The sequence below is a fragment of the Alteromonas sp. Mac1 genome (genome assembly GCF_001562125.1).
Taxonomy (GTDB): domain Bacteria; phylum Pseudomonadota; class Gammaproteobacteria; order Enterobacterales; family Alteromonadaceae; genus Alteromonas; species Alteromonas stellipolaris.
On the sequence record NZ_CP013932.1, the window covers coordinates 1,420,415 to 1,535,757 of the forward strand.

Below are 115,343 nucleotides of genomic sequence, written 5' to 3' on the forward strand. Positions count from 1 at the left end.
TTCGAATAATAATATCTATAGCGACTATAAAAGATCGAATCGATTATCTTTAGTTTATTTAAAAGGTATATATGACGGGTGATTTCAGATTGTTTTATGTCGAGTTCCAAAGCCATCAACACAAATTCTATCTCACTCAAAATTATAGGGTAGCCAATTCTAATTATTTCAGCGATTAACAAAGCCAAATGACCTGAATTTTCTTTTCTAAATTCAACATTTTTAGGTAAAGATAAGAGTTTTTCCTCAATGCTTTTACATAAATCTTCAAGGTGAGAATTTTCGTATTTTTCTCCCTTAATTGGCCAAGGATAAACTGCTACCGCTGTAGGTTCTTTTTTCTTAATATTTTCAAGAGGCCCAAGATAAATAAATGAATCTTCTTCTTCCACTTCTTCTTGAGGGGCAATTATTATTAATTTATCAAAGAAGTCAGGTTTTGTGCAAAACATACCAAGTTCAACTAAAGAGCCTGGACTTTCTAAAAATATAATAACCAGAGATGCTAAATTTGCTATTTCTTCCTCAAAGACAAGGAGGTCTGGATAAGCATTTTCTTTGAAGTAATCTTTGAAAGTTTCTGCTTGAACTATAGATTCATGTATATCAGAAAATTTTGAAGCGGAATAAGTAATTAAATGGTCGCGAAAACTCATTGGATTGCCTGCTTTAGCATCTACTTCGCCACCACAGACAAATAAGTGGTGAGTCTCCAAATTCACTTTAAATTTTTGAGTATTCAGCTCCTCAAAAGCTTCTATTAAAGTATTTTCAAACTTAGAGCTCAATTTACTTCCTTATAAAAATAATGGGGCTTATAGCCCCATTATTTAACTCTTTACTCAGAGGAAGCGTTAGATATTTATCTACCGCTTCTGAGGCACGAAGGATCGGTAGATAAATATCTAACGCAGCCCAGATGTGCTCAATAAATTAGTGTCTGGCGAATCGCCCGACAAGGCATAAAATTTCAACAGCCTAAACGCTAAAGAGTATTACTATAATAATTAGTCAAACAGTTAAAAGCAACACCTAAACTTTTTAGGGAGTGGTCTTACCCACTAAAAGTGGACATCCATGTTAAGCGTATATCGCTTCGTATTCATATGGGCTTACATAACCCAGTGTCAAATGCCTAATACTCGAAATGGTTGTCTTCAATGATTTCCCCAAGCTTTCTGAACCTCTCAAACGGTGGATGTTTGACACCTCGGTTTTCGAACCAAGAATCTAGAAATGCAAAATATTCTTGCACGTCATTATTTTGGTAGATTATCAGATATTCATAACTAATTAGGGCAACGTCTTTCTTGCTCAAATGCCCAGAGAAGTATTGTTTCGCAATGATATCTAGGAGAGAAATAAGTTTATCCAAATATTTTTCATCGTCGGACCCATGAAAGTTTTCGTCATAAGAGAATTCATGGTATTCAAGTCGATAATATATATCTCTTATTTCTTTATCATCTTGTATTTTCCATAGTACATCGGATACTACTTCTACTCTCTTCTGAGAGTTTGCTTTCCTCTGTTGATTAGCAGTCATTAAGAGACCCGTTGCAGCTATCAATACTGCAATCACCTTCATCCAGTCAATGATATCAATACCTAAAAATTGCACTTAATCTCCTTGGCATTTAACGCCACAATAACCGAGCGGAGCTAAGCGTGGTATTGTGAGCAAAGCGAACCACGCTTTGCGGAGTCCGGTTGATTGTTTTGTTACGTGCTGATTTTGCACAACTGCTTGATTGCTTTTTCATGCTCTTTACCCACCAATCCAACGTCTTGATGAAAACGAAACCAGGATCTTTTTACTTTGGCCGAATCCAGTGCTTTTTTCGCTTCATCACCATCATTATTGATTAATGCTTTAGAAGCATGCCACTTGAAATAATCAAGTGGAAACGTGAGCCTATCAATATGTTCATCTAGAACATCGAGTGCGCCGACAAACTCATGCTCTATTCTTTGCATTGCCACCAAATACGGATAATCAAGATACACCCCTGTTTGGTGGTTAGGGAATTCTCGCTCTCTCTGCAGTACTTTTTTGTAAGTAGCCAAACACCCTTCTAAATCACCTAGCGCGATAAAAGCATTAGACTTTGCTAACAAAGCACGGACGTCATCATATTTCTCTTTTCTTGATTCGAAGTACTCATCCACTAATCTGAGTGATACCTTCGGGTGCTTGTCAGTCAAGGTTAGAGCTTGAATCACCAAATACTGATCCCTTTGTGATCTAGCTCGCTTTAACTTTGAATAGAAACTCTCTTCGATTGATTCGTTCCAATCTTTATTTCTATACCAATCATCAGACGACACGATGACTCCTTAAGGCACGTAACAGCTTATTATACGGAAAAATTCCTTTATACAAGATGGAATCTTTCCGTACATCACAATCCTAATTCACAAACTTTCGCACGAAAAAAGCCTATTATCAATAAATTACAATCCAACCTTTAAAAAGCGCCGCCGCATTCCGGAATAATTCCGTTTTATTTTTCATCGCTCCAAAATGCCAAAACACTGTATAAAAACACACCCCACCAACATCCCTCAACCCAACTCAAACACCAATCTATTCCGCTCAATAGCCACCCTGTCTTTCAACTTCAACTGCATATACTCCAAGCCCCCTACTTCTTCTAACAAGCTCGTTAATTCCAGGCTTGGCTCTTCAATACTATTAAACACATCCAACACTCGTTGTAATTTGTATTGATGGAAGCTCGATATAAAACGTTGCTCTTCTACATTACCTGTTTCGCCCCGCCCTATTTTAAAACTGTGCTGCCCTATTGTTCTTGGGATAAAGTGCGGAGTATTTTCATTACTCGCATTCTTTTCTCGCCAACCAGTTAACGCTTCTGAGGTGCTTTTCAACACCGGCCATTGCTGAGTGAACATGTCTTTTAATAATGGCAATAAGGTAGCGGGTATTTCGTCGTTTTCTATAAAATTAGGGTTGTTGATATCGTTACTAGCAGAGGTACTTGCTTGCTGTGCAGTACCTGGGTTATTCATGCGCTTAACCCACGCGGCTACATTGGGGGCTAACTTATCCATTAACTGCTTGGGTGCAGGGTCGCGGTATAAGTGGGCATATAATGGGCCTAGTAAACCAAAGTCTCCCGTACACGGTTTATCGCCTAACAAGTACTTATGGGTGGCGAAATGTTCATTTAAGTAATGCAGAACGGTGTTTTCATACCAATCTTCAATATAGGGAATGCTTTTCTCTGTAATACCTAACAAAGGCACAAACCCTTGGAATTTTTTGGCTAGCTTTTTCCCAAAATACGCTTTAATAAATTTTGGGGCTTTAGGGGTAACTACTTGCCCGAATTCTTCATATATGAATGGAAAGTTATCTTTATTCCAGCGGTAGTGCATGGCAGGGATAACCAGCCATTCATCGCCCCATAAAGCGAACAGTTCGCTTACAAGTTGCTGCGCGGGTGTGGTAGGTACAACCGATAAATTATTTCCGTTTGCAGCTGACGTTGTCTGCGCTTCAAAGTAATCAATAATGCGGGCGGTATCTTGTAGGTATTCACCTGACGGGGTTTTAACCACCGGAATAAAGGTAACACCGGTTTTCGGGCGAATAATTTTTTTGTATACCGATAAGGTAGATAATACCTCGGTAAAAGGCAGTTGCTTATACTTAAGGTAAGCGCGAATTTTACCTGTATACAAAGACACTTCAGAACCATACAAAATATACACTGCAACACACTCTTAAACGCTGAATACAAACCAGATTAATACGCAAGTAATGTTCACGTCTATTGAATGCCTATTTTGTTAAATGATATAGCACCATAACAACTGCTATTTGATTGCCTACCTGTTAGCCAACTACACCGAAAAAAGCAAAAAATATTTCACATCGCAATTGTTACAATATAACATATCGCCAAATTTCGACTTTATTCCCCAAATCAATGACATCAAAATCTGTAATCAGCGCTAGTGAATTGTCGGTACGTATAAGCCAACGTACTATTCTTGATAACCTTAATTTTGAAGTAGGCAAAGGTGAAGTGTTTGCCCTTCTTGGTGGAAACGGTGCGGGTAAATCCACAACCCTTAAAACCTTTTTAGGGTTAATGAAACCTAGTACTGGAACAGCTTCTGTTATGGGCATGTCGGTAGCAGAAAACACCAACGAAGTGCAAAAGTCGGTGGCTTATTTGCCTGAATCGGTAACACTTTATGGTCATCTTTCAGGGTATGAGAATATTCGCTACTTTTTATCGGTAGCCGGTGTCGAAAAAACTGACGATGCTATTCATGAAGCGCTTAAGAAAGTGGCGTTGCAGGAAAATGCGTGGCACAACACCTTGTCGAACTATTCAAAAGGAATGAGGCAAAAAACCGCTATTGCATTAGCCATTCTACGTAATGCCCCAGTGCTATTTTTAGATGAACCTACTTCTGGTCTCGATCCTGCCGCTATTGATGAATTTAATACGTTAGTGTCTGAGTTAGCAAACAACGGTGCCACCATATTTATGGTAACCCACGATGTGTATGGCGCTTGTCAGGTTGCCCACCGCATTGTGCTATTAAGCAACGGCAAGCTTACGGGTTCGTTCGAACGCTCGGGCGATACACCTATCGACACAGAAGCCGTTCACGCTGCTTTTGCAGGGCGCAAGTAATGATTGATCAAACCATAAAAACAATTTGTGCTGAGCAGTGGCGTTATTGGCTGCGAACTAAGGTTGCCACTACGGTGTTAATTTTGGGCAGTGTACTTACGCTAGCTGCGCTTGTTATTAATACCTTTCATATTGAAGAAGCAGCGCACGCCAGAGAACACCTTCAAGGTGAAGCTGAGCAACGCTTCTTATCGCAACCTGATAAACACCCGCACCGCATGGTGCATTACGGGCATTATGTATTTCGTACACCTACCCCGCTTAGCGTAATAGAACCAGGCGTAGATACCTACACAGGTAACGCTATTTTCTTAGAAGGCCACAGGCAAAACAGTGCCATGTTTGCCCAGCAGCGCCAGTCTGCAGGGCTTACTCGCTTTAGTAGCTTAACGCCAAGCTTTTTAGCATTAGTGTTGGCACCGCTGTTTATTATTCTGATTGGCTACGGCAGCGTGTCACGAGAACGTGAAGCAGGCACGCTAACCTTATTACTTACCCAAGGCGCTAGCCGCTGGCAATTGGTGTTAGGAAAGCTAGTGGCATTAATGCTAGCTAGCAGTATTTTCTTACTGCCATTGCTATTGGCCTGCTTATATGTCGCTTTTTCTAATGAAAGCGCGTTAGTGGTAACGCTTTTCTGCTTAGGTTACGCACTTTATTTCTTGTTATGGGCCGTGGTGGTTACCGCCTGCTCTACGTTGTTTGAAAAAAGCAGCGCTAGCTTTACCGTGCTTATTGTTATTTGGATGAGCGCTTGCATATTGCTACCTAGAATGGGCAGCAGTGTGGCTACCAGTGTCGAGCCTTCTATCGGTAAGTTAGAAGCCGACTTTAAAGTAGAAGAAAAGCTTCGAAGCTTAGGCGATGGTCACGATGTTAACGATCCTGCTTTTGTTAAGCTTAAACAAGACCTGCTAGATAAGTACAACGTCGATTCTGTAGACGACCTACCCGTGAACTTCAGAGGCATAGTGGCGCAATATTCTGAACAGCGCCAGGCTGTTGTAATTAACGAATTTGCTGAAACCCGCATGCAAGAAGAACTAGCGCAAGCGCGCATTGCTAGGCAGTTTGGTTGGCTTTCGCCTACCGTTGCACTGCGATCATTTTCAACTTTGCTTGCAGGCACCAGTATTGAAACCCATCACCGCTTTTTACGTGAAGCCGAAATTCTACGTATGCAGTTTGTACAAGGCTTGAATAAAGTGCATGTAGAAAAGCTTGATTACAAACTTGATATGAACCGCAATTCAAGCGAAGAAGCCGCAGACAAAGCGGTAGTTGAAGCCAGCAACTGGGCAGTATTATCGGAATTTAGTTTTGAACCCGAAGCCCCCATGGCCCGCTTAAGCAGTGCCGCCATGTATTGTTTACAACTTCTTCTTTGGGTGGGTGTTGCTGTACTACTTCTTAAGCTTGCAGTAAGGAGGCTAAACCCATGATGCGGTTTAACGATATTAAACGCGAAGCAGGGTTTGTGTTTGCCCATCGCCAATTCAAACTGACTTTGTTAGTAGTGTTTCTATTAAGTACAGCGGCCTTGTGGTCGGGTCATGCGGAAATGCAGGCACAACAAGCCACCATTGAACGCCTATTGGAAAAAGACACTCAAGAGCGTGAAGCAGTACTTAACCATCAGTCTAGTTACGGCATGGTGGCCTATTACGCATTTCACCTAACCTATGCGCCGCCTTCTCCCCTAGCTTTTGCGGTTGTTGGCGAACGTGATGTGTTTCCGTGGAAACATCGTGTACGCATGTTGGCCCTTGAAGGCCAAATTTATGAAAGCGATACCGACAATCCTGAATTAGCGTTTTTAGGGCGTTTCGATTTTGCCTTTGTGGTAAGCGTACTGCTACCGCTATTTATTATTTTGTTGCTGTACGATTTAAAAGCTAAAGAACGTGAAGCAAGACGCTTCGACTTACTTAACGTTACAGCGCGTAATAGCCATGCGGTATGGACATCTCGTACCCTCGTTACGCTGGTTCCGTTAGCTTTAGCTACTCTGCTTCCTTTTGTGGCCTTTGCGATTGTAAATGGCGCATCGCTAAGTTCTATCTTGTTAGCCTGCGTTATTGTACTGGGTACTATAAGCGTGTGGTCTGCCATTGTATTAGCCATTGGCGCAGCGCAGCGTTTTGCTAAATACAGTGCCACTCACCTTGCTTCGTTGATGTTAGGCGTATGGCTTATTACCACCGTAATCGTGCCGGTTACCGGTCATACCGTTATTAATGCTGCGGTTGAAACCCCTGAAGGTGGCGACATTGTGCTTACACAGCGTGAAGCGGTAAATGGTGCATGGGATAAGCCTCTTGAGGCCACGTGGGAGAAGTTTATTGAAACTCACCCACAGTGGGCTGATTACACGGCTTACGATCCTAAGCGTGATGGCTCGTTTAACTGGAAATGGTACTTCGCGTTTCAACAAGTTGGCGATGAAAGTGCAAGTGAACTTTCTAGCGCGTATCAGCAAGCTACTATTCGAAAAAATCAGCTGGCGGGCTATGTGTCTTTGCTATCCCCTTCGTTGCTAACCCAACGTTTGTTATCGAACACCGCAAGCACCAACGTGCAATCAATGATTGATTATGAAAATAAGGTGCGGGCTTTTCATGCTTCGTTGCGCGAATTTTACTACCAACAACTTTTTGCTGCGCCTGAGTTTTCAAAATCAAGCCTTAAGCGCTTACCGCAATTCACTACAACTTCACAATTTACTACATCTTCACAATTTACTACACCAATGAACACACAGGAAAACACCAATGAAAAATAACTGGGTGAAATCTACACTCGCCATCAGTATTGCTGCATTTTTTAATGCGCCAGTGCTTGCTCAAAATGATGCTCAAGCAAAAGCACAGAGCGAAGAAGAGAAAGTAGAAAAAATTACGGTGCATGGCATGCATCGCGCTTATCAAGGGGCGTTTGAATACAAAGAAGTGCCAGCCGCTGCACAAGATATTGATCTTGGCTTAATTAGTGATGCAGGTGCCATAAACTTAAATGACGCGCTAGATCTGTCTGCGTCAGTAGCAAGGCAGAATAACTTTGGTGGGCTGTGGAATAGTTTTGCCATTCGTGGTTTTTCTGGTGATGAAAACTTACCTAGTGGTTTCTTGGTAAATGGTTTTAATGCTGGCCGTGGCTTTGGTGGCCCTCGTGATTTAGCTGGTATCGACCATGTGGAAGTATTAAAAGGCCCTAAAGCGGCTTTGTTTGGCCGTGGCGAACCTGGCGGCGCAGTAAACTTAGTGACTAAGCGCCCACAATTTTTCACCGGTGGCGAAGTAAAAGCCACTTATGGAAGTTGGGAACAAGTACGCGTGGAAGCTGACGTACAAACCGTAACGGGCGCTAATGACAGCATTGGTGTACGCGTTGTGGGCTTTTACGAGGATGCTGAAAGCTTTAGAGATACCGTAGAAACTGAAAAGGTCGGCTTTTATCCTTCTGTTACGTGGGAATTTTCAGCAGATACCCGTATTACCTACGAACTTGAATATACCAAGCAAGAAATCCCCTTCGACCGTGGTGTAATTGCGGTAGACGGTAAGTTAGGCATTCAGCCTATTGAAACTTTTGTGGGCGACCCTAATGGCGATAGAATTACTACCGACGTGGTTGGGCACCAACTTGAGATTTCTCATGAGCTTAACGACGACTGGAACCTTTTGGTAGGTGCAGGCCTGCGAGACACTACCTTTGAAGGTAATGCGCTTGAAACTAACTTTGGCGGCCGCCAAACGTTGTTTATCGACCCAGATCAAACGTTACTGTCTCGCTTTAAGCGCTATCGCGATTTTGAAACCGATTATATGGTAGTGCGCGGCGAAATTGCTGGTGAGTTTGATACAGGCTCAGTTAGTCATCGCGTTATTATTGGTGGTGATTACGATAAGTTTGAAAACGATCAAGTTATCTTGCGCTACCGCCCACCCTTTTTCTCGGACGACACCGACATTAACGATTTGGATTTAAGCCAATATCTTGTTGTAGATATTCTTAACCCAGATTACTCGCCTTTGGCTGATGTTGAGTTGTCTGATAATCTTGATCGCCTAGAAACGCAAGAAGCTTGGGGTATGTACATTCAAGACCAAGTAAACATTACCGATAAATTTCAAGTGCGCTTTGGTGGCCGAATTGACAAATTCGAACAAGAAATCCAGAACCGCTTAAGCGATCCGGTTTCTGTAACATCGCAAGATGATACTCAATTTTCACCTCAGTTAGGTGCAGTGTATTTGCTTGACGACAGCATCAGCTTTTACGCAACTTACGGTGAAGGCTTCCGTCAGCTAACGGGTTCTGATTATGCGGGTAACCCGTTTGAACCAAACCAATCTGAATCTACTGAAGTAGGTGTTAAAACCGATTTAACGTCATTCTTTGACGATGTACGCGGCGATATCACCTTATCTATCTTCAACGTTGAGCAAAGCAATATTTTAGTGTTCGATAGCAGTGATGAAGCATCTGACGGTTTCTTTTTAACCCCTGGCGGCGAAGCACGTAGTCGTGGTGTAGAACTTGATATTAACGCTGAGTTTAGCAATGGCATTGCCTTATGGGTGTCTTACGCTTATATCGATGCAGAAAGTACTAACGATGCGGCAGATGCTAACTTTGTGGCCGCTATTGAAGCAGGCGATCCGCTTATTAACGTTCCTGAAAATCAGCTTAGCGTTCAAGTAGGCAAAAGCCTTACGGTTTCAGATATGCCGGTACGCCTAGGTACAGGCTTGTTGTACGTAGATGAGCGTCTAGGGCAAACAGCAACAGACTTCTATTTGCCTAGCTACACTACCGTACGTGCGTTCGCGCAAATTGAACCGGTTGAAAACTTAGTGGTACGTGCAGAAGTAGACAACCTTTTCGACAAAGAGCATTACACCAACTCTTTTGCTAACGTATGGGTTGAGCCTGGTGCACCACGCCGCTTTAGAGTTTCAGCGTCTTACCGTTTCTAGGCTTTGTAGTAGAAAACTAGAAAAGATGGCTGTAATGGAAAATAGTCATGGCGTGTTGTTATCTCAACCGCTATGACGTAGCGGCTCTTGTAATTGCCCTTGTAATAGCCCTTATAGCAGCCCTTATAACAGCCCCGTCAGTTGATGAATGACGTAGATAAGCTTTGTTTCGCTCATGCTTTTCTACGTCATTTTTTTTATGTGTTGAAAGCCTTGCTTATCGACTTAGGTTACCGAATTAAGTTATCGAGTTAAGTTATCGGTTTAAGTTATCGACTGGGCGTAGATTGCACTTTTAAGTTGAAGTCTTTACCAATGCCTTCGATAATTCGGGTTAAACCTACTATTTCGCCCTCGTCGTCGTTATTCCAATTGCAAGTAAGGGTACTGGTTCCTTTTCGAAGTTTACCCTGCCAACTGTCACGACTGACATCTAAGTCGCCAGGGGCGTCGGTTAACTCCCACCCTTCGTCTTTAAACTGAAAAACAATGGTAGCAAATCTTTCTGTAGGGATAGCCTCAATAATCTTCAAGTCTTTACGCTGAAATTTAGAGGCAGTTAGTGCACGTCGGATGTTAGTAAATAAGCCCACGTTAGTCCTTTATAGTAATGGTCGGGGCTTCGCCTTGTACTTACAAACCCCGTTCATCGGTATCTATATTTAACTACTTTTTAACCTATTATGCCAACTACGCCTATTTGGGCTGTTTTGGGCGTTGGTTAAGCGGGTGTGCTTTTTAAGCGAAAGCACTTCGCTTCGCTAGGCTTTGCGCATTTTAATAACCAACCAAATACCGCCCAATGTCATTAAAGAGGCAATCATTATTTGCAAGCTAATAGCTTCAGCAAGAAACGCCCAGCCCATCAGCGTGGCAATTACCGGTACGCTTAACTGAACGGTGGCAGCGGTTGTAGATTGAATTAACGGTAGCGCCTTGTACCAAATTGCATAGCCGCAACCAGAGGCCACTATCCCAGACGCCAGCGCATAAAACACGCCTTCGTTGCTCCACTGCCATGTACTGGTTACCCATAACCACATCACTAAAGGTAGGGTAAGTAAAGTGGCATATAAAAAGTTACCTGCACTCAGCAATAAGGGCGCGTTACTCTTTTTACCTAATAAGGAATAAAATCCCCATGCAATTCCTGCGCTTACCATTAACAGTGCTGAAAACAGCGGCGGCGCGCTTGCACCGGGTAGCAACAAGATAACTAAGCCTGCAAAAGCCAGTAAAAAACCTAACCACTGAAATGCAGCAAAGCGTTCGCCTTTTAGCAACCCCACTGAAATCATTGTGAGTTGCACTGCGCCAAATAAAAGCAGTGCGCCTGTACCCGTCGACATTGAGATATAGGCATAAGAAAATGCGATAGCATAAACAAATAGGCTTAACGCCCCTGCTATTGATGCTTGTTGTTTAATGGCCGCTATTGCACTGGTGTTCGTCGCCGCGCTGTTTGTGCCCGCCGCAGCGCTCTTGATATTAACCGCAGCACCTTCTGTTCCCGAAGCGCTTTGCTCACTTTTGTTACTCGCTAACAATGAACGGCGCGCAGTAAAAGCGACCAAAAGTGTTAAACACAATGCCCCACTGGCTAAGCGTATTGTGGTGAAAAGGCCTGGGTCGATATCGGTATTGGCCAGTGCCATACGGCATAACAACGAATTGGCAGCAAACGCCAGCATGGCAATACACACTAATCCGTATGGGTTACCCATTCATTTTCTCCAACAGCGTATTCATAAAAGCCCTTTTAGAAGGTTGATAATTTTACTAGGTTATTTCGTGCACGTAGCCACATGTAAAAAATACACAAAGCTCTGTTTAATCAAGGCTTTGTAATTTACCTTTTTACAGGCAAAAGAAAAGGACCGCAATGGGTCCTTTTTTCTTTCAATCTTTACACTAACATGCCGTTACAGTGAAACACCTAAGCGTTCTGCAACTTCAATGTAAGTTTCAACCACTGAGCCTAGGCCTTGTCTGAAACGGTCTTTATCCATCTTCTTGCGGGTTTCTTTGTCCCACAAGCGGCAACCGTCAGGTGTAAATTCATCACCTAAAACAATGTTGCCTTCAGGATCAACACCGAATTCAAGTTTGTAATCTACTAGCAACATGCCTGCTTCATCAAACAGCGATTTAAGCACAGCATTTACTTTAAACGTTAACGACTTCATTTCAGCAATTTGTGCTTCTGTCGCCCATCCAAATGACACAATGTGATAATCGTTAATCATAGGATCGTGCAGTGCGTCGTTTTTAAGGAAGAATTCAAACACAGGCGGCGCCAACGTTTGCCCTTCTTCTACACCAAGACGACGAACCAAAGAGCCTGCCGCTAGGTTACGAACAACACATTCCACTGGGATCATGTCTAGCTTTTTAACTAAGGATTCAGTGTCAGAAAGCAAAGCTTCTACTTGCGTAGCAATACCCGCTTCTTCAAGTTTGGTCATAATAAAATGGTTGAACTTGTTATTCACTTCGCCTTTACGGTCTAGCTGTTCAATTTTTTCACCATCGAAAGCTGATGTGTCGTTTCTGAAATGCAGAATTAACTTATCGCTATCATCGGTAAAATACACAGTTTTTGCTTTACCGCGGTAAAGCTCGTCACGTTTTTCCATTCTCAGTCTCAATTATATATCAAGGTTATCTTCTGACATGACCTCGGCAAATGCGCCGTATAGGTCTGAAACCTGATTGGCTTCAAAAGGTTCGCTTTCATTATTCATGAAAGTCACTGAACTGCGTTTCTCACCGGCACGTGAAACTTTTAAACGGTAGTCACCTTTTTCAAGTAACTCATTGTCGCTGGAGAACAAGCCGCCCCACCAACCCGTGTCACTACCATTATAGGAAACAAACAGTAGGCCGTTAGATTTGTCTAAATCTTTAACGTCGAAACCAAGTTTACGCAATACCAATAACATACGTGGCCATACCACATCGTATTGTGCATCAACCATAAATGCTGGGTTGCCGTCATCATTAAAGCCCATTTCGGTATTTAGGCCTTGGCGAATACGTGCAATTCGGCGAGTTTCTTGTAATTGAATCTGGTATTCGTAATGACCAATCACTTGGTTAAGTACGTCTACTTCCTCGCGGCGCTCTTGCATGCTTGAAATTTCTGCAACAACATCGTCACCCGTGGTGGCCATATAGTCTTTTAAGTCAACAGAAAGCGCGGCAGATCTACCGTGAGGTTTTACGTCAAGAACGAATTCAAAGCGGCGTCCAACTTCACTTTCAGTGCTGGTCCATTTGTACCAAGGGCTATCCACTTCTTTTTTGATAATCATCCAATCAGTGTTTAGCACTTGCTGCTCTGGATCAAAGAAATCTACGCCAATGCCTTGTTCGTCTAGGAAGCTTAACAAAGAATTCCACACTGCTTGGCTTAATGGTTGGCTATCATCAACTTGGTCGAACCAAATTGTTGCTGTGCTTTTACCTTCTTCTACGTGCGAGCCCGTAACAAGCGGCAATACTAACGCAGGAGACTGAACAAGCAATTTCTTGCCAACAAGACTTTCATCTACCCTTTCGTCTAGCTCAGGTACCGCAAACTCTCTAGAAAAAGCTGGTGCATCTAAGTCGGTAGGAACTTGTACTTGCTTTTGTTCTTTTGTTTCTAAGTACTTGTACGTTCCTGAAGCCGTCTTTCTATCTGTTTGGCTTGAACAACCTGCAAGTGCGATTACTACCATCGAACTCACTATAGCCAGCGTTCTATTCATCTGTGTTCCTTATTAACCCGAAATCAATGCGTATTTTTGTAATAGTTCTTCGATATGTTTTTGGCTTACAAGTTCCGGTAAAACCATAGGTAATCGCATTTGTGCACTTTCCATCATGCCCATTTTGTATAAAGCCCACTTAGGAATAACTGGATTAGGCTCGATAAATAGCGCGGTGTGAAGCAATTCGATGCTTTCATCTATAGTGCGACATTTATCAAAATCTTTTGCTAAAGCAGCTTCGCACATTTGTGCAATGGCCTTTGGAACCACGTTTGCTGTCACAGAAATAACGCCATGACCGCCTTCACACATGAATTCACAACTTGAGCCGTCATCGCCGCTTAATAAAACGAAGTCTGAAGGGACAAGTGCTTGCGTTGCTTTAAGGCGAGCAATATCACCTGTTGCGTCTTTTAATCCAACAATGTTTTTGTGAGATGAAAGTTCTGCAACGGTTTCAGGCAGCATGTCAGCAACGGTTCTACCTGGTACGTTGTATAACAACACAGGTAAATCGCTGGCATCAGCAATGGCGTTGAAGTGTGCCACCATGCCTGCTTGCTGAGGCTTGTTATAATAAGGGACTACGCTTAAGAAGCCGTCGATACCGGCGGCACCCAATTGTTGGGTAAGAAAAATCGCTTCAGCAGTTGAGTTTGCGCCACTACCTGCAATAACAGGAATAGCGCCAGACACCATAGCAACGGTCTCTTTAACTACGTTTACGTGTTCATCAAACGGTAAGGTGGCCGACTCGCCAGTGGTGCCAACAGACACAATACCATGTGTGCCTTGTTCAACATGAAAGCGCACTAGCTTCTCAAGTGACTTGTAATCGATGTCGCCGTTTTCAAACATCGGCGTGACGAGTGCTACGTAACTACCAGTAAACATAATCTCTCCGCAAAATATGAGCGCACATGGTAAATATGTCGGTAGCTAAACACAAGCTATCTCACGCCTAAATACCAAGAATTTGACAATAATCTGCATCAATACTACAAAAAGCCGCTGGTACTAAAAAAAAACTCTATGCTACCATCACGTCATACGTTTCTTGTGATGCAGGTTTTAATGTCTCAGCACCAACTGATTGTTACCATTTTAGGTTCAGATAAAACGGGTATATTAAGTGAAATTGCGACCACAGTTTCTGCAGCGCAGTGCAACATTCTAGACAGTCGACAAGCTATTTATGGTCAAGAGTTCTCACTTACTATGATTTTAGAAGGCTCGCAGTCAGCCATCACCCGCGCTGAGTGTACCGTGCCCCCTCTTTGTCAGCGACTCGATCTGCTTTCCATGATGAAACGTACCAGTCACCACGAGAAGCAAAATCTCGATCACTTATTTCACGTTGAGTTCAGCGGCGAAGATACCGCTGGCCTTATAAAAGCAGTAACAGGCTTTTTCGCAAAACGTAATGCGTCAATTAGTGCATTTAGACAAGCCACCTATAAAGCGGCCGAGTGTAAAAACGAATGTATGCGATGCAAATTCGTTGTGAACATGCCCGCATCTGAAGATTTTGCTGCCCTAGAATCAGAACTAACCGCGTTATTTGAAGAGCTCAACGTAACCGGAAAAGTTGTAGATAAACATATTAAGGAATCTAATGAACACGCTTCAAGCTGGTGATAAAGCACCACAGTTTTCACTTCAAAACCAAAACGATGAAACCATTTCGTTATCAGATTACCTAGGCAAGAAAGTACTGGTTTACTTTTACCCTAAAGCGATGACCCCAGGCTGTACCGTTCAAGCGCAAGGCTTGCGCGACAGCAAAGAGGCATTAGACGGCTTGAACGTAGAAGTTATGGGTATCAGCCCTGATGCGGTTAAACGCTTGCCAAAGTTCGCTGAAAAAGAAAGCCTGAATTTTACTTTGTTGTCTGACGAAGACCACGCGGTAGCAGATGCTTTTGGCGTATGGGGCTTGAAAAAGTTCATGGGTAAAGAGTATGACGGCATTCACCGCTTGAGCTTTTTAGTAGACGAAAACGGTGTTATCGAACACGTTTTCAATAAGTTTAAAACCAAAGAGCATCACACAGTGGTGTTAAATTACTTAGCAGATAACAAGTAATTCAGCTCAAGCATTTTGTTAGCTCGTTAAATAAAAAAAGAAGGCGGTTGTTTACACTACCGCCTTTTTCGTTTCTATTGGCTTAGTGATTAACGCCTTATTCGCTTTCAGCTACCGGTAACCCAGCAGGATTGCTCGACCACGCGGTTATAACTGCTTTTACCAATGTTGCCAACGGTATAGCGAAGAAAACGCCCCAGAAGCCCCATAGACCGCCAAATACCAGCACTGCAATAATGATATACAGTGGGTGCAAGCTTACTGCTTCAGAGAAAAGCAAAGGCACCAGTAAGTTTCCATCTAGTGCCTGAATAATTGAATAGGCAATAAATAGGTACCAGAAGTCAGGCGTTAAACCCCATTGAAATAGCGCAACTATGGCAACAGGAATGGTGACTACCGCAGCGCCAATGTAAGGAATCAACACCGAAATTCCCACCAATACGCCAAGTAATATAGCGTATCGTAAATCCATAAAGGCAAAAGTTACGCATGACACTAAGCTAACAATCACAATTTCTATCACTTTGCCGCGAATATAATTGGCAATTTGTGAATTCATTTCATGGCCAACTTGCGTAATTAATCGGCGCTCTTTGGGCAACAAATTAGAAATACTTTCTAAAAAATACATTTTGTCTTTGAGCATGAAAAACACCATTAAAGGCACAAGCACCGCATAAACTAATAGCGCAGCCACATTGGCAATATTACTAAAAGACGCTGATATTAACGTTTCGCCTACGCCAACAAGTTTGTCGTTTAGCCCTTCCATCATTTGATGAATTTGATAAACCTGCACATAGTCTGGGTATTTTTCTGGCAAGGTTAAGATCCAATCTTGGGCCTTTTGCCATATTAACGGGGTTTCTTGAATAAGATTAATGCTTTGCCGGGTAACAATGGGCACTAAACCAATTAGCATGAAAATGACAAGGGTAATAAACCCCATTAATACGATGCCGCAAGCAATAGCGCGGCTTACGCCGAATCTAACAAGGTGGGTAACCGGCCAATCAAGTAAATAAGCTACAATCGCTGCCACTAAAACAGGCATGATAAGCTCGCCCCACAAGAGCAGCGCGGCGGTGGTAATTAGTATTAGAATAAGCAGCATGGCTGCATCAGGATCGGAAAATTTGCGTCGGTACCAGCGACCAAACACACTGATCATAAAAGCTTCCTGAGAAATTTTAAGAATAGGATACGCATCATAGTGTAAAGACTTAGCATCGGGCAATACACTTTCTATTTAAATCAATCTGGTAAGACGATTTAATGAGCAATATTCGAATCAAATGCCACGCTAATGGTTAATGTCAGATTTACACTAAAACTGGCATAAACGTACTTATCTAGGCAGAATGATAAAATTCATAATAAATAATTGAAACTGAAACGGTACTTTGGTGCTCTAATACGTATTCCAGTATTGTTCAGTAAATCACAGGTACATGAAGAAAAGGTTATCTCAAAAACTCTTGGTGCTGTCTTTCCTTATTACAGCTAGCTTGTCGAGTATTGCGCAAAGCGTGAGTTACACGAATAAAAATGCGCTGCCTGAAATTGGCGTAGTGGCGTCTGACGCCATTTCTTTAGACAAAGAAATGATTGTTGGCGATGCAGTTATGCGTCAAATGCGTGGGCAAAGCCCGCTAATAGCCGATCCTGTTTTAGATGAATACCTACAAGATTTAGGTAACCGCTTAGTCATTCATGCCGAAAATGCCAAATTCCCATTTCGTTTTTTCTGGGTAGATAACGATGCGATTAACGCCTTCGCTTTCTTTGGGGGGCATATAGGTGTTCATACTGGCCTTATGCGCAGAGCAAACACTGAAAGTGAATTGGCCTCGGTGCTGGCTCATGAAATCTCTCACGTTACACAACGGCATATCGCTCGAAGTATGCAAGCGCAACAACGTTCATCGCCCTTAGCTATTGCTTCGCTTATTGGTGGCGTATTAATTGCCATGGCAAACCCCCAAGCGGGTATGGCGGCAATGCAAGCTGGCCAAGCGGCTTCTGTACAAATGCAAATTGACTACACCCGTTCTAACGAGCAAGAGGCTGACCGCATTGGTATTGCTATGTTGTCCCGTGCTGGGTTCGATGCCAACGGCGCTGCAGACTTCTTTTCAATTATGGCTGAAGAATATCGAAACGTTTCACGCCCGCCAGCGCGTTTATTAACTCACCCATTAACTGAGTCTCGTATAGCCGATGCCCGTTCTCGTGCAGACGACTACCCTTCTCGCTTTGTTCCGGTAAGTAAACAGTTTGAACTTGCTAAAGCCAGGATCATGGCCAGATACTCATTCGAACCCGATTATGCGGTAGAGTATTTTACCGCGCAGGTAGATAAAGAGGCTTATCGAGTAAGAGAAGCATCGCTTTACGCCTTAGCATTGGCATATATGCGAACCGAAGAGTACGACAAAGCCCAAGACATCGTTATGGGTGAGTTGTTGCGCAAAGATAGCGGCAACCTGTTTTATCTAGACGCCGCAACAGATATTTATATTGCTAAGGGCGAGCCTTTAAAGGCAGTAGAAATGTTGTCACCTTTTGTAGAGAACAGCCCGCGCAATCAAGTATTGGCGCTTAACCAAGCAAATGCCATGATAAGTGCTAGCCGTTACGATGATGCAATTAGTTTGCTAAAAGACTTTTTATTGGTGAACGACGAATACCAAATTGCGCATCAGTTGATGTCTGAAGCGTACCAAAAAGCGAAGCGCTTTTCGCAAATGCACCAAAGTAAGGCAGAAGTGTATGCCTTGTATGGCGCCTATACCCGCGCAGTGGATGAACTGCAGTATGCTTATAACTTTGCGAAAGACGACGACCATCTTCAAAAGCAACGTATTAGGGCAAGAATAAAGCAATTTAGAGATCAAGAAGAGCGGTTGCAGCGCCTATAACGCCTGTGCCTGTAACTCTGCTATTTTGTCTTTTAACATATCAGCAGTTACCTCACCTAAAATCTCGGCTTGAACCTGCCCTTGCGGGCCCACAATGTAAGTCGCCGGTAAATACGGCGGCTTAGTAATGGGAAGTCGCGTTTCCTCATTAGCCATAATCAAATTTAGGGTAATACCAAACTTATCTGCCATGGCCTGTAAATCGTCTTTAGGTAATACGTCGTAGTTAATGGCGAATAACGATGTGTTTGGCGGGAGGTTGTCGCCTAAATGGTGTAACTCAGGCATTTCTCTTAAACAAGGGGCACACCACGGGGCGAAGTAATTAATTATTACCCAATTGCCCTCTAAATCTCGCCACTTATATTCGCCGCCCTGCAAAGTTTCAAAATCAGTCTGATTGTACTTATAAAACCACACTCCAGCGGTTGCTGAAAGTAACATCACCAATATAATCAACAGCCCTTGCTTCGCAGCGTTCGTCATTTTTAGCGTACCTTTTTTGTCATACTTTTTTGCCATACTTTTTGCCATAAGAACGGCGTTGCTATTAATTAAGACAATATAAACAACAACGGTGTGAAAACATGCCTTGCTGCGTATTTAATAGCAAGTACTTTCATGGGTTTGCAAATGGGTTTGCCTTTCTACCTGCTCAATTTCAAGGGCGACATTTGTAGCGCGCAGTTTGCACATGCAGGGTTAATTGCTTAGCATCAGCGTTAATTTATTAGCCCTAAACACCAATATTAATGCGCTTTTATCATTAATAAGGGCTTAGCACCTTGAAAAACACCTTCAAACAAGCAATAGTCAGCGCCAAAATTTGGCAATGATTTAACGATGAGGCGACATTATGTCTTCGGTTACTATTTTACATAACCCGCGCTGCTCTAAAAGCCGCCAAACCTTAGCACTACTCGAAGAAAAAGGTATATCGCCTACGGTAGTAGAATACTTAAAAACGCCATTGAGCATCGATGAACTTAAAACCTTGTTTGGGCAACTTAACGTAGAGAATGTGCGAGACATGATGCGCACGAAAGAAGATGCCTATAAAGCTGCAGCATTAGGTGGCGCAGATATTACCGATGAACAGCTTTATGCCGCCATGGTAGAACACCCTAAGTTAATTGAACGCCCTGTTGTTATTAATAACGATAGTGCGCGTATTGGAAGACCGCCAGAGGCCGTGTTGGAAATCGTATAATGGGCCCTATTTTAGTTCTTTATTACAGCCGCCATGGCAGCACCAAAAGATTAGCCGATGCTATAGCCCAAGGGGCAATGGCTGAACTATCAAGCTTGGAAGCCAATGCGGCGTCATCTTCTACTGGTGAATCATTTGTGCGACCAGAAGTTATTGTTCGCAGTGTGGCAAGCCTAAACGCGAGTTCAAATGGCGCCAGTTCGAAAGAGCCTGGCTTAAATAGTCAGGGCTCAGGGGAAGAGAGCCCCAACGTCAGTGTGGAAGAATCAAACCCTAACGCAGCCCCCACGGTTACCTTACAAGAACTCGAACGATGTAGTGCGCTTGCGCTAGGAAGCCCTACGCGATTTGGTAATATGGCAGCGCCAGTAAAGTACTTTTTAGACAGCACCAGTAGCCAGTGGCTAAAAGGATCGCTAATTAATAAGCCAGCGTGTGTTTTCACATCAAGTTCTTCCATGCATGGCGGTCAAGAATCAACGCTGCTTTCCATGATGATCCCATTATTCCACCACGGCATGGTGATGTGCGGCCTGCCCTACAGCGAGCCAGCGCTTCATGAAACTCGCAGCGGTGGAAGTCCTTACGGTGTGAGTCACGTCGCACTCGACAACGCAGTCACACTCACTGAAGATGAAAAATCTTTATGTATTGCTCAAGGTAAACGTCTGGCAAAATTAGCCAATGCTTTGTGGCATGCGAATAACCCGGAGACAACACATGGCGCCTAACACTCGCTTTTACCGTTATTTGGCACTTGGTTGTCATACCCTCTTAATAGCGTGGATTATTTCGTGGCAGTTTTTTCTTAATAAAACGCTAACGTACTCGCCAATCTTTATTACACTGGTTTATTTAGTGCCGTTACTTTTACCTTACAAGGGAATTATACAAGGCAAGCCGTATACTCACGCTTGGGCAAATTTCGTGGTACTGTTTTATTTAATGCACGGTTGTACAGTGGCTTATGCGGTGCCTGAAGAGCGCTGGTATGCTGCAATTGAAATTCTGCTTTGTGTTGGAATGTTCGTTGGTTGCAGCGCGTTTGCTCGTAAACGTGGACGTGAATTAGGCCTTGGATTAAAGAAACTTAAACAAGTTATGCAAGAAGAAAAGGCGCATTTCGAACAAGGGGAATAACGATGAAGTGGCTACTACCGATTTCACTGTTGGCATTATATGGATGCGGCGGTTCAACAGGAGATAGCAACACCACTACACCTACCCCATCTTCGCCACCCAACCTAACAATACAGGGCGCCAGCGAAATCATTGCTGGCGACTCTGCCGATTTTGCCGTTGCCGCCCCATCGGGCACATTTATAACTAGTGTGAATTGGACGGTAAGTGCAACTAGCGCTAGCACACAAGCAAACAATATAACTCCTCTTGCATCACATACCCAAGCCATAGGTTTCGATGCTATGGCGGCCGGCGAATACCTTGTTTCAGTTACTGCCACTTTTTCTAGTGCCGATTCTTTAACCGAAATAACCTTAACCGACGAGCTTAGCCTTACCGTTATTGAAGGCCAGCCCCCTGGCGCTACTTTACGTTTAGGTCACGAAGCCAGCGAAGGGGGCCGCGTTTCACTGCACGTAGATAACAACAGCTTGAAAACCGTAACCGACATTACGTGGGAACAGTTATCAGGGGCATCAATACCCGCTTTTACCTTTGATGACGGCGATTTTTCTTATAACCTTTATTTTCAAGCGCCACAAGTAAGCGCCGACAGCATTGCTGAAATTCAAGCTACGCTGACTTTCGATGATGGCTCGGTTGCGATCGATACGGTTCAAGTGTTGATAAAAAACATCAATATAGATTCAGATGCGTATTTCGTTGACGACTCAGGCAGTAATCCTGAAACAGTGACGTCGCACATGCTAGCGTATCGCCCGAATAGCCCTTATGCCGCAGCGCTAGACGCTTGCGTATACAACAATGTGCTAACATCCAGCTGCACATTTGCGCAACTTCCCCTTATTGGCCAACAGACCGAATCCCCTACTATCGATGATATTTTAGATAGAACCTATGTGTCACATCCATGGATGGGAGAGGCATTCGAGCAGTTTCTACAAACATCTAACAGCAGTGACGATTTACTACAAATGCTAAGAGCTACCAGTGCGGTTGTCATTTCTTACGATATTCGCCCCTCATTTTATTGGGCAGTGACTGGTGCTATTTACCTTGATGCAAATAACTTTTGGCGCAGCCCTGAAGAAAGAGACACCATTAATACTCAACCCGATTACCGTAGCGGTTTTGGTAGTGATTTAGATTTTTCTATTTTTTGGCGATACGTAAAAGACGCAGCCTATTACTATCCACAAACTGGCTTGGCTGCGTCAGCAAGGGCAACCCGTACTCAACAAGGTGTCGATGCCGCACTAACATGGTTGATGTACCACGAGCTCGCCCATGCGAATGATTTCTTCGACTATACAACCTGGTCGTCCTTATCTAATAGTAATACCCCTCTAAATTACGTTAATAACAACGCGCCTTTATCTACTGGCCTTGAAAACACCTTGCCACTTACCTCATCCGAACTGCATGCGCTGGCGCAGGTACGCTATGGGGGTGATGATGCCAACAGTACACAGCGCGCTTATTCAGCAGGTCAAGTTGCCAACTGGTTTGCTAGCGACGGCGCAGTTACTTTTTATTCCTATTACACCGAAAGAGAAGATTTCGCTAATTTGGTCGAGCGTTTCATGATGCATTATCGAATGGACGCCAGTGCGGATGTGGCCATATTTTCAGGTGATGCGGTAGACGATGGTTCATACGATGTCACTTGGGGGCAACGGGATCGTATTAACGATAGCAACCTGCAATTACGGGTAGATTATGCGGTTAGCCGTGTATTACCCGAGCTCGATATTCCGGCCATTCAAGCTGCCATGCCAACGCCAACTTTGTTTCCTGCCGACAGCACTTGGTTTAATACGGTAGATTTAGACAATGAAGAAAGTGTGCAGCTTACAGGCGATGAAAAAAAAGCGATTATAGAAGCGCAAGAGAAGCTTGAAGAGCGTTTATTTTAGTTTTTAACTAAGCGCTTTTTAGTATGGTTGTTCAATCTGTTTTTTTGGGGGCTGTGCTATTACGGAAGCGCTATAGCAGGCAAAGTTGGCGTATTGAAAACTAGCGGATTGGAAATTAGTGGATTGGAATTAGCGCAATTGGTAATTAGAAATTAAAGCCCGAGCTCCCGCTTAACCATTGCCACAGAAAGCTTTTTTTGCTCCTGCAATGAACGAGTATCAAGCCGGGCTAATAAGCTTAACAAGCTTCGTAAATCTCGGTCGCTGTGGTGCAACAAAAACTGTAATGCCTGTTCTGACAACCGCAATCCTCGTTGATTAGCACGCAATCGCACCACTTCCTTACGCGACTCATCATTAAGCGCTGTTAAATGATAAATGACGCCCCATGCAAGCCTAGAGCTTAAATCTGGCAATTGAAATGCTGGGTGTGAAGGCCCGTGTTGACTACCGCCCACAATGAGTGCGTGAGGGTTTTCTATCACCCGATTGAAAAGGTCGAATAAGGCTTCTTCCCATCGTGGGTGACCAGCAATGGCATGCATATTATCTAAACAGATAACCGAGAGATTTTCTAACCCATCAAAAATATCAAAAGACCACTGGGCATGATGATTCAAATTTAAATAAAGGTGATTAACGTTTTGCTGCGCCAGTTGATGACACAAGGCATAAAGTAAATGGCTTTTACCCAAGCCCTGCCCACCTAACAATGTAACTAATGGCAGATGTAATGCAGAAAGCGAGGCTAAAGACGGCGCATCGTGCCATGCAGGCATAGCACTTGGAATACCCTTAAGCAACGCCACCACTTCTTGGTTTCCCGTATCAACAAAACTGTCGAACGTTTCATCTGTGGGTAGCGTTACAGGGAGAGTTAGCTGCATAGCAAAAGGGTCATTCATTCCAGTAAAAGGTATATCCTTCTACCACTTGACCAAAGGCATCGGTGACAGGCCTAAGTTTAGATTCAAGCCTTACAGTGTTGAGTAAATCCTCTGGCGTACCAAGCAAAGTTAAATTGTAAGTAGCTACGGAACCGGTTTGCCCAGTTAACATAGCTTCTTCTATTACGCTTAAGCTTTTTAAATACGTATTAGCGTTAGCGTATTTTTTTAATGAGTCTAAATTGGCAACCGACACAGATATTTGCACTCGCTCTGCATCTACTGCTCCGGGGATCACTGCATATTGTGAAGATAAGTAGTTGGCATAAGCATCAACCAACTGTTGAGTAAGTGATGTAGGTTCGTCGGCAAAAATGGAACCGTAGCTGACCTTACCATTACCCACAAACACCCAATCAAGTGCATATTCACCTTCTTGTGCTTTTTGTGCATATTGGGTGAATTCGTCCATCGTGAAAGGCGGCATGTCTTGCGCTTCATCCATCACTGCAGCTGTGGCTGTTACTTCATCGCCTGCAAGGCTAGCTTGTTGTTCTTCGTTTGTCTGCAGATTCACGCCGTTACTCATGCCATCACTTACGTCGCCAGTCACGCTATTAACGTCACTTAAATCTAGTTGACCGCTTGGCGGTTGTTCTGCAGCGCTGGCCTCACCTGTACGCTTATCTTGAATACTACCATCCTGATAAGCATTGGACGAAGCAGGCAAACCTTCAGGGATAGACGGCATTTCGCCAGGAGCATTTTTATACAAACGAGCGCCAATAATATTATCAACACCATAACGCTGTGATGATGCCGTTAAAGACTGAACGAACCTACCCCACACATCGTAAATTGAAATATTAGCAGAGTCGGTTAAATCCATTAATGGCAGGCTTACCGGAACACCACGGGTTTTGGCGGTGTGAACCAACATTTCACCTACGGGTGTTGGTGAACTTTCATCTAAAATAATGCGTTCGTTGTCGTCGGTTTCTGTGGCCAACCACACAATGGTTTCTGGTCTACGCTCGCCCCACAAAGGTAGGCCTTCACGTTTCATCAGTTCGGTCAGCTTAGTTTTGTCAAACTCTGCAACATAAAAGGTTTCGTTGCCTGAATAAGAAAAGCGGTACGAGCGAAGGTAAGCTTCTGGCTTTCTAAGTGCTGCCCTTACACCAGGGTTCTGCAGCACCGTGGTATTACCTGACACCTTCACCATCACTTGGGTTAAGGCTTCTTTTACCGCGTTGGCTTGTGTTTTTTGACTCTGATCACTAACAGGTATCTGTGCTTCATTAACCACCACGTGCTGCGTAGCATGGGCACTCATTGTGCACACCGCTATTGCCAAACCTACACCGCGAATTAATTGTTGCTGAAACATACGCCTAATTTTCCTGTTCCGATAAGAAATCAATTTCTTCACTACTCCACTACAACGCCAAAAGATCGTTGCCCGCTATTCTCTGTCATATTCGCGTTTATTTCATCTATAAATACAAAAAACGAAGTTTGAAGCAGCTAAAAAATGTATTTCATACTCAAATTACACTTTTTTCACATGATCTGCCCCTTATCCGCCTTAGTCAATTGGACTTGTGGTGACTTACTGGTAGAATCCGCGTTTTTCTACCTCTTACTCTTAGTTCTAGGGCGCAAACGTGAGCGAAAATAAAACCTCTCTTAGTTATAAAGATGCTGGTGTCGATATTGATGCGGGAAACCAACTTGTCGACCGTATTAAATCCGTTACTAAAAGGACTCACCGTCCGGAAGTAAAAGGAAACCTTGGTGGGTTTGGCGCATTATGTTCGCTTCCAACGAAATACAAGAACCCTTTATTGGTTTCTGGAACCGATGGCGTGGGCACTAAACTTCGTGTTGCTATGGACGCGAACCGTCACGACGGTGTGGGTATTGACCTTGTAGCCATGTGCGTTAACGACCTTATCGTGCAAGGTGCAGAGCCGCTGTTTTTCTTAGACTATTACGCTACTGGCAAACTAGATGTTGATGTTGCTGCATCGGTAGTTACCGGTATTGGTAATGGTTGTGAGCAAGCAGGATGTGCCCTAATCGGTGGTGAAACCGCTGAGATGCCAGGAATGTACCATGGCGGCGATTACGATATTGCAGGTTTCTGCGTTGGTGTAGTTGAAGCTGATAAAGTTATCGACGGCACAAAAGTAAAGCCTGGCCAGAAACTTATCGCGCTAGGGTCATCAGGTCCTCACTCTAACGGTTACTCACTCGTTCGTAAGATTTTAGAAGTGAGCAACGCCGACGTAAATCAAGATTTAGACGGCAAGCCGCTTATCGAGCATTTACTTGAACCTACCCGCATTTATGTGAAATCTGTCTTAGCATTGCTTGAGAAAGTTGAAGTTAGCGCTATTTCGCACATTACTGGCGGCGGTTTCTGGGAAAACATCCCTCGCGTATTACCTGATGATGCAAAAGTGGTTATTGACGAGAAGAGCTGGCAGTGGCCTTCAGTATTTAGCTGGCTGCAAGAGAACGGTAACGTTACTCGTCACGAAATGTACCGTACGTTTAACTGTGGTGTTGGCCTAGTTATCGTTGTTGATGAAGCCGACGTAGATACTACTATTGCAACGTTGAAAGAACACGGTGAAAATGCCTGGTTAATTGGTGATATTCAAGCCAAGGACGGTGAGCAGCAAGTAGAGATAAACGCGTGAGCACTCCATCAACCAAACTTTGCGTTTTAATTTCAGGTAACGGCAGTAACTTACAAGCCATTATTGATAACATCAGCGCTGAAAAGCTCGACGCTGAAATTTGTGGTGTTATTAGTAACCGCCCAAATGCGTACGGTTTAATCCGTGCGCAAGAAGCTGGTATTAAGGCAATTAGCCTAGACCACATGCAGCATGACAGTCGCGAAAGCTACGACAAGGCATTGCAAGCTGAAATTGAATCATTAAACCCAGACTATATTGTACTTGCTGGCTTCATGCGTATCCTAACGCCTGAGTTTGTAAATACTTTTTCTGGAAAATTAGTGAACATTCATCCATCTTTGTTGCCCAAATACAAAGGGTTGAATACGCATCAGCAAGCCATCGATAACGGCGACGAAGAACACGGCGTAAGCGTGCACTTTGTGACGCCTGAGTTAGATGGCGGCCCAGTCATTATTCAAAGCCGCGTGCCGGTTTTCGAAGATGACACTGCGGTAGACTTAGCAGATCGTGTTCAAGAACAGGAGCGTCGCATATACCCATTAGTGCTTTCTTGGTTCAGTGCGGGGCGACTTAAGATGGTAAATAATAAGGCTATCCTAGATGAGCAAGAACTCCCAGAATCGGGTTATGCAAACGAGTAAACGCCGTTTTGTAGCAGCAATATTAATGGCTTTTGTGGGCGCCAGCGCCCACGCGGCCGATGCAACAGAGAGTAAACTTCAACCCTACGAGGCAGTTTATACTGCTTACAAGTGGGGCGATGATGTGGGCGAAGCTCGCATTAAGCTTGAAGCGTTAAGCAATACACAATATTCCCTCACCTACTCTTCCAAAGTTTCTAAATTCTTTTTATCTGACAAACGCTATGAGCATTCAATTTTTAAAGTAGAAGACAGTAGCGTTTTACCTATCGAGTATCATTATACTCGCACCGGTACAGGGCCAGATAAAAAGCTCACTGTTAACTTCAATACCGATAACGGCGGCAAAATAGCGATAGAAAATGGCGACGAGTTTGTTTGGAACGGTCAGTTCGACAACCAAATCTACCGCGTAGACCTTGCGAATCAATTAGCATCTGGCGAAACCAACCTGACTTACGACTTTGTTAATTATCGTGGTGAGTTACGTACCTACGGTGTAGAAGTAGTTGGTAATGAAAATTTATCATTACCTTATGGTGATTTCGACACGGTGAAAGTGAAACTTATTCGTGATTCTAAAACTCGCGAAACCTTTGCGTGGTTTGCTCCATCATTAAACTATACCCTAGTGCGATTGCAGCAATTTAAAGACGGTGAAGAGCAAGGCGACATTAAGCTGAAGTCTTACACCAGCGAGTAAATTTAAGTTACACCTTCAATCGGCGGGGATCTCCCCGCCTATTTTCCTTTTCTATTTTCATTATTTGACCGTTTTACCCAACCTAGCTGCTAGCCCATAGCTATAGCGTTCTAGCGCAAACTATAAGCGTTAGTTTTAATGCAAAATTCATGTAAAAATCTTGATCTTTGGGCCATTAAATAATAGGTTTAACCCATGCTGGTCTGACCTCAAATTTATCGTTGCGCAGAATCTTGCGCAATGAACCAAAATAAGAGGAACGATTAGCGTTACATTTAACGCCTTCTCAGGAGCGAAGTATGGCAGATTTTATTTGGTTTTTACTGGTAGTGTTAGCCTTGGCTGTTGCCAGCTATCAACGTACCAGCTTAGTAACAGCAGTGTGTATTGCTGGTGGAGTCATGATTTTAGGGACTCTATTTGGTGATATTGGTTTACTTGGTTGGATTGTATTCCTAGCGCTTACGCTGCCGTTTACCCTTTCTAATATTCGTCAGCAACACATCACTAAGAAATTATTAGCATTTTACCGAAAGGTAATGCCAGAAATGTCCAGCACCGAACAAGAAGCAATCGATGCAGGTACAGTATGGTGGGACGGCGATATTTTCAGTGGTAAGCCTGATTGGGAAAAACTTCATCGAATTCCGAAAGGTCGTTTAACGGCTGAGGAACAAGCGTTCCTAGACGGGCCGGTTGAAGAAGTATGTTCAATGGTAGATGAATGGCAAATTAACCATAAAGATGCCGATTTATCGCCTGAAATCTGGGCATACCTGAAAGAACATAAGTTCTTTGCCATGATCATTAAAAAAGAATACGGCGGCCTAGCGTTCTCAGCGTTCGCACAGTCTCGCGTTCTTCAAAAGCTTGCTGGTGTTAGCGCAGTACTTTCAAGTACCGTTGGTGTTCCTAACTCGTTAGGCCCAGGCGAACTACTTCAGCACTATGGAACAAAAGAACAACAAGACCATTACTTACCTCGCCTAGCGGCAGGCCAAGAGGTTCCTTGTTTTGCATTAACTGGCCCTGAAGCAGGTTCAGATGCTGGCGCTATTCCTGATGTCGGTGTGGTATGTAAGGGCGACTGGAACGGTGAAGAAGTGCTAGGTATGCGCCTAACATTTGATAAGCGTTACATTACCCTTGCACCAGTAGCAACGGTAATTGGTCTGGCGTTTAAGCTTCAAGACCCAGACGGTTTGTTAAGTGACAATAAAGAGCCTGGTATTACTTGTGCACTTATTCCACGCGATACCAAGGGTTTAGAAATTGGCCGTCGTCACTTCCCGCTGAATACGCCTTTCCAAAATGGTCCTATTCGCGGAAACGACATTTTCGTTCCAATCGATTACATTATTGGTGGCCCTTCAATGGCTGGTAGAGGCTGGCGTATGCTGGTTGAGTGTTTGTCAGTAGGTCGTTGTATTACCCTACCGTCTTCTGCTGCAGGTGGTGCTAAGTCTGTATCATTGGCAACGGGTGCGTACGCACGTATTCGCCGTCAGTTCCGTATGCCTGTTGGTCATATGGAAGGTGTAGAAGAAATGCTAGCTCGTATCGGCGGGAATGCTTACTTGATGGATGGCGTAACCCGCTTTTCAACAGTAGGTGTAGATTTAGGTGAGAAGCCGTCTGTTATATCGGCAATCTGTAAATACCACCTTACTGAAAAGATGCGTCAAGTCATTAACGACTCTATGGACGTTCATGGCGGTAAGGGCGTAATGCTTGGGCCAAATAACTATTTGGGTCGTGGTTACCAAGGTGTACCGGTTTCAATTACCGTTGAAGGCGCTAACATTCTTACTCGTAACATGATGATATTCGGTCAAGGCGCAATGCGCTGCCACCCTTTCGTATTGAAAGAAATTCAAGCAGCGTCAATTGAAGATAAGAAAGAAAGCATTGCCGCGTTCGATAAAGCCGTATTTGGGCATATTGGTTTTGCCATTTCAAATACTGTTCGTAGTGTTTGGTTTTCACTAACTAGTGGCGTATTCAGCAGTGCACCATTTACTGACGAAACCGCTCACTATTATAAGCTGTTGCAAGGTTACAGTGCTAACTTAGCGCTACTTACCGATGTTTCTATGGGTGTGTTAGGCGGCGACTTAAAACGTCGTGAGCGCTTGTCTGCACGCCTAGGTGATATCTTAAGTGGTCTGTACCTAGGTAGTACTACATTGAAGCGTTTTGACGAAGATGGTCGTTTAAAAGAAGACTTACCGCTACTTCATTGGGCAATGCAAAACACCTTGCATGACATTGAAACCGCTATTGATGACTTCTTAGCGAACTTCCCTAACAAAGCCATTGGTGTGGTACTTCGTGGTCTTGTTATTCCGTTTGGTCGTCGTGTTGGTAAGCCTTCTGATAAAACCGAGCATGCTATTGCGCAAATGCTACAAACCCCTTGTAGCGCACGTAGCCGCTTAGGTTATGGTCAGTACCTAGCCCGTGTAGAAGGTAACTTGTTCGGTGACTTAGAACAGACCCTTGATGACGTATTAGCAGCCGAGCCAATCTTCGAACGCATTTGCAAACATAAGAAAGCGAAACTGCCTTTCACACGTTTAGCGGCGTTAGCGGACGATGCGCTAAGTGAAGACATTATTAATGAAGAAGAAGCTGATTTACTTCGCCGTACAGAAGCAGGTAGACTAAGAACCATTAATGTTGACGATTTTGACCACGAAGAATTAGTGGCTAAAGTGAACTCTTCTAGCGAAACAAAGAAACGAGGAGGCAAAGCTGCTTAGCTTAATCCCCCCTAAAAAGGGCCGCTTCGGCGGCCTTTTTTTATGCATCAAATCCACTGCTATTTTATGGTTAGCTTTGTTACTGGCTGCCCCTGCTCATGCTCATGATCATGCTGAATCGCAGTACCCAATGGTTACATTACCTTCTGACACCTTTCAATGTGGTAATTCAGAACAAGCCCAAAAACTGGCTCGGCTTATTGTGAATGATAAAAACCAAGCGCGCCCCCAAATGCACTGTAACCCCACCCTGGTTGCCATTGCTGAGCAAAAGGCAAAAGACATGGCAGAAGAAGGCTTAGTGTCGCATTTCTTAAATGGCAGCCCTAACACCCGCTTGCGAAACGCAGGGTTAACACTTCCTTCCTATTACGGCGATGCTATGAGTAATCAGGTTGAGGCGTTGGCTGGCGGCTATCAAACCGCAAAAAAGGTGTGGCACGCATTAAAAAGCTCGTTCTCTCATAAACAGCATTTGCTGGGTGAAATTCCTTTTTATGCTGAGCAAAATGAAATTGGCGTCGCCTTTTTTAAAGATTATAAAACGCCACACGTAGAATACTGGGCGATTTATATCACTAAACTAAGTGGTGATGAACAACAAACACCATTCAGTGAAGTTCCCGATAAGGGGCTCGGCATTGTTACCGAAAATGGTGAAATTGCCCCAATGCAATAGTGGACTATCACTTTTGAACATGGTGGCAATGCCAGCAGAAACAAAAAAACCGGTGTTATTTAAAACACCGGCTTTCATGAATTTGTAGGACTTATTTATAACCCTAGCCAGGCCGAAGCTTTAGCTAAGTTGAAGCTTATCCATTAACAACACCGCTTGCGTACGGGTGTTAATTTCAAGTTTACGTAGTATTGCGCTGATGTGTGCCTTAATAGTCGCTTCTGTTACATTCATTTCGTGAGCAATTTGCTTGTTCATTAAGCCTGCACGTAGGAATGACAATACTTGAATTTGTTTAGGCGTAAGCTCTCTGAATCGTTGAAGCAACAACTTCAATTCATCGTCTACTTTCTCAAGCTCTTCTTCCATGCCTTCAGGAAGCCATTTTTTACCCGCAATGATATCAACAATGGCTTGCGCCATTTCACGTGTTGCTGACACCTTAGGGATAAAGCCTTGAGCACCTAAGCTCATTACTTGTGCAACCACTTCTACCGTGTCGCTACCAGACACTACGCCGATAGGAATATTAGGATATTGTTCACGCAAAGTAATGATGCCATTAAAATATTCACCGCCTGGCATATTTAAATCAAGTAAGACTAACTCTATGCCATCGTATTCATTTAAAATGGCCAGCGCAGCATCAAGGCTTCCAGCTTCAAGAATCTGCGCGTTTTCAAAATAAGGGCCTAGTGCTCCGCTTAGTGCTTCGCGAAACAATGGATGATCATCTGCTACAAGAATTCTTGTCATTAGCGTTGTTGCTTCCTTTAGTTCTTATATCTCTAGGTTAATACTTTCGATTTAATTCTAAAAGCCCTATTCGTTAAAAATCACCGCTTTATTTGATTTTTTTAATGTTTTCCATTGGCATTTCCGTTTGTGAGGGTAAAATTGCCGACCAAATTCCCGCTAGCTGAGTACATTTTGTGCAAAAACACGACAGACTTTATGCAAACCCTCTTAAAAAGGTAGCAGACTTTACATTCGATGAGTCAGTAGTTGACGTTTTTCCCGATATGATTCAACGCTCGGTGCCGGGTTATGAAACTATTGTCCATACTATTGGTGAATTGGCCAAAACAAAAGTACAACCAAATACGAGGGTGTACGACCTTGGTTGTTCATTAGGTGCAGCAAGTTTTTCAATTGCACGTGCCACTCAAGATGTGCCGTGTGAAATAATTGGTATAGACAGTTCGGACGCCATGGTTGACCGTTGCAGAAGAATGGTTCAAGCCTTCAACCTACCAAACCCAATTAACATTGTTCAGCAAAATGCCCAAGATACCCAAATAGAAAATGCGTCTATGGTAGTCATGAATTTCACATTACAGTTCATTCCGCCAGCTGACAGAGAAGCGTTACTGAAACAAATCTACGATGGTTTAAATGATGGAGGCGTGTTAATTCTTTCAGAAAAAATTAAACACCCCACCATGGCAGGTAATGAACTATTGATAGACTTACACCACCAATTTAAGCGTGACAATGGTTACAGCGAATTAGAAGTAAGCCAAAAACGAGCAGCAATTGAAAAGGTCATGCTGACCGATACCTTTAGCGAACACGAAACCCGATTAAAATCAGTTGGCTTTAAGGATGTTGTGATGTGGTTTAAGTGCTTTAACTTTACATCGCTGGTTGCAATAAAGTAGTTGGCAGTTAGGTTAAGTGGGTACTAATACCCCACGACACTTATAGTTAGCATCCAGTGATTTAGCATTAAGAATATTGTGAATCACATTTAAAAACACTGTGACTCACAATTAAGAACACCGAGAAGAAATATGACGAAACCAGAATCAGCGTGGTTTAACGACTGCTACAAATCTATTTTAGATACGCCTTTAGCCCATTGGCTACAAACACTACCGGCGCAAATGAATGAATGGCAAAAAAGTCAAAAACACGGTGAATTCGACAAATGGTGTCGTCTACTTGCAAAAATTCCAACGACCACACCATCGTCCATACAACTTGTTGATGAAGTTCGAGTGGGTACAGCAAATGATATAGACCAATATACCCAAAAGAAAATCTTAGGCTTACTGCAACAGTTTATGCCGTGGCGCAAAGGCCCTTTCCATATACACGACATTCACGTTAATACCGAATGGCGTTCTGATTGGAAGTGGGACAGGGTTGCCCCGCATATATCGCCGCTTAAAAACAGAACCGTACTCGATGTGGGCTGTGGCAGCGGCTACCACATGTGGCGCATGCTAGGGAATGATGCGTCTCGCGTGGTAGGTATCGACCCCACCCAGCTTTTTCTTATTCAATTTCAGGCTATCAAACACTTTATACCTGACAATCGCATTCACTTCTTACCGCTAGGTATTGAGCAGATGCAGCCGTTGAATGCGTTTGATACCGTTTTTTCTATGGGTGTTCTGTATCACCGTAAAGATCCTATCCAATTTCTTACCCAGCTTAAGCATCAACTGAGAAAAGGCGGTGAACTGGTATTAGAAACGCTAGTGGTAGATGGCGATGCGCAAACCGTGTTAATGGCAGGCGAACGCTATGCTCAAATGCGAAACGTGTGGTTTTTACCTAGCACAGATGCGTTAACAGTGTGGCTAGAGCGACTTGGGTTTGAAAACATTCGCGTGGTTGATAAGAACTTCACCACTCTGGATGAACAACGTGCTACTGAGTGGATTGAAGGCCAGTCATTGAAAGATTTTCTCGACCCTGAAGATATTACTCGCACCATAGAGGGGTATCCTGCACCACAACGAGCCGTGATTGTCGCGAATCGTAAATAAGTTCAGCCCTATGTAATGCAACGGTGATGTTGGCATAAATGTTGTAACCTATATTCCCCATGATGTACGTATTCTGCATTTAATAGGGTTGTAACATGGACATACATGGGTTTTTAAAGACACATCAGCTACCAAGTACGTATGCGGACACTGCACAAAAATGGTTCATCCCATTATGCGAACGGCTAGTTAAGCACCAAGAGAGTGCAGAAAATTCAAGTAAAGCCCCATTGGTGGTCGGAATTAACGGCTGCCAAGGTTCGGGTAAATCTACGCTAACTGATTTTATAAGCGCATATTTAACCAGCATTTACGCCAAAAAAGTGGTTTGTCTTTCTATTGATGACTTTTATTTAGACAAATCGCAGCGAAATGCGCTGTCGATAAAAGTTCACCCACTTCTTGCAACCAGAGGTGTGCCAGGTACACACAATATGCCTCTAGCGCTTAGTACTTTTAAGCAGCTCAAAGGCAGTGATCAAGTAGCCCTTCCCCGTTTCAATAAAGCCATAGACGACCCCTTTCCTGTTAATCAGTGGCCCGTTATTTCTGCGCCACCAGATATCATTATTTTGGAGGGATGGTGCGTTGGTGTAACACCACAAAACGCTGCCGACATAAAGCAACCCATAAATAGTTTAGAAGAAAACCAAGATCCACTTGGTATTTGGCGTTCGTTTGTTAATACTGAATTATCAAATGACTACCAAAGCTTGTTTGATCAAATCGATTATCGGGTTATGTTAAAAGCGCCCTCGTTTGAATGTGTTTATCGCTGGCGGTTAGAGCAAGAACATAAACTTGCTGTAGCAACCCAGGGGGCTTCTACGGGGGTGATGTCCGATGAACAGGTCGCGCAGTTTATTCAGAATTACCAACGACTAACCGAACATGCACTTAAAACATTGCCAACAAAATGTGACACTGTGTATTCGCTAGATGAAACAAGAACGATAACAGGCGAGGAAGTAAAGTAATGACAAGAACGCTAGTTTTCACCGATATGGACGGCACGCTGTTAGACCACCATACTTACTCCTTTGAGGCGGCGAAACCTGCTTTAACAGCGTTAGAGTCACGAGATATCCCCGTTATTCCAACTACCAGTAAAACGTTTGCCGAGCTACAGCCTTTACGGGAGCAAATTGGCCTTAACGGACCATTTATCATTGAAAATGGTGCAGCCATCTTCATTCCTCATGGTTTTTTCAAAAAGAAACCTAGTGGAACCGTATGGGTAGATGGCTACTGGTGTAAATCGTTTATATCCAATAAAAACTACTGGATAAAGCTCCTAGATAAAATCAAAGCGGATTTTGAAGGTGAGTTCAAACAGTTTTCGCAAATGAGTTTAGAAGAAATTCAAAGCAGTACTGGCTTAGATGAAGCATCTGCAGCCTTAGCAGCTAAGCGTCAATTTGGCGAACCTGTGCTTTGGACAGGGTCTGATGAAAACAAACAAAAATTTATTGCTGCAGTTAAAGAGCGTGGCGCCTATCCTCTAGAAGGCGGGCGATTTATCCACGTCTCTGGCAATTGCGACAAAGGCCAGGCGCTTAAATGGCTAGCGGCTGAATACCAAAGACAACATGAATGTCATGTTAAAACCGTTGCTCTAGGCGATGGGAAAAACGATATTGCTATGCTGGAAGCGGCACATATCGCTATACGAATTTTATCTCCGGTAAATCCTCCGCCTTCCGTTAAAAAAGACGAGGTTTATACCAGCACGTTGCATGGCCCAGAAGGCTGGAACGAAATGCTAACTCAATTGCTATCCCTATAATCAGGAGGACACATGGCTGATTTTTATCAAAACGGTGTGGTTACAACTTTACATAATCTTTCTCGTAGACCAACAGAGGAACTAGAAGCCGAATTACTCCGCTTTTCACAGAAACGCCCCATGGCACTTATCTTGCCATCTCTTTTTTCAGAACTAGAAGGTGATGCCTTACCTCATATTGTTGATGAATTAACAGGCGTACCTTATTTATCTGAAATAGTCATTGGCCTGGATAGAGCCGATATGGCGCAGTACAAACATGCGCTTAAGTTTTTCGACAAACTACCTCAGCATCATCGCGTGTTGTGGAACGACGGCCCTCGCTTGAAAGCCCTTGATGAAGAACTACAATCAAAAGGTCTTGCCCCTAAAGAACTAGGTAAAGGCCGTAATGTTTGGTATTGCATGGGCTATGTTTTAGCATCAAACCGTGCTGAGTCTGTTGCTCTGCATGATTGCGATATTGTGACTTACAACAAAGACTTATTGGCGAAGCTTATTTACCCAGTCGCGAACCCGAACTTTAACTATGAGTTCTGTAAGGGTTATTACGCCCGTGTAGCGAACGGTAAAATTAATGGCCGAGTATCACGTTTGTTAGTGACGCCGTTATTACGCGCACTTAAGCGCATTATGGGTGATAACGAATACCTTGAGTTTATGGACAGCTTCCGCTATCCATTAGCGGGTGAGTTCTCATTCCGACGCGATGTATTAAACGATATTCGCATTCCAAGTGACTGGGGCCTAGAAATTGGCGTGTTGTCTGAAATGCATCGTAACTATTCGCACAACCGTCTTTGCCAAGCCGACATTTGTGATATTTACGATCACAAACACCAAGATTTGTCGCTTAATGATGAACATGGTGGCTTATCTAAAATGTCTATCGACATTACTAAGGCCATCTTCAGAAAACTTGCTACCCAAGGCTATACGTTTAGCAACGAGATGTTCCGCTCAATCAAAGCGACCTATTTTAGGATTGCACTAGATTTCATTGAGACCTATCACAACGACGCAGTAATGAACGGTCTAACTCTTGATATTCACAGTGAAGAAAAAGCAGTTGAAATGTTCGCCAGTAACATTATGAAAGCTGGTCAGAACTTCTTAGAAAACCCAATGGAAACCCCTTTCATTCCAAGTTGGAACCGAGTAACCAGCGCTGTGCCAGATATTCTCGAGCGCTTGCTGGAGGCCGTTGAAGCTGACACCGCAGAATTTATGGAGTAATAGACAATGACATGGCAAGTACTCCATGACAAAGTGAAGCACCATCTAGAATATATCTATGCGGACGTGCCCCTTGAGCATTCATTAGAAAGCTTAACCATGTCTTTAATGGAGACTATGGGCATTAAGCCTGATGAAGATGTTTCGCTTCCTCAATCCCATTCTAATTATTGGGACGAGGAAGACATCATCATGATCACCTATGGCGATAGCGTTATTGATGGCGACGAGCGCCCCCTCGTTACCCTCAATCGTTTTTTAAATCGTTATAGTAAGAACACCATCAATAATGTGCATATTCTGCCTTTCTTTCCATACAGTTCAGACGATGGCTTTTCGGTCATCGACTATTCAAGTGTGAATGAGGCCTTAGGCAGTTGGGACGATGTTGAAGCCATTGCGAAAGACTACGGGTTAATGACTGACTTAGTCATTAACCACTGTTCTGCACGCAGTGTATGGTTCGATAATTTCATCAAAGGTGAAGGTCCTGGTTCAGATTTCTTTTTTACTGGGGATCCAGCGGACGATTTGTCTATCGTCACTCGCCCTAGGGTTTCGCCGCTATTGCGTGAAACAGAAACCAAAGATGGCACTAAACATGTCTGGTGTACTTTTAGTCACGACCAAGTCGATTTTGATTTCAGGAATCCTAAGGTACTTCTTACGTTCATTGATATCATTCGTTTGTATATCGACAAGGGCGCAAAAATATTCCGCTTAGATGCCGTGGCGTTTTTGTGGAAAATTGTGGGCACCAACTGTATTAACCTTCCTCAAACTCATGAGGTTATTAGGTTAATTCGTACCCTGATTGAACATGTCGACCCGTCTATTATTATCATTACTGAAACCAATATTCCTAACCGGGAAAATTTGACCTATTTCGGTAATGCTAACGAAGCTCATGCTATTTATAACTTTTCATTACCGCCGTTATTGGTAAATACCTTAGTGACCGGTAATTGTAAGTACTTAAAAAGTTGGATGATGAGCATGCCACCAGCGCAAAACGGTACGGCATACTTTAACTTCATTGCATCGCACGATGGAATTGGCCTTCGCCCTGCCGAAGGGTTGTTAGACGACGAAGAAATTTCAGAACTTGTGCATACCATGCAAAACTTTGGTGGCAAAATTTCGTGGCGCGCGTCTGATCATGGGCAACAAAAGCCTTATGAGATAAACATTACCTTGTTTGATGCATTACAGGGAACGACAAAAGGCCCTGATAAATGGCAAATAGACAGATTCATCTGTGCACATGCCATTATGCTGGGAATGGAAGGTATTCCAGGCATTTATATTCATAGTTTATTAGGTACATCTAACGACTATGAAAAAGTGGCTAATACAGGTCAAAATCGTTCGATTAACCGCAGGCGTTGGGATTTCAAAGAGCTCGAAGCTTTGCTTGATTCGCCCTACTCTCAGCACCATAAAGTATTGACGCGATTGTCTCAATTAATTCGAATTCGTAAAGCGCAGCCAGCATTCCACCCGAATGCCACACAGTTTACGCTACAGCTTAATGAAAATATTTTCGGTTATTGGCGACAAAGCTTAGACAGAAAGCAAAGTATCTTCTGCATTAGTAATGTATCGGATGAAGAGCAAACTATTTTACTGTCAGATATCAACCTAATTGGTACTGATAACTGGATAGATCTTGTGACTCGCCAACAAATTGCTTTGTCGGATGCCTTTTTGCAATTGAAACCCTATCAAGTGCTCTGGATTAGCAACCAAGACTTTGAGTAACCAATTTCTTTGAGTAACCGAGTCTTTGAGTAACCGAGTCTTTGAGTAAACTTAGTTTCTTGAGCTTTCCACTCACCTCTTCCAAACGGCGCTTACAGCGCCGTTTTTGTTATAATTTCTTTATCGTCATTGCCTAATACATTGGTTTATTGACTGATTTAGGTGATAATCCTCACCCTCAAATTAGGGAGTGGTTTTCATGTCTTCAAAATGGTTATCGTTAGAACACGCATTAGAAAAAGCGATTGATGCAACTAGCACCTTAGGTGAATCTGAAACCATTGCGTTGAGCCATGCTCTAGGAAGAATTACCGCCTCTGAAGTACACGCTACACTATCTGTCCCACCGTGGGATAATTCGGCAATGGATGGCTTCGCTATTAATGCAGATAGTAGCCAACCAAACACGCTTATGCCTATTCAAGGCACGATTACCGCTGGCATGGCCGCAGACGAACCATTAAAACCCGGTCATGCCATCAAGATAATGACAGGTGCACCAGTTCCCCCAGGTGCCGACGCTGTAGTCATGGTTGAAAATACATTTACTGAAAGTAATCACGTAAGTATTAATAGGCAGCACTCTTGTGGTGAAAATATTCGCAACAAAGAAGCAGATATTAAAATTGGACAATCACTTGTAAATCAAGGCGTTCGATTACAGCCACAGCACCTTATGTTGTTGTCTTCACAAGGGCTAACCACGGTTGAAGTAGTGAAACAAGTTAAGGTAGGTGTGGTTGCCACAGGTTCTGAACTGGCGCAACCCGGCGAACCTTGCTTACCCACACAAATATACGAGTCGAACCGTATTGGTGTGAGTGCCTTACTTTCAGAATTGGGCGTGGAAATTATCGACTTCGGCATAGTGAAAGACGACGAACAATCACTCACAGCTTTGTTTAAAGAAGCCAGTGAGCAAGTAGATGTGATGGTTAGTAGTGGCGGCGTATCTGTTGGCGACGCCGATTACGTAAAAGATGTAATAGATACGTTAGGCAGTATCGACTTTTGGAAAGTTGCCATTAAGCCGGGAAAACCTTTTGCCTTAGGCCACATTGGTAACACCTTGTTTTGTGGTCTGCCTGGTAACCCTGTTTCAGCCTTTGTGACCGCCAAACTTCTTGTTACGCCGTTAATTAGAAAAATGCAGGGTGAACGCCACGTTCGTAAGCCGCTAACCGTTAATGCCACAGTAACATGTGACATTAAACGTCGTGCTGGCCGACGAGATTTTCAGCGTGCCACGATGACCTACGATGAAAACTTCAATCTTCTCGTAACGCCGTTTCGCACACAAAGCTCTGGTGTTATGACGTCTATTACCGCAGCAAATTGTTTAATGATAATTCACGAAGATATTAGTCATGTTGAAAAAGGCACTACCTTGCCTGTTATCCCTTTTGACTTACTTTCACCTGAATCGGATTTGTAACTTTGAAGAACAAACGTTATTTACTTGAAGGTAGAGATATAATAAAGCTGGCTTGGCCATTATTAATTGCGCAAATCACCCAAATGCTAATGGGCGTAAGCGATACGATTATGGCGGGACGTTATAGCGCCACTGATATGGCAGCGGTGGCCCTGGGTTTTAGTATTACCGTGCCCTTATTATGCTTTATACAAGGTATTGCACTTGCCTTACCGCCGATTATTTCAAGGCTTCAAGGTACAAAAGACATAACTGGCATTGCCAATGCCAGTCAACAAGCAGGCTACTTAGTGTGTTTCGTTGGTTTAGCGGTAGCCACCCTTATTCCCTTTGCCGGCAACATCGTCTCGTTATTCCCTATGGCAGATGAGCTTCATACCATTACCGTAGATTATGTCGTTTATGTGCTGTGTGCCATGCCGGGTTTTGCGCTTTATCAGTGGTTACGGAATTACTGTGAAGGGTTAGGTAAAACCAAGCCCACTATGTTAATTACCGTTATAGGTTTAATGGCTAATATTATTGGTAACTACCTGTTCATTTACGGTGTGGGCCCTATTCCTGCTTTTGGTGGCGCAGGTTGTGGTGTAGCAACAGCCATTGTTATTTATACCATGCTAATTGCTACTTTCATTTACGTACGATTTAGCCCAGCACTAAAAAAATACCAACTATTCGATACGTACTACAAGCCGTCTGTGGTGGCCATAAAGCGTACCTTTAAGCTTGGCCTTCCTATCGCCATGACATTGCTGTTTGAAGTGACCTTATTTGCTGTAGTGGCATTGTTACTAGCGCCCTTTGGCTCAACAACCGTTGCCGCACACCAAGTTGCCCTTAATTTCTCAGCGCTTATGTTTATGATACCCATGAGTATTGGTATGGCAGCGTCTATTCGAATTGGTTATCGCATAGGGCAAGATAATAGACGGCAAGCTAAAATTGCCGCTCAGTGTTCCATTTTAATTGGGTTTGTTACCGCAGCCTGTACTGCAACCTTCACGCTAAGTGCCAAAGCATTCATCATTGGGCTTTATACTAGCGACGATGCAGTTTACCAAATGGCGAATGCGCTGCTTATTTATGCGGCTATTTTTCAACTTTCAGACGCTATACAAGTAATATCAGCCAATGCCTTACGTGGATACAAAGACACGACTGCCATGTTTATTATTACATTTGTGTCTTACTGGTTAATTGGCCTGCCCACCGGCGTAATATTAGGCCGTACTGATTGGGTAACCGCAGAGCCTATGTCTGCTGGCGGTTTTTGGATTGGGTTTATTGTGGGGTTAAGTGCAGCAGCCATTATGCTAGGCGCAAGACTTTATTATATTCAGCGGCCAAACTACCGCTACGCTACCTAGTTTTATAAATACTATGACTATCGATTACACGTCTGTGTTCCGATAGGCTTCCCAATCACTAGGTGCATCAATATCAAATGCAGATTCGGGGTGATTTACCCCAATGGCCTGCCCTTTATTTTTCCAATTTTCTATCACTTTCTTAGCCCCTTTATCACCGCTTAATGCCAGTAAGCTGTCGAATGCCGCTTTTGGAAAAATGGCAGGCACTGTTGCTTTCGTTTCAAGAACGCGGTTATACCACTGACTGAAGATGATGTGATTGGGGTTTGATGGTAACTCGTTAATTAATGCTTGCAGTGTGGTAGTGGTGACACTGGCTAAGTCTGCTAAGTGCACTAACACATGGGTGTACTGGTGGTCGTTTGCTTGCATAGCATTGCTAATGCCACAGCAAATACTCGAAGCGATGCCTTCATGCCACGACGGGTTGTAACACACCTTAACACTATTGCTATCTTGCACTGCGTTGGCCGTAATTAAATCAGCAATATCGCTGTGCCAACGGCCGGTTACCACGTAAGTAGCGTCAAGGTGAAGTGCTTGTAACTGCTGCAAAGCGTATTGGATTAACGGCAACCCACTGTAATGTGGGGAAAGTAACTTGTTACTGCCGTAACGCTTACTTTCCCCACCCGCCAAAAGTATGCTTGCAATCTTAATCATGCTTACTCATGTTAATTTACCGTATTTGCTGCATTAACTGTATTCACCAGTTCTCACGCTTGCGAAACTAAACAAGATCTAACGTGAACGACTGAGCTCTTTGATGGCTTGGGTTAGCCCTTCAAGAGTTAGCCCGTACATTCTGTCTTCAACAATCTCTTTAATAATTGAAATAGACGAATAATAAGGCCAATAGTTCTCAGCTTGTGGATTTAACCATACCGCTTTATTAAAATGGTTCAGTATACGGCCCAGCCACGCACTACCCGGCTCTTCGTTCCAATGCTCAACACTTCCACCAGGATAAGTAATCTCATAAGGCCCCATGGTGGCATCGCCAACAAAAATGACTTTATAGTCTTTACCGTACCGATGAATAATATCGTGAACCGATACCCGTTCTTTTTCGCGTCGCAGGTTATCTTTCCATACCTCTTCATACACGCAGTTATGAAAGTAGAAGTACTCGAGGTATTTGAACTCACTCTGCACTGCGGAGAAAAGCTCTTGGGTAGTTTTAACATAAGGATCCATAGAACCACCCACATCAAAAAACATTAACACCTTAACCGCGTTATGGCGCTCGGGCGACATGTGTATATCTAACATGCCGCCTTTTTTAGCCGTTTCACCAATGGTCGTGGCCACATCCAGTTCTTCACTTGCACCGGTTCTGGCGAACTTACGTAATTTACGCAAAGCCACTTTAATATTTCGTGTACCTAGCTCTACGTCGGCAGATAAATTTTTAAACTCGCGTTTGTCCCATACTTTTACCGCAGAGTTACGACGATTGCCTTTTTGACCAATACGAATACCTTCAGGGTTGTCGCCATAAGCGCCGAAGGGAGACGTTCCACCTGTACCCACCCACTTATTACCACCTTGATGTCGCTTTTCTTGCTCTTCAAGGCGCTTTTTAAGGGTATCCATTAAGGCTTCTAAGCCACCAGATTGGCGCAGTGCTTCACGCTCTTCTGCGCTTAAGGTTTTCTCAATTTGCTTACGTAACCATTCTTCGGGAATTTCTTTACCGAATAAATCGATAGATTCCACCCCTTCGAAGTAATCGGCAAATGCTCTGTCGAATTTATCGTATTGAGATTCATCTTTCACCATGATGGTTCGAGACAAACTATAAAAGCCTTCTAAATCTGCATAAACAATATGCTTTTCCAAGGCGTGGAGTAAATCAAGTAGCTCTCGCAAGCTTACCTTTACTTGATATTTTCGCAGCGTGAAAAAGAATTGAATAAGCATTAGCGGCGGGCCATAAATACCAATTTTTCGAACAAGTGAATATCTTGCTCGTTTTTAAGTAATGCACCGTACAGTGGTGGAATTGCGGCTTTACCGTCTTTAGATTGCAAGGCTTCAGGTGGAATGTCTTCAGCCACCAGCAGTTTCAACCAGTCGATAAGTTCTGATGTAGACGGTTTTTTCTTAAGCCCAGGTACGTCTCTAATCTCAAAGAAAGCTTTTAATGCTTCATCAAGCAGCTTTTTCTTTAAGTCAGGGAAATGCACATCTACGATTTGCTGCATTTCTTCAGGCGTAGGAAATTTAATATAATGGAAGAAACAACGACGCAGAAAGGCGTCTGGCAGCTCTTTTTCATTATTTGACGTGATAATAACAATGGGGCGTACTTTTGCTACCACGCGCTCTTGAGTTTCATAGACAAAGAACTCCATCTTATCGAGCTCAAGCAATAAATCGTTTGGAAACTCAATATCCGCTTTGTCTATTTCATCAATTAATAAAATAGGACGGTTGCCCGCTTCAAATGCCTGCCACAGTTTCCCTTTAACAATGTAATTGCCGATATCATGAACACGATCGTCACCCAGCTGTGAATCACGAAGACGCGATACTGCATCGTATTCGTACAAGCCTTGTTGTGCCTTTGTAGTAGATTTGATGTGCCACTGAATTAAATCGGTTCCAAGACTGGCGGCTAATTCTTCAGCCAACATGGTTTTACCGGTGCCCGGCTCACCCTTTATGAGCAGTGGACGCTCTAGCGTAATGGCGGCATTCACGGCAAGTTGCAAATCTTTTGTAGCGATATAATTCGACGTTCCACTAAAAGCCATTTTGGTTTTACCTCTTTCGTTCTGATTCGTCATGTAAAATAACAATAACATATAGCGAAAAAGCACTTTGCATTTTCACGTTTGGGACCAATGATATAGGGGTATGACGAAATCCCCTAATTCAGGCTATGAATTATTAACTATTATAAAGGTCGTACAGATCACGACTGCTGGGATTTCCTAACTAGGTAAGGATTAATAATGCAAGTATTTGACGACAACTCTCTATCTATTGGCCGCACGCCTCTAGTTAAATTAAACCGCGTTACTTCTGGTAACGTTTACGCAAAGGTTGAATCTCGTAACCCTAGCTTTAGCGTTAAGTGCCGTATTGGCGCCAATATGATTTGGGATGCCGAAAAACGTGGCGTGCTTACCCAAGGTAAGGAAATTGTAGAGCCTACCAGTGGTAACACAGGTATTGCCCTTGCGTTCGTTGCCGCATCTCGTGGTTACAAACTTACGCTTACCATGCCTAGCAGCATGAGCTTGGAGCGCAGAAAGCTATTAAAAGCCCTTGGTGCAAGCTTAGTATTAACTGAAGCGCCAAAAGGCATGAAAGGTGCGGTTGCCGCAGCACAAGAAATTGTGGCATCGGATCCTGAAAAGTACGTTTTACTTCAGCAGTTCGATAACCCTGCCAACCCTGCTATTCATGAAAAGACCACGGGTCCTGAAATTTGGAATGACACCGACGGTAAAGTAGATGCATTCGTGGCAGGCGTTGGTACAGGCGGAACCATTACTGGTGTTAGCCGTTACCTCAAAAACACCCAAGGTAAAGCTATTACCTCTATTGCGGTAGAGCCTACTGATTCGCCGGTTATTACCCAAGCGATGAATGGCGAAGAACTAACACCAGGACCACACAAAATTCAAGGTATTGGTGCAGGCTTCATTCCAGGTAACTTGGACTTAAGCTTGATTGACGAAGTTGAGCAAGTAACCAACGATGAATGTATGGAAATGGCGCATCGCTTGATGACCGAAGAAGGTATTCTTGCCGGTATTTCTTCTGGTGCAGCAGTAGTGGCAGCAAAACGTTTTGCTGAGCGTCCAGAGAATAAAGACAAAATTGTGGTAGTACTGCTAGCCAGTGGTACCGAGCGTTACCTAAGTAGCCCATTATTTGCGGGCGCATTTGGCGACCAAGAAGAAACACAGTAATTAACTCTAGCAACCCGTTGGGCGGGTACGAGTAAAGTGACAAAACGAGGCTTCGGCCTCGTTTTTTGTTTTAAGATCTCCCTTTAAAGGAATACTTTTATATCATCGCTATACTTTTTTTTAGCAAAATAGAACTTAAAACCGTTCATCTCAACTATCTTTATCTCAAGGTAGTAATTTAATAGATTCGTTAAAGAAATGAGTGAATGTTATTCGAAAGATTAAGACTTATTGGCTTGCGTCTCATCGGATGAGCCACGATAATATTCGCGATCATTTTCCTTTATCTTATTTGAGGTTTTTCATTAATGCGCCCTTTTCGTTTTGGTTTGTATGCCGTTTTGCTTAGCGTGCTTTGTTTAGCAGGGTGTGAAGAAAAAGAAGAAGGAATGGGTCGCTACGGTATGCTAGCCGACAGTACGCCAGAATATTCGGCAGTGACGTTTCTAAAAAGCGTTTATGAAGATGATAATCTTGATGTTGCGATTAGCCTGTCGTCCGATCGTTTGGCTAGGATTCTGACCAATTACCACAGCAATAGAAACGTACAGCGTCATCTATTGAATTTAAAATACGACACTGTAATCATTACTCCGCAAAGCGGCAACAGTGTTGGGCGCTCTGAGTTTTCAAAAAAAGCAACGGTAACCGTATTTTTAAGTGGTATGTACGATGACGATAAAATTGAAGACTTGCGCAGCTTAGATCTTATTAAAGAAGATGGTGTGTGGAAAGTATCTCAAATTCACCCAGACCATTTTATGTAATAAAAAAGGCTGTTCGAATATATGATTCGAACAGCCTGTTGGTATTTGGCTATGGTGCTAAAATAGTACTATATGCGTAGCTTGGATTTAGTCGCTTGAGTTTAATAGCTTAAACTAACTCGCTTAACGCCCTACCGCAACGCCTTCACGTCTTGGATCCGCACCGCCAATAATCTTACCCGACTTAATTTGAATACCGTGTAAACCACTGTTTAAGTCGACAACCTTTACATTATGCCCTAACGCTTTTAACGGCGCTTCGAGTTCAGCAATAGGCGTTCCTTTTTCAAGGGCGGTGTAATCATTTCGGTTCGTGATTTTAGGTAAATTAATAGCCTGTTGGATGTCTAATCCAAAATCCAGTACGCCCACTAACGTTTGCGCCACGTAACTTACAATACGAGAGCCACCAGGAGAGCCTACTACCACTTCCAGCTCACCTTCCTTGTCGAATACCATTGTTGGGCTCATCGCGCTTCGTGGGCGCTTACCTGGCTCAACACGGTTAGGGACAGGGAAACGATTCTGGGTAGGTGAAAACGAAAAGTCGGTTAATTGGTTATTTAGCAAGAAACCACCAACCATTAAACCCGAACCAAACATAAATTCGATACTTGTGGTCATCGACACCGCATTGCCTTCTTTATCGACAATAGAGAAGTGCGATGTATTTGGCTGTTCCATGTTACTGCCAAGACTAATATTGGCATCGCCGTAAGGGTTGCCCGCACGCACACGTCGCCACTTCTTATCTGGTGCAATACCTTCAGCGCGGCGGTGTAAATACGCAGTGTTAATCATGGCTGCAAACGGTAGGTTGGTAAAATCACTATCCGCTATGTATTTTTCTCTGTCGGCGTAGGCCAGCGCGCTTGATTGAGTAAAAACGTTTGCGAATTCTACAGAATCAGGCGTGAAGGAAGAAAAATCCTGCCCTTCTAGCATTTTGAGAATTTGGTACACGTTAATACCGCCCGAACTTGGCGGTGCCATGCCACAAATCTGTTTTTCACGATACAAGCCACACACTGGTTCACGTTGAATAGGTTCGTAGGCGGCCAAGTCTTCTGTCGTCATTTGACCTGGGTTGATTGATGCAGAATTCACCGTTTTAACGATTTTTTCTGCTAATTCGCCTTTATACAGATAATCAGTACCGTTTGCGGCAAGACCTTTCAACGTTTTAGCCAGTTGCTTGTTCTTACGTATCGCGCCTTCTTTTAACGGAAGCCCTGCAGGAAAGAAATACGTAGAACTGGTTGGAAACGTTTTTAAACCTGGGTGGTAGTCAAGGGCAATAAGTTTAGCTAGTCGTGGAGATACACGAAACCCTTCGGTTGCCGTTTTAATAGTATCGTCAAACAGTGTATTCCACGGCAAGTTGCCGAATTCACTTTGTGCAGTTTCTAGCGCTTTAATCGCACCAGGCACACCTACCGATTTTCCGCCTACTACGGCATCCAGCCAACGCATAGGCTTGTTGCCTTCCATAAACCAATGGGCGTTTACGGCTGCAGGCGCGGTTTCTCTGCCATCAAAGGTGTGCAGCACTTTATTTTTGTTGTCCCAATACAATATAAACGCGCCGCCACCAATACCAGAGGACTGTGGTTCAACAAGTGATAACATTGATTGCACTGCAACGGCAGCATCAATGGCGCTTCCACCTTTCGCCAATATGTTTTTGCCTGCCCATGAAGCGTATGGGTTAGCCGCTACCACCATGTAATCTTCAGCAGCAAAGGCTTTTTTATCCACGTATCCAGTGGCCGCCTCTGGCTCCCCTACTTCTCTTACTTGTTGTGCATTAGCAGACACCAACAGGCAGCTTGAAACTGCAATGGCTAAAAACGATGAACTAAACCATGAACCACGTTTCAAAATATGACTTCCTCTTTATTTAAATTTCTCCGGATTGATCGGACGTTTTGACAAAAACGCATCAAACGCTTCACGCGCTGCCTCTGAATCCATAGCTTGACCAAACACATCGAATTCAATATCCATATAATGATGGGTAGATTCCACATCATTCTTTAACAGTGATTTGGTTTGCATCAATGCAAATGAGGGCTTTGCCACCAGCTTTTTACATACCGATGCCACTTTTTCGGTTAACACCTCGGCAGAATAGCTACCAGTAATTAACCCAAACTGACAGGCATCTTCTGTGCCAAATGGTTCGCCTAACATCAGCCACTCACTGGCTTTTACATGTCCTGCCAGTTTCGGAAGAAGATAACTTGAAGCAAATTCAGGAACAAGGCCTAAGTTGATGAATGGTAGAACAAATCGGGTGTTTGTCTCAGCGTAGATAAAATCACAATGTAAAAGCATAGTCGTGCCTATACCTACAGCCATGCCATGTACTTGAGCCACCACCGGCACTTTGCAATTTATTAGCCCGCGCATAAATGCCGCCGATTCATTAACATCATCCCCTTCTTTGCGCCCTGCAAAATCACTAATGTCGTTACCTGAAGTGAAGCAGTCCCCTTCACCACGAAACAGCACTGTCTTAATGCTATCGTCATTTTCAATACTAAATAATGCATCAGCCATGGCCTGATACATTTCTCGGGTTAAGGCGTTTTTCTTCTCTGGGCGATTGATGGTGATCGTTAAGATCCCGTTTTTCTTTTCACTTAAAATTAGAGACATCTGTCACCTCTTGATATTTTTATGATTGTTATATAGGTGGAAGCCGACGAAAAAAGCAATTTTACCGATAACGCTTTCCACCCTACTGGCAATTTTATGTATCATACCCAGCACACACGGATTACTAAAATAAATAACAATGATGATGTCACTACCGGTCTCACCTAAGTATAGCGTAGGCCCACTTATTTTAGCGCTTTGCGCTATCGTCGCTTTTTTCTTAGAACCCCTCTCTGGTGAGTGGTTAGCTTACGATCGTTTCGCCATTCAAGGGCTAGAAACCTGGCGCTTATTGTCTGGCAATATTGTACATACCAATGGGTATCACCTGTTGCTGAATTTATCAGGCCTTACCCTACTGTGGGCGCTACACGGCGAACATTACCGAATAGGTCGGTTCTTAAAAGTATTTGTATGGTGCAGCTTAGGCACAAGTGCTGGCCTTTACCTGTTTTCTGAAGATCTTATTTGGTATGCAGGGTTATCTGGTGCGCTACACGGTATTTTTGTATGGGGCGCATTAATGGATATTATGAATAAGATGCGCTCTGGCTGGATTTTACTGGGCGGAGTTGCGCTAAAAGTGGTTTATGAGCAAATATCGGGCAGTAGTGCGCAGGTGGCTGCACTGATTGACGCCAAAGTCGCCATTGATTCGCACTTATTCGGTGCGGTAAGTGGATTGATCATTTTCACGCTTATGTGGTTAACCGCTAAAAAACGATGAATATTCAGTTGCCCGTGTTTATTCCGGGTTAAAATAAAAACGCCCCTGTATAGGGGCGTTTTTTTATCTTTATAACCAGCCTTAACTAACTACAAGTTCTCTTCGAACAACTTATAGATTCGGCGGTATTCGTCTAACCAAGAACTTGGTTGTACAAAACCATGTGGCTCTACAGGGTAAATAGCCGTTTCAAAGTCTTCTTTTTCTAGCTCAATTAAGCGCTGTACTAGTCGAACCGTGTCGTGGAAAAATACATTGTCATCAACCATAGGTGCGTTAATTAACAGTGGCTTCTCTAGCCCTTCTGCAAAATAGATAGGTGAACTGCGCTCATAAGCAATAGGGTCTACATCTGGGGTGTTCAGGATATTAGACGTATACCCAATATTATAGTGCGCCCAATCGGTAACTGGGCGAAGCGCTGCACCAGCTGCAAAAAGATCCGGTGCGTTAAACATAGACATAAAGGTTAAGAAGCCGCCATAAGAGCCTCCATACGTACCTATTCTTTTGCGATCCACATTAGCGTTTTCTACTAACCAATTAACACCATCACGTAAATCTTGTACTTCAGGCGTACCCATGTTGCGGTATATGGCGGTACGCCAGTCGCGCCCGTAACCAGCCGAGGCACGGTAGTCCATATCAAGTACCACATACCCTTGTTGCACTAGCATGCTATTAAACATGTATTCTCTGAAATACAAAGACCATCCTAAATGGGCATTCTGCAAATAACCTGCACCGTGATTAAAGACTACTGCTTTAAGCGGCTTGTCTGCTTGATAATCTTTCGGTAAGTAAACGCGGGCATAAATAGGCGCATCGGTGTGACTAGATGGAATGGCCACCACGTTAGGCACTGCCCAAGGTATTGCGGTAAACGCGTCGCTTACCGTATCGGTAATTTTAGTCGCTGATTGTGTGCTATCTACTGCTTTAACATAAAGCTCAGGAGGGCGAGACACTTTACCGTGGCTTAACACTAATGTGGTGTTATCTGGGCTAAGTTCATACTCTGTTAAACCGTTAAGATTGGTTAGCGCTTCTACTTCGCCGCCTGCTGTCTTAACGCGATAAACTTCGAAAATGCCAGGGTGTTTACTGTTCGCGGTAAAGTACATCCACATGTCATCATTAGACAACGTAGGGCTATCAGTAATGAACGTACCTTGGGTTAAGGCTTTTGGGGATTGTCCTGGTACTTGCGTATAAAGGTGCGCATAGCCTGAGTGCTCAGACTGATAGTACAGGGTTTCGCTGTTATTAAACCAACCAAAGCTGTTAAAACGATAGTTTACCCATGCATCATCATGTAAGCGATGTTGGTTCACTAAACGTTGGTTATCTAGGTCTACCGTGGCAATCCAGCGGTCTTTGTTGTCCCACGCTTCCACCATTACCGCAACTTGCTCACCGTCTTTGTGCCAGCTGATAGAAGGCTTTTGCCAGTTCCAGCTAGACAGCAAGGTAATAGGTCTTGGTAAACGATTCACGTCGTAACGTTCGCCTTTAGCTTCTGCATTTTCAGCCTTCACGTCGGCTAATACATCGTCGTTATAACCAGGTAAGCTAAAGTAGTTTAGTAGTGACTTTTCACCACTTGCTAAGTCTAAAAGCCAAAGTTGATGATTAATCGGTTCAGCATCGGCTACTTTTCTACGTACAGGCTTGCTCGCGATGCGGCTGTCTTCCTGAATGTAGTGCGGCATAATGTCACTATCATCTCGGGAAGGCGTATCAGGCGTAGTCGCCACAATGGCGAAATTACCTTTCGGAGATACACTCACGCCCACCAACTTATGGGTTTTATCAAAATAAAACGCATCAGGTGCAATACTGGTGTTGTTTGCCGCTAGGGTGTTTTGTGCGTTCGCTTTGGCTTCACGGTTTTTAAGCTTTTTAGCAATATATTGAATTAATGATTGCTGCTGCTCGGCAATATAATCTTTTGGCGCTGCTACGGCTTCTGGTTCATCACTGAATGACCAACTTACCAATTCTTCTCTGCTACCGTTAGTTAGGTCTATGGCAATGGCGCTATTGCCACTTAATGCCATTAAACGTCCATCAGTCATAAAAGATAATGATGATAGAAAACTACCACCACGGGTAAGTTGCACAACTTCATTATTGGTGAATTGCACGTATACGCTGTCTTTAAATCGATAAGCAATGACACCGTCTTCACGCTCTACCCGCTCATCGTATTTATATTGGTGTAATTGAGATAATGGAGCTTTTACACTTTTATCTGCCGCATTAAGACTCGCTATATAAACATCTTTTAGCTTGCTGTTAGGTTGTTCTCTTTCGTAAACAATGTGGCTACCATCAATTGACCACCCCATATTGGTCGGCGCTCGGCCCAACCATTGTGGGTCTGCCATAATTTGTTTTAAGGTAATCTCACCGTTTTCTGAATACTGTACAGGGCCCTGCTCAATGTCGGGAGTGTAGGAAGCAATTGGCTCATTACGGATACTTTTAGGTGCCCTAGATGAAAGGGTGTCACTTTGGGCGGAGCTTCTTTTAGCGTTTAATTCAGTAGTTGAATCTGTATTGGCGCATCCGCTAAGCAGGAGCGTAATACTAGAAGCTAAAACAAGGGAAGAAAATTTCTGCATAATAACGACTTTATTTTTTAGTTATGCCCACATTATACCCAGAGAATCGAGCAATTGACTATTAGGCTGTAAATCCTAAGTGGAAATTACTCAATTCGACAAATCCCTGATATAAAAACCACTGATAAAAATCTCTGAATAAAAAGCCGCGCATAAAAAAGCCCCGCATAATATGCGGGGCAATCAAGCACACTCAACTTGGAACACACTTTAGCTCAAACGCACTCATTGCGTTTTGCTAACTGCATAGATTTAGTCAGCGACTTTTTGGGTTAGTTCAATTATTTTACCCTTCGCATTAGCGATACTTTCATTAGCACTGTCTTCACCCATACTAAGTCCTTCTGCATAAACAAATTTCACGTCAGTAATACCGATGAAATTTAAAAAGTGAGTTAAGTATGGTGTTTGTGTATCGTAATCACCGCCTTCGTAAACGCCGCCTCGACTAGCAAATACCTTCGCTTGCTTGCCTTCAAGCAAACCTACCGGCCCAGTTTCAGTATATTTAAAGGTAATACCCGCCCGTGCAATACGGTCGAAATAGGCTTTAAGTGAAGAAGGAATACCGAAGTTGTACATAGGAACTGCTAGCACAATTTCATCTGCCGCTTGAAGTTGTGCAACGAGGTCATCGGAAACCGCAGCTAAACGCTTTTGTGAAGAAGTACGCTCGCTAGCGTCTGTCATCCACGCTTGCATTTCTTCACCGGTTAGATGTGCCAACGCTAGTTCTGCTACATCAACTTTTGTAACCGATGTTTCGCTGCCCTCACGTGACTGAAGATAATAGTCAGCGAGCTCGGTTGATTTACTGTTTTCGCCATTAAGGCTTGAATACACAACAAGAATAGACGTCATTACATTTCTCCTATTAATTTAATGTGTAAATAATAAAAGACTGTAAATCGAATATATATTAGGAAAATACCCACCTATCGTTCGAATTTAATTGATGAATGACCCGTGTTATAGAATTCATTAGCGTAATATGACTAACAGGAATACGGAACGGTAAATTAGACATTGCATGGTTGGAGGGATTTAAATGGAAAGAAAGGGCAAGAAGCTGATCCTCTCACTGCTAACCCAGAATCAATCGAGTTTGCCACAACACAACTAAGAGAATTAATGCGATGAAAAGGATCTAGCTACTTCTTGCAGAATTGATAATAACACCACTTTTTGTTCGTTACTGCTCCGATGACGAACAAAAAGTGAAATTGACGTTAAATCAATGAAACAGAGAATTTATTCTGCTGCATATTTGCGGTCGAAGGCATTCGTAAAATCATTAATAAGATCGTCGGTATCTTCAATACCTACCGATATTCTTATCATGGTATCTGAAACGCCCATAGCTTCCCGCTCTTCTGCTGTATTTTCAAAGTAAATCGTTGGAGCAACAGGCAACGCCAGCGTACGGTTATCACCTAAGTGCGTAGCGCAAATTACCAACTCTAGGGCATTTAAGAATTGAACTGGGTCAATATCATCAACAAGGGTAAAGCTAAGAATAGCGCCATAGCCTCTTTTTAACTGCTCTCGCGCCATAAAGTGCTGCGGGTGACTAGCCAGCCCAGGATAAAATACCTGTTTTACTTTGGGGTGGTTATCTAAAAACATAGCGAGCTTTTGTGAATTCTCACATGCTCGAGCTAAGCGCAAGCTTAACGTTTCCATACCTAACGCAATGGCGGTTGCAGACTGAGGGGCCAGTGTGGCGCCTAAATCTCGTAACCCTTTTTTCTTAATTTGTGTTAAACCCCATTGGGCTTCATCGGCAACTTGGTAAGCACTTTTAATGTTTCCAAAGCCTTTCCAATTGAACAGGCCGGTATCAATAACAGCACCGCCCAACACATTACCATGACCAGAAATGTATTTGGTCAGTGAGCAAAATATTAACGAGGCTTTTAGTTCTTTGGCGTAAAAAAGCGGTGGCGGTGTCATGGTGTTATCAACCATAAACAAGATATTACGCTCTTCGCAGTACTGACCGATAGCACGTAGGTCGGCAACTTGGGTTACCGGGTTGGCTACCGTTTCAGTATAGACCCCTTTCGTGTTAGGTAAATAAGCTTCTTTAACGTTTTGGATATCCGTTACATCAGCAAAGGTAATCTGAACACCATAATCGGCAAGCGTATCGAAGAAGCTTCGCGTATTCCCAAACAGATATTGGCTAACGATAAGGTGATCGCCAGCTTTTAAAAGCGAAAACAAGGTACTGCTAATGGCAGACATTCCTGTTGAGAAGCATAAAGCCCCAAAGCCGCCCTCAAGGTCGTTAAGCATATTTTGCAATGCGGCAACCGACGGAGATGATGAGCGCGAATATACGTGAGCTGCACGTTTGCCCTGAAAAGCATCAATGATACCTTGGGCATCAGAAAATTCGAAAAGTACAGAATTAGAAGTGCTGGTATGCACGCCGCCATGCTCTGGAGTATTGAGCAAACGATCTGCGTGAACCTGCCGGGTTGTAAATCCCTGTTTTGACACGGGTGAACGCTCCGTTACGTTAGCTGGTTATACAGTTTTTTGGATAATGGGCGCAAACGTTAGCATAAAACGCATAAATAGTTTGCATTTGTTCTTCAATATCGTCGATTTGGTTAATAATTGGACCAAGTACAACGGTTTTCTTGGCGTAATCAAGCCCTAGCAGCTGAATGGGAATATTGGCCTCTTTAGCAATGTACATAAAACCGGTTTTCCAAGGAAATACGCCTTTTCGTGTCCCTTCTGGTGCCAAGGCCAATACTACTTCTTCGCTGTCTTGTATCTGACGTACGATATTATTCACCACCCCATGTGCTTTACTTCGCTCTATGGGTATGCCGCCAAGTTTCCTCACAATATAGCCTAAAGGGGGTGTAAAAATGGTGTGTTTGCCAAAAAAGTTAACCTTAATTCTTAACGCAAATACCACCAGTATGCCAATAAAAAAGTCCCAGTTTGAAGTGTGTGGCGCTACCGCTAATATCACTTTTCTATCGTTGATGAGTTTGCCTTCTATTCGCCATCCCCGTTTAGTTAAAATAAAACTGCCGCAGGCGCTTAGCCAATGTGGCCATTTGCGTGGTAACTTATTGCCCACTAACTGATGATGAATCGTTTTTTTCATTCTTGTTATTCTCTTACTACGTTTTAGCGGGTAAGCATAAAAAAGTTAGCGGCAATCCACCACCTTTACATGATATTGAATGCGGTTACCGTGTTCATTATTCACAACAGTCAGCGAGTAAAGTTGTATATGTGCATATTGTTTATTGCAGTAGACCAAAGTCAGGAATTCCCTTTGGTTATTGCGGCAAATAGAGATGAATTTCACGCTAGACCCACTGCTGTGTCTGGGTTTTGGAATAATCACCCACATGTGCTTGCAGGCCATGATTTACAGGCTCACGGCACTTGGATGGGGGTTACGCGTAACGGGAAAGTGGCCGCCTTAACCAATATTAGAGCTCCTGAGACGATAAAAACCGATGCTATTTCTCGCGGCGGCTTAGTGGCAGATTGGCTTATTGATGAAGCAATGAAACAGCCCACCTACCTTAACGTTTTACGTGCAAACCGGCACCAGTATAATGGCTATAATTTGGTTTATGGTGATGTAAAATCACTCGCGGTGTACAACAACTTCGAAGACACCCACGCTACGTTAACCCAAGGAGTTTACGGTTTATCCAACGCTAACTTAACGACACCTTGGCCGAAAGTCACCAAAGGAATAGCGTCGTTAACCGATTACGTGAGCCAAAATAATCAGCTTGATACTGAGGCACTTTTCGCCATTTTAAAAGACGAAGACAAAGCATCTGATCATACGCTGCCTAACACAGGCATTGGGTATGAATGGGAAAAACGTTTGTCGTCTATTTTTATCCAATCACCAGAATATGGTACTCGTACTTCTACTCTGCTTCTTGTAAATAGCCACCAACAAATACATTGGTATGAACGTACTTTTAATACGCGCGGTGATGTAGTGGGCAACCAACATTTTATTATCGGTTAAGTCGTGTTCTGCCTAGCACTACACACATAGGCGCCAGTGACGCGCATCTGAAGAGTATTAACTGACACGTAATTTTGTGATGTGTATTTCGTTTTACACCACAAATACCAATTTAATGACATATTTTCTACTATAAAGGGTCGTTTTTTCTACCATCGGTGGCATAATGCGTGCCTGCTATTTTTTGCATTGCAACGAGGAAATATCGTGTTTGAAGTATTACCCCATCTCGCCCCAGACCCAATACTTGGTTTGTCAGCTGCTTATCGTGAAGATTTAAATTCTCATAAAATCGACTTAGGTGTCGGTGTTTATAAAGATGAGCAAGGTAATACCCCTATTCTTACTAGCGTAGCGAAAGCGCAACAACTGTTGTTAGAACGTGAAACCAGCAAAACCTATATTACGCCGCAAGGTAATCAGGGTTACATCGACAACATGCTTACTTTGCTTTTAGGCAAGAGCAGCCCTGTATTACTTGCTGACCGTGTTGCCGCGGTTCAAGCGCCAGGTGGTTGTGGTGCACTTCGCATTCTTTCAGAATTACTGGTTCGTTGTAACGAGAACGCTAAAGTATGGGTAAGCGACCCAACATGGGCCAACCACATTCCATTAATTGGCTCGGCTGGTCTTAAAATTGAAACCTACCCGTACTTCGATAAAGCGTCTGCTAGCATTCGCTTCGATGCCATGATGGATACCCTTCGCGGTGCAGCGAAAGGCGATATCGTGTTACTTCACGGTTGCTGCCACAACCCAACGGGTGCAGATTTAACGAATGCACAGTGGGACGAAGTACTAGCGGTTGCTAAAGAGCGTGAGTTCCTACCTTTCATTGATGTGGCTTACTTAGGTTTCGGTGAAGGCTTAGATGAAGATGCGTATGGCCTTCGTCTATTGGTTGAAAACCTACCAGAAGTGATTGTTGCGGCATCTTGCTCTAAAAACTTCGGTTTATACCGTGAGCGTGTTGGTCTTGCTGCCATCATTACTGCTGATACCAGCACACGCAAAATTGCTCAAGGCCAAATTCAATCTATTGCTCGTGGTATTTACTCTATGCCACCTAGCTACGGCGGTGCGTTGGTTGATATTATCTTGTCTGACGAAGCGCTTAATCAAGAATGGGTAAATGAAGTAGATGAAATGCGTAACCGTATGAAGTCTCTACGTGCCATGCTGGTTAAGAATCTTCACGACAATGGTTCGCCAAAAGACTTCAGCTTCGTTAACGATCAGAAAGGCATGTTCTCGTTCTTGTGTATTACACCAGAGCAAGTACGTGAAGTGCGCGAAAAGCATAGTGTTTATTTCGTTGACTCTAGCCGCGTGAACATTGCGGGTATTAACTCAGAGAACGTTGAAACATTAGCGAAAGCCTTAGTCTCAGTATTGTAAGAACTCGGTATTATAAGACTCAGTACGGTAAGCTTTACCTCATAAATACAAAAGGGCTGCGTGAAAACGCAGCCCTTTTTTGATTAGGTGTAGTTATTAGGTGTACTTATTAGGTGTACTTATTAGGTGTAGTTATTAGGTGTACTTATTAACGCTATGACTAACTCATCGTTAGCGCGTGCCTGCGGTAATCATCCTATCTAACGCATTGGCGAAATTCTGTTTGTCTCGCTGAGAGAATGCTTTAGGCCCGCCCGTGTGTTCACCACTTGAGCGCATAGTATCCATAAAATCTCGCATAGTGAGCGCGGCGCGGATGGACGACTTGTCGTACTCATCGCCTCGTGTATTCATAGCTTTGGCGTTCTTAGCCAAAATATCGGCCGCCAAAGGAATATCTCCGGTTATCACTAAATCACCGGCTTCTATCTTTTCAACAATGTAATCATCTGCTGCATCAAAACCAGAGGGCACGATAGTAAGGGTAATGTGTTTATCTGGTGGAACAGACATAGAATGATTGGCAACTAAAGACAAAGGCAGACCGGTACGTCGGGCTGCCTTAAAAAGAATGTCTTTAATCACACTGGGACACGCATCTGCGTCAACCCATATATGCATGGTAAAATCTCGTTAGCGTTTTTACGCTAGCATACCACCATCAACCACCACTGTCGTGCCTGTGGTGTAGCTAGATGCGTCAGATACTAAGTACAATACCGTACCTGCCATTTCATCCGGATCGGCAACACGGCCTAGTGGGATCACTTTAAGCGCGTGCTTTAAAATTTGATCGTTTGAAGTAAGTGCTGAAGCAAACTTGGTATCGGTCAAACCTGGTAATAGCGCGTTAACACGTATATTTAAGCTACCGCACTCTTTTGCGAATGATTTCGTCATGCTGATAACCGCGGCTTTCGTAATAGAGTAAATACCCTGCATGTCACCCGGTGTTACACCATTAACTGACGCTGTATTAAGGATGACACCGCCGCCCTGCTCTTTCATCATTTTGCCCGCTTCAATAGACATAAAGAAGTAACCACGAATGTTCACATCTACTGTCTTGTCGTAAGCACCTAAATCGGTATCTAGGATATGGCCAAAGTACGGATTAGCTGCGGCATTGTTCACTAAAATATCTAGCTTACCGAAGTCGCTTTTAATCGCAGCAAATGCGTTCGTAATTTGCTCCATATCGCCAACATGACATGCAAGTGCTGTTGCTTTACCACCTGCATCGCGAATTGACGAGGCAACCGCTTCACAGCCATCAATTTTACGGCTAGAAACGATAACGTGTGCGCCATATTGTGCCAACAAACGGGCGATCGATTCGCCAATACCGCGGCTAGCACCTGTTACTAACGCTACCTTGCCAGTTAAATCGAATAAGTTTTTCATAATAGTTTTCCCTTTGTAAATCTGTCGCGCTCTTATCTAACGCAAGAACTTTTATCAAACGCATGAAATTGAGTGTTTAAGCCAACATGCCGCCATCAAGTACTACCGATTGCCCTGTCATGAATGAAGATTCGTCACTGCACAACCATGCTATCGCATTCGCTATTTCTTCAGGTTTACCTAAACGCTTCATTGGGTTTGCACCTACCATGGCTTTTTGTCCGCGCTCGTCTAATTTAGACAGCACGCCCTGCACCATCGGCGTATCAACAAAGCTTGGGCACACCGCATTAATGCGAATATTCGCACGGGCATATTCCACCGCTGCCGATTTAGTTAGGCCAATAACACCGTGTTTAGATGCACTGTAAGCACTGATCATAGGCGCCGAGCGTAAGCCCGCCACTGACGCTATATTGATAATATGACCACCACCATTGACCGTCATATGTTTAAGCGCATTTTTCATGCAATACCACACGCCCGCTAGATTCACCTGAATGTTCTTCATGAACATGGCATCGTCTACTTCAGTAAGGGGTGCTGGAAAATGGTCTATACCCGCGTTATTAATGATTACGTCGAGTTTAGCTTGCTGTGAAAACGCCGCTTCAAACATGGCATTCACTTCATCGGGCTCAGTAACATCCACTTTTACTGCATAGGCATTACCGCCCGCTTCTTTGAGCTCATGCACTAAAGCTTCAGCAGCTTCTATATTCAAATCGGCAACACCGACCAATGCCCCGCGCTCACATAAGGTCTTGGCCGAAGCCGCGCCAATACCTGAACCGCCACCGGTGATAAGGATATGTTTCCCTTCTACGTTTGATGCCACCATTGTTATTGCCCTACCTTAATGTTTACTGCTATTTGCCGTTGTTGATTTGTCATTTTTATGTCCTTTAAGCCGGTATTAGAAATAACTGGCTTTCACATTTTCACAAGTTGGTTCTTGTGACGTAATGACTTCTATATCGCGTTTTACTAGCGGTAATTCCCAATTAAGGAAGTATTCAGCTGCTGCCATTTTTCCTTCATAGAAATCGCCGTCTTGGCCACTTGCGCCGTTAAGCAATGCTTGCTCGGCAACATTTGCTTGGCGTAACCATATCCAACTCACTACGCAGGCCGAAAATACATTCAAAAAGCAGCTTGCGTTGGTAAGTAACACGGCTTGTTTGTCTGAACGTAAGTCACCAGCCGCTTGCTGAATAAGTCCGCCAAGTTGATCAAGATAAGGTTTAAGTTTCGCCGCTAACACTTGAGCCCGCGGTGTTGTAGCCGCTTTCATGTCGCCAGATACACGTGCGAGTAACACTTGAAGCCCTTTTCCTTCGCTTTGCCATAATTTACGACCGAGTAAATCTAGCGCTTGAATACCGTTTGTACCTTCATGAATAGGGTTCAAACGGTTATCACGCCAGCACTGCTCTACGGGGTATTCACGGGTATAACCAGCGCCACCTAGAATTTGGATGGCTAAGTCGTTAGCTTTAGGGCCAAATTCAGAAGGCCACGCTTTAAATACTGGGGTAAGTAGCTCGAGCAATTGGGAAATTTCGGTACGTTTCGCGGTGTCTTCTTCCGTTTCTAACGCATCAATTAAGGTACTACCGTATAAACAAAGTGCCATGCCGCCTTCACAATACGACTTCTGCGCTAACAACATGCGACGCACGTCACCATGGTTAATAATTGGCGTAGCCTCATCTTCTGGGGCTAATTTTGGCGCTGCACGGCCTTGAGTTCTGTCTTTTGCATACTCAAGAGAATAGCGATAGCCGCGATAACCAATCATAGCAGCACCGTAACCTACACCAATACGCGCCTCGTTCATCATCATAAACATATAACGCAAGCCTTGGTGCGGCTCACCCACTAGGTAACCATGACAATCACCGTTCTCACCAAACGTAAGCGCGGTAGAAGTCGTCCCGCGATAACCCATCTTGTGTATTAGCCCAGCTAGCGTAACGTCGTTACGGGGGCCTGGGTTGCCGTCTTCATCTAAACGGTACTTAGGGACAACAAATAACGAAATACCTTTTACGCCCGCAGGACCGCCTGGAATTTTCGCTAAGACCAAATGAACAATGTTGTCCGATAATTCGTGTTCGCCAGCAGAGATATAAAGCTTGCTGCCCTTCACGCGATACGTACCATCTTCGTTAAGGGTCGCCGACGTGCGAATATCTGCTAGTCCAGAGCCGGCATGAGGCTCAGTTAATGCCATAGTGCCGGTAAAATCACCTGTGAGCATTTTAGGCAAAAAGGCTTGCTTGGTTTCTTCGTTGGCAAAATGCTTAACCACATTTGCGGCGGCAGCAGTAAGAAAAGGATACGCAGTAGTGGAAGGGTTGGCGGCTAAGAAGTAACCAGCACATGCATTCATAATGGTAACGGGTAACTGCATTCCGCCATCTTCGTAATCGAAGTGACCCGCAATAAAGCCCGACTCACGATAAGTATCAAAGGCTTTTTTAACCTCACCTATCATGGTGACCTTTTTGCCATCGAAAGTAGGCTCATCTTTATCGGCGATAGCGTTATGAGGTAGAAACAGCTCTTCAGCCATTTTTTCTGCCATATCAATAACGGCATTAAACGTTTCAACGTTATGTTCCTCAAAACGGGCCTTTTCACACAAAGACTGGGTATTTAATACTTCGTAAAGTTGGAATTGCATTTCCCGACGGGGAATAAGTTGGTCAGCCATAATAAAGTCCATGAGCAAATTGTTAATGCATTGTGTCATATTCGTTATCATGCCATTATTGTCATTTATGACACAATCATGGCCATTTACGCCAACAATCACTGTTAGTTATCGTATCTAATAAACTGTATTATTTTTATGAATAAACCACCTTTCGTCGTTACCGTATTAGGGTTTGATCAAGCACTGGCTTCTGCCATCACTGGCGCACTCGATGTATTCGCGTTCGCTGGCATCAGTTGGCAGCGCATTCATAACCAGCCCACCACCCCTAAATTCAAAGTTCAGCTAGCGAGTTTCCATGGCAAACCTTTTCACTGTACTAACCAGTTACTACTCACCCCTAACATTGCCATTGAGGATGTCACCGAAACCCACATCTTGCTGATCCCCACTATTGGCGGCGATATCGATACGGTTTTACAAGAAAACGCGAATCAACTTGTGCATATTAAGCGACTGCAAAAGCAAGGGGCAGATATTGCGGGTAACTGCACAGGGACTTTCTTATTAGCAGAGTCAGGATTACTCGATAACAAAGTTGCCACTACCCATTGGGGGTACGCAGATAAGTTTCGCTCTCGATACCCTGCTGTTAATTTGCAATCTGAAAAGATGGTAACTGAACAAGATGCTATTTTTTGTGCAGGTGGCGGTATGGCGTGGATAGATTTGGCCATTTTGCTCATAGAACGCTATTGCGGTCATCAAGTGGCGAGCGATACTGCTAAGTCACATGTGCTCGACTTTTCTCGGCCTAACCAAACGGTGTATGCAAGCAGTCGGCAACACAAATTCCATCAAGATAAAGATGTTTTGGCGGTGCAAAATTACTTGGAAGATCATTTTACAAAACGGCTCACGCTGAAACATGTGGCTCATGAACACAATATGACTGAACGCACATTAATAAGGCGTTTCAAGCAAGCCTGTGCAATAACGCCTATCCAATATCTACAAGGTTTACGATTAGAACAAGCAAGAAAAATTTTAGAAACGTCTATGTCTCCTCTTGAATCAATTGTTAATAGTGTGGGCTATGAAGACCTCAGTTCTTTCACCCGGCTTTTCAAAAAGAATACCGGTTTATCGCCTTCACAGTACCGCGCCAAGTTCATAAGAAAATAATTATTTACAACAAAGATAAGTTTTTGTTACTTAGTTTGTGTAAAATGCCACGCCGCGTACAGACCGCTTTTTCTGTACCAAAAAACACTACAAAAGTATAATCTAAAACTCTTGGTGGACACATGAGAACACATAAACTTGCCTCACTGGCGCTTGCAGTTAGTGCAGCGTTCAGTACTTCTATCGTTGCTCAAGAAGCAGAAACAATACAAAAGAAAGAAACTGCGCTTGAACAAATTACCGTAACGGCTCAAAAACGTACCCAGTCAATACAGGAAGTGCCTATTTCTGTAGCGACCCTAAGTGGCGAAAAGTTTGAAAGCTTGTTTTCAGGTGGTGAAGATATCCTTGCATTGGCTGTTCGCGTGCCTGGTCTTTACGCTGAATCGTCAAACGGTCGCGTAGCACCACGTTTTTATATTCGTGGCCTAGGTAACACTGACTTTGACTTGGCTGCCTCGCAGCCTGTTTCTATTATCATGGATGAAGTGGTAATGGAAAATGTGGTACTGAAAAGCTTCCCACTTTTTGATGTTCAACAAGTTGAAGTATTACGTGGCCCACAAGGAACCTTGTTTGGCCGTAACACGACAGCCGGTATCATTAAGTTCGATACAGTAAAACCTACGCAAGATTTAGAAGGTTACGCTAAGGCCGGTTTTGGTTCTTATGGCACCATGAACTTCGAAGGTGCTATTAGTGGCGGTTTAACTGATGAGCTATCAGCCCGTTTATCATTGTTATCGCAAGAGCGTGATGATTACATCGACAATGCTTTTACCGGCGAAAACGATGCGATTGGTGGCTTTGATGAAAAAGCATACCGTTTACAGCTTCTTTGGGAGCCGTCAGACGATTTCTCAGCTCTATTAAATGTTCACGGCAGAGAATTAGATGGCACAGCTTCAATTTTCCGCGCTAACGTTTTCGATGTTGGCAGCAATAACCTAAATGCAAATTACGACCGAGATACCATTTATTATGATGGTGATATCGACGGCAACGGTGCTGACAATAACCCTCAAGAATATGACGGTTTCGGCGCATCACTAAAACTTGAATACGATATGGATGATGTGACATTCACGTCAATCTCAGCAATGGAGACTGCTGAAGGTTCGAGCCTTGGTGACATTGATGGTGGTTTCAACAACGCTGATGGCACATCTGGCCCAGGCTTCATTCCATTTTCTGCTGTTACTCAAGATAATCTAGACGACCTTGAGCAATATACACAGGAATTCCGTTTATCAAGCAACACCACAGACGCGATGAACTGGCAATTAGGCGCATTCTATTATGATGCGTCTTTCAACGTGACTAGTGTTGATGGTTTCTTTGGAGCAACTACCGTTTACCATGAAAACAGAACATGGGCGGTATTTGGTCAAACTTCTTACCAAGTTAATGAGAAGCTAAATATTACCGGTGGTCTTCGTTATACCCATGACGAGAAATCATTGATTGTTGGCGATCAAAACGTAGATGGCTTCGCTGTTGTTATTGGTGCAGCTAGCCTACAAGATTATGATCCAATCAACGTTGATGATGGGCAAACCAGTTTCGAACTTAGCGCTAACTACCGTATCACAGACGATATGTCTGCTTACGCTCGCTACTCAAATGGTTTCCGTGCTCAAACTATTCAAGGTCGCGATGTAGCGTTTGAAAGCTCACCATCTGTGGCTGACGCTGAAACTATTAACTCTTATGAGGTTGGTTTTAAATCTGATTTGCTAGATGGAACACTTCGCCTGAACGGTGCAGCGTTCTACTACACGGTTGATGATATGCAACTGTCAGCCATTGGTGGTGGTAACAACTTTACCGCACTCGTCAATGCAGATGAAGGCGAAGCCTACGGTTTTGAAATTGACTCTCAATGGTTAGCTACTGATGAACTAACCTTTACTGCTGGCTATAGCTATAACCATACCGAAATTAAAGATGACACATTGACGGTTGGCGGTTGTGGTTCTTGTACCATTACTGATCCAGTAGCAGATGATGGTAACTACATTGTGAACGGTAACCCGTTCCCACAAGCGCCAGAGTCAATCTTTAACTTTACCGCACGCTACACTGTGCCTATGGGCGACAACGGTGAATTCTTCGTATTTACCGATTGGGCATTCCAAGGTGAAACTAACATCTTCTTATATGAGTCTGTAGAGTTCCAAACAGACGACAACTTTGAAGGAGGCTTGCGCATAGGTTACGAAAACTTTGAGCATAACTACACAGTAGCCTTGTTTGGTCGTAACATTACCGATGAAGATAACGTTAAAGGGGCTATCGACTTTAACAACCTTACCGGTATTGTGAACGAGCCACGTATTCTTGGTGTTGAAGTGAAGTACTCTTTCTACTAAGCACTACCTTGATTTAGGTTGAAAGTGCAGATCTAGCCTGCACTTTTGTTCTTAGCCTTATCAAGTACTGCATTTAAGAATGATAAACATAAAAAAGCGAAGGTGTCGTTTTAACGCCCCTTCGCTTTTTTGTTCTCTATTTTTAGCTTATGCCTTTGGCCTTTCATCTTTATCTTATATTTCGCCAGTTTGCCCTTGCCCATTAGCACGTTTGGCCGTTACTAGTTAGTGACTTAGTGACACTTGCCTTAAGTCATTGATGCCATAGCTCTACACTTTAGCTACACACTTTAGCTACACACTTTAGCTACACAAGTGATTAGGCCGCAAATTGCTCAGTCTGCGCCCACTCTCTGTCTTTTTGTTGCCTGTTCTGCTGTAGCATTCCTTGGGATGCCTTTTCACTCAGGCCCTTTTCTTCCAAGAGAAGACGCTGCAACTTTCGGCAAACATTCACCATACGAGACAACTTAGTAAAATAAACCTGCTCTATTAATTCACCTTTTTCATTAAACATGAAACTGGCTAACTTGCAGTTTTTGTGGGGCAAATAAAAATGATGGATTGTGAACCGACGAGATACAGGCGCGCCCATCACTTTTTGATACATACAAAAAGGCAACGAGTCCGCCCGTTTATCACCACCAAATAAATACGTTAAGCGCTGGAACTTATCTTGCCCTGGCGAAGATAATATTCCGAACTTTTCAATAAGTTGATCAACTGCTTTAACACCTGTAGTCATCGCGTTCACCCATTCACTGTTTATTTGTACAGTATATGGCAAATCGTACAAAATGCAAACAAAAACACCGCATTGGCGAACCAATGCGGTGTTTTTATAATCCGTATAGCGAACTAGACGGGAGTTTTTGAATTTATTAGCCCGTGTTACTGTTGCTCTATCGATGCAGAACCTACTGATTCAGTATGCTTTCTACCTTTGAATACATTTTTAATGTCGTTCAATATTAGGTACAAGGCCGGTACTAATAGCAGAGTAATAACCGTTGCAAACAAAATGCCGAACGCCAATGAAATTGCCATAGGAATAACAATTTGTGCCTGAAGACTTCGCTCAAATACAATTGGCATTAGCCCCATAAAGGTGGTTAACGACGTTAATATAATTGCGCGGAAACGCTGGGTACCTGCGCTAATTGCTGCGCGCATTAATGAATGGCCTTCTTGGCGGGCACGGTTAACAAAGTCCACCATAATCAAGCTGTCGTTAACCACAACACCTGATAACGCAATAATGCCGCAAATCGACAGCACACTCACCGCCATGCCTAATACTAGGTGCCCAATAATGGCACCCACCACACCAAAAGGTATGACTGACATGATGATAAATGGTTGGCTGTAAGATTTAAGAGGAATTGCCAATAGCGCGTAAATCGCAAATAAGGCAAACAACAAGCCCTGCGCCAAACTCATCATAGCGTCAGCTTGTTCTTTTGCGTTTCCTTGTAACTGGAAATCAACTTTAGGGTAGCGTGCCAACAAATCAGGCATGACAGAGTCGATAACCTCACCTGTAATTTCAGACGGATCCATTAATGCCTTGTCTACCACAGCAGTTACCGTAACAGAACGGCTGCCATCTACACGAATGATAGAATCAAAGCCTTCGCCCACGGTGAAGCTAGCCACTTGCTGGAAAGGTATCTCTTGTCCGTTTGGCGCACGAATACGCATATTTTCTAAATGCTCAATTGAGCTACGCTCTGCTCTTGGGTAACGCACCATGACTTTAATTTCTTCATCGTCACGTTGAATACGCTGTACTTCCGCACCGTAAAAGCCAAAACGTACTTGCTGCCCAAGTTGTTGTAGCGTAATACCTAATGCATCGGCTTGAGGTTTCAATGCTAATTGAATCTCTTCACTACCACCTGAGAAGGTATCGTTAATGTCGGTTACACCATCGTAACCCGACAAGATGCTTTTTAGTTCATCACTTACGGCTCTTAACGACCTAATATCACCAGAACTAAATTCGAAGCTAAGATCAGCACCACCACCTGGGCCACCAGGGGCGCCAATACTGAACGTCTTAACGCCTGGAATTTCAGACATTTCATCACGCCACAACTGATGAATTTCATAATCGGCCATGGTACGAGTTTCACCTTTGGTCAGTTCGGCGAACACCTCCCCGCCCAAGTCACCGTTATCAAACGCCATGGAATGTTTAATTACACCTTCACCAGTATCGTCACGCACCTTTTCATCCATACGCATCATGCCTTCACGTAATGCTGTAAGCACTTCGTCTCGCTGTTTTAGCGAAGAGCCTGGCTCTAACTCAAAACTTGCAAACATGAAGTCGCTAGGAATACTGGGGAAGAAAACAAATCGAACAATGCCGCCACCAAACAAACCAATAGTAAGGATTAGCATGGCTAAGAAAACGGATACCGTGGTGTAACGGTTACGTATGGTCTTTTCTAAAAATGGCGCGTAAACATTGTGTATGAAACGCTTAATACCTTCACTGAAAAAGTCTCTAAACTTTTGAAGTTTATTTGCCTTCGCAGGATCGTAAGGCTTTAGTTTCATATGCACTAAATGTGCAGGCAAAATAAGCTTCGACTCAATTAATGAAAACACCAAACAAATGATCACCACTAGCCCAATGGTTTTCCAAATAACACCAAAGGGACCAGATACCATTAGCATAGGAGAGAATGCCGCTATGGTAGTAAGCACCCCAAAGGTGGCTGGCATAGCCACTTTCTTAACACCAGCAATCACGTTTTCAGTGCTGTGCCCTTTTTGATCAATTTCGGAATAGGCCGATTCTCCCATTATGATGGCATCGTCCACCACTATTCCAAGCACCAAAATAAAGGCAAATAAACTCAGCATATTGATAGACACACCAAGCATATCGATAGGCATAACCAGTAGCGTACCCAAAAAACACACAGGCAAGCCAACGATAACCCAGAACGCCAGCTTTATTCTTAAGAACAACGACAGTACCAAGAACACCAACAAGCCACCAAAAAACATATTTTCTAGCATCATGTTCAATCTATCCGCTAGATAAAACGAACTATCTCCCCATGTGTCGGCGGAAATATGAGCTGGAAAGTCATTCTTTTTCTCGTCGATGTAGCCGTTTACTTGTTCTGATATCTCTAATGCATTTTGATCACCCACCGCTTGCACACGAAGGCTAACCGCTGGCTTTCCATCGAATAATGCATATTGGTTGTTCTCAATAAAACCATCATTTATATAAGCAACATCGCCTAACGTTACCCGTGTACCATCAGAATTGGTAACCAACACTATTTGAGAGAAATCCCAACCCGTGTAAGCCTGCCCTTTGGTTCTAAGCAGAATGTCACCATTTTCTGTACGAATAGAACCACCAGGTAAATCGATACTCGATTGACTTAAACGACTAACCGCGTCGGCAAAAGTCAGGTTATATTTTTGTAAGTCGACCTCAGACAGTTCAACCGAAATTTCGTAGTCTCTGGCACCAACAACTTGCACACTCGAAATACCGGGAAGGTTTGCAACATCATCGCGAATGTCTTTTGCAAACTCTTTTAGTTCACGTTCACTGGCATCGCCAAACACAGATATCCAAATAACATCTTGCTGAATTTTTTGGCGATAGATAACCGGCTTTTCTGTATCGGCTGGGAAAAGAGGTATGGCATCAACTTGCACCTTCACTTCATCAAGTAAAGATTGGATATCGTAATCTTCTTCAACTTGAATGCTCACCGTACCCATCCCCTCTACCGCAGTAGAGGTGACTTGTTTAATGCCTTCTAAATTCTTAATCGACTCTTCTATCTTGAGAATTACGCCCTCTTCTACTTCTTGAGGCGCAGCACCCAAATACGGTACGCGAACGTTGATGATATCTATTTCAAAACTAGGGAAAACTTGCTTTTGAATACTAAAGGCACCAAATAGCCCGCCAACGATTAACAACCACATCAACAGGTTTGCCGCAACACTGTTGCGCGCAAACCAAGCGATTAACCCTTTTTCCGTATCAATTTGACTCATTACTTACCCCCAGAAGAAGCAGGGCTAGTTACAGTAGTATCGTCTTTAACGTCTACTGAGTGAGTGTCTGACTCTTTATCGTTCTCTGCTTCTGGTGGCATGGCAGGCTCATCACCTGGAAGTCTGACTTTCATACCATTATAAGGATTTGGAACTGCGCTGGTCACCACTAACGCGCCACTGTTTAAGCCACTGCCAATGAAGGCTTCATCTGCCGTGGTACGTACTACGTCTACCGGTACAATTTCAATTTCGCGGTTATCATTTACGGTGAGCACTGTGTTATCAAGGCGCAATATCGAGCGCGGCAATACGGTTAAGTCTTGCTTTTGATGAGAAACAATTTTGGCTTGAACGAACTGACCAAAACGAAGTGGCGCATTATCACCACCGTTAAATTGATAAGGGTCTTTAACTTCAACCACGGCATAAAGAACACGGCTTCCAGAATCCAAAATACCTTCTGAGCGAACTAACTTACCTGTCCAAGTTCTATTTTTGCCGCCTACTGTCGCGTTTAACGTCACGTCAGATTGATTGCTTGATTGGTTACCAATATCAACAAACATTAAGTCTTTGTCGGTGATGGGTAAGCGTACCTCAGCAGTGTCAGTTGAATAGACGGTGCTCACCGTGGCCCCAGCTGATACAAATTGACCCAAGTCGATGTTTCGCTCAACTACAATGCCATTGTAGGGCGCTCTAATTAATGTGCGGTCAAGGTTACGGTTGGCACGCTCTAATTTTGCCTCTGAAGCTTTAACATTTGCCTGCTCTTTTGCTAGTTGAGGCTTACGCAAACCTAGCTCTGGCGGCACAACACTGCTGACTGAACGCCATTCTTGTTCTGCTACCTTACCTCTTGCTAGTTCTTCTTCAAGAGCAGCACGAGCTTGGGCTAGTTCGGCTTCGGCCAACTTTACTTCGGTGCGGTAGTCATCTTGTTCAAGGGTGATTAGCACATCCCCCTTTTGGAACATACCCCCAACAATGAATTTATCAGACAAACTCACGACGCGGCCGCTAACTTGTGCGCTAAGTGATGTTTTGTTGCGAGGTACTACGTTGCCCTGTGAGTCAACCACAAAGCTAACAGGTTGGTATTCCATTGGTTTGGCATCAACAAGGAAGGCTTGCGTTTCAACGGGAATTTGCTCTGGCGGCTTACGAGAGGAAATCATAATTGCCGCAATAACAAACGCGACCAGAATGATGATAAGAGGTATACCGCTTTTGATCCAAATGGAGTTTTTCATTATTTTCCCTATAAAACGTAGTACTGATGCTTAACCGTTGAACCGAGACTCACCTATTTGTATAAGTGAAATGTGTCTGGCGAACAATGGGTTAAAGCTATACGTGATTTATTATTTTTTTATTGGTTCTAGTGTAATGTGTTTCAACGTGAAGCGCTTGTCTTCGTTTGTTAAAAATTGTGAATTATTCAACTAATTATTGCGCTACTCAACGTAATATAAAAAAATCCGCCTAGAATTAAAATGTCAGATTGCCAAATGAGCAATAATCGTTGATTATTTAAACACCTGCACACTTGCAGGAAAAGTTGCACTTATCGATGCAACAACGAATTTGTTACGCTAAAAGGGATGACCTGTCATGAGCCTAAAAAAGCAATACCTGAAATCTAAACCCGTTTGTAAAGTAACATTCCGCCTTTCCGCTGAAGAAGCAAAAAATGCTGACGAAGCTAGCCTTGTGGGCGACTTTACCGAGTGGGACAAGCAACCTCTGACGATGAAAAAACTAAAGAGCGGCGATTTTACGCTGACTATTAACCTAGAAACTGATCATGAGTACCAATTTCGCTATCTACTCGATGGTGATATGTGGGAAAACGATTGGGCCGCCGATGCTTATCTCCCTTCTAGCATTGGAAGTGAAGATAATTCTGTGGTTCGTGTTTAACACTGCCCTCGTCAGCGGTTTCTAACTGTTTATACGAGCATTAAAAAAGGCTGCGTTTAAAGGCAGCCTTTTTTGACTTTGATAAAAGCGTTGTATTTACAGTGTGTTTTCTAGTTCAGGCAACACATCAAACAAGTCCCCCACCAAGCCGTAATCTGCAACTTGGAAAATAGGCGCTTCTTCGTCTTTGTTAATAGCAACAATGACTTTAGAGTCTTTCATACCGGCAAGATGCTGAATGGCACCTGAAATACCTACGGCAATATACAGCTGCGGTGCAACGATTTTACCCGTTTGACCTACCTGCATGTCATTCGGTACGAAGCCCGCATCAACTGCAGCACGTGATGCACCAATAGCAGCACCTAGCTTGTCAGCAATACCTTCAAGTAACTTGAAGTTTTCACCGTTTTGCATACCACGACCACCAGAAATAACCACTTCAGCAGCGGTCAACTCAGGGCGCTCTGACTCAGTAAGCTCTTCAGATACAAAGCTAGATTTTTCGCTTACTTTAACCACATCTAGTGTCGTTACTTCAGCGCTTCCGCCTGTAGTTGCAGCATCAAAAGAAGCGGCACGTACGGTAATCACCTTTTTGCTATCAGACGATTGTACTGTCGCAATAGCGTTACCAGCATAAATAGGTCTAATAAAGGTATCTTCGCTTTCAACACCAATGATGTCAGAAATTTGAGCAACATCTAAAAGTGCAGCAACACGAGGCATGAAGTTCTTACCTGTTGTAGTAGCTGCGGCTAATAAATGACTGTAATCATCAGCAAGTGATAACACTAAATCAGCTACGTTTTCAGCAAGCTGGTATTTGTACACTGCATTGTCGATAAGCAATACTTTGCTTACACCGTCAATTTTTGCAGCACTGTCAGCAACGGCCTGACAACCTTCACCCGCGACAAGCACGTGAATATCGCCACCCATTTTCGCTGCAGCATGAACCATTTTTGCAGTTTCCGACTTCAAACTAGCATTGTCGTGCTCGGCATATACAAGAACTGTCATGAGATCACCTTTGCTTCATTCTTAAGTTTTTCCACCAACTCTGCAACATCCGCAACTTTCACTCCACCTTCACGTTGAGGTGGCGGTGTTACTTTGAGCACTTTGACGTTAGATTCAAGTGCCACACCGAAGTCGGCAGCTGATTTAACATCTAGCGGCTTACGTTTCGCTTTCATAATGTTTGGTAGCGAAGCATAGCGTGGTTCATTCAAACGTAAATCGGTCGTTACAACGGCTGGTAACGTTAAGGCAACGGTTTGTAAACCACCATCTACTTCACGAGTAACGTTGACGCTTGTTCCATCTACCGCTACTTCTGATGCAAAGGTGCCTTGAGGCATACCGGTTAATGCAGCAAGCATTTGTCCGGTTTGGTTGTTGTCTGAATCGATACTTTGTTTACCCAATACCACCAACTGAGGCTGTTCTTCTTCAACAACTTTAGCAAGCAATTTAGCAACTTGAAGAGAATCTAGGTTTTGGTCTGTATCAATTTGAATACCGCGGTCGGCGCCTAGTGCTAACGCAGTACGAATTTGTTCTTGGCAGCTTTTATCGCCAATAGAAACCACAACGATTTCTGTCGCTATCCCTTTCTCTTTTAGTCTTACTGCTTCTTCAACAGCAATTTCGCAAAAAGGGTTAATGGCCATTTTAGCGTTAGTAAGATCGACGCCAGAGTTATCGGCCTTCACTCTTACTTTAACGTTGTAATCGATCGCGCGTTTGACCGGGACGAGTATTTTCATATTTACCTCAATTGTTGAGTTCGTCGGTGTATGTTGCTATTCCATGCTAAAAAGCAGTTAAGAAAACAGCGTTACTTCACCACGCATTCTGAAACTTAAACAATGTGCTTTACGCTAACTTTGCGTAGCGGCGAAGACATTTTCAAAAGGCTAGACCCAAAATATCATTAACACCGCGTTTACTTGCACAGTATTTGTGCTGCTAGTTAACGTTAACGTAAACTCCCTGCAATGTACTTACTGTTGACGTAAACGTCAACCTAGATTACCTTTCAGGGCGACAATTAATTTACATGTTTTTGACACATCGCATTATTTGTTTCATCAATAGTGCACTATAAAAAACCGAACATAAGGAGCCACCCGTGGAACGAGAATCGATGGAGTTTGACGTAGTCATCGTCGGTGCCGGCCCAGCTGGACTATCAACCGCCTGCAAGCTTATGCAGCTTGCCAATGAAAACAACCAAGAACTCATGGTCTGTGTTGTCGAAAAAGGCTCTGAAGTGGGTGCACATATTCTCTCAGGTGCGGTATTTGAGCCTAGAGCAATGAACGAACTTTTTCCAGATTGGAAGGAAAAAGGCGCACCTTTGAACACCCCAGTGACCGAAGATCATATTTATTTATTGAATAGTGAATCATCATCAAAACGCCTACCAAACGCAATTACCCCTAAAACCATGCATAACGATGGTAACTATATTGTGTCGATGGGTAATGTCTGTCGCTGGTTAGCTGAGCAAGCGGAACAACTCGGTGTGGAAGTTTTTCCAGGCTTTGCGGCTTCAGAGGTCATTTATAATGACGACGGCAGTGTTGGTGGTGTACTAACAGGCGACATGGGTGTTGGCGTAGATGGACAACCAAAAGATGGCTATATGCCAGGTATGGAACTTCGTGCGAAATACACGGTATTTGCTGAAGGTTGCCGTGGGCATTTAGGCAAAGACCTTATCGAGCACTTTTCGCTTGATAAAGACGCCTCGCCTCAACATTACGCAATAGGCTTTAAAGAGATTTGGGATATCGACCCTGCTAAGCATCAACCTGGATTAGTAGTACACAGTGCTGGTTGGCCGCTAAACGACGCAACTGGCGGTAGCTATTTATATCACGCAGAAGATAATCAGGTATTTGTAGGTCTTATTGTTGATTTGAACTACAGCAACCCATACTTGAGCCCGTTTGATGAATTCCAGCAGTTAAAGCATCACCCTGTGTTTAAACAATATTTGGAAGGCGGTAAGCGTGTTTCTTACGGAGCCCGTGCTATTGCAAAAGGTGGTTTTAATTCTTTACCTAAAATGACGTTTCCGGGTGGAATATTAGTAGGTTGTGAAGCAGGGACACTTAACTTTGCTAAAATTAAAGGCAACCACACTGCCATGAAATCAGGCATGTTAGCTGCTGAATCCATTATTGAAGCATTAGCGAAAGATGTCGAGGCACCTGAAAGTGAATTAACTAACTATACCGATAAATTTAAAAATTCGTGGGTATATGATGAATTATTCCGTTCACGTAATTTCGGACCGGCTATTCATAAATTAGGTAATTTCTGGGGTGGCGCATTTAATACCCTAGAGCAGAACTTCTTTAATGGTAATTTGTTTTTCACTATGAAAGACGAACATAAAGATTATGCCCAACTTGATTTGGCTTCTGATGCAAAAGAAATTGCCTATCCTAAACCGGATGGCGTTTTAAGTTTTGATAAACTTTCTTCGGTATTTTTATCAAACACCAATCATGAAGAAGAGCAGCCTTGTCATTTACAATTAAAAGATGCCTCTATTCCTTTAGAAGTAAACTTTCCTAAATACGCAGAGCCTGCGCAGCGCTACTGCCCCGCCGGTGTTTACGAAATAATTGAAGAAGAAGGGTCTAAACGTTTTCAAATTAATGCGCAAAACTGCGTGCATTGTAAAACCTGCGATATTAAAGATCCTTCACAAAATATTCGTTGGGTTGTGCCCGAAGGTGCCGGTGGTCCAAATTACCCGAACATGTAATTTAAAGCCATTTATCTTAAAAAATTAAAAAGCGGACTTTCTCCGCTTTTTTTTTGTGCTAAATTTAATTATGATTCGCCCGAAAAATCCACTACGAAACGCTAAGGTTATTAAATGAACGAATTTTTAGATATTTTAACCCATGGAAGACGTTTACAAGGTGCTGTAAAGGAATTAAGCATTCAAGAGCTAGAAACTGTGCAAGAAAAACTTGCAAACATTATTGATAAAAGAAAAGAAAAAGCGCTTGAAGAAGAAAAAATCGGCCAAGAAAAACGCGCCAAGCTTGAAGAAATTAAAAAACAAATGGAAGAAGCGGGTTTAAACTTCGAAGACTTACAATCATTAAATGAAGACACTCCTAAAAAGGCAGGTAAAAAGCGTCCAGTTAAATACAAATTAACGGATAGCGAAGGTGTTACCCACCCTTGGACAGGCATTGGTCGTATGCCTCGCGTATACAAAGAAGCACTTGAAAGCGGAAAGTCGTTGGAAGACTATTCAGTAAACGCGTAGTGCTAATGCTATAAAGTGGGTTAGCAGTGAGTTAGTTTACTGCTAACCCCCCTATCTCTTGTCATTTTTAAATTTCCCCCCACTACTAGTCTTAATTACTATTTTTAATAGGGTATAAAGTGTCTTTGCATTTCAAATTATCCGAAGCCCAGAAAAATTCACCATGGCTAGTGTTAGTTCATGGTTTGTTTGGTAGTGCTGACAATTTAGCAGGCGTTAAGCGCCATTTCGAAAGCACTTATAATATTATTAGTATAGATTTACCTGATCATGGGCAATCCCCTTGGACTGACGGATTTACGTTGGAAGCCGCAGTAACGGGAATCGTTGAAATACTCGATAATAACCAGGTTGATAAAGCTGCCTTTTTAGGGCATTCCTTAGGCGGTAAAGTGGTAATGCAATTTGCGTTATTAAACCCTGACCGTGTTAGCCATTTAATAGTGGCAGATATTGCCCCCGTCAAATATTCACATAGTCATCAAGCGGTGTTTGATGGCCTCAAAAACGTTCCTCTAGACGCGATAAGTGATAGGAAAGAGGCACAAACCGCTCTTTCTGAATATGTTAAAGAACCTGGTGTACAGCAGTTCTTACTTAAAAGCTTATACCAAACTGAAAACAACGAGTGGCAATGGCGCTTTAATGTTGATGGATTAATTGAAAGTTATTCACGAATACTTGATTGGCCTCAAAGTAATTTGACCTTTGAAGGGATAACCTTGTTTATCAAAGGAGCCGAGTCAGATTACATTAATAATTCTTATAGGAAGGAAATTGCAAAATACTTTCCTCGTGCCAAGGCTCACATTATTGAGGGTACAGGGCACTGGCTACATGCTGAGAAACCAAGTATTTTCAATGCAATTGTGGCTCGCACATTAGAAAAGGCAACAAGTTAACGCCATCTAAGATGCGAATGACTATTATTACTTTTTTTTGACCCTTTTTGACTCTGCTAGGCGTATATACTGTGATATAGTTGCGCCAGATTTTTTCCAATAAAGACACTATGCTTGCAGAAAACTTTGAGCTAATTGAAACCATCATGCTGTACGGCGGTTTATTTATACTATTTGTATTGATGAGCTTTGCGGTACACGATGTCCTATCAAAAAATAATGTGCCGTTAATTGGGCGTGTTGTGACCTATGGGGTATTAGGCTTAGGGGCCATTGGTTTCCTAGCAAAGGGAATCATTGAATGGTTCTGGCTAAGCACAGGTGTATAGTAACTAGTAACGAATAATAGAGGTTTGATATGGCAAGCGTTGGCCTGTTTTTCGGAAGTGACACCGGTAATACCGAACATGTTGCGAAAATGATCCAGAAGGAACTGGGTAAACAGCTAATTGATGTAAAAGACATTGCCAAGAGCAGCAAAGAAGATATAGCAGAGTTTGATTTGCTTATTTTCGGGATCCCTACTTGGTACTACGGTGAAGCGCAGTGTGACTGGGATGATTTCTTCCCAGAACTAGAAGACATTGATTTTACCGACAAGCTCGTGGCTATTTTTGGCTGTGGCGATCAGGAAGACTATGCAGAATACTTCCTTGACGCTATGGGTATGGTTCGCGATATCGTTGAAGGCCGTGGCGCCATCTTAGTAGGACAATGGCCTACCGAGAGTTACGATTTCGAAGCATCTAAAGGTATGGCAGACGACAATCACTTTGTGGGCTTAGGTATTGATGAAGACCGTCAGCCAGAGCTTACCGAGTCGCGTGTTAAGTCATGGTGTAAGCAAATTCACGACGAACTGTGTTTGTCTGAGCTAGCCTAATTCATCAGCTTCAAGCCTATGAGTAATAAAAACGCCGCTTATGTTAGCGGCGTTTTTGTTGGCGTATTTTAAATAACTCTTAAATACTCGACAGGGTTAAAGCTGAAAACGCTCTACCGCTCTTCTAAGGCTGTCAGTTTGAGCATCTAGCATCATAGTCGACTCATTGGCTTGACGGGTACTTTGGGCACTAGAATCAGCCAATGTAACAATGGTATTCAAGCTAGACGCAACATCTGCAAGCAATACATCTTGCTGCTGGGTATCTGAAACAATATGCTCATTTATCTGACTTAAACGAGCAATAATTTCTCTAATACTTTCAACCTGCTGCGACACCTGTTGGGTAATTTCTACCCCTTCCTGGGCTTGTTCCCTACCCGCGTTTATTGCTTTCACCGCCTTCTCGGCATCTTTTTGAAGATTGCCAATCATAGACTCAATTTCTTCTGTCGAGTTATGCGTACGGTTTGCCAAGGTGCGCACTTCATCGGCTACCACAGCGAAGCCTCTGCCTTGCTCTCCTGCTCTAGCTGCTTCAATCGCGGCGTTAAGCGCCAACAAGTTAGTTTGCTCAGCAATGGTTTTAATTACATCCAGTATGCTGCCAATACTGCGTGAGTGTCCATCTAATCGATTTATAATATCTGCGGACTCTTCAGCCTGACGGGCTTGACTGTTTACTTGATTGCGGTTTTGGACAACCAGCACACTAATTTCTTCGCTTTGAGCGGTTACCGTATGCAGTGCTTCCATGGCATCATTTATCTGCCTCAAATTGCTACGGCTTGTATTTTGAACATCCTGGGTATTGGTAGAAATCACCGTTACCTGTTTACGTTGTTCATCCACTCCTTGTAAGCTCTTTTCACCTAATGCGACACTCTCTTTAGTAATGGTAATTAAGCGTTTTTCTTGCTCTAAAATATTCCCTACTAACTCTCGCAAGCTATTGGTTAAGCTATTCACTTTAACAGAAAGCGCAGTAAACTCATCATTCCCTATTTCAGGCAGCGTGTGACTTAAATCCCCTTTACTTAGTTGAGTTAACCCTTCATTAATTCTTCCAAGAGGTGTAGAGATACTGCGTGTTGCTAGAACAGCTAACGTAATTGCTGCAATCAGGCCGATAACGGCCACAATAAAGTTTTTGACTAAGTTGGTTTGCACTGATTCAAGAATAGCATTTTGCCCTTGAATAGATTCAGACTGCACACTATCAAACAGTGTATTAATGCTGCTTAACGCTAACTGCAAGGCCGTTAATGCTTCATCCTTTTTTACCTGTGCTAAGGCGATTTCATTTAATTTTTTTTGTTGCAATGCAATTAAACCACTAGCGCCATTAACGTTCTCGGTGACTAACGCAAATTGCTCGTTAAAAGCGGCGACCGTGCCCCCATCATCAATATCAAGTATAAGGCGATTTATGTAATCTTTATCTACCGTAATATTACTAATTTGATATTTTATATCGTCAATAATATTGGCGGTGTCTTGTTCGTCCTCACTGGCAGCTAGTTCGCTGAACGAATCACTGGTTGTGAGCAGCTTATTGTCAATATTAGTACCTGCACCAATCAAAGTGTCTAGGCTTGGACTATCTGAATCTAAGTAGGACAAATCTAGCATTAAAGCGCTTGCTTCATCTGCTGCGCTTAATACCTCATTTAGTTTGTCCTCTAACGCGCTTTCCAACGCCATTCGCTTCGCTAAGGCGGTATACATACCATGACTGTTTGCTACGTAAGCTAAGCTTGCCTCTACTGCTTCTACCGCAATGGAATTGCCTGGAAGAATAATGGTTAGGTTATCGAGATCGGCAACAAACTCATTCGACAAAGATTCGAACTCTTTTTGATTTTGAGACAAAGCGGCAGGCGTATTTTCGTGAAAACCATTTGCTGTAACGACAGATAACGACAGGATCTCGGTTTTCACTTTAAGCATACTGGTTTGGGCTGGCATTTTGCGTTCAACCACGTCTTCTGCTGAACCCCTAATGTCGTTTAAACCGAAATAAGAAAGAATACTTGTGAGAAGTAACAAACAACCAAAAAGGCCAAAACCGATTTTTATTTTATTTATAACTGTTAATTGCATTGGCATAGTTCAAGGTACGCGATGAAATCTACGTACCAACCTCGTTTTACCATTATTGCAACAAGTTTAACAGAATGTTAAAAATATGCACTTTAAGTTTAGATAGATATCATTAATTATTAACAATAACTGGCACTTACAAACTGGTCTGTCCTCAAAAAATAAAATAGTCAGCAGCAAGCTACTTCGGTCAAAATTATTAATTCGTTCGAATTTCCATCGTACCGCACAAGAAACAGTAGTTTTACTTTTAAATCCTGACGAGTTACCTATAATAGCTCCATTGATAAACATCTCGTTCTCAGTAGGTTGTAATGGATCAGAATAAAGAACTTAAAAAAGCAGGTTTAAAAGTAACCCTGCCACGTCTCAAGATTTTGCAAATTTTGCAAGAACCTCAAAATCAACACATCAGTGCCGAGGACGTGTATAAGATTCTGATCGAACAGGAAGAAGAGATTGGTCTTGCAACAGTGTATCGCGTGTTAAACCAATTCGATGATGCGGGTATATTGAATCGCCATCACTTTGAAGGCGGCAAATCAGTTTTTGAAATAAGCCACAAAGAACATCACGATCACTTAGTATGTCTTAAATGCGGCAAGGTAATTGAGTTTGAAGACGATATTATCGAACAGCGCCAAGACATGATTGCGAAAAAACATAATATTAAGCTTACCCACCATAGTCTGTACCTTTATGGTGAATGTACAGATGGCAATTGCGAAGGTAACGACTAATTATCGCAACATAATTAATTTTGCATATCAATAAGGCCCTTCAATGTAAATTGAAGGGCCTTTTTAGTTTGAAGAATTACATCGCATTGTGTCGTACCAATTTCGCCTCAACTAGGTTAGAGCTTTAATCATCATTTAAATTGCTACCCATTACAGCGAGTTTGTTCAATACCGTGGTCTACCCCATCGGATAAAAAACATTCTTTTTAAAAAAACCGGTTTCCTGAACAAATGCAGAAATAGTCCATATCCCCCCCCCCCTTTAAGACAGGTTGGGTATTTGTATTTATTGATGAGTGAGTATTAGACGAACATGGCTAAGAGGAGTGTTAGCATCAGCCCGACAACGCCAATGATAGTTGCCATGCAGGTCCAAGAAATTAAGGTATTTTTTACTGAGATATCGAAATATCGGTTAATGATCCAAAACCCCGTATCGTTTACGTGAGACATAGCTGTTGCACCAGCAGCGATAGAGATGGTCATTAGCGCTAATAAAGACGGTGATAACGACAGTGCATTTACCACAGGTGCCATCAGACCTGCAGCCGTTAACATTGCAACCGTTGCCGAGCCTTGAATGATTCTTACAGAAATGGCAATAAGAAACCCAGCCATAAGCGGTGGTAAGGGTGAAAGTGCCACCACATCAGCAAAAGCTTGTCCTGCCCCCGAATCGATTAATACTTGTTTAAACATACCACCCGCACCTGTCACTAATATCACAAGTGCTACTGGCTCTAACCCTTTCGATGCCACATTTCTCACTTGATCTGCACTTAAGCCTTGGTTTTTACCCAGCCACTTAAAACATGCCAAAGTCGCGATGGTGAGTGCGATAAATGGATGTCCAACAAAAATAAATACCTGTTTTACTATGCCGTCGGCTAACACAAATTTAGCAATTGACCCGATGAGGATCACTACCAGAGGAAAGAATAACAATGCGGCCACTAATGAAAACGAGGGCAATGCTTCTACTGGCCTAGCCTCGATATTTCTAATATGTTCCGGCACTGGCACGTAGATTTTTTTGGCGATATACGATGCGTAAATTGGGCCAGCAATACAGGCACATGGCACACCAACAATAAAACCAAATAAAATCACTAGGCCTATATCAGCATTCAAAATAGACGCCACGGCAACTGGCCCAGGCGTGGGGGGAATAAAGGCATGGGTAACCGCAAGCCCAGCAGCTAAAGGAATGCCATAATAAATTAATGACTTACCGGTTTTTTGCGCCATTGAGTATATCAAGGGCATTAATATAATGAGTCCTACCTCAAAAAACACAGGTATCGCCACAAGGAAACCGGTTATTACCAGTGCCCATTGGCTATTTTTTTCACCGAACTTCTGTTTGATGGTTAGCGCCAGTCTATCCACACCACCCGACTCTTCTAAGAATTGCCCGAACATTGCGCCTAGCCCCACTATGGTGGCAACAAATCCAAGGGTATTTCCCATACCGGTTTGCATTGAATTGAGCACTTCTGTGGCGTCCATTCCCGTGCCTAATCCTACAAAAGCTGCTGCAATAATAATGGCAATAAATGCATGTACTTTTTTAGCAATAACCAAATAGGCAAGCAGCACAATGCTGATGATGGCGAAAAAAAGAAGTGAAAAAGTATCTGACATGTTTCTTCCCTATAAACCTGCACTTAAGTCCGTACTTGAACCTGCAATTAGCGGCACGTAAAAATCTGAGGTACACGATTATGATTTTTATTATTTAGTAAACAGAGAACACCTCTGGCAACCCGTTGTTATTCCACGCAACGCTACGTTAACAAATTGTTTATTCGCCGTAACAATATTATAAAGAAATCTTGAACGCAACCGGTTTCCGAATTATGCTTATTTTAAATTAATCAATGTAGTGTCGGGCTCATTGCTTAGCATTGAATCAAAAAGGTAGATGAATGACTGCAAATACCGTTTTCTTTATTACTGGGGTTTCAGGCACAGGGAAATCTACCATCGGCGAGCGTGTAGCTTCTCAACTGGGACTCGTTTTTGAGGAAGGTGATAGTTATCACCCTGCCGCTAACGTAGAAAAAATGTCTGCTGGTATTCCGTTAGAAGATGCTGACAGATGGGACTGGCTAACCCATTTGAATAAAATTGCCAAAGATCATTTGGCAAATAATCAAAGCGCTATTATTTCTTGTTCAGCGCTTAAAGCATCCTACCGAGCCATACTATGTGAAGGCATGGGTGAAGGCATGGGTGAAGGGCTAACAGGAAAACTAGCTGAAGAGAAAACAAGTCCATTAGCTAAAGGCGTTCAATCAAATGTAAGGTTCATCTACTTACATGGCTCTACCGATACCATTGGCCAGAGGCTTAAACAAAGACAGCATTTTTTTGTGGGCGATGATATGCTCAAAAGTCAGCTTTCTACCCTTGAAGTACCCACTAAAGATGAGGCTTTATTTGTAGACGTGACACAAAGTGTCGATGAGGTAGTGGCTACCTGTAAAGCGTTTATCTGCTCAGTGACAGAGGCGACATAACCCAAGGAACAAAGCCCCTTTTATACAGCCGTATAGCGCCCTCATCACGGCTTAAAATGTAAACTGCGCACAAGTAATAAAAATTGAATATACCCTATGAAAATTATGAAAAAACGTACAACCATTTCAGATATCGCAGCACATTTAGGTATTCACAAAACTACGGTTTCCCGCGCACTTAAAGATTCAAGTAGTATTTCTAAAGCGTTATCGCTGAAAATAAAGAAAGCGGCTAAGGACTTAAATTACATCCCCAACCGTGCAGCACAAAGTTTATCTATTCAAAACAATAAAACGATTGCGTTACTACTCCCTTCATTTGGAAACAATGTTTTTAATGATGTAGTTTCAGGCGTGAAAGCCGTTGCTGATGAACTTGGCTATGCATTAATGATTGGTGACGCTACCTATTCAGAATTAGGAGAGGAACGTATTGTTGAATCTTATATTCAACAAGCGGTTTCAGGTTTTATTCTCACTTCTAGTCGCCACACCGACGAAACCATAAAAATGTTAAAAACCACCGATGCACCGGTGGCGGAAATTATGGATATGTCGGATTCTACTTTTGATATCAACTATGGTGTAGATCATTTCAATGCGGGAAAAGAAATGACTGACTATTTAGTAAACGTAAAGGGCAGAAAGAAAATTGCTTTTTGTTCATTGCTGCTTGATTGGCGTGCTGTACTTAGAAAACGAGGCTGGGAGCAAGCCCTTCATAATGCAAAGTTGCAAGATGATATGTGCCTTCAGTCACGTGCTGATGCCTCATTTCAAGCGGGCGCTGAATTACTAGTGGAATCGCTTCACAAATGGCCAGACTTAGATGCCATATTTTTTGTTAGTGATGAACTTGCAGCCGGAGCTGTAATGGAATGCAATCGCCGGGGGATCAAACCGGGAAAAGACATTGATATATGTGGTTTCAACGATTTGAGCTTTGCGAAAGCTATTTACCCTTCCCTTACCACGGTATCCACACCAAGAAGGGAGATGGCTGAATTAGCCACCCGTTCATTGATATCAGTTATTGAAGGTAAAAGTGTAAGCGAAACACGTAAAGTGTTTCCTTACCATATTAAAATTAGGGAAACCGCCTAGGCATTTTGCCTGCTTGCGCTTCCCTACCCTTCATTTTACAGCAGTGTTACAGGCTTAGATTCAGGCTTCAAACATCAAGCGTTTCGTTTTAAGCCCTAAGTTTGAGCTTTTAACGTAAGTTTTTTAACTCTGTTACCTAAGCCTCAAACTTATAATTGTGATAAGCCTTTATGGCTTTTTCCCACATCTGCCCTACTTCACCAATACCAATGGTTTTACCATCAACTTCAATTACAGGGGCAATTTCCTTGCTTGAAGATGTTAACCACACTTCGTCTGCATTGAATAAATCTTCCGTGGTGAACCACTTTTCTTCTACTACCAAGCCCGCTTTTTTAAATGCTTCTAACGCTATTTGGCGGGTGATCCCGGGTAAAAGTTGGTTATCTAATGGTGGGGTGAAAATAGCATTATCTTTTACCATGAAAACGTTACATGAACTCGCCTCAGTAATAATACCGTCACTATTGTGCAAAATAGTTTCTTGCACACCACTTTCTACCCCCGCTTGAAAGTGCATGACATTACCTAACAATGACGTTGATTTGATATGGCATCGCTGCCAACGTTTATCTTCTTCAAGCGCTACTTTGAACGGTTTAACTTTATCTGCTTCTAGCGGTTGAGCGGGTGCAATTTCAAATGCAAAACCAAATACGGTGGGCGTAATATTTTGCGGGTAGGCATGATAACGCTTGGTGTCCGTGCCTCGACTAATATGAAAATACACGCCAATATTTCCGCTTGGAAAATGGCTGGCATTGGCGTCAATAAGCCCATCTAAGTTTTGCTGCCACTGCTGTGCACTATAAGGGTTAGTGATAGAAATTGCGGCTAATCCATCGCGCATTCTGCTTAAGTGCCCTGTCATGCCCACTGCCTTCCCATGATAAGTGGGTATCACTTCATAAATGCCATCCCCGAACAAAAAGCCTCGGTCCATGGGGGATATTTTAGCTTCTGATAACGGCATGAATTCGCCGTTTAAAAATGCAATGGTCACTCTTATTCTCCTGTAAGGCGAAGTCGTTTTTGCCAATTCAATAAAAATGCGGCGCGAGCATCGTCGTAGTGCTGACTTATGAAAGTAACAGTCTCCCCCGGCACCGCTTGTGCTAAACGATTAACATCAAGCAAACTTACACTGCCAAGCTTGGGGTAGCCTCCTAAGGTTTGTCTATCTCGCATCATCACAATAGGTTGTCCATCGGGCGGAATTTGCATCGCGCCAATGTGTATTGCTTCTGAGCGCATTTTAGTAATGTGGCTATGTATGGGGGCACCAGACAATCGATAGCCCATACGATTAATATTGGTTGTTACCGTGTAATCATTTAAAAACAACCGCCCTTTTTCAGAAGCGTTAAATTTGTCTTCTTGGTAACCAAGAATTAACGCTATGGGTTGGTTCAAGTCGTAATGCGGCCAGTGCTTCGATGCCAGCGCTCTGTGAGCGCTTCGTAATGCTGGGGTTTCAATATCGATAGCATCGCCAAGCCCTAACGGTGCACCTTTGTTTTCAAGGCCGCCTATCCCCTCGCGCAAAACCGTGCACGCACTGCCCAAAGGTGATGGCACTTGCCACCGCCCTTGTATAGCTAGATAGGCTTTGCTGCCCATATGTTCACTGTCGATGGATACCCTATCACCAGCTTTAACAAAGATAGTTTCAAATGGGGAAACCGATTGACCATTGACCAAGCAAACCACATTGCGACCGGTAGCCGCCAACTGCCCGTTGGTATCAAAAACAAATACTGCGCAGCCTATAATTTCAATACAAGGCGTATTTTCTTGGTTACCAGCTAGATAATTCGCCCACCAATATGCTTCTTCATCCATTGGGCCTGACTGACAAAAGCCTTGATGCTGTTTACCTTGCCGACCGCTGTCGATAATTAGGCTCAGCAAACCGTTCTGTTCAACACTAACCTTCATGCAAGTCTCTAAATTCCTGTTCTGAAATAGGCGCGAACTTTACATTATCACCTACTTTTAAAAGCGCGTTATGGCTAGTATCAACTAAGTTCAGTGGGCATAGACCCAACAAGTGCCAGCCACCAGGCGATGACGAGGGGTAAATAGCGGTTTGCGCATCGGCAATGGCAACCGCCCCTTTTGGTACCTGCTTTCGTGGCGTTTCTAATCTAGCGCAGTGCAAGGTAGCGGGCACGTTCCCCATATAAGCAAAGCCCGGCGCGAAGCCTACAGCGTAAACTTTGTAAGTCATGCTGATGTGAGCATCAATAATATCCTGCTCGCTTAAGCCCGTTTTCTGACTAACCAACGCTAAGTCGTTAGCCGTTTCTGCGCCGTACCACACGGGTATTTCATGAGTTTTCACACTAACACCGTCAGTACCATTTATCCTTATCTTTGGATCTTGCGCTGCCAGTGAGCGAAGCATCTGATAAACATAATGGCTATCCACTTTGTGGGCATCAAAAACCAGCAGCAACGAATCGTATGCCGGCACGCATTCTTTTAGCCATGGAAACGCCAAGTTCGTAATGGCATGCAACCAATGCTGACATCGCGCATTGGCAGCATCTACCGTGTCGCCCGCGAAATACAAAAGTATGGCATCTAAACCAGCAGGTACAATCTGCTTAATATCCCCAAAGGGATGCATAGTAATATCCTTAATAAAAAGGGTGAAATTGTGACGATGTTAAGGCATTTGCGTGATTTATTAAGTAAAGAATGAATACGCTTAGCGCTATTGCTTATGCCTTCATGCCGTCTATTTCATGCATACACGAATTTGTTGCGCAATTTCAACTGCACCGGCAGTATCGCCATGCACGCACAGTGTGTCAGCCTGTAATGGCAATCTTTGCCCGCTAACAGTAATGACTTCCCCATCTTCAATCAAAAGCTTTGCTTGCGTTAACGCTTCTGCGGCAGTTAACACCGCGCCTTCTTGTGAGCGGGGCTGCAAAAAACCTTCATCGGTATAACGACGGTCGGAAAACGCTTCGAATATTAGCGACAATCCATATTCTTGCGCTTCAAGCACCAGCGCTTCATTGTGCGCATGAGATTGCACCATCAGCCCCAAGCGACCTTTATTAATACTACCCACAGCTTGCATAACTGCAGTGCGCACTTGAGGGTCAAGCATCATATCGTTGTATAACGCACCATGGGGTTTCACATAACTCACTGGCACGCCAACGATACTGGCCATGCCCATCAATGCACTTACTTGATATTGAACACAGGCTATCAGTTCTTTTATTGGCATAGCGAGACTTCGACGTCCAAACCCTTGTAAATCGGGATAAGAAGGATGCGCGCCTATTTCTACATTACTGTTTTTTGCCAGATACAAAGCTTGTTTCATCACCACGGGATCGCCAGCATGAAAGCCGCACGCAATGTTAGCTTGGTCTATAAATTTCATAATGTCGGCATCTACAGGCATTTGCCATGCACCGAAACTTTCACCTAAATCGCAATTTAACTTCATAAGTGTTTAGCTCTTAACCTCAATCCGATATCATGTTACCTGTTCTTTTTTAAAAGTCAGTGTTAATGATAAATATTGGAAAAATTAATACATTAAAAGTGGTAGCGGAATATCCGTTCGGCTATGCATTAGCGCCACTTACCGATAATGTAGATTCAACCGACTACAGTAGTGAAGATATGCCTACTGTAACCTTACCTCACGATGAAGTAACCACACCGCTGGAAGTGGAACAAACCTTAGATGTGTTTGTGGCTACCGATCAGCGCGGCGATTTGTTTGCTACCTTGAAGCCACCGCGCATACAAGTAGGTGAAACCAAGGTACTTAAAGCGGTCTCTGCTACACACTTTGGTGCTTTCTTCGACTGGGGCTTAGAGAACGACTTACTCATACCCGCCGATTATCAAGAATCGCCTATCGATCCCGGTATGTATTACGTTGTTCACGCTTTCTTTGATGAAAAAACAAATCGAATTTTAGGGGCAACCCGTTTGCATTACTTCCTTAAAGAAGGCAGCGCCTATCTTAGTGAAGGTGAAAATGTAAGTTGCTTAGTTTATGCCAAGTCTGACTTAGGCTTTAAAGTGGTATTGAACGAAAGAGCCTTGGGCCTAATATTTCATAGTGATGCATTTAAACCGCTTAAAGTAGGGCAATCTACTGATGGCGTAGTTAAAACCATCCGTGAAGATGGCAAGATTGACGTGGTGTTACAACGTCATGATAAGGAAACTCGTGATGCCTTGCAGCAAGCCATCTTAGATGATTTGGAAGCCCACGGTGGTATTTCAACACTCACGGATAAAAGTCCGCCCGATGCTATTTACCAGCATTTTAATGTGAGTAAAGCCGCGTATAAAAAAGCATTAGGCGCGTTGTATAAGCAAAAGAAAATCACCATTGGCGCAGACGCCGTTCGTCTCACCCAATCGTAAGTAGGAAGTAATAGGTAGGAAGTACAATGAAAGCACAAGTTTCATGGGATAAAGACCTCACTTTCACCGGTACAACAGACAGTGGGTATAAAACCGTCATGGACGGTAGTGGAAATGCGGTATCACCAATGGAATCAGTATTGATGGCCGTTGGCGCATGTTCCAGTATTGATGTGGTAGACATCCTTAAGAAAGGTCGTCACGAAATTGAAAGCTGTGAATGCGAATTAGAAGCCGATCGTGCTGATGACGCCCCACGGGTGTTTACAAAAATTCATGCTCACTACACAGTGGTAGCAAGCAGCGTGACCGAGAAAGCATTAGCACGTGCGGTACAACTTTCTACTGAAAAGTATTGCTCAGTAATGTTGATGCTAACCGGCAATGTGGAGATCACCACCAGCTATACTTTAGTTGAATCCACACAGAATTAGGCTAATACACCATCTATTAGTGTAAAGGGCTATCAGTGATTGATGGCCCTTTTTTATTTCCTCACCAAAACCAAGCTAACCACCTGATTATTAACATATAAATATCTTCTTACATTTACTGGCATGGTTGCTGCTGTATGTTGCTAATAAGCTAATAATCTAATAATTAACGACAACAATCAGGTATTTGACCATGGACGCTTCGTTTAACACTCTTCGTACACTGTCCCTTACGGGCGGCATACTCTCATTATCTTTGCTACTAGGTGCGTGTACCGACGCCGATGCTATAAACCCCACAGAAGAAATTTCTGAAGCGGTGATAGCCATTCCGGTAGAAGCCGCTGCAGTAACCAATGGTTCAATTAGCTCTACTTATACAACCACCGCCATTCTGGAAGCGAGAGAAGAAGCGTTTGTGGTTGCAAGAGCGTCAGGCATTATTGAACAGATAGTGGTAGAAGAAGGTGACTACGTTGAAAAAGGCCAAATTCTGGCGCAATTAGATAAACGCAGATATGAACTTAACCTTGCTAAGGCAAAGGCAGATTTAACCGGTTTAGAGCGAGAGTTAGATAAAGTAAACAAAGTTTATTCTAAAAACCTTATCAGTGTAGATACCTACGACAAACTGACTGCTCAATATGAATCTGCCCAAGCGTCGGTTCATCTTGCTGAATTAGATTTAAAAGAAACCACCATTACTGCCCCCATCAGCGGTTTTATTGCTTCTCGAAATGCAAAAGTAGGAAACCTAACGGAATCTTTCCAGCGTGAGCGCATGTTCCATATTGTGCAACAGCAGAATTTACAAGGTGTGGTGTATTTACCTGAGAATGAATTGCAAAATGTGGCGGTAGGTCAACCCGCAACTCTTATTGTTGCTGCACTAGGTAATAAATCGTTAACTGCATCTGTCGAGCGAATTAGCCCTGTTATTGATGCTGCCACTGGCACATTCAAAGTGACCCTTGCGGTGCCAAATGAAAAACACGTATTAAAAGCGGGCATGTTTACCGACGTGGCGCTCGAATATGCACTCCACAATAGCGCTACGCTACTTCCACGTCGTGCCCTTATCACGATGGACAATCAACATAGCGTCTTTGTTGTTAAAGACAACATAGCCACAAAAGTCGACATTGTTACCGGCTTTGAACAAGACGAAATGATTGAAGTGTTAAGCGGGCTTCAAGGTGACGAGAAAGTCGTTACCGCTGGACACCAAAACTTAAAAGACCAAGCCCCTGTAGATGTAGTCAACGGCTAAGCCCGCTATAAGAAGGAAAATACCATGCGTATTGTTGATATAGCGGTTAAACGCCCGGTTGCCGTGTCTATGTTTACTTTTGCTGTGCTGTTGTTTGGTATGGTTTCATTAGGTCGATTATCAGTTAATTTACTGCCCGACCTCTCCTACCCCACGTTAACTATTCGAACCGATTATACGGGAGCTGCCCCAGGCGAAGTGGAACAACTTGTCTCTAAGCCTATTGAAGAAGCTATTGGCGTAGTAAAAGGGGTAAGAAAAGTCACCTCTACTTCACGTGCCGGTCAATCAGACGTGGTAATGGCGTTTAGATGGGGCACCGACATGGATTTCGCGAGCTTAGAAGTACGGGAAAAACTTGATGTACTTCAACTCCCTCTCGATATTGAGAAGCCTCGCCTGTTGCGCTTTAACCCAAGTTTAGATCCAGTCATCAAGCTGGGGCTTACTGAAGATGTGCTCTCGGGGCAACTGTCTACCGCCCAAATGAAAAGGCTACGGTTATACGGCGAGCAGCAAGTGAAACGGGCCCTCGAATCTGTTGAAGGTGTTGCCGCTGTGCGTGTTGGCGGTGGTCTTGAAAACGAAGTGCACATTCTTATCGACCAACGTAAAGCCAGTCAGTTATCTATCCCTATTACTCGTATTATCGATCGCATTAAAGCCGAAAATGTAAATGCTGCGGGTGGTCGTATTGAAGGCGATGCTCAAGCATTCTTAGTGCGCACTCTGAATCAATTTGAAAACCTAACAGAGATTGAAAACCTTTTTATTGGCCGTTTCGAAGATAGAAATATTCAATTGAAAGATGTCGCTACTGTAGAAAGTGCGTATAAAGATCGTAGTGTGGTAACTCGCTTCAATGGTAATGAAGGGGTTGAGATTGCGATATACAAAGAAGGCGATGCGAATGCGGTTGATGTAGCAAAGAAAATAGCTTCTCGTCTTAGTGAAATTGAAAATGACATTCCTGCGAATTACACACTGACGCAAATATACGATCAGAGTGTATTTATTAAGCAAGCCATTGATAATGTTAAATCTGCAGCAATAATGGGTGGTCTGCTTGCTATGTTAGTGCTGTACCTATTCCTTAGAGATTTTTGGACTACAGTTATCATCTCTGTATCAATTCCAGTATCGGTTATTGCCACCTTTAATCTAATGTACGCCAATGATATCAGCCTAAATATGATGAGTTTAGGGGGAATTGCGTTGGCTGTGGGTTTGCTTGTCGACAACAGTATTGTGGTGTTAGAAAACATCGACCGCCATAAAAAGCGTAAGCAAGCCAAGCTGGCAAACGATACTGTTGCTGATAATGATACTATTAGTGCAAACGCCTTAACTGATGATCCCGCCGCATCGGGCACTAAGGAAGTATCAGGCGCCATTGTCGCTTCTACATTAACCACAATGGCCGTTTTTGTGCCGCTTATTTTTGTAGAAGGCATTGCAGGCCAACTGTTTAAAGATCAAGCCCTCACCGTAAGCTTTGCACTTGCCGCCTCGTTGGTTGTGGCACTTACCCTTATTCCCGCCATGGCACGAAGAAAGCAAAAAACAAAGCTTGCTCACGAAGATACTTTTTTATCGCCCGCCAAAACACACCCCACTAGCTTGCTAGGGAAAATTGGCTATTTTATAAAATGGCCTTTTTCAATGATACTTCGCTTTGTGTTTGTGTATTTGCCTGCTGCGCTAATTACCTTAGTAATTGGTGCATGGCATATTCTTGCAAAGGGCTTGTCGCTATTATTTACGCCCTTGGTGTGGGTATTTAATAAGGGCTTTAATGGCCTGGAGAAAGCATATCACGGTGCCCTAATTGCTAGCTTAAAGGCCAGAACGCTTGTGGTCGTAGTAGCCTTAGTGTCAGCGGCTGGTGCACTAGTTCTTGTTCCTAAATTAGGTATGGAGCTTATTCCTACGATGTCGCAAGGTGAATTCTCGGTAGATATTACTCTACCAGCGGGAACACCACTGAGTACGACAGATGCGACATTATCAAACTTATCGGCAATAGCAGCGGCAGATTCAAACGTAGCAAGAACTTACGCTATGTCGGGTACCGGAAGTTTGATTAGTGCCGCGCCTAGCCAAGGGGGCGATCATTGGGGAAGACTCAATATTGTAATGAACCCTAATGCTGATACCAGCGCGAGCGAAAACACAAATGCGAGTAGCAATATGGATAAGGTAAAGGCCGCTCTACGCGATGCACTTAACCGTTACCCTAATGTTCAAGCTACCTTTACTGAGCCTGAACTTTTTACATTTGCTTCGCCTATTCAAGTTGAAGTGAGTGGTTATGATTTACGCCAACTTCAAACCTATAGCGATAAAATTGCCCACGAATTAGGTACACACGATAACTTCACCGATATTGCTACCAGTATTCGTGAAGGTAACCCAGAACTAAAAATTGAGTTTCATCATGCCAAGTTATCTCGTTTAGGCCTTGATGCTGCCACGGTGTCGTCTTTAATTGCAGCTAAAATTGGTGGCCGAGTTGCCACACAATATAGCCTTGAAGATAGAAAAGTTGATGTACTGGTAAGAACCAAAGACAGCCAGCGCGACAACATAAACGATGTACGCGCCATTGTCGTAAACCCTGATTCATCACAACCTACTCCCCTTGGTGCCGTTGCCGATGTTTACATGAGCGTTGGCCCCAGTGAAATTACGCGCATTGGCCAACAGCGAGTAGCATTAATTTCAGCCAATTTAGCAAAAGGGAAGCTGGATGAAGCTGTTTCCTTAGTCAATAAGGTGTTGGACAACACGCAACTTCCCTTGTCGATGGATGCAACGGTGACTGGGCAAAGTGAAGATATGCAAGATAGCTTTAGGTCGCTGCAATTTGCCTTAGCGCTGGCTATTTTTATGGTGTACTTGGTGATGGCGTCGCAATTTGAATCACTACTGCATCCACTGCTTATACTGTTTGCGGTTCCCTTAGCTGGTGCGGGTTCGGTGTATGGCCTATGGCTTACCAATACGCCATTAAACGTGGTGGTGTTCATTGGGCTTATTATGCTGTGCGGTATAGTGGTTAACAACGCCATTGTGCTGGTCGATCGCATTAACCAATTGCGTGCTAACGGCATGGAAAAAACCGCAGCCATCATCGATGCAGGAAAAACCCGTTTACGCCCCATTGTGATGACAACCCTTACCACCATTTTAGGCTTGATGCCCATGGCATTCGGATTGGGTGAAGGCGCTGAAATACGCACACCTATGGCCATTACCGTAATCTTCGGATTGCTATTTTCTAGCTTGCTTACCCTAATACTGCTGCCGGTGCTTTATAGCCTTTTCGATAAAAAGGCATCAACCGTGGTTGTTAAAAATCAAGACTCAGCGGTTTCGGGAGGTACGTATGAAAACGCCTAATGAAGGTACGATAAAGGGTATTGGCGCATCATTAGCACGCTTTGCATTAAACCGCCCGGTGACCATAGGCATGGTGTTTATCTCCATGCTGCTGTTCGGCGCAGTATCTGGAAAGTTACTGCCACTAGAAAAATTCCCTGGCATCGATATTCCTGAAATGGTGGTTGAGGTTCCCTACCCCGATGCCACGCCGGTAGAAATTGAAACCATGATCACGCGTCCGGTGGAAGAAGCCATCGCCACCATGTCGGGTATTAAGCGATTACGGGCAAGGTCGTATGAAAACAAAGCGGAAATAATCGTTGAGTTTGATTGGGATGAGAACCTTAAAGCCAAAAGTGTAGAAGCCAGAGAAAAAATTGATGCTATCCGTCACTTGCTTCCTGCAGATGTAGAGCGTGTCATGGTGTACAAGTTCAACACCAATGATATGCCTATTTTCCAGCTACGGGTATCGAGCGATCGTGATTTATCGCTCGCGTATGACTTACTAGAGCGCAACTTAAAGCGCCCTATTGAGCGTGTAGCAGGCGTATCTAAGGTTGAACTCTACGGCACACTTAAAAGGCAAATTACTATTCGGTTAGATCCGAAATTAATGACCGCCTATCAAGTTGATGTCACTGCCTTAGGGCAAAAGCTGCAAGACGCCAACTTTTCGTTAACCGCAGGCTATATGTACGACAACGGCGAGAAAATACTGGTTAATCCCGTTGGGGAATTTACCGACATGGCCGATTTCGAAAACATGTGGGTATCACCCAATGTGCGACTGTCCGATATTGCCACCATCAATTTCGAATTGCCGGAGCAAAGCGAAGGTCGTCACCTAGATAGAACCTTTGCAGTAGGCTTTAATATTTTCAGAGAGTCTGGCAGTAACTTAGTTGAGGTCTCATCTGCCGTGATGGAGGTGATAGAGGAAGCCAAGTCTGACCCTGCGTTTACCGGTATTAACTTGTTTGTTATGGACGATGTGGCAAAAAGTGTAACCTCGTCACTGTCTGATTTACTAAGTGCTGGGTTGTTAGGCGCATTACTTTCTATCGTGGTGCTGTATTTATTTTTACGCCAACTGACTACGACATTAATTGTGGTACTTTCGGTTCCCTTCTCCATTTGCATCACTTTAGGGGTAATGTACTTATTGGGCTACACCCTAAATATTTTATCATTGATGGGTTTAATGTTAGCCGTCGGGATGTTGGTTGATAATGCAGTAGTGATTACCGAAAGTATTTTTCAAGAACGACAACAAGATAAGAATATTAGCCGCGCAACCCAGCGCGGGGTTAACAATGTTAGCTTGGCGGTTATTGCAGGAACCGCCACAACGGCCATTGTATTTTTACCCAATATTGTTGGAGTGAAAATTGACGTCACGATATTTTTAGAGCACGTCGCCATCGCCATTTGTATATCGCTATTCGCTTCGTTATTCATTGCTAAAACCTTGATCCCTTTGCTAACTACAAAAATAGCGATCCCCGAAGCGAAGGAAAACAGCACACCGCGCTATATCACACGATATGGCCGAGTTCTGTCGTGGGTAATGGTAAATCAAGGAAAAACATCACTGATTGCTTTGGGTATTTTGCTCTCTACTATCATTCCTATGCAGGTAGTCACCTCTGATGATGAAGGGAACGATAACCAAGAACGTATATGGCTTAATTATCACGTCACTCAGAACTACACCCTTGATGAAGTGGAAAAAACGGTGGATAAAATGGAGGCTTTTTTATATGAAAATCAAGAACGCTTCCATATCAAGCAGGTTTATACCTACTTCACACCAGGTCATGCGGTAAGTGGAATAACGTTAAACGACGATCTTCCTGTCAGTCTAGGGGCTATTAAAGAAGATATTCGGGAAAACATGCCTGCCTTCGTAAGAGCTCGCCCCTCATTTCAATGGGACAGTGGCAATGGTGGAGGTGTACGCATTACCTTGTTGGGTGAATCTTCAGATACCCTACTAGAAATCTCAGAGCGTCTGATTCCTATACTTGCCAATATTGACGGACTTACTGACGTAAAAGCTGATACTGGCTCTAAACGTGACGAGCTTCAAATTCGAATAGATAGAGAAAAAGCAAACCGCTTAGGTATTCAGGTGAGTGACGTCGCCCAGCTTGTGGCTACTGCACTACGAGGTGCTAATTTACGTACATTTAGGTATGGTGATGCGGGTGAAGTTAATGTTCAACTTCGCTATGGCAGCGATGTTCAAAAATCCTTAGATGCACTTAAGCATATCAATATTGGTTTCAATCAAGAGCGGGCAATTACCCTTGCTATGGTGGCAGACTTTTCGGTTGTGCAGCAACTTTCGCAAATTAATCGAAGTTACCGACAAACGGCGTTAGATATTGGTGCCAATTTACAAGACGATGCCACCATAGAAGACGCGAAAGTACGTATTCAACAAGCCCTAGCGCACATAGAGTTACCTACTGGTTACCAGTGGACGCTTGATGGCAGTTTTTCACGTCAAGATGAGGCTAACGGGGTGATGCAAATGAATATGCTGCTCGCCTTGTGCATGATATATGTGGTGATGGCTGCGCTATTTGAATCGCTAGTACTTCCTACCTCGGTAATTACGTCGCTACTCTTTTCATTTACCGGCGTCTTTTGGGCTTTTATGGTCACGGGGACACCCATGTCGGTAATGGGCATGATAGGTATGCTAATTCTTATGGGAATTGTCGTGAATAACGGTATTGTTTTGGTTGATAGAATTAACCAGTTGGTGAATGAGGGAATAACCCTTTACGACGCGGTTGTGCAAGGGGCACAATCTCGTATTAGACCCATTCTGATGACAGTGGCTACAACCGTACTCGGCCTAGTACCGCTGGCAATGGGTGCAACAAGAATAGGTGGCGACGGACCGCCTTATTCGCCAATGGCAATTGCCATTATTGGTGGGCTAGTGTTCTCCACCATGACCAGTTTATTTTTGGTGCCGCTTGCTTATGTGTTACTACTGAAACTGCGGTTTAATACTCAGCGAATGATAGTGAACGGGCAAGCTAGAATAGCTAAACTTATTAAAATTTAAGTAGAGTAGTTGCAATGACTAAGCCGTAAATAGTGTAAAAACATTACTTACGTAGCGGGTGTTTCTGCTGATAAAAACGTAACAGCGCAGCCACCCGCTAACTTAGTAAACGCACAATTAACTACGTGACGTTAGGTATTCGTGAACTGAGTTGGCATCACGCTCAACAGAGAACTTAATTAAGTTAACACCGTTACATGTTAAACCGTCTTCTGCAGTAACCATGCGTAATACTTCACGTTGGCTAGCGCCAATACGACCTACGTTGCGGGCAAGGTTTGAACGCAATACTTTAATATCATCAAGTACAACCGCTTTACAGAAACCAGAAAATTGTGTTTCGCCTACAAAACGAACGTCTTTTTCTGGGGCAGCGTTAGCGTTAACAGCAAAAGCTAGTGCAGCAGTAGCCGCTAAAGTTTTAAGTAATTTCATCATTAGATCCTCAAAGGTTTTGGCAAACTCATTAAAAGCAGCACAAGGAAGGTGTTCCCTGAGTGCCCTTTATTTATGACCTAAAATGGAAATTAATGCTGTTTAAAGATTGTATAAGGTGAGTAAACTAACGGTAAATCAGAATGTTACTAAGTCTTTAACAAACTATACGCCTGATTTATATACACTTATTAGTTTGGATTATAACGGTTCGTTATAGGTGAGGAGTTTTTACTATTAAAAAGGTCTAATACTTTCGTCTATCACTGTACGAAAAAAAGCCTTTTGTATGAAATTTTCACAAAAAAAAGACGGATTAACTTGATGCAATCAGGTCAACCCGTCTTATTTTGTTGTAATAAAACTACATTTTAATCATATTTTCTTGCGCGTTTTGTAGAAATGGCGTCGATGTAAGCATGCCATGATGCATACCCGATAAGTGGCATTAATATGATAAAGCCGACGAACCCGGTAACAAAACCAATAGCGACTGCCGTAAATATAATTGCACCCCATATAAGCATGGGAACTTTGTTTACCCATACTGCGTTAACACTAGTCAGTAACGCCGTGGCCAAATCGACTTTTCGTTCCATTAATATAGGTTGAGTGAACGCAGTCACAAATAACATGGCTAAGGTGAAACCCGCACCGACTATTGAACCCAGTACCAGAAATGGCATCAAACTCTCAAGGGTGGTTTCAATGTTCGAAGGGTACAATGCGTGAATAAGTGATGCTACACGTAGCCAAAAAATCATCATCACCATTAGCAATATGCCAAACCCCCACTCATTCACAGCGTTTCTTCGCATCGCTCGCAATGAATGCATAAAGGTAGGCTTGTGCCCTTTTTCCAACTCCCAGCTTACATCATATAAACCTGCAGCTAAGAAAGGACCAATCAACATGAAACACACAATGGCAGGCATTATCACTAGATGCCAACCTGTCATTTCTACCAAGTACATTATGAACCAAGGGATCACGGCAAACATAACACCATACACCGCGGTTAAAATAGGTGTACGCATTGCGTCACGTAAACCAAGTGAGAGCCATTTTATAGGATCGCCTATATCGAGTTCCTTACAAGGGATCACCCTTGCAATACCACTTTGAGTTATCGCATTTTCTGGGGTTTCTTTAAAATGGTGCGACATAATGAGAACTACCTCTGCTATTACACGTAAAAGGTGTTGGCGCGCCCATCCTAATGCGCCGTACTTATACGATAGGACGATTCACTTAATTTTACAATTAATTAACAAGATTTTAGCGTTTTTGATAAGTTTTTATTTCTAATTGGCTGTTAATTGGTGACTTTAATTTATGAAGTTTTTTTTAATATTGTGTTTAACGATCAATTTTTAGGTGTTTTCAGTCAGTTTTATGATGTAAACCACAATTAGCCGTACACTTTTCAACCAAATCGAAATATTTTTCACGTTTAGCGCTAAATTAGGCTTCGCAAGGGTATGTGGTTTACGTTAACCTCAAGGTCTGTAAATTAACCAGATAGACCATGAAAACTGTATCTCGCTCACACAAATTAGATAACGTTTGTTATGACATTCGCGGCCCCATTGCGGCACAAGCTAAAAAAATGGAAGATGAAGGCCACCGTATTTTAAAACTAAATATTGGTAACCCTGCCCCATTTGGCTTTGAAGCCCCCGACGATATTCTTAAAGACGTTATTCATAACCTGCCCACTTCTCAAGGATATTCAGATTCAACGGGAATTTACGCAGCACGTGTGGCCGTCATGCAGTACTACCAGCAGCGCAACATTCAGCATATTCGTGTAGACGATGTATACATTGGTAACGGCGTTAGCGAATTGATAATGATGGCCATGCAAGCGCTACTTAATCATGGCGACGAAGTACTGATCCCGAGCCCTGATTATCCACTGTGGACCGCCGCTGTAAGTTTGTCATCAGGCTCTCCAGTACATTATCGTTGTGATGAACAAGCTGGCTGGTTCCCTGACTTAGACGACATCAAAAGCAAAATCACCAGCAAGACACGGGCTATTGTATTAATTAATCCCAATAACCCTACTGGCGCTGTTTACGATAAAGCCTTGTTGCAAGACGTAGTCAATTTGGCAAGAGAACATGGCTTGGTTGTTTTCAGTGATGAAATTTACGATAAAATTCTATACGACGATGCCGAACATACCTGTATTGCCTCTCTTGCTGACGATGTATTTTTCGTTACCTTTGGTGGCCTGTCTAAAAACTACCGCGTAGCAGGGTTTCGCTCTGGTTGGCTAGTGGTAAGCGGCAACAAACGCCTAGCAAAAGATTATATTGAAGGCTTAAATATTCTTTCTTCAATGCGAATGTGTGCAAACGTGCCTTGCCAAAGTGCAATTCAAACGGCGTTAGGTGGGTATCAGAGCATTAATGACCTAGTGAAAGACACGGGTCGTCTGCGTATTCAGCGTGATGTTGCGGTAGACATGCTTAACAGTATTGATGGAATACACTGCGTTAAACCCAAAGGCGCGATGTATTGTTTTGCCCGAGTTGATGAGAAAAAATTCAACATAAACAATGATGAGCAGATGATTTTAGATTTGCTCCGCGCTGAAAAGATTCTATTAGTACACGGTAAAGCGTTTAATCTGACTGACGGCGTTTATTTCCGTTTAGTGTTTTTACCGCATAGTGATGTGCTAGTTCCGGCGCTTCACCGTATAGGTAACTTCTTTCAACACTATCAACAAGGCGCTTAATGTGTCAGATAAAAGTCATTTTTTTGCTCACCTTGCCCGATTAAAGCTTATTAATCGCTGGCCACTTATGCACAATGTACGTACTGAAAACGTTCAGGAGCATAGCTTACAAGTGGCCATGGTGGCTCACGCCCTCGCCTTAATAAAGAACAAGTTTTTTGGCGGAACATTAAATGCAGAACGCATCGCCACTATCGCCATGTTTCACGATGTGTCTGAAGTGCTAACGGGCGATTTACCAACACCGGTAAAATACTATAATCCAGACATCAAGCACGAATACAAAAAGATTGAAAAGATAGCCGAAAATATTTTAATCGACATGGCACCAGACGCATTCAAAGAAGATTACGCTTCACTTATTGATGCTAATTTTCATACTGAAGAAGAAGCTTTTATTGTTAAAGCTGCCGATGTGCTGTGTGCCTACTTGAAAACTTTAGAAGAACTTTCAGCAGGAAACCAAGAATTCAAACTGGCTAAAAAGCGGTTAGATAAGATTTTAAAAGAATATCACTCAGATGAAGTCGATTATTTCTTAACCCGCTATGTACCTAGCTTTTCGCTTAGCTTAGACGAAATTACCCAGGAAGAAATTTAAAAAAGGAACACACTGTGACAGTACAAAAGTGGGAACAAGAATTACACGCACGCAGACTGCCGCGCAGTGTTTCTCGAGATGGTGATCATCGTAATCCCTACCAGCGAGATAAAGCTCGCGTACTGCACAGTGCCGCTTTTCGACGTTTACAAGCCAAAACCCAAGTATTAGGTGTTGGCCTAAGTGACTTTTATCGCACTCGTCTTACTCATTCTTTAGAGGCTGCGCAAATAGGCACTGGCATTACCGCCCAATTAATCGGTAAGTTTCCAGATATCGCCAGCAAATTAGCCCTTGATGCCACGCTTATTGAAACCCTATGCTTGGCTCATGATATCGGCCACCCGCCATTTGGTCACGGTGGTGAAATTGCCCTTCATTATATGATGCACGAACATGGCGGCTTTGAAGGCAACGGCCAAACTTTTCGCATAATTACTCAATTAGAGCCCTACACCGCCGAACATGGCATGAACCTATGCCGCCGAAGTGTACTGGGCCTTGTAAAGTACCCTAATTTTATTGATTCTTTAACAGCCCCTAAGGTTTACGGTGAACGCCCCGCTTCATTACGCCAAGTAAAAGCCAGCCAGTGGCATCCCCCTAAAGGCTTGTTTCGCTGTGACGAACCTTTATTCGATTGGTTACTAGCGCCGTTTAGCGCCTCTGACAAAGACAGGTTAATGTCTTTCAATCAGTTTGATACCAAGCACAGTAAAACCCGCTTTAAGTCGTTTGATTGCTCAATTATGGAACTTGCGGATGATATTGCCTACGGCATCCACGATTTAGAAGATGCGATTGTGATGGATATGGTGAATCGACAAGATTTTATTAGTGATGTCACCGTTCCGCTAAAAACACTAGAGATAAAATGGTTGTCAGATAACATTGATGAACTTACCGATAAGCTTTTCAGCAAAGCTCATCACGAGCGTAAAAACGCCATTGGTGCTCTGGTAAACAGTTTTATTACGGCCATAGAAATAGCCGATGTAGAAGGCTTTGAGCATCCACTGCTTGCTTATAATGCCAAAATGCCTACCGACTTTGAAAGTGGCTTAGAACTATTTAAGCGTTTTGTGTATAAAAAAGTGATTCGTCGCCCTGATGTACAACAGCTTGAATATAAAGGTCAAATGGTAGTAATGGAGCTACTAGAAGCCTTTAGTTCTGATCCCGAACGCTTATTGCCAGAAAACACGCAAGAGCGCTGGTTGAAAGCATGCGAACAAAGCAACGGCATGCGAGTGCTTGCTGATTATATTTCCGGTATGACAGATGAGTTTGCCTCACGGTTATATGGAACACTTTTTTCCCCTCGACAAGGTGGTATTCAAGACAGCTTCCATATTTAGCGTTAGATGTGGAATAAGGTTATTAAGGTATGTTGCGCAAGGCTAATCTTTAACCGCATCAGCAACAGTTTTTGCAGTTACAACTTGGTTCACGCTCCCTTGAATAACTACGGTGGCTGATATTTTATCCTGAATGGCCTGTCTGTTTGGATCCCAGTAAACCTGTAAAAAGCCTAATAGCCCCGTCGCAAAACCGGCTCCGTAGCCGCCGTACCGGCCAAAGCAATCAAGCATGCCAAGTGGCTCTCCGCTTAGCGAAACCACGCGAATATTACATACTTTTTTACCTGGAGTTTGTCCGCGCCAAAGTAACGAGAACAAGGTAAAGTAAACAGCAGCCCAACCAAAACCTAGACCTAAGTCTTGTATAATGCCTTTGCCCCACTGCAAAATACTGGTTACAGGTGTTGTGTTGCTTTCATTGGTAACTTCGTCCGAAATGCTCTCTGGCGCTAAATCTAAATTTTTAACACCATCACCTGCTGCTATAGCTTCACCATCTGCTATGACCATTAAGTGCAAAAGCGCTCGAGTAACTTGACTATTTCCAACGTCTTCAATTTCAGCAAGCTCAGGCAATTGAGTAACTAATTTAGCACTAGCAGCACTTTGGCAGATATCATCGCAGTTTTTATCGTCGTCTGTTTGCGCTAAATATGTGCGTATTATTGATTTATCATGCTCACTTAACTCCTCTTTTTGTTCTGCTTTGTTTATTTGTGTTCCTTGTATGGTGCTATCGCCTTCAAAGAAGTCTATTGCTAACGAGAGTACCGTTAGCGTGCTTACAAATAAAAAGCTTGCTGCAAAAAGCTTTAGGGCTCTGCGCCAAAACGACGACATTTTAGGAAGGTATTGTTGTGCTGTGCCTTTATAAAAAGCCATAGCAGCAACAAAGGCAATTAACGTTGCGCTAAGCTTTGCAGCCATAAATATTAAAATGACATCAATAACCATTGCCATTGCGCGTTTAACAGGTGGAGCCAAAGGAATACCTAATAGCGCTTGGTCAACTTTGAAGGCATACGGGGTGATCACATCTCTGGTTTCAGAATCTGATAACGCTAACTGCTCTATTTCGTCGGCTTTCATTTTTATACTTGTTATTACAATGAGTAAACCACTTAAGTTACGCGCTTTTCATTTTTAGCTCAAGCTAAAGCTATTGATTACTAAGCATAAAAAGGCATAATGAGTTTGATTGGTATCACTTATTACCATAGTGTCTCATTGTGTTCTTTTTAATTCATGAAATTTTATTCTTATTAAATGGGTCTTTATTTATACGCGTCGAATCTGTAGTTACTTATTTATAAAATTCGCGTGTGTAATACCGTGTAATACTGCACGTGTAATACATGGTGCAATCTTAAAGCCTTGCCTTCACGTAAGTAGTGTAACCTCGGTGCCTTCGCGCGAAGTCGGCGTAACCTACTTTTCAGTTTTAATGTCTAAGCGCGCTCAATAATTATGGTGTAAGTATGTCTAAACCGTTCAAGCCTTCAGTAAAGCTAACCGACAATCATGTAACCCATGAAAATGTTTACCTTAATCGTCGTACGTTACTAAAGTCTCTTGGCTTTGTCGGTGCTTCCGCGTTGCTTTCAAACTCTGCAAATGCAGCGGGGTGGTTTTGGGAAGACGATGAAGAACAAGCCGCGGCATTCAAAACCCAAGCGCTTAAATTTAGTCAGCCTGAAAAGTACCAAATTAGCGAAACCCAAACCCCAGAATCCAAAGCGATTTCTTATAATAACTTTTATGAGTTTGGCACTGCCAAAGATGAGCCGGTTAAAAACGCGCAAGAATTCGATACATCTGAGTGGACATTAAAAGTCGATGGGTTGGTGAACAAACCACTCACGCTGAATCTTGATGATCTAACGAAACGTTTTCCACTTGAAGAGCGAATCTATCGTCTTCGCTGTGTAGAAGCCTGGTCTATGGTTATTCCTTGGATTGGTTATGAGTTAGGCGCTTTGTTAAAAGCGGCTGATCCTCTTTCGTCAGCTAAATATGTGGCCTTTGAAACCTTATACGAGCCCAAGCAAATGCCAGGTCAACGAAACCGCTTCCTTGGTGGTGGAATTGAATACCCTTATGTTGAAGGTCTGCGTTTAGATGAAGCTATGCACCCACTTACCCTAATGTCGGTAGGGTTGTATGGTAAAACCCTTCCGCCACAAAATGGCGCGCCTGTTCGTTTAGTGGTGCCATGGAAATACGGTTTTAAAAGTATTAAGTCAATTGTTCGTATTCGGTTGACCGATAAACAGCCCCCTACTACGTGGAACCGTTTAGCGTCTAACGAATACGGCTTCTACGCTAATGTGAACCCAGATGTATCACACCCTCGTTGGAGCCAAGCTAGCGAACGCCGTATTACCACCGGTGGCTTGCTATCACGTAATAGAATACCTACCGAAATGTACAATGGTTACAGCGAAGTGGCGCCGCTTTATGCAAACATGGATTTAAGCCGTCACTTCTAATGAAATTATTTAAAAAACCAGTTCGTGTTTCAAATTTAGCTCGCAGGTCATTAAAAGGTGTCATTCACTTACTGGCACTTGGGTATCTCGTTGGCCTTTTTTACGCGGGCGTAACCGATAATTTAGGCCCCGATCCTGTTGATACCTTGCTGAATGAAACCGGTATATGGGCAATACACCTTTTGCTTATTACGCTGATGTTGAGTCCACTAGCAAAAATACTGCCTAGCCCTGAGCCAATTAAGTTTAGGCGAATGCTGGGGATATATAGCTTTGTTTATGCGTTGTCACATTTTGCGACTTACATTCTGTTCGAATTGCAACTGGACATGAGTTTGATTGCTACCGAGCTGGTTAAGCGCCCCTATATTGTAGTAGGGCTAACCGCCTTGCTTTTACTCTTCGTATTAACAATAACGTCTTTTCAAAAAATACGTCGAAGCATGGGTAAGCGTTGGCAGGTTTTACACAACAGTATTTATTTGATAGTACCTTTGGCGTTGCTTCATTTTTCGTGGTCACAAAAAACAATATGGCAAGAACCCATATGGTATTGGCTGTTTGCCTTTGTATTGTTATTCAACCGAATTAAAGGATTGGTGACTACAGCGCTTAAAAAGCATTCTCGCAGTAAAAATCGGAAACACGCGACTTAGGCTTAATGCGTGCTCGGGTGGTATTAGCGAGTGATAAAAAACAACAGCGCGGCATATCGCGCTGTTTTGCTAATTCCTATTATCAATACGAAAAACCAAAAACGCGTACGTAAGGTACCGGCTAACAGAGTTAATGGGTCGCCAATGACTGGCACCCAGGCCAATAGTAAAGACCATTTCCCCCATTTCCTATACATGACTTCGGCCCGCATAAAGGTAGAGTGAGAAACGCGCAGTAATTTAGTTGCTACCAATTGGCCGTAGCGAAAGCCCAATACGTAATTGACGATTGAGCCCAATATATTGCCTAAAGATGCAACGACTAGTAAAACTAATGCAGAAGAACCGCTTAGCGCCAAGGTGGTTAATACAAGCTCAGAACTTAAAGGTAATATTGTGGCGGCAAGAAATGCTGAAACAAACATACCTATATACCCTAGTGTTATTAAACTGCTCACCGAAAATTACGCCTTATTTTTTTGCTACTAGGCTCATCCTAACGTGTTTAACCTAGTGGGATTCTGTGCGGCTGTAGTTTACCTAAGTCACAAAGTTAGTCATTAAGTTTGCTTACCTATTGATAGCAGTACTCTTGACCTCTAGCAGCTGTGCACTGAAGACATTGATATTGCGACATTTATGCGCAAATAACTCCCCCTCGTCAAATCGCAATTTCAATTCAAAAGTATTTAAGAAGTAAGCATTGTGTGAAAAAAACACAATTTAATGCTTGCAATCCTTTTAACTTAAAACTACTGTATACACATACACACTGTATAGATAGCCAGTCAAAAGATAACTTACGAAAAGGTAACGCTATGAACACTTCACCAATTGCACGTTTACAGGCATTACGTACCTCAGTGACCAATAAGTCTGTTTCAAGCACCGCTATTTCTAACGTTGTACAACTCCCCTTACCTTTCGAAGGTTATCCAGGCGAAGGGAAAGGTGGCACAAGTAAAGGTTGGAATTATCTATTAGCCGATTCAGTGTCATTTTCAAAAGAAGTCGACCACGCCATTCGTATTCAAAAACCTGAAAAGGAAAAAATGCCAGAGTGGATAAGCAAGCTGATAACCGGCGGTCAGTGTAAAACACTGTATGTTGAAAATATTGATTTAGATTTACAGCCTACCGACAGTGATATGATCAGAAAGCTTTGCAAACTTTATTCAGTATGTCTGGTAAATGTAAGAGTGGATTCAGCGTTAAATGAAGGCAACCTTGCAGTAGGGCCATGGTAATTCGCTTAATTTACCGTTAGCATTGCGCCCGCGTATGTATTCAATAGCGCCCTACTGACTTGGTTGTAAAAAATTATGCGATGTTATTGCTGTTCAAATTTACCATTTTCTTCATGTTGTGAACCTTTTTTGAAAGGGCAAGCTAAACCACAAACTGCTGCTCAGTTAATGCGGTCTCGTTTTTCTGCCTATGCCCGTAAGCAATTCGATTATGTACTGGCTACCTACACAAAGGAGCGTCAACCTGAATTAAGTGTTGATGAATTAACGGCTAATGCAGCTAATGCCACGTGGTTTGCACTGGAAGTGGGTGAAACTGGAAATGTTTCTTTTATTGCCCAAGCTGAAGGGGTGGCTGAGGTCGCAACACAAAATAATGAAGGGGCGACAGATACTGTCGATTTCACCGCTTATTATTTTGAAAACAAAAATCTTTATCAGTTACATGAAACTTCGAACTTTATTGTTGGAGATGGCCAGTGGCGCTACCACGACGGTATACTTCACGATGATTGCGGCAAGGTAAAATACGGTCGTAACTTACCCTGCCTTTGCGGTAGCGGGAAAAAATTTAAGCAATGCTGTGCAACGAAATCACGGTAGTGCCTGCTTGAGCAAGGTAATGACTTTTTTAAGCACCGGAGTGGTCACCTAAGCCGCGTTGCAGCCCATTCAGCGTTAATTCAAAACGTTGTTTCCAGCTGATTAGCTGGCACCTCATTTTATTTAATGATATCCAAAGCCTGAAGCAATTGAACCTGTTAGCTCGGGACTTTAGACCGTTTAATTCCATTCTTTTTATTCAAAGTTTTCACCTTTTATATCGCTTCGTACAAGTAGATTGCTTCTACGGCTGAACAATTATAAATATTTTAAAATTGAAAGTCATGAGTAAATCTCATCGATTTATGAAATTAAATCATTTTTATTCATCAATAAATCTGCGTATAAAACCCACTCTGCTCGACACAACTAATGTATTGCATTCGTTTTTAATTAGCCGCTACGGGCTTAATTGGAAAATACAGAACAGTTGTACTGAGCAAAAAAATTTGGGTTTATGTTTACACTATGGAATGTCAGATCACCATGAATAACACTTTTACTTTTTCGCTTAAGCGCGTTTGTTTCGATGAGAATTACCGTCCATCTGACAACACGCGTATCACTACTAATTTTGCCAACTTAGCAAGAGGTAATCGACGCCAAGATAATCTTCGAAACGCATTACAGATGATAGACAATCGTTTCAATGCACTAGCGTATTGGGACAATGTTAACGGCGATCGTTATTCGGCAAAGCTTGAAATCATTTCGGTTGATATTGACGTTGAAGGTAACGGTTGTACCTTCCCCACCATTGAAATACTAAAAACAAATATTCTTGATCGCAAAACCAATACAACCATCGAAGGAATTGTGGGGAACAATTTCTCGTCTTATGTTCGAGACTACGATTTTAGCGTGCTCTTATCTGAGCACAATAAAAACCAAACCCAATTTAGCATTCCGAATAATTTTGGTGATTTACACGGGAAGTTGTTTAAAGCATTCGTAAATTCAGACGTTTACAAAGAAAACTTCAGTAAATCGCCTGTTATTTGCCTAAGTGTTTCTGAAAACAAAACTTATCAAAGAACTGAAAATCAGCACCCTGTATTAGGTTTTGAGTATCTACCTGATGGCTCGTCGTTAACCGAGCAGTATTTCCAAAAAATGGGGCTACAGGTTCGCTATTTTATGCCACCTAACAGCGTTGCACCTTTGGCATTCTATCATTTTGGCGATCTACTAAACGATTACACCAATCTCGAGTTGATAAGCACGATTAGCACCATGGAAACCTTCCAAAAGATTTATCGCCCTGAGATTTATAACGCTAATGCGGTCGCCGGTAGAGTGTATCAACCAAACTTGAAACACCAAGATCACTCACTCACACAAATAGAGTATGACCGAGAAGAACGTAATCACTTAGCGGCTCAACAAGGTAAATTTGTTGAAGAGAATTTCATCAAGCCTTACCACAATATTCTTCAACAGTGGTCTGCAAACTGCGCCCTTTAACTCATTCAAACGTGTAGTACATATTATGAAAAAATTATTACCTACTTCTATTGCCGGCAGCTTACCTAAGCCTTCATGGTTGGCGCAGCCTGAAACACTATGGTCACCTTGGAAATTAAACGGTGAGGAACTGATCCAGGGTAAACAAGATGCGTTACGCTTGTCGTTACTTAACCAGCGACAATCAGGTGTTGATATTATCAGCGATGGTGAACAAACTCGCCAACACTTCGTCACCACCTTTATCGAGCATTTGAATGGCGTTGATTTTGAGCAGCGTAAAACGGTAAAAATTCGCGATAGATACGATGCCAGTGTGCCTATGGTAGTAGGTGAAGTAACTCGCCAAAAAGCTGTTTTTGTTAATGACGCTAAATTTTTGCGCCAACAAACTGATCAACCGATTAAATGGGCTCTTCCTGGCCCCATGACCATGGTAGATACCCTTTATGACAGTCATTATAAAAGTCGCGAAAAGCTCGCATGGGAATTTGCGAAAATATTAAACCAAGAAGCCAAAGAGTTGGAAGCTGCAGGGGTTGATATTATTCAGTTTGACGAACCTGCATTTAATGTCTTTTTCGATGAAGTGAATGATTGGGGTATAGCGGCACTTGAACGTGCTGCTGAGGGGCTTAAGTGTGAAACTGCCGTTCATATTTGCTATGGCTATGGCATTAAAGCCAACACCGACTGGAAAAAATCATTGGGCGCTGAGTGGAGGCAATACGAAGAGATTTTTCCAAAACTACAATCGTCTTCCATCGACCTAATTTCACTAGAGTGTCAAAACTCGCGTGTTCCCATGGAATTGATTGAGCTCCTTCGTGGCAAAAAAGTCATGGTTGGTGCCATTGATGTAGCGACCAATGCTATTGAAACACCAGAAGACGTGGCTAACACGCTTAGAAAGGCCTTACAGTTTGTGGATGCCGATAAACTATACCCTTGCACTAACTGTGGCATGGTGCCGTTGTCGCAACATGTAACACGCGGAAAACTCAACGCGTTGAGTGCAGGTGCTGAAATTATTAGGCAAGAACTGACGCGTTAATGGTAACGTCCTCATTGCTATTACAGAGCTGACACTAAGTTTGCATTTACGCTTACTCAACCTAGTTTGTCAGCTCTGCTTAGCCCGCTAGCCAATGAATAACATTAAGTAAAAAACGTTCGTTTTGCTGAGCTCCTATCGACCTCATACCGTGCTTTTCACCTGTACGTGTATCGATTTGAGATGAAAACATCATGCCTTCAGAAAACACCGCAACGCGCCCCTTACCCAATTCCAACAAGGCACCTTGACTCCAGCCTTCGATAGCTCTTCGAGGCGTGCTTGACGTTATTTCAAAAGGAACTTCTGGCTCAATAGATACCGCATGTGGCCCAAGGGTTAACAATGAAGTGGCCGCTTCTGGTGGTAAAAAGGCAGCGCCGCCAAATGTTTTAACTTGAGTCACTTCTTTAGTGTGAAACTGACTGTTTAATACTGATGTAAACGCGCCATTTTGACTTTCTTGCATAAAAACGGGAAGTTCGACATGGTTTGGGGGTTTGGCTCTAGGGTTGTCCTCAGCATTGGCTTTGGCGCTAGAATCATCGTGTGCATGGCTTTCTGCATAGCTTACTGTATGGCTCCCTAGGGTACCCGTTGCTTTGTTAAACAGTGTTGCCTTAACGTGGCCATTGGTAAACGTGAAGCCCAGCGCTGTTGCTAGGCTATCAATCACTTTAGGAAAAGGTGCGTGATCAGCAATAAGAAAAAGAGAACCGCCGTTACGTACCCACTCAACCACATCAGTCACTTCCTCATTAGTTAGCGCTTGGTTAAACGGGGGTTGCCAGTTGCTTCGCTTTTTATCAAGGGCGTTGGCGATAACAAGAATATCTACATTTTTAAGGGCTTGTTGGCTGAAACTTACCTTGTTTGATTCAACCGTAACTCCGTCGCTGAGCAACACCTGGGCAAAGGGTTTGAAGCGATTATTAATGTTAAGAAAATTGTGGTGAGCTTCATCAACCAACACTACTGGGCTGACATTTGCGGTGTAAGTCGCTGTTCGCCTGTAGGGTTCAAATGTCGCGTCTGCTTGCTGAGGGCTGTCAGTGCACGAAACCACTAAAAGCACATTGAAAAGAATAGCTATTCTCGCCATAGCTCTCATTAACACGTCCTTATGGATTGCTTCTAAAGTAAAAAGAATAAAATAAAGCTAAATATTTCATAGCATTAAAGTCATTTCCGACTGTAATTAGATTATTTTACAATCGTTTTGTAATTTTTATTTTTTACCCGTGACTATAGCTTTGAAGGTTAATTAATAATCACCAAAGCATACACAGGGATTCACAATGACGGCACAAACTTCAGTAAATCAAAATGAGTTAGCGTTACAAGCCACTGATTCATACCAAAACGATGCTTGTGGAAACAGTACTTATGGAAAAAAAAGCAACGCGACTAGTACCTACAAGAATCATAAAGCGCATTTAAATACCAATGTGTGGTTCAAACAAGGTTGGCAGCTATTTAAGCAGGCCCCTTTTTCGTTATTTGCTCTTATGTTGAGTCCGTTAATTATTGAAGGTCTGCTGCAGCTACTAGCTGGCCCCATAGCGCTAGTTCTATCAAAATGGATAATGGTGCCAGTTATTGGCGCTACTTGGCTTTGCATTCATAACTTGGCAACAAAAGGAAAAGTATGGTCACTCTCTGCAATAAGCAATGCATCATGGGGAAAATTTTTACTTATTAGCCCTCTCCTTTTGCTCCCTTTTTTAAGTCAGCTTATGTTTTCTTGGTTATTACTTGGAAGTAGCGGTGTAGATTTACTTTTATTCCAACAGTTTATTGATATAAGCGCACATACATTAGGCTTAATATTCTCATCGGCAGTCCCACTCATTATGTTATTGCTTTTTGTTGCGCCACTAATGCTAATAGCTAAGCGTTCTTTCAAACAAAGCATGACAACAACCTTTTCGATTGTTTCTGCGCAGCCTACATCTTTCGCGATATTGTTCGCACTAAACACCTTGGTTATTTACTTTGCGCCCCACACCTTTGGTTTGTCTGTATTACTTGCAAGCCCAGTGATAGCTTGTATCCACTATGGCGCTGTTAAGGCACATCTAAGCCATATTTAAATGATAAATAGCCTTTAAATTTAACCAACAAAAAGGCCGCTAACATCAGCGGCCTTTTTTAACGTTTACCATTGCCAATGTTTCGCTCATGCCGCTTTTCGTAAATACACGCTATAAATCACCGCAATCATTAGGCATACGCTAGCTGGCGCGATAAGCGAGAAAAACTGAAACATGCCAAACAGAATAGCGCCCGCTGTGCCACCAAAGATGAAACCGGTAATAATGAGTAAGAATAGCTTGGCTTTTCTGGTATCTAGCTTTTCCCCTCGGCATAATGCGCCAAGCATAATACCTAAATCGGTGAAAATACCGGTAACGTGAGTGGTTCGAATAATGGCGCCGCTATAGGTTGTAGCTAACGCATTTTGAAGCCCGCAGGCCGCCGATGCAAAAAAATGGCCAACAAACTGTTCGTTATACAAAAACGCCAGTGCAACAAGCAATAAAAGCGCCTCTATCACAAGGGCAGTGTCGTAATGTCGCCCGAGCTTCAATATAAAACCATGCAGTAAGAATCCTGCGATGGAAGCGCCAGCAAGGAAGGAAAGCAAAACGCCTACAAGATGAAATGCATTTTGCAAAGAGCCTTGATAAACACCAGCACCTAACAAAGTTGCAGTACCTGATAGGTGCGATACAGATTGATGGTCAAAACCAAGCAGCCCAATCGCATTCACATAACCCGCCACCAGCGCTAAAATAAACGCACCGAATTCTACCCACTTAGGTAGCTGTGAAATCATGATTCCTAGCCTTGTTCGTATACAGATATGCCAAGCATACTCGCAACAACACAGAATCAATCTGACCAATATCAATAAAAGCCGTTAAAATAGACGCTTATGTGTCTATCAGCAGCAATGACATAGTTTAAAACTCATAGCTTTAACACATGACATAAATACATAGATTAGCGCAGTAATAAATCGCCTTGTACAGGAACGTATTTACTGGCGGCCTTTATGAGAGAAACAGAAGTGAGTTCTTGAACGCCATACACTTCTACCTCTTTACCTTTGTCTACTAGCTTACTGGCCAGCAAATCAAAGTCGCCATCGCCTGTGGCAAATACAATGGTGTCAGCTAATCCAGCGTACTCCATAGCATCAATGGTAATGCCTACATCCCAATCGCCTTTCGCTGAACCGTCGGCACGCTGAATGAATGGTTTTAACTTCACTTCAAAGCCAATACCACGCAGGATATTTTGAAACTCTCGCTGCTTTGAATCACCGCGCTCAATAGCATACGCCACCGCTTTCACAACGTTTCGACCTTCGGTAGCAGAGCGCCAGAATTGATTGTAATCAAAATTGCACTTGTGAATTTGTCGGGTGGTGTAGTAAATATTCTGGACGTCGACGAAAAGCGCAACGTTATCCATGGTTATTCCTTATGATAGCGAGAAGGCTTAGCCTTTTGGGTATTAGTGACTAGCTTTCCTTTAGCTCGAGTAAATTAGCTAAATGTACGAATATATAAAGCTTCAACTTTGTCTCTCGCCCATTGAGTTTTGCGCAAAAACTTCAGTGAAGATTTAACAGAAGGGTCGTTGTTAAAACAGTTCACCCTAATTTCTGCGTACAAGCCTTCCCATTGATAATGCTCAACGAGACGAACAAGGATTTTCTCAAGGGTAAGCCCGTGAAGAGGATTGTTTGGCTGCTGTTGGTTCATAATGCTAATTCCGAATAGAAACAAATACGTATCGCGATTAATCAGCTCGCTAGTACGTTGATTTTGTTATTTTAACAGAGTATGTTGGCATTCCCTTCGAAAAATTCGAAGTAACTAACGTAAGCCTTCATATAACCGATAAAACAAGGAAAGTTGAATGAGTGACAACATGAATAACAACCAAGACATCAGCAAAGAAAATGAGAGTATTCAAGAGTATTGGGGGATGCCCCTGAACACCTATTGTATGCTGATTCACCTTAGTCAGTTGACCAGTATTATAGTGCCTGGTTTAGGCTTAATTTTGCCTATCGTTATGTGGGCTGTAAATAAAGACAAGCACCAAGATATTGATATGCATGGAAAGGTAACCGTTAATTGGTTAATCAGCTTATTTATTTACTCGCTTATTTGTGGCCTACTCACGTTAATCATTATTGGTATGTTTGGGTTAATAATACTCGCTATACTGAACTTTATTTTTGCTATTGTTGCAGCAATAAAAGCCAACAAGGGCGAATTATGGGTATACCCTCTGAGTATTACGTTTCTAAAATAACGCTTAACAACCACTCAAATTGGTCAAATAACGTTAAATATGAACATTAAACATGACGACCTTAGCAGCGGCGATGTTATCGCCCTGCTAGAAGAGCATTTAAGAGACATGCACGCCACTTCTCCTCCAGAAAGCGTGCATGCCTTAGATGTTACAGCGTTAAAGTCACCTGACATTACCTTCTTTAGCGCATGGCAAGGCGACGTTGTAGCTGGCTGTGTCGCTATAAGAAAATTAAGCAACACTGAAGCTGAATTGAAATCTATGCGAACTGTTGCAGCTTTTCGTAATAAAGGCGTAGCAACACAGTTGCTAACCTTTGTGATTAAATTCGCTATAACGAACGGTTACCGCACGTTAAGCTTGGAGACTGGCACACAAGACTATTTCAAAGCCGCTCGGCAGTTATATGCCAAAAACGGTTTTAAAGACTGCGAGCCTTTTGGCAATTATCAGCTTGATCCTAATAGCCATTTTATGACCAAACCGTTAGTTAACATTGACATATCCCCGTCATCCCCGCCAAAATGCTTTAATACTGGCTAACTGATACGTCTACATTTTGACCACGCTATCGCTACACAACCATCAAGTAAAATTAGAAAACAACTTCACCACCCCTGCATTTACTTTTACCGTTAATCAAGGTGAGCATGTACTTATTGCGGGGCGAAACCGTGCTGGGAAATCCTTGCTTATTGCGGCATTAGCCGGTCGTGGTAGGCCGCTAGCAGGTTCACGCACATGTGAAGTATCAGTTGCTGAAGTGAGCGTAGCGGTTCAGCAAGCGCTCATTCTTGAAGAAAAACAAAAAGACAGTGCCGATCTGCTTGATATTGTGGCCGAGCCTACCCTAGTACATGAGCTTTTAAGTCAAGCGAACCCTGACTACATACAACACAGCGCATACGAAGCTTTATCTGCAGCGCTGCAGGTTACGCATTTACTCAATACTGCCTTTCTTTCCCTGTCTACAGGTGAAACACGCAAAGTACTTTTGTTATTAGCTTGGGTGAGCAATGCCGACGTTATTTTAATTGATGAGCCTTTTGAAGGGTTAGATAAAGAAGCACGGGCGCGTTTTAACACTTTCTTAAGTCAACAAACTCAGTCCACCTTAGTGATTACCGCCAACACAGTGCGTGACGTGCCTAATGTGGCCTGTAAATTAGTCTTGGTTGATGCGCTAACTATTGTATTGTCTAGCGACGACAGCATGGCACCTGAAGCGCTAGTTACCCATTTATCGTCGTGGTTTAGCTTAAGTACCGCTGAGCCCACGTTGCCGCCAAGCACTGAAACGTCTACAACCTTTCTCAAAGATGAGCCGCTTATTGCACTTCGAAATGGGTTTGTTAAGTATGACGACACTACCGTATTTAAAGATTTAGATTTTATGGTTTATCCTGGTCAGCATTGGCAAATATCTGGGCCTAACGGTTCGGGGAAAACCTGCCTACTTACTATGATCACAGGCGATAACCCTCACTGCTACACCAATGATTTGACTTTGTTTGGAATAAAACGAGGCTCTGGTGAAAGTATATGGGATATAAAGCAACACATTGGCATTATGTCGAACGCACTGCATATGCAGTATCGGGTAAATTGCAGCGCTCATAATGTTGTAACCTCTGGTTTTTACGACAGCATCGGCCTTTATACCACGCCTACCAATGCTGAAAATGCGATTGCTGATGCATGGCTTGATGTTATTGGCTTTACCGATAACAAACACACACCTTTTAATAACTTCTCGTTTGGTGAACAGCGTTTGTTACTTATTGTGCGCGCCATGGTGAAACACCCTGCGTTGTTAATACTTGATGAACCCTGCAACGGGCTAGATGATATTAATCGCACCAATGTGCTGGCACTAATTAAGCTATTAGCTGTTTCTACCCATACCACCCTGCTCTATGTTACTCACATAGCCGATGAGGCAATTGAGGGCATTGATAACTTGCTTGATATGCGAGATTACCAAGGCTAATTTGCTTTTGTTAATGTGGCGTTTTGATATGACTTCCGTTAAACAGTTTGCTTCTTTAT

General features: G+C 43.1%; 104 protein-coding genes (1 of these 104 cut by a window edge). 58 read left to right on the forward strand and 46 right to left on the reverse strand.

Features of this window, described 5'->3' with window-relative positions; all coding sequences use genetic code 11:
* The 4 genes from AV939_RS05925 to AV939_RS05940 form a co-directional block, all read right to left on the reverse strand.
* On the reverse strand, nt 1–788 hold the 5' portion of the coding sequence (locus tag AV939_RS05925) for a retron St85 family effector protein (protein WP_061997345.1). 178 nt of this gene lie to the left of the window's left edge; the window shows 788 of its 966 coding nt (coding positions 1–788); its start codon is at nt 786–788; its stop codon lies beyond the left edge, outside the window.
* A 347-nt stretch (nt 789–1,135) separates the two neighbouring features.
* Nucleotides 1,136–1,621, reverse strand: a complete 486-nt coding sequence (locus tag AV939_RS05930) for a hypothetical protein (protein WP_061997346.1) — start codon at nt 1,619–1,621, stop codon at nt 1,136–1,138.
* A gap of 101 nt (nt 1,622–1,722) precedes the next feature.
* Nucleotides 1,723–2,328, reverse strand: coding sequence for a hypothetical protein (locus AV939_RS05935; RefSeq protein ID WP_061997347.1), 606 nt, complete (start codon nt 2,326–2,328; stop codon nt 1,723–1,725).
* A gap of 237 nt (nt 2,329–2,565) precedes the next feature.
* Nucleotides 2,566–3,738 carry a glutathione S-transferase gene (locus AV939_RS05940; RefSeq protein ID WP_061997348.1) on the reverse strand — a complete coding sequence of 391 codons (1,173 nt, stop codon included), beginning with the start codon at nt 3,736–3,738 and terminating at the stop codon, nt 2,566–2,568.
* A gap of 218 nt (nt 3,739–3,956) precedes the next feature.
* Between AV939_RS05940 and AV939_RS05945 the strand changes: the two genes are divergently transcribed.
* The 4 genes from AV939_RS05945 to AV939_RS05960 are packed head-to-tail and all read left to right on the forward strand — an operon-like array spanning nt 3,957 to nt 9,655.
* The gene (locus tag AV939_RS05945) at nt 3,957–4,676 is read left to right on the forward strand and encodes an ABC transporter ATP-binding protein (RefSeq protein WP_061997349.1); all 720 of its coding nucleotides are present in this window, start codon (nt 3,957–3,959) and stop codon (nt 4,674–4,676) included.
* Complete coding sequence (locus AV939_RS05950) at nt 4,676–6,118, forward strand: ABC transporter permease (RefSeq protein WP_061997350.1); 1,443 nt, start codon at nt 4,676–4,678, stop codon at nt 6,116–6,118. The genes AV939_RS05945 and AV939_RS05950 overlap by 1 nt, the downstream gene beginning before the upstream one ends.
* Nucleotides 6,115–7,458 (forward strand): DUF3526 domain-containing protein, encoded by a 1,344-nt coding sequence (locus AV939_RS05955; RefSeq protein WP_061997351.1) that lies wholly within the window; start codon nt 6,115–6,117, stop codon nt 7,456–7,458. The genes AV939_RS05950 and AV939_RS05955 overlap by 4 nt, the downstream gene beginning before the upstream one ends.
* On the forward strand, nt 7,448–9,655 hold the full coding sequence (locus AV939_RS05960) for a TonB-dependent siderophore receptor (RefSeq protein ID WP_061997352.1): 2,208 nt from the start codon (nt 7,448–7,450) through the stop codon (nt 9,653–9,655). Before AV939_RS05955 ends, AV939_RS05960 begins: the two co-directional genes overlap by 11 nt.
* A 269-nt stretch (nt 9,656–9,924) precedes the next feature.
* Here AV939_RS05960 and AV939_RS05965 read toward each other — a convergent pair whose 3' ends face one another.
* The 5 genes from AV939_RS05965 to dapA all read right to left on the reverse strand — a co-directional run bounded on the left by AV939_RS05965 (nt 9,925) and on the right by dapA (nt 14,304).
* On the reverse strand, nt 9,925–10,248 hold the full coding sequence (locus tag AV939_RS05965) for a hypothetical protein (RefSeq protein ID WP_057792022.1): 324 nt from the start codon (nt 10,246–10,248) through the stop codon (nt 9,925–9,927).
* 168 nt (nt 10,249–10,416) lie between these two features.
* The gene (locus tag AV939_RS05970; protein WP_057792024.1) at nt 10,417–11,379 is read right to left on the reverse strand and encodes a DMT family transporter; all 963 of its coding nucleotides are present in this window, start codon (nt 11,377–11,379) and stop codon (nt 10,417–10,419) included.
* A 198-nt stretch (nt 11,380–11,577) separates the two neighbouring features.
* Nucleotides 11,578–12,291 carry a phosphoribosylaminoimidazolesuccinocarboxamide synthase gene (purC, locus tag AV939_RS05975; RefSeq protein WP_057792026.1) on the reverse strand — a complete coding sequence of 238 codons (714 nt, stop codon included), beginning with the start codon at nt 12,289–12,291 and terminating at the stop codon, nt 11,578–11,580.
* Nucleotides 12,292–12,303: 12 nt separating this feature from the next.
* Nucleotides 12,304–13,407 carry an outer membrane protein assembly factor BamC gene (gene bamC / locus AV939_RS05980; protein ID WP_057792028.1) on the reverse strand — a complete coding sequence of 368 codons (1,104 nt, stop codon included), beginning with the start codon at nt 13,405–13,407 and terminating at the stop codon, nt 12,304–12,306.
* Between the two features lie 12 nt (nt 13,408–13,419).
* Nucleotides 13,420–14,304, reverse strand: coding sequence for a 4-hydroxy-tetrahydrodipicolinate synthase (gene dapA, locus AV939_RS05985; RefSeq protein ID WP_057792030.1), 885 nt, complete (start codon nt 14,302–14,304; stop codon nt 13,420–13,422).
* Between the two features lie 180 nt (nt 14,305–14,484).
* Here dapA and AV939_RS05990 point away from each other — a divergent pair, with 180 nt between their 5' ends.
* Together AV939_RS05990 and bcp are read left to right on the forward strand one after the other, a co-directional pair.
* Nucleotides 14,485–15,048: a glycine cleavage system protein R gene (locus AV939_RS05990; RefSeq protein WP_061997353.1), complete on the forward strand. Its 564-nt coding sequence runs from the start codon at nt 14,485–14,487 to the stop codon at nt 15,046–15,048.
* A complete protein-coding gene (bcp, locus tag AV939_RS05995; RefSeq protein ID WP_061997354.1) occupies nt 15,026–15,496 on the forward strand; it encodes a thioredoxin-dependent thiol peroxidase in 471 nt (156 codons plus the stop codon). The genes AV939_RS05990 and bcp overlap by 23 nt, the downstream gene beginning before the upstream one ends.
* Before the next feature lie 97 nt (nt 15,497–15,593).
* On the opposite strand, the gene AV939_RS06000 is transcribed toward bcp, so the two are convergent.
* Nucleotides 15,594–16,670, reverse strand: a complete 1,077-nt coding sequence (locus AV939_RS06000) for an AI-2E family transporter (protein WP_057792036.1) — start codon at nt 16,668–16,670, stop codon at nt 15,594–15,596.
* Between the two features lie 280 nt (nt 16,671–16,950).
* Here AV939_RS06000 and AV939_RS06005 point away from each other — a divergent pair, with 280 nt between their 5' ends.
* A complete protein-coding gene (locus AV939_RS06005) occupies nt 16,951–18,420 on the forward strand; it encodes a M48 family metalloprotease (protein ID WP_061093579.1) in 1,470 nt (489 codons plus the stop codon).
* Here AV939_RS06005 and AV939_RS06010 read toward each other — a convergent pair.
* Nucleotides 18,415–18,942 carry a TlpA family protein disulfide reductase gene (locus tag AV939_RS06010; RefSeq protein ID WP_231751172.1) on the reverse strand — a complete coding sequence of 176 codons (528 nt, stop codon included), beginning with the start codon at nt 18,940–18,942 and terminating at the stop codon, nt 18,415–18,417. The two genes, AV939_RS06005 and AV939_RS06010, sit on opposite strands and share 6 nt — an antisense overlap.
* Before the next feature lie 334 nt (nt 18,943–19,276).
* Here AV939_RS06010 and arsC point away from each other — a divergent pair, with 334 nt between their 5' ends.
* The 4 genes from arsC to AV939_RS06030 are packed head-to-tail and all read left to right on the forward strand — an operon-like array spanning nt 19,277 to nt 22,689.
* A complete protein-coding gene (gene arsC, locus AV939_RS06015) occupies nt 19,277–19,630 on the forward strand; it encodes an arsenate reductase (glutaredoxin) (protein WP_061997355.1) in 354 nt (117 codons plus the stop codon).
* Nucleotides 19,630–20,361: an NAD(P)H-dependent oxidoreductase gene (locus AV939_RS06020; RefSeq protein ID WP_061997356.1), complete on the forward strand. Its 732-nt coding sequence runs from the start codon at nt 19,630–19,632 to the stop codon at nt 20,359–20,361. Before arsC ends, AV939_RS06020 begins: the two co-directional genes overlap by 1 nt.
* On the forward strand, nt 20,351–20,770 hold the full coding sequence (locus AV939_RS06025) for a DUF2069 domain-containing protein (RefSeq protein ID WP_061997357.1): 420 nt from the start codon (nt 20,351–20,353) through the stop codon (nt 20,768–20,770). Before AV939_RS06020 ends, AV939_RS06025 begins: the two co-directional genes overlap by 11 nt.
* 2 nt (nt 20,771–20,772) lie before the next feature.
* Nucleotides 20,773–22,689, forward strand: a complete 1,917-nt coding sequence (locus tag AV939_RS06030; protein WP_061997358.1) for a hypothetical protein — start codon at nt 20,773–20,775, stop codon at nt 22,687–22,689.
* A gap of 152 nt (nt 22,690–22,841) precedes the next feature.
* Here AV939_RS06030 and hda read toward each other — a convergent pair whose 3' ends face one another.
* On the reverse strand, nt 22,842–23,576 hold the full coding sequence (gene hda / locus AV939_RS06035) for a DnaA regulatory inactivator Hda (RefSeq protein WP_057796162.1): 735 nt from the start codon (nt 23,574–23,576) through the stop codon (nt 22,842–22,844).
* 10 nt (nt 23,577–23,586) lie between these two features.
* The gene (locus AV939_RS06040) at nt 23,587–24,966 is read right to left on the reverse strand and encodes a DUF2066 domain-containing protein (protein WP_061997359.1); all 1,380 of its coding nucleotides are present in this window, start codon (nt 24,964–24,966) and stop codon (nt 23,587–23,589) included.
* Nucleotides 24,967–25,243: 277 nt separating this feature from the next.
* On the opposite strand from AV939_RS06040, the gene purM reads away from it, so the two are divergent.
* The 5 genes from purM (at nt 25,244) to AV939_RS06065 (ending at nt 31,075) form a co-directional block, all read left to right on the forward strand.
* The gene (gene purM / locus AV939_RS06045; RefSeq protein WP_057792051.1) at nt 25,244–26,284 is read left to right on the forward strand and encodes a phosphoribosylformylglycinamidine cyclo-ligase; all 1,041 of its coding nucleotides are present in this window, start codon (nt 25,244–25,246) and stop codon (nt 26,282–26,284) included.
* Nucleotides 26,281–26,931: a phosphoribosylglycinamide formyltransferase gene (gene purN / locus AV939_RS06050; RefSeq protein ID WP_061997360.1), complete on the forward strand. Its 651-nt coding sequence runs from the start codon at nt 26,281–26,283 to the stop codon at nt 26,929–26,931. Before purM ends, purN begins: the two co-directional genes overlap by 4 nt.
* A complete protein-coding gene (locus AV939_RS06055; protein ID WP_231751173.1) occupies nt 26,891–27,634 on the forward strand; it encodes a DUF3108 domain-containing protein in 744 nt (247 codons plus the stop codon). The genes purN and AV939_RS06055 overlap by 41 nt, the downstream gene beginning before the upstream one ends.
* 299 nt (nt 27,635–27,933) lie before the next feature.
* A complete protein-coding gene (fadE, locus tag AV939_RS06060) occupies nt 27,934–30,396 on the forward strand; it encodes an acyl-CoA dehydrogenase FadE (RefSeq protein WP_057792058.1) in 2,463 nt (820 codons plus the stop codon).
* Nucleotides 30,397–30,526: 130 nt separating this feature from the next.
* On the forward strand, nt 30,527–31,075 hold the full coding sequence (locus AV939_RS06065; RefSeq protein WP_156454629.1) for a CAP domain-containing protein: 549 nt from the start codon (nt 30,527–30,529) through the stop codon (nt 31,073–31,075).
* 120 nt (nt 31,076–31,195) lie between these two features.
* Here the strand turns inward: AV939_RS06065 and AV939_RS06070 are convergent, their stop codons facing one another.
* Nucleotides 31,196–31,831 (reverse strand): response regulator transcription factor, encoded by a 636-nt coding sequence (locus tag AV939_RS06070; protein WP_061997362.1) that lies wholly within the window; start codon nt 31,829–31,831, stop codon nt 31,196–31,198.
* A gap of 176 nt (nt 31,832–32,007) precedes the next feature.
* On the opposite strand from AV939_RS06070, the gene cmoA reads away from it, so the two are divergent.
* The 8 genes from cmoA (at nt 32,008) to AV939_RS06110 (ending at nt 41,437) form a co-directional block, all read left to right on the forward strand.
* Nucleotides 32,008–32,736, forward strand: a complete 729-nt coding sequence (cmoA, locus tag AV939_RS06075; RefSeq protein WP_057792064.1) for a carboxy-S-adenosyl-L-methionine synthase CmoA — start codon at nt 32,008–32,010, stop codon at nt 32,734–32,736.
* Between the two features lie 132 nt (nt 32,737–32,868).
* Nucleotides 32,869–33,852, forward strand: coding sequence for a tRNA 5-methoxyuridine(34)/uridine 5-oxyacetic acid(34) synthase CmoB (cmoB, locus tag AV939_RS06080; RefSeq protein ID WP_061997363.1), 984 nt, complete (start codon nt 32,869–32,871; stop codon nt 33,850–33,852).
* Between the two features lie 95 nt (nt 33,853–33,947).
* Nucleotides 33,948–34,829, forward strand: coding sequence for a kinase (locus AV939_RS06085; RefSeq protein ID WP_061997364.1), 882 nt, complete (start codon nt 33,948–33,950; stop codon nt 34,827–34,829).
* Nucleotides 34,829–35,638, forward strand: a complete 810-nt coding sequence (locus tag AV939_RS06090; RefSeq protein WP_057792070.1) for an HAD-IIB family hydrolase — start codon at nt 34,829–34,831, stop codon at nt 35,636–35,638. The genes AV939_RS06085 and AV939_RS06090 overlap by 1 nt, the downstream gene beginning before the upstream one ends.
* A 12-nt stretch (nt 35,639–35,650) precedes the next feature.
* Complete coding sequence (locus AV939_RS06095; RefSeq protein WP_013784255.1) at nt 35,651–36,874, forward strand: glycosyl transferase; 1,224 nt, start codon at nt 35,651–35,653, stop codon at nt 36,872–36,874.
* A gap of 6 nt (nt 36,875–36,880) precedes the next feature.
* Complete coding sequence (locus AV939_RS06100) at nt 36,881–38,635, forward strand: sugar phosphorylase (RefSeq protein WP_061997365.1); 1,755 nt, start codon at nt 36,881–36,883, stop codon at nt 38,633–38,635.
* A gap of 199 nt (nt 38,636–38,834) precedes the next feature.
* Nucleotides 38,835–40,070, forward strand: coding sequence for a molybdopterin molybdotransferase MoeA (gene moeA / locus AV939_RS06105; protein WP_061997366.1), 1,236 nt, complete (start codon nt 38,835–38,837; stop codon nt 40,068–40,070).
* A gap of 2 nt (nt 40,071–40,072) precedes the next feature.
* A complete protein-coding gene (locus AV939_RS06110; RefSeq protein ID WP_082604926.1) occupies nt 40,073–41,437 on the forward strand; it encodes an MATE family efflux transporter in 1,365 nt (454 codons plus the stop codon).
* A 24-nt stretch (nt 41,438–41,461) separates the two neighbouring features.
* On the opposite strand, the gene AV939_RS06115 is transcribed toward AV939_RS06110, so the two are convergent.
* From AV939_RS06115 to AV939_RS06125, 3 genes are all read right to left on the reverse strand, one after another.
* A complete protein-coding gene (locus tag AV939_RS06115; RefSeq protein ID WP_057792077.1) occupies nt 41,462–42,103 on the reverse strand; it encodes a nucleotidyltransferase family protein in 642 nt (213 codons plus the stop codon).
* Nucleotides 42,104–42,181: 78 nt separating this feature from the next.
* Complete coding sequence (locus tag AV939_RS06120) at nt 42,182–43,363, reverse strand: vWA domain-containing protein (protein ID WP_057792079.1); 1,182 nt, start codon at nt 43,361–43,363, stop codon at nt 42,182–42,184.
* Complete coding sequence (locus tag AV939_RS06125) at nt 43,363–44,199, reverse strand: AAA family ATPase (protein WP_057796164.1); 837 nt, start codon at nt 44,197–44,199, stop codon at nt 43,363–43,365. Before AV939_RS06125 ends, AV939_RS06120 begins: the two co-directional genes overlap by 1 nt.
* A 201-nt stretch (nt 44,200–44,400) precedes the next feature.
* Between AV939_RS06125 and cysK the strand changes: the two genes are divergently transcribed.
* Both cysK and AV939_RS06135 read left to right on the forward strand, forming a co-directional pair.
* The gene (gene cysK, locus AV939_RS06130) at nt 44,401–45,366 is read left to right on the forward strand and encodes a cysteine synthase A (RefSeq protein WP_013784262.1); all 966 of its coding nucleotides are present in this window, start codon (nt 44,401–44,403) and stop codon (nt 45,364–45,366) included.
* Nucleotides 45,367–45,674: 308 nt separating this feature from the next.
* A complete protein-coding gene (locus AV939_RS06135; RefSeq protein ID WP_057792082.1) occupies nt 45,675–46,133 on the forward strand; it encodes a hypothetical protein in 459 nt (152 codons plus the stop codon).
* Nucleotides 46,134–46,256: 123 nt separating this feature from the next.
* Here AV939_RS06135 and ggt read toward each other — a convergent pair whose 3' ends face one another.
* Entirely contained in the window at nt 46,257–48,014 is a 1,758-nt protein-coding gene (gene ggt, locus AV939_RS06140; RefSeq protein WP_057792084.1) for a gamma-glutamyltransferase, read from the reverse strand.
* A gap of 15 nt (nt 48,015–48,029) precedes the next feature.
* Nucleotides 48,030–48,794 (reverse strand): enoyl-CoA hydratase, encoded by a 765-nt coding sequence (locus tag AV939_RS06145; RefSeq protein WP_057792086.1) that lies wholly within the window; start codon nt 48,792–48,794, stop codon nt 48,030–48,032.
* A gap of 142 nt (nt 48,795–48,936) precedes the next feature.
* On the opposite strand from AV939_RS06145, the gene rrtA reads away from it, so the two are divergent.
* Complete coding sequence (gene rrtA / locus AV939_RS06150; protein ID WP_057796166.1) at nt 48,937–49,521, forward strand: rhombosortase; 585 nt, start codon at nt 48,937–48,939, stop codon at nt 49,519–49,521.
* Between the two features lie 89 nt (nt 49,522–49,610).
* Here rrtA and AV939_RS06155 read toward each other — a convergent pair whose 3' ends face one another.
* From AV939_RS06155 to AV939_RS06170, 4 genes are all read right to left on the reverse strand, one after another.
* Complete coding sequence (locus AV939_RS06155) at nt 49,611–52,148, reverse strand: S9 family peptidase (RefSeq protein ID WP_057792088.1); 2,538 nt, start codon at nt 52,146–52,148, stop codon at nt 49,611–49,613.
* A 252-nt stretch (nt 52,149–52,400) separates the two neighbouring features.
* Complete coding sequence (locus AV939_RS06160; protein WP_013784273.1) at nt 52,401–53,009, reverse strand: FMN-dependent NADH-azoreductase; 609 nt, start codon at nt 53,007–53,009, stop codon at nt 52,401–52,403.
* Between the two features lie 390 nt (nt 53,010–53,399).
* On the reverse strand, nt 53,400–54,653 hold the full coding sequence (locus tag AV939_RS06165; RefSeq protein ID WP_057792090.1) for a cystathionine gamma-synthase family protein: 1,254 nt from the start codon (nt 54,651–54,653) through the stop codon (nt 53,400–53,402).
* A 19-nt stretch (nt 54,654–54,672) separates the two neighbouring features.
* Nucleotides 54,673–55,278 carry a 1-acyl-sn-glycerol-3-phosphate acyltransferase gene (locus tag AV939_RS06170; RefSeq protein ID WP_057792092.1) on the reverse strand — a complete coding sequence of 202 codons (606 nt, stop codon included), beginning with the start codon at nt 55,276–55,278 and terminating at the stop codon, nt 54,673–54,675.
* A gap of 129 nt (nt 55,279–55,407) precedes the next feature.
* On the opposite strand from AV939_RS06170, the gene AV939_RS06175 reads away from it, so the two are divergent.
* Both AV939_RS06175 and AV939_RS06180 read left to right on the forward strand, forming a co-directional pair.
* Entirely contained in the window at nt 55,408–56,172 is a 765-nt protein-coding gene (locus AV939_RS06175; RefSeq protein WP_057796169.1) for an NRDE family protein, read from the forward strand.
* A gap of 207 nt (nt 56,173–56,379) precedes the next feature.
* Complete coding sequence (locus tag AV939_RS06180) at nt 56,380–57,570, forward strand: amino acid aminotransferase (RefSeq protein ID WP_057792094.1); 1,191 nt, start codon at nt 56,380–56,382, stop codon at nt 57,568–57,570.
* A 171-nt stretch (nt 57,571–57,741) separates the two neighbouring features.
* Here AV939_RS06180 and AV939_RS06185 read toward each other — a convergent pair whose 3' ends face one another.
* The 4 genes from AV939_RS06185 to AV939_RS06200 all read right to left on the reverse strand — a co-directional run bounded on the left by AV939_RS06185 (nt 57,742) and on the right by AV939_RS06200 (nt 61,693).
* Entirely contained in the window at nt 57,742–58,191 is a 450-nt protein-coding gene (locus AV939_RS06185; RefSeq protein ID WP_013784278.1) for a YaiI/YqxD family protein, read from the reverse strand.
* Between the two features lie 21 nt (nt 58,192–58,212).
* Nucleotides 58,213–58,974: an SDR family oxidoreductase gene (locus AV939_RS06190; protein WP_057792096.1), complete on the reverse strand. Its 762-nt coding sequence runs from the start codon at nt 58,972–58,974 to the stop codon at nt 58,213–58,215.
* A 76-nt stretch (nt 58,975–59,050) separates the two neighbouring features.
* Nucleotides 59,051–59,815: an SDR family NAD(P)-dependent oxidoreductase gene (locus AV939_RS06195; RefSeq protein WP_057792099.1), complete on the reverse strand. Its 765-nt coding sequence runs from the start codon at nt 59,813–59,815 to the stop codon at nt 59,051–59,053.
* A gap of 75 nt (nt 59,816–59,890) precedes the next feature.
* On the reverse strand, nt 59,891–61,693 hold the full coding sequence (locus tag AV939_RS06200; protein WP_057796171.1) for an acyl-CoA dehydrogenase: 1,803 nt from the start codon (nt 61,691–61,693) through the stop codon (nt 59,891–59,893).
* Nucleotides 61,694–61,831: 138 nt separating this feature from the next.
* Here AV939_RS06200 and AV939_RS06205 point away from each other — a divergent pair, with 138 nt between their 5' ends.
* Nucleotides 61,832–62,821 (forward strand): GlxA family transcriptional regulator, encoded by a 990-nt coding sequence (locus AV939_RS06205; protein WP_057792101.1) that lies wholly within the window; start codon nt 61,832–61,834, stop codon nt 62,819–62,821.
* Between the two features lie 122 nt (nt 62,822–62,943).
* Nucleotides 62,944–65,193, forward strand: a complete 2,250-nt coding sequence (locus AV939_RS06210; RefSeq protein ID WP_057792102.1) for a TonB-dependent receptor — start codon at nt 62,944–62,946, stop codon at nt 65,191–65,193.
* A gap of 319 nt (nt 65,194–65,512) precedes the next feature.
* Here AV939_RS06210 and AV939_RS06215 read toward each other — a convergent pair whose 3' ends face one another.
* The 3 genes from AV939_RS06215 to AV939_RS06225 all read right to left on the reverse strand — a co-directional run bounded on the left by AV939_RS06215 (nt 65,513) and on the right by AV939_RS06225 (nt 70,490).
* Complete coding sequence (locus AV939_RS06215) at nt 65,513–65,938, reverse strand: hypothetical protein (RefSeq protein WP_057792104.1); 426 nt, start codon at nt 65,936–65,938, stop codon at nt 65,513–65,515.
* A 146-nt stretch (nt 65,939–66,084) separates the two neighbouring features.
* Nucleotides 66,085–69,234, reverse strand: a complete 3,150-nt coding sequence (locus AV939_RS06220) for an efflux RND transporter permease subunit (RefSeq protein ID WP_057792106.1) — start codon at nt 69,232–69,234, stop codon at nt 66,085–66,087.
* Nucleotides 69,234–70,490 (reverse strand): efflux RND transporter periplasmic adaptor subunit, encoded by a 1,257-nt coding sequence (locus AV939_RS06225; protein WP_061997367.1) that lies wholly within the window; start codon nt 70,488–70,490, stop codon nt 69,234–69,236. Before AV939_RS06225 ends, AV939_RS06220 begins: the two co-directional genes overlap by 1 nt.
* A gap of 361 nt (nt 70,491–70,851) precedes the next feature.
* Here AV939_RS06225 and AV939_RS06230 point away from each other — a divergent pair, with 361 nt between their 5' ends.
* Entirely contained in the window at nt 70,852–71,160 is a 309-nt protein-coding gene (locus AV939_RS06230; protein ID WP_057792111.1) for an isoamylase early set domain-containing protein, read from the forward strand.
* Between the two features lie 96 nt (nt 71,161–71,256).
* On the opposite strand, the gene AV939_RS06235 is transcribed toward AV939_RS06230, so the two are convergent.
* Together AV939_RS06235 and AV939_RS06240 are read right to left on the reverse strand one after the other, a co-directional pair.
* The gene (locus tag AV939_RS06235) at nt 71,257–72,183 is read right to left on the reverse strand and encodes an electron transfer flavoprotein subunit alpha/FixB family protein (protein WP_061997368.1); all 927 of its coding nucleotides are present in this window, start codon (nt 72,181–72,183) and stop codon (nt 71,257–71,259) included.
* Complete coding sequence (locus AV939_RS06240) at nt 72,180–72,932, reverse strand: electron transfer flavoprotein subunit beta/FixA family protein (protein ID WP_061997369.1); 753 nt, start codon at nt 72,930–72,932, stop codon at nt 72,180–72,182. Before AV939_RS06240 ends, AV939_RS06235 begins: the two co-directional genes overlap by 4 nt.
* Nucleotides 72,933–73,297: 365 nt before the next feature.
* Between AV939_RS06240 and AV939_RS06245 the strand changes: the two genes are divergently transcribed.
* From AV939_RS06245 to fldA, 5 genes are all read left to right on the forward strand, one after another.
* Nucleotides 73,298–74,947: an electron transfer flavoprotein-ubiquinone oxidoreductase gene (locus AV939_RS06245; protein ID WP_061997370.1), complete on the forward strand. Its 1,650-nt coding sequence runs from the start codon at nt 73,298–73,300 to the stop codon at nt 74,945–74,947.
* Nucleotides 74,948–75,061: 114 nt separating this feature from the next.
* The gene (locus AV939_RS06250) at nt 75,062–75,463 is read left to right on the forward strand and encodes an H-NS histone family protein (protein WP_061997371.1); all 402 of its coding nucleotides are present in this window, start codon (nt 75,062–75,064) and stop codon (nt 75,461–75,463) included.
* Between the two features lie 119 nt (nt 75,464–75,582).
* Nucleotides 75,583–76,365 carry an alpha/beta fold hydrolase gene (locus AV939_RS06255; protein WP_061997372.1) on the forward strand — a complete coding sequence of 261 codons (783 nt, stop codon included), beginning with the start codon at nt 75,583–75,585 and terminating at the stop codon, nt 76,363–76,365.
* A 110-nt stretch (nt 76,366–76,475) separates the two neighbouring features.
* Nucleotides 76,476–76,694 carry a DUF2788 domain-containing protein gene (locus AV939_RS06260; RefSeq protein ID WP_057792124.1) on the forward strand — a complete coding sequence of 73 codons (219 nt, stop codon included), beginning with the start codon at nt 76,476–76,478 and terminating at the stop codon, nt 76,692–76,694.
* Nucleotides 76,695–76,723: 29 nt separating this feature from the next.
* The gene (gene fldA, locus AV939_RS06265; RefSeq protein ID WP_013784294.1) at nt 76,724–77,248 is read left to right on the forward strand and encodes a flavodoxin FldA; all 525 of its coding nucleotides are present in this window, start codon (nt 76,724–76,726) and stop codon (nt 77,246–77,248) included.
* A gap of 96 nt (nt 77,249–77,344) precedes the next feature.
* Here the strand turns inward: fldA and AV939_RS06270 are convergent, their stop codons facing one another.
* Complete coding sequence (locus AV939_RS06270) at nt 77,345–79,351, reverse strand: methyl-accepting chemotaxis protein (protein ID WP_061997373.1); 2,007 nt, start codon at nt 79,349–79,351, stop codon at nt 77,345–77,347.
* 314 nt (nt 79,352–79,665) lie between these two features.
* Here AV939_RS06270 and fur point away from each other — a divergent pair, with 314 nt between their 5' ends.
* Nucleotides 79,666–80,091, forward strand: a complete 426-nt coding sequence (fur, locus tag AV939_RS06275) for a ferric iron uptake transcriptional regulator (protein WP_057792126.1) — start codon at nt 79,666–79,668, stop codon at nt 80,089–80,091.
* 303 nt (nt 80,092–80,394) lie between these two features.
* Here the strand turns inward: fur and AV939_RS06280 are convergent, their stop codons facing one another.
* Complete coding sequence (locus tag AV939_RS06280; RefSeq protein ID WP_057792128.1) at nt 80,395–81,735, reverse strand: GntP family permease; 1,341 nt, start codon at nt 81,733–81,735, stop codon at nt 80,395–80,397.
* A 284-nt stretch (nt 81,736–82,019) separates the two neighbouring features.
* On the opposite strand from AV939_RS06280, the gene AV939_RS06285 reads away from it, so the two are divergent.
* Together AV939_RS06285 and AV939_RS06290 are read left to right on the forward strand one after the other, a co-directional pair.
* Entirely contained in the window at nt 82,020–82,613 is a 594-nt protein-coding gene (locus tag AV939_RS06285; RefSeq protein WP_061997374.1) for a gluconokinase, read from the forward strand.
* Between the two features lie 105 nt (nt 82,614–82,718).
* The gene (locus tag AV939_RS06290; protein WP_231751174.1) at nt 82,719–83,717 is read left to right on the forward strand and encodes a LacI family DNA-binding transcriptional regulator; all 999 of its coding nucleotides are present in this window, start codon (nt 82,719–82,721) and stop codon (nt 83,715–83,717) included.
* A gap of 136 nt (nt 83,718–83,853) precedes the next feature.
* Here the strand turns inward: AV939_RS06290 and AV939_RS06295 are convergent, their stop codons facing one another.
* The 4 genes from AV939_RS06295 to AV939_RS06310 all read right to left on the reverse strand — a co-directional run bounded on the left by AV939_RS06295 (nt 83,854) and on the right by AV939_RS06310 (nt 87,189).
* Complete coding sequence (locus tag AV939_RS06295; protein WP_061997376.1) at nt 83,854–84,720, reverse strand: D-amino acid aminotransferase; 867 nt, start codon at nt 84,718–84,720, stop codon at nt 83,854–83,856.
* Nucleotides 84,721–84,722: 2 nt separating this feature from the next.
* Nucleotides 84,723–85,655 (reverse strand): biotin-dependent carboxyltransferase family protein, encoded by a 933-nt coding sequence (locus tag AV939_RS06300; protein WP_061997377.1) that lies wholly within the window; start codon nt 85,653–85,655, stop codon nt 84,723–84,725.
* Nucleotides 85,645–86,349, reverse strand: a complete 705-nt coding sequence (locus AV939_RS06305) for a 5-oxoprolinase subunit B family protein (RefSeq protein WP_057792137.1) — start codon at nt 86,347–86,349, stop codon at nt 85,645–85,647. Before AV939_RS06305 ends, AV939_RS06300 begins: the two co-directional genes overlap by 11 nt.
* 111 nt (nt 86,350–86,460) lie before the next feature.
* Entirely contained in the window at nt 86,461–87,189 is a 729-nt protein-coding gene (locus AV939_RS06310) for a 5-oxoprolinase subunit PxpA (RefSeq protein ID WP_061997378.1), read from the reverse strand.
* Between the two features lie 65 nt (nt 87,190–87,254).
* Here AV939_RS06310 and AV939_RS06315 point away from each other — a divergent pair, with 65 nt between their 5' ends.
* The 5 genes from AV939_RS06315 to AV939_RS06335 all read left to right on the forward strand — a co-directional run bounded on the left by AV939_RS06315 (nt 87,255) and on the right by AV939_RS06335 (nt 96,300).
* Nucleotides 87,255–88,127, forward strand: coding sequence for a CvfB family protein (locus tag AV939_RS06315; RefSeq protein WP_057792140.1), 873 nt, complete (start codon nt 87,255–87,257; stop codon nt 88,125–88,127).
* A 26-nt stretch (nt 88,128–88,153) separates the two neighbouring features.
* Complete coding sequence (locus AV939_RS06320) at nt 88,154–88,561, forward strand: OsmC family protein (RefSeq protein ID WP_057792142.1); 408 nt, start codon at nt 88,154–88,156, stop codon at nt 88,559–88,561.
* A gap of 193 nt (nt 88,562–88,754) precedes the next feature.
* On the forward strand, nt 88,755–89,831 hold the full coding sequence (locus AV939_RS06325) for an efflux RND transporter periplasmic adaptor subunit (RefSeq protein WP_057792144.1): 1,077 nt from the start codon (nt 88,755–88,757) through the stop codon (nt 89,829–89,831).
* Nucleotides 89,832–89,855: 24 nt separating this feature from the next.
* Nucleotides 89,856–93,233 (forward strand): efflux RND transporter permease subunit, encoded by a 3,378-nt coding sequence (locus tag AV939_RS06330; protein WP_061997379.1) that lies wholly within the window; start codon nt 89,856–89,858, stop codon nt 93,231–93,233.
* Nucleotides 93,220–96,300: an efflux RND transporter permease subunit gene (locus AV939_RS06335; protein ID WP_061997380.1), complete on the forward strand. Its 3,081-nt coding sequence runs from the start codon at nt 93,220–93,222 to the stop codon at nt 96,298–96,300. Before AV939_RS06330 ends, AV939_RS06335 begins: the two co-directional genes overlap by 14 nt.
* A gap of 117 nt (nt 96,301–96,417) precedes the next feature.
* Here AV939_RS06335 and AV939_RS06340 read toward each other — a convergent pair whose 3' ends face one another.
* Nucleotides 96,418–96,735 (reverse strand): DUF3718 domain-containing protein, encoded by a 318-nt coding sequence (locus AV939_RS06340; protein WP_057792150.1) that lies wholly within the window; start codon nt 96,733–96,735, stop codon nt 96,418–96,420.
* 371 nt (nt 96,736–97,106) lie between these two features.
* Complete coding sequence (locus AV939_RS06345) at nt 97,107–97,901, reverse strand: DUF2189 domain-containing protein (RefSeq protein WP_057792152.1); 795 nt, start codon at nt 97,899–97,901, stop codon at nt 97,107–97,109.
* Nucleotides 97,902–98,263: 362 nt separating this feature from the next.
* On the opposite strand from AV939_RS06345, the gene AV939_RS06350 reads away from it, so the two are divergent.
* From AV939_RS06350 to AV939_RS06360, 3 genes are read left to right on the forward strand one after another with little or no spacing between them, the layout of a single operon-like run.
* Entirely contained in the window at nt 98,264–99,484 is a 1,221-nt protein-coding gene (locus tag AV939_RS06350) for a pyridoxal phosphate-dependent aminotransferase (RefSeq protein ID WP_057792153.1), read from the forward strand.
* Between the two features lies 1 nt (nt 99,485).
* Nucleotides 99,486–100,085 carry a 5'-deoxynucleotidase gene (gene yfbR, locus AV939_RS06355; RefSeq protein WP_057792155.1) on the forward strand — a complete coding sequence of 200 codons (600 nt, stop codon included), beginning with the start codon at nt 99,486–99,488 and terminating at the stop codon, nt 100,083–100,085.
* A gap of 14 nt (nt 100,086–100,099) precedes the next feature.
* The gene (locus AV939_RS06360) at nt 100,100–101,443 is read left to right on the forward strand and encodes an anti-phage deoxyguanosine triphosphatase (RefSeq protein WP_057792157.1); all 1,344 of its coding nucleotides are present in this window, start codon (nt 100,100–100,102) and stop codon (nt 101,441–101,443) included.
* Nucleotides 101,444–101,485: 42 nt separating this feature from the next.
* Here the strand turns inward: AV939_RS06360 and AV939_RS06365 are convergent, their stop codons facing one another.
* Nucleotides 101,486–102,535, reverse strand: coding sequence for an RDD family protein (locus AV939_RS06365; RefSeq protein ID WP_061997381.1), 1,050 nt, complete (start codon nt 102,533–102,535; stop codon nt 101,486–101,488).
* Between the two features lie 389 nt (nt 102,536–102,924).
* Between AV939_RS06365 and msrP the strand changes: the two genes are divergently transcribed.
* Nucleotides 102,925–103,935: a protein-methionine-sulfoxide reductase catalytic subunit MsrP gene (gene msrP / locus AV939_RS06370; protein WP_057792160.1), complete on the forward strand. Its 1,011-nt coding sequence runs from the start codon at nt 102,925–102,927 to the stop codon at nt 103,933–103,935.
* Nucleotides 103,935–104,591, forward strand: a complete 657-nt coding sequence (locus AV939_RS06375; RefSeq protein WP_061997382.1) for a sulfite oxidase heme-binding subunit YedZ — start codon at nt 103,935–103,937, stop codon at nt 104,589–104,591. Before msrP ends, AV939_RS06375 begins: the two co-directional genes overlap by 1 nt.
* A 23-nt stretch (nt 104,592–104,614) precedes the next feature.
* On the opposite strand, the gene AV939_RS06380 is transcribed toward AV939_RS06375, so the two are convergent.
* A complete protein-coding gene (locus tag AV939_RS06380) occupies nt 104,615–105,016 on the reverse strand; it encodes a YqaA family protein (protein WP_061997383.1) in 402 nt (133 codons plus the stop codon).
* A 393-nt stretch (nt 105,017–105,409) separates the two neighbouring features.
* On the opposite strand from AV939_RS06380, the gene AV939_RS06385 reads away from it, so the two are divergent.
* From AV939_RS06385 to AV939_RS06400, 4 genes are all read left to right on the forward strand, one after another.
* Nucleotides 105,410–105,838, forward strand: coding sequence for a hypothetical protein (locus AV939_RS06385; RefSeq protein ID WP_061998171.1), 429 nt, complete (start codon nt 105,410–105,412; stop codon nt 105,836–105,838).
* 129 nt (nt 105,839–105,967) lie between these two features.
* Nucleotides 105,968–106,441 (forward strand): YchJ family protein, encoded by a 474-nt coding sequence (locus AV939_RS06390; RefSeq protein WP_335339300.1) that lies wholly within the window; start codon nt 105,968–105,970, stop codon nt 106,439–106,441.
* Between the two features lie 486 nt (nt 106,442–106,927).
* A complete protein-coding gene (locus AV939_RS06395; RefSeq protein ID WP_057792168.1) occupies nt 106,928–107,905 on the forward strand; it encodes a DUF1852 domain-containing protein in 978 nt (325 codons plus the stop codon).
* Nucleotides 107,906–107,930: 25 nt separating this feature from the next.
* Nucleotides 107,931–108,959 (forward strand): methionine synthase, encoded by a 1,029-nt coding sequence (locus AV939_RS06400; protein WP_057792170.1) that lies wholly within the window; start codon nt 107,931–107,933, stop codon nt 108,957–108,959.
* 79 nt (nt 108,960–109,038) lie between these two features.
* Here the strand turns inward: AV939_RS06400 and AV939_RS06405 are convergent, their stop codons facing one another.
* On the reverse strand, nt 109,039–110,061 hold the full coding sequence (locus tag AV939_RS06405; protein ID WP_231751175.1) for a DUF4350 domain-containing protein: 1,023 nt from the start codon (nt 110,059–110,061) through the stop codon (nt 109,039–109,041).
* A 196-nt stretch (nt 110,062–110,257) separates the two neighbouring features.
* Between AV939_RS06405 and AV939_RS06410 the strand changes: the two genes are divergently transcribed.
* The gene (locus AV939_RS06410; protein WP_061997386.1) at nt 110,258–111,052 is read left to right on the forward strand and encodes a hypothetical protein; all 795 of its coding nucleotides are present in this window, start codon (nt 110,258–110,260) and stop codon (nt 111,050–111,052) included.
* A gap of 86 nt (nt 111,053–111,138) precedes the next feature.
* Here AV939_RS06410 and AV939_RS06415 read toward each other — a convergent pair whose 3' ends face one another.
* The 3 genes from AV939_RS06415 to AV939_RS06425 form a co-directional block, all read right to left on the reverse strand.
* Complete coding sequence (locus AV939_RS06415) at nt 111,139–111,798, reverse strand: YoaK family protein (RefSeq protein WP_057792176.1); 660 nt, start codon at nt 111,796–111,798, stop codon at nt 111,139–111,141.
* 167 nt (nt 111,799–111,965) lie between these two features.
* Nucleotides 111,966–112,439, reverse strand: a complete 474-nt coding sequence (locus AV939_RS06420) for a LabA-like NYN domain-containing protein (protein WP_061997387.1) — start codon at nt 112,437–112,439, stop codon at nt 111,966–111,968.
* 74 nt (nt 112,440–112,513) lie between these two features.
* The gene (locus AV939_RS06425) at nt 112,514–112,732 is read right to left on the reverse strand and encodes a VF530 family DNA-binding protein (protein WP_057792179.1); all 219 of its coding nucleotides are present in this window, start codon (nt 112,730–112,732) and stop codon (nt 112,514–112,516) included.
* 157 nt (nt 112,733–112,889) lie between these two features.
* Here AV939_RS06425 and AV939_RS06430 point away from each other — a divergent pair, with 157 nt between their 5' ends.
* Genes AV939_RS06430 through AV939_RS06440 form a run of 3 tightly spaced genes read left to right on the forward strand, consistent with a single transcriptional unit; the run spans nt 112,890 to nt 115,284 of the window.
* Complete coding sequence (locus AV939_RS06430) at nt 112,890–113,291, forward strand: DUF4870 domain-containing protein (protein WP_082604927.1); 402 nt, start codon at nt 112,890–112,892, stop codon at nt 113,289–113,291.
* A gap of 39 nt (nt 113,292–113,330) precedes the next feature.
* The gene (locus AV939_RS06435; protein WP_057792181.1) at nt 113,331–113,837 is read left to right on the forward strand and encodes a GNAT family N-acetyltransferase; all 507 of its coding nucleotides are present in this window, start codon (nt 113,331–113,333) and stop codon (nt 113,835–113,837) included.
* A gap of 16 nt (nt 113,838–113,853) precedes the next feature.
* Nucleotides 113,854–115,284, forward strand: coding sequence for an ATP-binding cassette domain-containing protein (locus tag AV939_RS06440; RefSeq protein WP_061997388.1), 1,431 nt, complete (start codon nt 113,854–113,856; stop codon nt 115,282–115,284).
* Nucleotides 115,285–115,343 lie beyond the last annotated feature (59 nt).

What these genes read in the sequence shown, in the direction of transcription:
- AV939_RS06100 (WP_061997365.1), top strand. Translation starts at nt 36,881, where the DNA reads ATGACATGGCAAGTACTCCATGACAAAGTGAAGCACCATCTAGAATAT.
- AV939_RS06300 (WP_061997377.1), bottom strand. Translation starts at nt 85,655, where the DNA reads ATGAAGGTTAGTGTTGAACAGAACGGTTTGCTGAGCCTAATTATCGAC.
- fadE (WP_057792058.1), top strand. Translation starts at nt 27,934, where the DNA reads ATGGCAGATTTTATTTGGTTTTTACTGGTAGTGTTAGCCTTGGCTGTT.
- AV939_RS06145 (WP_057792086.1), bottom strand. Translation starts at nt 48,794, where the DNA reads ATGTCTCTAATTTTAAGTGAAAAGAAAAACGGGATCTTAACGATCACC.
- AV939_RS06175 (WP_057796169.1), top strand. Translation starts at nt 55,408, where the DNA reads ATGTGCATATTGTTTATTGCAGTAGACCAAAGTCAGGAATTCCCTTTG.
- AV939_RS06220 (WP_057792106.1), bottom strand. Translation starts at nt 69,234, where the DNA reads ATGAGTCAAATTGATACGGAAAAAGGGTTAATCGCTTGGTTTGCGCGC.
- AV939_RS06435 (WP_057792181.1), top strand. Translation starts at nt 113,331, where the DNA reads ATGAACATTAAACATGACGACCTTAGCAGCGGCGATGTTATCGCCCTG.
- AV939_RS06230 (WP_057792111.1), top strand. Translation starts at nt 70,852, where the DNA reads ATGAGCCTAAAAAAGCAATACCTGAAATCTAAACCCGTTTGTAAAGTA.
- hda (WP_057796162.1), bottom strand. Translation starts at nt 23,576, where the DNA reads ATGCAGCTAACTCTCCCTGTAACGCTACCCACAGATGAAACGTTCGAC.
- AV939_RS06160 (WP_013784273.1), bottom strand. Translation starts at nt 53,009, where the DNA reads ATGACGTCTATTCTTGTTGTGTATTCAAGCCTTAATGGCGAAAACAGT.
- arsC (WP_061997355.1), top strand. Translation starts at nt 19,277, where the DNA reads ATGTCTTCGGTTACTATTTTACATAACCCGCGCTGCTCTAAAAGCCGC.
- AV939_RS06125 (WP_057796164.1), bottom strand. Translation starts at nt 44,199, where the DNA reads ATGGCTTTTAGTGGAACGTCGAATTATATCGCTACAAAAGATTTGCAA.
- AV939_RS06090 (WP_057792070.1), top strand. Translation starts at nt 34,829, where the DNA reads ATGACAAGAACGCTAGTTTTCACCGATATGGACGGCACGCTGTTAGAC.
- AV939_RS06280 (WP_057792128.1), bottom strand. Translation starts at nt 81,735, where the DNA reads ATGTCAGATACTTTTTCACTTCTTTTTTTCGCCATCATCAGCATTGTG.
- AV939_RS06320 (WP_057792142.1), top strand. Translation starts at nt 88,154, where the DNA reads ATGAAAGCACAAGTTTCATGGGATAAAGACCTCACTTTCACCGGTACA.
- AV939_RS05990 (WP_061997353.1), top strand. Translation starts at nt 14,485, where the DNA reads ATGTCTCAGCACCAACTGATTGTTACCATTTTAGGTTCAGATAAAACG.
- AV939_RS06115 (WP_057792077.1), bottom strand. Translation starts at nt 42,103, where the DNA reads ATGATTAAGATTGCAAGCATACTTTTGGCGGGTGGGGAAAGTAAGCGT.
- AV939_RS06410 (WP_061997386.1), top strand. Translation starts at nt 110,258, where the DNA reads ATGACGGCACAAACTTCAGTAAATCAAAATGAGTTAGCGTTACAAGCC.
- AV939_RS06350 (WP_057792153.1), top strand. Translation starts at nt 98,264, where the DNA reads ATGAAAACTGTATCTCGCTCACACAAATTAGATAACGTTTGTTATGAC.
- AV939_RS06200 (WP_057796171.1), bottom strand. Translation starts at nt 61,693, where the DNA reads ATGGCTGACCAACTTATTCCCCGTCGGGAAATGCAATTCCAACTTTAC.
- AV939_RS06330 (WP_061997379.1), top strand. Translation starts at nt 89,856, where the DNA reads ATGCGTATTGTTGATATAGCGGTTAAACGCCCGGTTGCCGTGTCTATG.
- AV939_RS06335 (WP_061997380.1), top strand. Translation starts at nt 93,220, where the DNA reads ATGAAAACGCCTAATGAAGGTACGATAAAGGGTATTGGCGCATCATTA.
- AV939_RS06420 (WP_061997387.1), bottom strand. Translation starts at nt 112,439, where the DNA reads ATGGATAACGTTGCGCTTTTCGTCGACGTCCAGAATATTTACTACACC.
- AV939_RS06365 (WP_061997381.1), bottom strand. Translation starts at nt 102,535, where the DNA reads ATGAAAGCCGACGAAATAGAGCAGTTAGCGTTATCAGATTCTGAAACC.
- fldA (WP_013784294.1), top strand. Translation starts at nt 76,724, where the DNA reads ATGGCAAGCGTTGGCCTGTTTTTCGGAAGTGACACCGGTAATACCGAA.
- AV939_RS06070 (WP_061997362.1), bottom strand. Translation starts at nt 31,831, where the DNA reads ATGACAAGAATTCTTGTAGCAGATGATCATCCATTGTTTCGCGAAGCA.
- AV939_RS06010 (WP_231751172.1), bottom strand. Translation starts at nt 18,942, where the DNA reads ATGGCAAAAAAGTATGACAAAAAAGGTACGCTAAAAATGACGAACGCT.
- AV939_RS06310 (WP_061997378.1), bottom strand. Translation starts at nt 87,189, where the DNA reads ATGAAGTTAAATTGCGATTTAGGTGAAAGTTTCGGTGCATGGCAAATG.
- AV939_RS06155 (WP_057792088.1), bottom strand. Translation starts at nt 52,148, where the DNA reads ATGCAGAAATTTTCTTCCCTTGTTTTAGCTTCTAGTATTACGCTCCTG.
- bcp (WP_061997354.1), top strand. Translation starts at nt 15,026, where the DNA reads ATGAACACGCTTCAAGCTGGTGATAAAGCACCACAGTTTTCACTTCAA.
- AV939_RS06030 (WP_061997358.1), top strand. Translation starts at nt 20,773, where the DNA reads ATGAAGTGGCTACTACCGATTTCACTGTTGGCATTATATGGATGCGGC.
- AV939_RS06005 (WP_061093579.1), top strand. Translation starts at nt 16,951, where the DNA reads ATGAAGAAAAGGTTATCTCAAAAACTCTTGGTGCTGTCTTTCCTTATT.
- AV939_RS05970 (WP_057792024.1), bottom strand. Translation starts at nt 11,379, where the DNA reads ATGGGTAACCCATACGGATTAGTGTGTATTGCCATGCTGGCGTTTGCT.
- AV939_RS06215 (WP_057792104.1), bottom strand. Translation starts at nt 65,938, where the DNA reads ATGACTACAGGTGTTAAAGCAGTTGATCAACTTATTGAAAAGTTCGGA.
- AV939_RS06085 (WP_061997364.1), top strand. Translation starts at nt 33,948, where the DNA reads ATGGACATACATGGGTTTTTAAAGACACATCAGCTACCAAGTACGTAT.
- AV939_RS06290 (WP_231751174.1), top strand. Translation starts at nt 82,719, where the DNA reads ATGAAAAAACGTACAACCATTTCAGATATCGCAGCACATTTAGGTATT.
- AV939_RS06405 (WP_231751175.1), bottom strand. Translation starts at nt 110,061, where the DNA reads ATGGCGAGAATAGCTATTCTTTTCAATGTGCTTTTAGTGGTTTCGTGC.
- AV939_RS06270 (WP_061997373.1), bottom strand. Translation starts at nt 79,351, where the DNA reads ATGCAATTAACAGTTATAAATAAAATAAAAATCGGTTTTGGCCTTTTT.
- AV939_RS06415 (WP_057792176.1), bottom strand. Translation starts at nt 111,798, where the DNA reads ATGATTTCACAGCTACCTAAGTGGGTAGAATTCGGTGCGTTTATTTTA.
- AV939_RS06375 (WP_061997382.1), top strand. Translation starts at nt 103,935, where the DNA reads ATGAAATTATTTAAAAAACCAGTTCGTGTTTCAAATTTAGCTCGCAGG.
- AV939_RS06340 (WP_057792150.1), bottom strand. Translation starts at nt 96,735, where the DNA reads ATGAAATTACTTAAAACTTTAGCGGCTACTGCTGCACTAGCTTTTGCT.
- AV939_RS06055 (WP_231751173.1), top strand. Translation starts at nt 26,891, where the DNA reads ATGAGCAAGAACTCCCAGAATCGGGTTATGCAAACGAGTAAACGCCGT.
- AV939_RS06095 (WP_013784255.1), top strand. Translation starts at nt 35,651, where the DNA reads ATGGCTGATTTTTATCAAAACGGTGTGGTTACAACTTTACATAATCTT.
- AV939_RS06240 (WP_061997369.1), bottom strand. Translation starts at nt 72,932, where the DNA reads ATGAAAATACTCGTCCCGGTCAAACGCGCGATCGATTACAACGTTAAA.
- AV939_RS06025 (WP_061997357.1), top strand. Translation starts at nt 20,351, where the DNA reads ATGGCGCCTAACACTCGCTTTTACCGTTATTTGGCACTTGGTTGTCAT.
- purC (WP_057792026.1), bottom strand. Translation starts at nt 12,291, where the DNA reads ATGGAAAAACGTGACGAGCTTTACCGCGGTAAAGCAAAAACTGTGTAT.
- AV939_RS06325 (WP_057792144.1), top strand. Translation starts at nt 88,755, where the DNA reads ATGGACGCTTCGTTTAACACTCTTCGTACACTGTCCCTTACGGGCGGC.
- AV939_RS06430 (WP_082604927.1), top strand. Translation starts at nt 112,890, where the DNA reads ATGAGTGACAACATGAATAACAACCAAGACATCAGCAAAGAAAATGAG.
- AV939_RS06305 (WP_057792137.1), bottom strand. Translation starts at nt 86,349, where the DNA reads ATGCATCCCTTTGGGGATATTAAGCAGATTGTACCTGCTGGTTTAGAT.
- AV939_RS05960 (WP_061997352.1), top strand. Translation starts at nt 7,448, where the DNA reads ATGAAAAATAACTGGGTGAAATCTACACTCGCCATCAGTATTGCTGCA.
- cmoB (WP_061997363.1), top strand. Translation starts at nt 32,869, where the DNA reads ATGACGAAACCAGAATCAGCGTGGTTTAACGACTGCTACAAATCTATT.
- bamC (WP_057792028.1), bottom strand. Translation starts at nt 13,407, where the DNA reads ATGAATAGAACGCTGGCTATAGTGAGTTCGATGGTAGTAATCGCACTT.
- AV939_RS06135 (WP_057792082.1), top strand. Translation starts at nt 45,675, where the DNA reads ATGCGCCCTTTTCGTTTTGGTTTGTATGCCGTTTTGCTTAGCGTGCTT.
- AV939_RS06000 (WP_057792036.1), bottom strand. Translation starts at nt 16,670, where the DNA reads ATGATCAGTGTGTTTGGTCGCTGGTACCGACGCAAATTTTCCGATCCT.
- AV939_RS06170 (WP_057792092.1), bottom strand. Translation starts at nt 55,278, where the DNA reads ATGAAAAAAACGATTCATCATCAGTTAGTGGGCAATAAGTTACCACGC.
- AV939_RS06395 (WP_057792168.1), top strand. Translation starts at nt 106,928, where the DNA reads ATGAATAACACTTTTACTTTTTCGCTTAAGCGCGTTTGTTTCGATGAG.
- AV939_RS06065 (WP_156454629.1), top strand. Translation starts at nt 30,527, where the DNA reads ATGGTTACATTACCTTCTGACACCTTTCAATGTGGTAATTCAGAACAA.
- AV939_RS06250 (WP_061997371.1), top strand. Translation starts at nt 75,062, where the DNA reads ATGAACGAATTTTTAGATATTTTAACCCATGGAAGACGTTTACAAGGT.
- AV939_RS05955 (WP_061997351.1), top strand. Translation starts at nt 6,115, where the DNA reads ATGATGCGGTTTAACGATATTAAACGCGAAGCAGGGTTTGTGTTTGCC.
- AV939_RS05945 (WP_061997349.1), top strand. Translation starts at nt 3,957, where the DNA reads ATGACATCAAAATCTGTAATCAGCGCTAGTGAATTGTCGGTACGTATA.
- AV939_RS06020 (WP_061997356.1), top strand. Translation starts at nt 19,630, where the DNA reads ATGGGCCCTATTTTAGTTCTTTATTACAGCCGCCATGGCAGCACCAAA.
- AV939_RS06260 (WP_057792124.1), top strand. Translation starts at nt 76,476, where the DNA reads ATGCTTGCAGAAAACTTTGAGCTAATTGAAACCATCATGCTGTACGGC.
- AV939_RS06235 (WP_061997368.1), bottom strand. Translation starts at nt 72,183, where the DNA reads ATGACAGTTCTTGTATATGCCGAGCACGACAATGCTAGTTTGAAGTCG.
- AV939_RS06185 (WP_013784278.1), bottom strand. Translation starts at nt 58,191, where the DNA reads ATGCATATATGGGTTGACGCAGATGCGTGTCCCAGTGTGATTAAAGAC.
- AV939_RS06400 (WP_057792170.1), top strand. Translation starts at nt 107,931, where the DNA reads ATGAAAAAATTATTACCTACTTCTATTGCCGGCAGCTTACCTAAGCCT.
- fur (WP_057792126.1), top strand. Translation starts at nt 79,666, where the DNA reads ATGGATCAGAATAAAGAACTTAAAAAAGCAGGTTTAAAAGTAACCCTG.
- AV939_RS06425 (WP_057792179.1), bottom strand. Translation starts at nt 112,732, where the DNA reads ATGAACCAACAGCAGCCAAACAATCCTCTTCACGGGCTTACCCTTGAG.
- AV939_RS06040 (WP_061997359.1), bottom strand. Translation starts at nt 24,966, where the DNA reads ATGTTTCAGCAACAATTAATTCGCGGTGTAGGTTTGGCAATAGCGGTG.
- rrtA (WP_057796166.1), top strand. Translation starts at nt 48,937, where the DNA reads ATGATGTCACTACCGGTCTCACCTAAGTATAGCGTAGGCCCACTTATT.
- AV939_RS06345 (WP_057792152.1), bottom strand. Translation starts at nt 97,901, where the DNA reads ATGTCGCACCATTTTAAAGAAACCCCAGAAAATGCGATAACTCAAAGT.
- AV939_RS06210 (WP_057792102.1), top strand. Translation starts at nt 62,944, where the DNA reads ATGAGAACACATAAACTTGCCTCACTGGCGCTTGCAGTTAGTGCAGCG.
- AV939_RS06285 (WP_061997374.1), top strand. Translation starts at nt 82,020, where the DNA reads ATGACTGCAAATACCGTTTTCTTTATTACTGGGGTTTCAGGCACAGGG.
- msrP (WP_057792160.1), top strand. Translation starts at nt 102,925, where the DNA reads ATGTCTAAACCGTTCAAGCCTTCAGTAAAGCTAACCGACAATCATGTA.
- AV939_RS06190 (WP_057792096.1), bottom strand. Translation starts at nt 58,974, where the DNA reads ATGAAAAACTTATTCGATTTAACTGGCAAGGTAGCGTTAGTAACAGGT.
- AV939_RS06195 (WP_057792099.1), bottom strand. Translation starts at nt 59,815, where the DNA reads ATGGTGGCATCAAACGTAGAAGGGAAACATATCCTTATCACCGGTGGC.
- AV939_RS06120 (WP_057792079.1), bottom strand. Translation starts at nt 43,363, where the DNA reads ATGCTTATTCAATTCTTTTTCACGCTGCGAAAATATCAAGTAAAGGTA.
- AV939_RS06315 (WP_057792140.1), top strand. Translation starts at nt 87,255, where the DNA reads ATGATAAATATTGGAAAAATTAATACATTAAAAGTGGTAGCGGAATAT.
- AV939_RS06380 (WP_061997383.1), bottom strand. Translation starts at nt 105,016, where the DNA reads ATGTTTGTTTCAGCATTTCTTGCCGCCACAATATTACCTTTAAGTTCT.
- AV939_RS06205 (WP_057792101.1), top strand. Translation starts at nt 61,832, where the DNA reads ATGAATAAACCACCTTTCGTCGTTACCGTATTAGGGTTTGATCAAGCA.
- cysK (WP_013784262.1), top strand. Translation starts at nt 44,401, where the DNA reads ATGCAAGTATTTGACGACAACTCTCTATCTATTGGCCGCACGCCTCTA.
- moeA (WP_061997366.1), top strand. Translation starts at nt 38,835, where the DNA reads ATGTCTTCAAAATGGTTATCGTTAGAACACGCATTAGAAAAAGCGATT.
- dapA (WP_057792030.1), bottom strand. Translation starts at nt 14,304, where the DNA reads ATGTTTACTGGTAGTTACGTAGCACTCGTCACGCCGATGTTTGAAAAC.
- AV939_RS06385 (WP_061998171.1), top strand. Translation starts at nt 105,410, where the DNA reads ATGAACACTTCACCAATTGCACGTTTACAGGCATTACGTACCTCAGTG.
- AV939_RS06225 (WP_061997367.1), bottom strand. Translation starts at nt 70,490, where the DNA reads ATGAAAAACTCCATTTGGATCAAAAGCGGTATACCTCTTATCATCATT.
- AV939_RS05950 (WP_061997350.1), top strand. Translation starts at nt 4,676, where the DNA reads ATGATTGATCAAACCATAAAAACAATTTGTGCTGAGCAGTGGCGTTAT.